Source organism: Mesorhizobium sp. M0816 (assembly GCF_040320005.1).
GTDB lineage: Bacteria > Pseudomonadota > Alphaproteobacteria > Rhizobiales > Rhizobiaceae > Mesorhizobium.
In genome coordinates, this window is sequence record NZ_JAMYOT010000016.1 from 56,353 (window position 1) to 146,431 (window position 90,079).

89 protein-coding genes, 1 tRNA gene and 1 riboswitch (1 of these 91 cut by a window edge) are annotated in these 90,079 nt (G+C 61.6%); of the genes, 44 read left to right on the forward strand and 46 right to left on the reverse strand.

Annotation, left to right across the window (positions count from 1 at the left end; genetic code table 11):
• The 4 genes from ugpC to ugpB all read right to left on the reverse strand — a co-directional run.
• A protein-coding gene (gene ugpC, locus NKI17_RS23405) for a sn-glycerol-3-phosphate ABC transporter ATP-binding protein UgpC (protein WP_352452447.1) crosses the window boundary here: on the reverse strand, positions 1 to 900 show its 5' portion. The gene continues 168 nt to the left of window position 1, outside the view; 900 of the gene's 1,068 nt are visible here — the first part of the coding sequence; its start codon is at positions 898 to 900; the stop codon falls past the left edge of the window.
• 7 nt (positions 901 to 907) lie between these two features.
• Positions 908 to 1,756, reverse strand: a complete 849-nt coding sequence (gene ugpE, locus NKI17_RS23410; protein WP_352570555.1) for a sn-glycerol-3-phosphate ABC transporter permease UgpE — start codon at positions 1,754 to 1,756, stop codon at positions 908 to 910.
• A gap of 8 nt (positions 1,757 to 1,764) precedes the next feature.
• Positions 1,765 to 2,649 (reverse strand): sn-glycerol-3-phosphate ABC transporter permease UgpA, encoded by an 885-nt coding sequence (gene ugpA / locus NKI17_RS23415; protein WP_023677936.1) that lies wholly within the window; start codon positions 2,647 to 2,649, stop codon positions 1,765 to 1,767.
• An 81-nt stretch (positions 2,650 to 2,730) separates the two neighbouring features.
• Entirely contained in the window at positions 2,731 to 4,041 is a 1,311-nt protein-coding gene (gene ugpB / locus NKI17_RS23420) for a sn-glycerol-3-phosphate ABC transporter substrate-binding protein UgpB (RefSeq protein WP_352570556.1), read from the reverse strand.
• Between the two features lie 298 nt (positions 4,042 to 4,339).
• Here ugpB and NKI17_RS23425 point away from each other — a divergent pair, with 298 nt between their 5' ends.
• Complete coding sequence (locus tag NKI17_RS23425) at positions 4,340 to 6,772, forward strand: bifunctional diguanylate cyclase/phosphodiesterase (protein WP_352906869.1); 2,433 nt, start codon at positions 4,340 to 4,342, stop codon at positions 6,770 to 6,772.
• Between the two features lie 2 nt (positions 6,773 to 6,774).
• On the opposite strand, the gene tlpA is transcribed toward NKI17_RS23425, so the two are convergent.
• Positions 6,775 to 7,458: a thiol:disulfide interchange protein TlpA gene (gene tlpA, locus NKI17_RS23430; protein ID WP_352906870.1), complete on the reverse strand. Its 684-nt coding sequence runs from the start codon at positions 7,456 to 7,458 to the stop codon at positions 6,775 to 6,777.
• Between the two features lie 35 nt (positions 7,459 to 7,493).
• On the opposite strand from tlpA, the gene argH reads away from it, so the two are divergent.
• The 3 genes from argH to lysA all read left to right on the forward strand — a co-directional run bounded on the left by argH (position 7,494) and on the right by lysA (position 10,456).
• Positions 7,494 to 8,894: an argininosuccinate lyase gene (gene argH, locus NKI17_RS23435; protein ID WP_023677932.1), complete on the forward strand. Its 1,401-nt coding sequence runs from the start codon at positions 7,494 to 7,496 to the stop codon at positions 8,892 to 8,894.
• A 71-nt stretch (positions 8,895 to 8,965) separates the two neighbouring features.
• Positions 8,966 to 9,172 (forward strand): hypothetical protein, encoded by a 207-nt coding sequence (locus tag NKI17_RS23440; RefSeq protein WP_023677931.1) that lies wholly within the window; start codon positions 8,966 to 8,968, stop codon positions 9,170 to 9,172.
• A 15-nt stretch (positions 9,173 to 9,187) separates the two neighbouring features.
• On the forward strand, positions 9,188 to 10,456 hold the full coding sequence (gene lysA, locus NKI17_RS23445) for a diaminopimelate decarboxylase (protein ID WP_352724322.1): 1,269 nt from the start codon (positions 9,188 to 9,190) through the stop codon (positions 10,454 to 10,456).
• 10 nt (positions 10,457 to 10,466) lie between these two features.
• On the opposite strand, the gene NKI17_RS23450 is transcribed toward lysA, so the two are convergent.
• Positions 10,467 to 10,769: an ArsR/SmtB family transcription factor gene (locus NKI17_RS23450; RefSeq protein ID WP_023677929.1), complete on the reverse strand. Its 303-nt coding sequence runs from the start codon at positions 10,767 to 10,769 to the stop codon at positions 10,467 to 10,469.
• Between the two features lie 50 nt (positions 10,770 to 10,819).
• On the opposite strand from NKI17_RS23450, the gene NKI17_RS23455 reads away from it, so the two are divergent.
• Both NKI17_RS23455 and NKI17_RS23460 read left to right on the forward strand, forming a co-directional pair.
• On the forward strand, positions 10,820 to 11,761 hold the full coding sequence (locus tag NKI17_RS23455) for a threonine/serine dehydratase (protein WP_352577214.1): 942 nt from the start codon (positions 10,820 to 10,822) through the stop codon (positions 11,759 to 11,761).
• A 212-nt stretch (positions 11,762 to 11,973) separates the two neighbouring features.
• Positions 11,974 to 14,589, forward strand: coding sequence for a TIGR02302 family protein (locus tag NKI17_RS23460; protein ID WP_352906871.1), 2,616 nt, complete (start codon positions 11,974 to 11,976; stop codon positions 14,587 to 14,589).
• Positions 14,590 to 14,661: 72 nt separating this feature from the next.
• Here NKI17_RS23460 and NKI17_RS23465 read toward each other — a convergent pair whose 3' ends face one another.
• Positions 14,662 to 15,519, reverse strand: coding sequence for a LysR substrate-binding domain-containing protein (locus NKI17_RS23465; protein WP_023677927.1), 858 nt, complete (start codon positions 15,517 to 15,519; stop codon positions 14,662 to 14,664).
• Between the two features lie 223 nt (positions 15,520 to 15,742).
• Here NKI17_RS23465 and NKI17_RS23470 point away from each other — a divergent pair, with 223 nt between their 5' ends.
• Positions 15,743 to 16,693 carry a DMT family transporter gene (locus NKI17_RS23470; protein ID WP_352696777.1) on the forward strand — a complete coding sequence of 317 codons (951 nt, stop codon included), beginning with the start codon at positions 15,743 to 15,745 and terminating at the stop codon, positions 16,691 to 16,693.
• Positions 16,694 to 16,712: 19 nt separating this feature from the next.
• Here the strand turns inward: NKI17_RS23470 and NKI17_RS23475 are convergent, their stop codons facing one another.
• From NKI17_RS23475 to NKI17_RS23485, 3 genes are all read right to left on the reverse strand, one after another.
• Positions 16,713 to 17,084 carry a response regulator gene (locus NKI17_RS23475; protein WP_023677925.1) on the reverse strand — a complete coding sequence of 124 codons (372 nt, stop codon included), beginning with the start codon at positions 17,082 to 17,084 and terminating at the stop codon, positions 16,713 to 16,715.
• A gap of 197 nt (positions 17,085 to 17,281) precedes the next feature.
• Positions 17,282 to 17,824, reverse strand: a complete 543-nt coding sequence (gene hpt / locus NKI17_RS23480) for a hypoxanthine phosphoribosyltransferase (RefSeq protein ID WP_254816654.1) — start codon at positions 17,822 to 17,824, stop codon at positions 17,282 to 17,284.
• Positions 17,825 to 18,008: 184 nt separating this feature from the next.
• The gene (locus tag NKI17_RS23485; protein ID WP_352456694.1) at positions 18,009 to 18,299 is read right to left on the reverse strand and encodes a hypothetical protein; all 291 of its coding nucleotides are present in this window, start codon (positions 18,297 to 18,299) and stop codon (positions 18,009 to 18,011) included.
• Between the two features lie 236 nt (positions 18,300 to 18,535).
• On the opposite strand from NKI17_RS23485, the gene ftsE reads away from it, so the two are divergent.
• The 3 genes from ftsE (at position 18,536) to NKI17_RS23500 (ending at position 21,024) form a co-directional block, all read left to right on the forward strand.
• Positions 18,536 to 19,195 (forward strand): cell division ATP-binding protein FtsE, encoded by a 660-nt coding sequence (gene ftsE / locus NKI17_RS23490; protein ID WP_352570565.1) that lies wholly within the window; start codon positions 18,536 to 18,538, stop codon positions 19,193 to 19,195.
• The gene (locus NKI17_RS23495; RefSeq protein ID WP_352570566.1) at positions 19,188 to 20,171 is read left to right on the forward strand and encodes a cell division protein FtsX; all 984 of its coding nucleotides are present in this window, start codon (positions 19,188 to 19,190) and stop codon (positions 20,169 to 20,171) included. Before ftsE ends, NKI17_RS23495 begins: the two co-directional genes overlap by 8 nt.
• An 88-nt stretch (positions 20,172 to 20,259) precedes the next feature.
• Positions 20,260 to 21,024: a YdcF family protein gene (locus NKI17_RS23500; protein WP_352570567.1), complete on the forward strand. Its 765-nt coding sequence runs from the start codon at positions 20,260 to 20,262 to the stop codon at positions 21,022 to 21,024.
• 15 nt (positions 21,025 to 21,039) lie between these two features.
• Here NKI17_RS23500 and NKI17_RS23505 read toward each other — a convergent pair whose 3' ends face one another.
• Positions 21,040 to 21,660, reverse strand: coding sequence for a pyridoxamine 5'-phosphate oxidase family protein (locus NKI17_RS23505; protein WP_352570568.1), 621 nt, complete (start codon positions 21,658 to 21,660; stop codon positions 21,040 to 21,042).
• A 131-nt stretch (positions 21,661 to 21,791) separates the two neighbouring features.
• On the opposite strand from NKI17_RS23505, the gene NKI17_RS23510 reads away from it, so the two are divergent.
• Together NKI17_RS23510 and NKI17_RS23515 are read left to right on the forward strand one after the other, a co-directional pair.
• Entirely contained in the window at positions 21,792 to 22,700 is a 909-nt protein-coding gene (locus tag NKI17_RS23510) for a LysR family transcriptional regulator (protein WP_352570569.1), read from the forward strand.
• Between the two features lie 107 nt (positions 22,701 to 22,807).
• Positions 22,808 to 23,608, forward strand: coding sequence for a lysophospholipid acyltransferase family protein (locus NKI17_RS23515; protein WP_352456697.1), 801 nt, complete (start codon positions 22,808 to 22,810; stop codon positions 23,606 to 23,608).
• Positions 23,609 to 23,635: 27 nt separating this feature from the next.
• Here the strand turns inward: NKI17_RS23515 and NKI17_RS23520 are convergent, their stop codons facing one another.
• Positions 23,636 to 24,256, reverse strand: coding sequence for a LysE family transporter (locus NKI17_RS23520; protein WP_352570570.1), 621 nt, complete (start codon positions 24,254 to 24,256; stop codon positions 23,636 to 23,638).
• 78 nt (positions 24,257 to 24,334) lie between these two features.
• Positions 24,335 to 25,282, reverse strand: a complete 948-nt coding sequence (locus NKI17_RS23525) for an aldo/keto reductase (RefSeq protein ID WP_352570571.1) — start codon at positions 25,280 to 25,282, stop codon at positions 24,335 to 24,337.
• 344 nt (positions 25,283 to 25,626) lie between these two features.
• On the opposite strand from NKI17_RS23525, the gene NKI17_RS23530 reads away from it, so the two are divergent.
• Entirely contained in the window at positions 25,627 to 26,607 is a 981-nt protein-coding gene (locus NKI17_RS23530; RefSeq protein WP_352456700.1) for a quinone oxidoreductase family protein, read from the forward strand.
• Between the two features lie 19 nt (positions 26,608 to 26,626).
• On the opposite strand, the gene NKI17_RS23535 is transcribed toward NKI17_RS23530, so the two are convergent.
• Positions 26,627 to 27,160, reverse strand: coding sequence for a gamma-glutamylcyclotransferase (locus tag NKI17_RS23535; protein ID WP_023677914.1), 534 nt, complete (start codon positions 27,158 to 27,160; stop codon positions 26,627 to 26,629).
• 113 nt (positions 27,161 to 27,273) lie between these two features.
• Between NKI17_RS23535 and NKI17_RS23540 the strand changes: the two genes are divergently transcribed.
• The gene (locus NKI17_RS23540) at positions 27,274 to 28,275 is read left to right on the forward strand and encodes a DUF2125 domain-containing protein (protein WP_352570572.1); all 1,002 of its coding nucleotides are present in this window, start codon (positions 27,274 to 27,276) and stop codon (positions 28,273 to 28,275) included.
• A gap of 134 nt (positions 28,276 to 28,409) precedes the next feature.
• Here NKI17_RS23540 and NKI17_RS23545 read toward each other — a convergent pair whose 3' ends face one another.
• Both NKI17_RS23545 and hisC read right to left on the reverse strand, forming a co-directional pair.
• A complete protein-coding gene (locus NKI17_RS23545) occupies positions 28,410 to 29,345 on the reverse strand; it encodes a prephenate/arogenate dehydrogenase family protein (protein ID WP_023677912.1) in 936 nt (311 codons plus the stop codon).
• A gap of 6 nt (positions 29,346 to 29,351) precedes the next feature.
• Positions 29,352 to 30,461, reverse strand: a complete 1,110-nt coding sequence (gene hisC / locus NKI17_RS23550) for a histidinol-phosphate transaminase (RefSeq protein WP_352570573.1) — start codon at positions 30,459 to 30,461, stop codon at positions 29,352 to 29,354.
• Positions 30,462 to 30,600: 139 nt separating this feature from the next.
• Positions 30,601 to 30,678: riboswitch (SAM riboswitch) on the forward strand.
• 76 nt (positions 30,679 to 30,754) lie between these two features.
• Here hisC and metX point away from each other — a divergent pair.
• From metX to NKI17_RS23565, 3 genes are all read left to right on the forward strand, one after another.
• The gene (gene metX, locus NKI17_RS23555; protein WP_352570574.1) at positions 30,755 to 31,924 is read left to right on the forward strand and encodes a homoserine O-acetyltransferase MetX; all 1,170 of its coding nucleotides are present in this window, start codon (positions 30,755 to 30,757) and stop codon (positions 31,922 to 31,924) included.
• Positions 31,925 to 32,039: 115 nt separating this feature from the next.
• The gene (gene metW / locus NKI17_RS23560; protein WP_352570637.1) at positions 32,040 to 32,654 is read left to right on the forward strand and encodes a methionine biosynthesis protein MetW; all 615 of its coding nucleotides are present in this window, start codon (positions 32,040 to 32,042) and stop codon (positions 32,652 to 32,654) included.
• 226 nt (positions 32,655 to 32,880) lie between these two features.
• Positions 32,881 to 33,132 carry a hypothetical protein gene (locus NKI17_RS23565; RefSeq protein ID WP_352467541.1) on the forward strand — a complete coding sequence of 84 codons (252 nt, stop codon included), beginning with the start codon at positions 32,881 to 32,883 and terminating at the stop codon, positions 33,130 to 33,132.
• A gap of 85 nt (positions 33,133 to 33,217) precedes the next feature.
• Here NKI17_RS23565 and NKI17_RS23570 read toward each other — a convergent pair whose 3' ends face one another.
• On the reverse strand, positions 33,218 to 33,538 hold the full coding sequence (locus tag NKI17_RS23570; RefSeq protein WP_352754579.1) for a DUF1330 domain-containing protein: 321 nt from the start codon (positions 33,536 to 33,538) through the stop codon (positions 33,218 to 33,220).
• A 234-nt stretch (positions 33,539 to 33,772) separates the two neighbouring features.
• On the opposite strand from NKI17_RS23570, the gene NKI17_RS23575 reads away from it, so the two are divergent.
• Both NKI17_RS23575 and NKI17_RS23580 read left to right on the forward strand, forming a co-directional pair.
• Entirely contained in the window at positions 33,773 to 34,519 is a 747-nt protein-coding gene (locus NKI17_RS23575) for an SDR family NAD(P)-dependent oxidoreductase (protein WP_352452472.1), read from the forward strand.
• A gap of 42 nt (positions 34,520 to 34,561) precedes the next feature.
• On the forward strand, positions 34,562 to 35,587 hold the full coding sequence (locus NKI17_RS23580) for an RNA polymerase subunit sigma-70 (protein ID WP_352906872.1): 1,026 nt from the start codon (positions 34,562 to 34,564) through the stop codon (positions 35,585 to 35,587).
• A gap of 18 nt (positions 35,588 to 35,605) precedes the next feature.
• Here the strand turns inward: NKI17_RS23580 and NKI17_RS23585 are convergent, their stop codons facing one another.
• The 3 genes from NKI17_RS23585 to NKI17_RS23595 form a co-directional block, all read right to left on the reverse strand.
• Positions 35,606 to 36,412 (reverse strand): DUF1194 domain-containing protein, encoded by an 807-nt coding sequence (locus tag NKI17_RS23585; RefSeq protein WP_352616064.1) that lies wholly within the window; start codon positions 36,410 to 36,412, stop codon positions 35,606 to 35,608.
• 76 nt (positions 36,413 to 36,488) lie between these two features.
• Positions 36,489 to 38,321 carry an ABC transporter ATP-binding protein/permease gene (locus tag NKI17_RS23590; protein WP_352797010.1) on the reverse strand — a complete coding sequence of 611 codons (1,833 nt, stop codon included), beginning with the start codon at positions 38,319 to 38,321 and terminating at the stop codon, positions 36,489 to 36,491.
• A gap of 117 nt (positions 38,322 to 38,438) precedes the next feature.
• Positions 38,439 to 39,221, reverse strand: coding sequence for a class I SAM-dependent methyltransferase (locus NKI17_RS23595; RefSeq protein ID WP_352646682.1), 783 nt, complete (start codon positions 39,219 to 39,221; stop codon positions 38,439 to 38,441).
• A 98-nt stretch (positions 39,222 to 39,319) separates the two neighbouring features.
• Here NKI17_RS23595 and gloB point away from each other — a divergent pair, with 98 nt between their 5' ends.
• The 3 genes from gloB to NKI17_RS23610 are packed head-to-tail and all read left to right on the forward strand — an operon-like array spanning position 39,320 to position 40,830.
• On the forward strand, positions 39,320 to 40,087 hold the full coding sequence (gloB, locus tag NKI17_RS23600; RefSeq protein ID WP_352451211.1) for a hydroxyacylglutathione hydrolase: 768 nt from the start codon (positions 39,320 to 39,322) through the stop codon (positions 40,085 to 40,087).
• Between the two features lie 21 nt (positions 40,088 to 40,108).
• Positions 40,109 to 40,534: a cupin domain-containing protein gene (locus NKI17_RS23605; RefSeq protein ID WP_352754583.1), complete on the forward strand. Its 426-nt coding sequence runs from the start codon at positions 40,109 to 40,111 to the stop codon at positions 40,532 to 40,534.
• A gap of 5 nt (positions 40,535 to 40,539) precedes the next feature.
• On the forward strand, positions 40,540 to 40,830 hold the full coding sequence (locus NKI17_RS23610; protein ID WP_352827690.1) for a hypothetical protein: 291 nt from the start codon (positions 40,540 to 40,542) through the stop codon (positions 40,828 to 40,830).
• A gap of 352 nt (positions 40,831 to 41,182) precedes the next feature.
• Here NKI17_RS23610 and NKI17_RS23615 read toward each other — a convergent pair whose 3' ends face one another.
• From NKI17_RS23615 to NKI17_RS23625, 3 genes are read right to left on the reverse strand one after another with little or no spacing between them, the layout of a single operon-like run.
• A complete protein-coding gene (locus NKI17_RS23615; RefSeq protein ID WP_352754585.1) occupies positions 41,183 to 41,854 on the reverse strand; it encodes a lysoplasmalogenase family protein in 672 nt (223 codons plus the stop codon).
• Entirely contained in the window at positions 41,851 to 42,738 is an 888-nt protein-coding gene (gene yddG, locus NKI17_RS23620; RefSeq protein WP_352646686.1) for an aromatic amino acid exporter YddG, read from the reverse strand. Before yddG ends, NKI17_RS23615 begins: the two co-directional genes overlap by 4 nt.
• Before the next feature lie 41 nt (positions 42,739 to 42,779).
• A complete protein-coding gene (locus NKI17_RS23625; protein ID WP_352754586.1) occupies positions 42,780 to 43,571 on the reverse strand; it encodes a DUF3108 domain-containing protein in 792 nt (263 codons plus the stop codon).
• A gap of 612 nt (positions 43,572 to 44,183) precedes the next feature.
• On the opposite strand from NKI17_RS23625, the gene rpmB reads away from it, so the two are divergent.
• The 3 genes from rpmB to NKI17_RS23640 all read left to right on the forward strand — a co-directional run bounded on the left by rpmB (position 44,184) and on the right by NKI17_RS23640 (position 45,993).
• On the forward strand, positions 44,184 to 44,480 hold the full coding sequence (rpmB, locus tag NKI17_RS23630) for a 50S ribosomal protein L28 (RefSeq protein WP_006328411.1): 297 nt from the start codon (positions 44,184 to 44,186) through the stop codon (positions 44,478 to 44,480).
• A gap of 81 nt (positions 44,481 to 44,561) precedes the next feature.
• On the forward strand, positions 44,562 to 45,242 hold the full coding sequence (locus NKI17_RS23635) for a queuosine precursor transporter (RefSeq protein ID WP_352754587.1): 681 nt from the start codon (positions 44,562 to 44,564) through the stop codon (positions 45,240 to 45,242).
• 76 nt (positions 45,243 to 45,318) lie between these two features.
• Positions 45,319 to 45,993, forward strand: a complete 675-nt coding sequence (locus NKI17_RS23640) for a polyamine aminopropyltransferase (protein WP_352754588.1) — start codon at positions 45,319 to 45,321, stop codon at positions 45,991 to 45,993.
• Positions 45,994 to 46,050: 57 nt separating this feature from the next.
• Here NKI17_RS23640 and NKI17_RS23645 read toward each other — a convergent pair whose 3' ends face one another.
• The 6 genes from NKI17_RS23645 to NKI17_RS23670 form a co-directional block, all read right to left on the reverse strand.
• Positions 46,051 to 46,536 (reverse strand): SRPBCC family protein, encoded by a 486-nt coding sequence (locus NKI17_RS23645; protein WP_352754590.1) that lies wholly within the window; start codon positions 46,534 to 46,536, stop codon positions 46,051 to 46,053.
• Positions 46,533 to 46,901: an ArsR/SmtB family transcription factor gene (locus NKI17_RS23650; protein WP_352754710.1), complete on the reverse strand. Its 369-nt coding sequence runs from the start codon at positions 46,899 to 46,901 to the stop codon at positions 46,533 to 46,535. The genes NKI17_RS23645 and NKI17_RS23650 overlap by 4 nt, the downstream gene beginning before the upstream one ends.
• A gap of 188 nt (positions 46,902 to 47,089) precedes the next feature.
• Positions 47,090 to 48,115, reverse strand: coding sequence for an esterase-like activity of phytase family protein (locus NKI17_RS23655; RefSeq protein WP_352754591.1), 1,026 nt, complete (start codon positions 48,113 to 48,115; stop codon positions 47,090 to 47,092).
• Complete coding sequence (gene cobT / locus NKI17_RS23660; RefSeq protein ID WP_352451202.1) at positions 48,112 to 50,010, reverse strand: cobaltochelatase subunit CobT; 1,899 nt, start codon at positions 50,008 to 50,010, stop codon at positions 48,112 to 48,114. Before cobT ends, NKI17_RS23655 begins: the two co-directional genes overlap by 4 nt.
• 11 nt (positions 50,011 to 50,021) lie before the next feature.
• Positions 50,022 to 51,008: a cobaltochelatase subunit CobS gene (gene cobS / locus NKI17_RS23665; protein WP_352451201.1), complete on the reverse strand. Its 987-nt coding sequence runs from the start codon at positions 51,006 to 51,008 to the stop codon at positions 50,022 to 50,024.
• Between the two features lie 123 nt (positions 51,009 to 51,131).
• Positions 51,132 to 51,761 (reverse strand): J domain-containing protein, encoded by a 630-nt coding sequence (locus NKI17_RS23670; protein ID WP_036238769.1) that lies wholly within the window; start codon positions 51,759 to 51,761, stop codon positions 51,132 to 51,134.
• A 133-nt stretch (positions 51,762 to 51,894) separates the two neighbouring features.
• Between NKI17_RS23670 and NKI17_RS23675 the strand changes: the two genes are divergently transcribed.
• Positions 51,895 to 52,197 carry a BolA family protein gene (locus tag NKI17_RS23675; RefSeq protein ID WP_352570588.1) on the forward strand — a complete coding sequence of 101 codons (303 nt, stop codon included), beginning with the start codon at positions 51,895 to 51,897 and terminating at the stop codon, positions 52,195 to 52,197.
• 3 nt (positions 52,198 to 52,200) lie between these two features.
• Here NKI17_RS23675 and NKI17_RS23680 read toward each other — a convergent pair whose 3' ends face one another.
• The 4 genes from NKI17_RS23680 to NKI17_RS23695 are packed head-to-tail and all read right to left on the reverse strand — an operon-like array spanning position 52,201 to position 55,682.
• On the reverse strand, positions 52,201 to 53,007 hold the full coding sequence (locus NKI17_RS23680; RefSeq protein WP_352906873.1) for an alpha/beta hydrolase: 807 nt from the start codon (positions 53,005 to 53,007) through the stop codon (positions 52,201 to 52,203).
• A gap of 40 nt (positions 53,008 to 53,047) precedes the next feature.
• Positions 53,048 to 53,944: an HlyC/CorC family transporter gene (locus NKI17_RS23685; protein ID WP_023677887.1), complete on the reverse strand. Its 897-nt coding sequence runs from the start codon at positions 53,942 to 53,944 to the stop codon at positions 53,048 to 53,050.
• Positions 53,941 to 55,083, reverse strand: a complete 1,143-nt coding sequence (gene aroB / locus NKI17_RS23690; protein WP_352906874.1) for a 3-dehydroquinate synthase — start codon at positions 55,081 to 55,083, stop codon at positions 53,941 to 53,943. Before aroB ends, NKI17_RS23685 begins: the two co-directional genes overlap by 4 nt.
• The gene (locus NKI17_RS23695; protein WP_352754594.1) at positions 55,080 to 55,682 is read right to left on the reverse strand and encodes a shikimate kinase; all 603 of its coding nucleotides are present in this window, start codon (positions 55,680 to 55,682) and stop codon (positions 55,080 to 55,082) included. Before NKI17_RS23695 ends, aroB begins: the two co-directional genes overlap by 4 nt.
• 157 nt (positions 55,683 to 55,839) lie before the next feature.
• Here NKI17_RS23695 and NKI17_RS23700 point away from each other — a divergent pair, with 157 nt between their 5' ends.
• The 5 genes from NKI17_RS23700 to NKI17_RS23720 all read left to right on the forward strand — a co-directional run bounded on the left by NKI17_RS23700 (position 55,840) and on the right by NKI17_RS23720 (position 59,771).
• The gene (locus NKI17_RS23700) at positions 55,840 to 55,989 is read left to right on the forward strand and encodes a hypothetical protein (protein WP_023677884.1); all 150 of its coding nucleotides are present in this window, start codon (positions 55,840 to 55,842) and stop codon (positions 55,987 to 55,989) included.
• Entirely contained in the window at positions 55,986 to 56,903 is a 918-nt protein-coding gene (locus tag NKI17_RS23705; RefSeq protein WP_352634069.1) for a site-specific tyrosine recombinase XerD, read from the forward strand. The genes NKI17_RS23700 and NKI17_RS23705 overlap by 4 nt, the downstream gene beginning before the upstream one ends.
• Positions 56,904 to 57,002: 99 nt before the next feature.
• Positions 57,003 to 57,953 (forward strand): acetyl-CoA carboxylase carboxyltransferase subunit alpha, encoded by a 951-nt coding sequence (locus NKI17_RS23710; RefSeq protein ID WP_352754595.1) that lies wholly within the window; start codon positions 57,003 to 57,005, stop codon positions 57,951 to 57,953.
• 211 nt (positions 57,954 to 58,164) lie between these two features.
• Positions 58,165 to 59,490 carry a L,D-transpeptidase family protein gene (locus NKI17_RS23715; RefSeq protein WP_352754711.1) on the forward strand — a complete coding sequence of 442 codons (1,326 nt, stop codon included), beginning with the start codon at positions 58,165 to 58,167 and terminating at the stop codon, positions 59,488 to 59,490.
• Positions 59,491 to 59,495: 5 nt separating this feature from the next.
• The gene (locus NKI17_RS23720) at positions 59,496 to 59,771 is read left to right on the forward strand and encodes a sulfurtransferase TusA family protein (protein ID WP_023677880.1); all 276 of its coding nucleotides are present in this window, start codon (positions 59,496 to 59,498) and stop codon (positions 59,769 to 59,771) included.
• Between the two features lie 194 nt (positions 59,772 to 59,965).
• Here the strand turns inward: NKI17_RS23720 and NKI17_RS23725 are convergent, their stop codons facing one another.
• Together NKI17_RS23725 and NKI17_RS23730 are read right to left on the reverse strand one after the other, a co-directional pair.
• Positions 59,966 to 61,093 (reverse strand): CobW family GTP-binding protein, encoded by a 1,128-nt coding sequence (locus tag NKI17_RS23725; RefSeq protein ID WP_352906875.1) that lies wholly within the window; start codon positions 61,091 to 61,093, stop codon positions 59,966 to 59,968.
• A 4-nt stretch (positions 61,094 to 61,097) separates the two neighbouring features.
• A complete protein-coding gene (locus NKI17_RS23730) occupies positions 61,098 to 62,276 on the reverse strand; it encodes a D-alanyl-D-alanine carboxypeptidase family protein (RefSeq protein WP_352754713.1) in 1,179 nt (392 codons plus the stop codon).
• Between the two features lie 270 nt (positions 62,277 to 62,546).
• Here NKI17_RS23730 and NKI17_RS23735 point away from each other — a divergent pair, with 270 nt between their 5' ends.
• Positions 62,547 to 63,710 carry a M20 aminoacylase family protein gene (locus tag NKI17_RS23735; protein WP_352754598.1) on the forward strand — a complete coding sequence of 388 codons (1,164 nt, stop codon included), beginning with the start codon at positions 62,547 to 62,549 and terminating at the stop codon, positions 63,708 to 63,710.
• Between the two features lie 72 nt (positions 63,711 to 63,782).
• Here the strand turns inward: NKI17_RS23735 and NKI17_RS23740 are convergent, their stop codons facing one another.
• The 4 genes from NKI17_RS23740 to NKI17_RS23755 all read right to left on the reverse strand — a co-directional run bounded on the left by NKI17_RS23740 (position 63,783) and on the right by NKI17_RS23755 (position 65,372).
• Positions 63,783 to 63,926 (reverse strand): glycine zipper domain-containing protein, encoded by a 144-nt coding sequence (locus NKI17_RS23740; protein ID WP_198023575.1) that lies wholly within the window; start codon positions 63,924 to 63,926, stop codon positions 63,783 to 63,785.
• Between the two features lie 41 nt (positions 63,927 to 63,967).
• Positions 63,968 to 64,258 (reverse strand): hypothetical protein, encoded by a 291-nt coding sequence (locus NKI17_RS23745; RefSeq protein ID WP_352457623.1) that lies wholly within the window; start codon positions 64,256 to 64,258, stop codon positions 63,968 to 63,970.
• A gap of 135 nt (positions 64,259 to 64,393) precedes the next feature.
• Positions 64,394 to 64,918, reverse strand: coding sequence for a hypothetical protein (locus NKI17_RS23750; RefSeq protein WP_502894587.1), 525 nt, complete (start codon positions 64,916 to 64,918; stop codon positions 64,394 to 64,396).
• A 127-nt stretch (positions 64,919 to 65,045) separates the two neighbouring features.
• Positions 65,046 to 65,372 (reverse strand): DUF1330 domain-containing protein, encoded by a 327-nt coding sequence (locus tag NKI17_RS23755; RefSeq protein ID WP_023677873.1) that lies wholly within the window; start codon positions 65,370 to 65,372, stop codon positions 65,046 to 65,048.
• Between the two features lie 339 nt (positions 65,373 to 65,711).
• Here NKI17_RS23755 and NKI17_RS23760 point away from each other — a divergent pair, with 339 nt between their 5' ends.
• From NKI17_RS23760 to NKI17_RS23775, 4 genes are all read left to right on the forward strand, one after another.
• Positions 65,712 to 66,404 carry a winged helix-turn-helix transcriptional regulator gene (locus NKI17_RS23760; RefSeq protein ID WP_352696794.1) on the forward strand — a complete coding sequence of 231 codons (693 nt, stop codon included), beginning with the start codon at positions 65,712 to 65,714 and terminating at the stop codon, positions 66,402 to 66,404.
• Between the two features lie 47 nt (positions 66,405 to 66,451).
• Positions 66,452 to 66,528: transfer RNA gene (locus NKI17_RS23765), tRNA-Arg, on the forward strand.
• Positions 66,529 to 67,139: 611 nt separating this feature from the next.
• Complete coding sequence (locus NKI17_RS23770; RefSeq protein ID WP_352621595.1) at positions 67,140 to 67,331, forward strand: hypothetical protein; 192 nt, start codon at positions 67,140 to 67,142, stop codon at positions 67,329 to 67,331.
• Between the two features lie 265 nt (positions 67,332 to 67,596).
• Positions 67,597 to 68,988 carry a UDP-N-acetylmuramoyl-tripeptide--D-alanyl-D-alanine ligase gene (locus NKI17_RS23775; protein WP_352570596.1) on the forward strand — a complete coding sequence of 464 codons (1,392 nt, stop codon included), beginning with the start codon at positions 67,597 to 67,599 and terminating at the stop codon, positions 68,986 to 68,988.
• 373 nt (positions 68,989 to 69,361) lie between these two features.
• On the opposite strand, the gene NKI17_RS23780 is transcribed toward NKI17_RS23775, so the two are convergent.
• The 5 genes from NKI17_RS23780 to NKI17_RS23800 form a co-directional block, all read right to left on the reverse strand.
• On the reverse strand, positions 69,362 to 70,567 hold the full coding sequence (locus NKI17_RS23780) for a TadE/TadG family type IV pilus assembly protein (protein WP_352574895.1): 1,206 nt from the start codon (positions 70,565 to 70,567) through the stop codon (positions 69,362 to 69,364).
• A gap of 175 nt (positions 70,568 to 70,742) precedes the next feature.
• A complete protein-coding gene (locus NKI17_RS23785) occupies positions 70,743 to 71,168 on the reverse strand; it encodes a hypothetical protein (protein ID WP_352451186.1) in 426 nt (141 codons plus the stop codon).
• 720 nt (positions 71,169 to 71,888) lie between these two features.
• Positions 71,889 to 74,195 carry a CapA family protein gene (locus NKI17_RS23790; protein WP_352906876.1) on the reverse strand — a complete coding sequence of 769 codons (2,307 nt, stop codon included), beginning with the start codon at positions 74,193 to 74,195 and terminating at the stop codon, positions 71,889 to 71,891.
• A 311-nt stretch (positions 74,196 to 74,506) separates the two neighbouring features.
• Entirely contained in the window at positions 74,507 to 74,971 is a 465-nt protein-coding gene (locus tag NKI17_RS23795) for a hypothetical protein (RefSeq protein WP_352457629.1), read from the reverse strand.
• Between the two features lie 46 nt (positions 74,972 to 75,017).
• Positions 75,018 to 77,168, reverse strand: a complete 2,151-nt coding sequence (locus tag NKI17_RS23800; protein ID WP_352906877.1) for an ATP-grasp domain-containing protein — start codon at positions 77,166 to 77,168, stop codon at positions 75,018 to 75,020.
• Positions 77,169 to 77,753: 585 nt separating this feature from the next.
• Here NKI17_RS23800 and NKI17_RS23805 point away from each other — a divergent pair.
• The 3 genes from NKI17_RS23805 to NKI17_RS23815 are packed head-to-tail and all read left to right on the forward strand — an operon-like array spanning position 77,754 to position 82,423.
• Positions 77,754 to 79,397 (forward strand): hypothetical protein, encoded by a 1,644-nt coding sequence (locus NKI17_RS23805; protein WP_352906878.1) that lies wholly within the window; start codon positions 77,754 to 77,756, stop codon positions 79,395 to 79,397.
• A 60-nt stretch (positions 79,398 to 79,457) separates the two neighbouring features.
• On the forward strand, positions 79,458 to 81,101 hold the full coding sequence (locus NKI17_RS23810) for an ATP-binding cassette domain-containing protein (RefSeq protein WP_352754714.1): 1,644 nt from the start codon (positions 79,458 to 79,460) through the stop codon (positions 81,099 to 81,101).
• Positions 81,098 to 82,423, forward strand: a complete 1,326-nt coding sequence (locus NKI17_RS23815; RefSeq protein WP_352906879.1) for an HlyD family type I secretion periplasmic adaptor subunit — start codon at positions 81,098 to 81,100, stop codon at positions 82,421 to 82,423. Before NKI17_RS23810 ends, NKI17_RS23815 begins: the two co-directional genes overlap by 4 nt.
• A gap of 68 nt (positions 82,424 to 82,491) precedes the next feature.
• Here NKI17_RS23815 and NKI17_RS23820 read toward each other — a convergent pair whose 3' ends face one another.
• On the reverse strand, positions 82,492 to 82,632 hold the full coding sequence (locus NKI17_RS23820; RefSeq protein WP_352457634.1) for a hypothetical protein: 141 nt from the start codon (positions 82,630 to 82,632) through the stop codon (positions 82,492 to 82,494).
• Positions 82,633 to 82,815: 183 nt separating this feature from the next.
• Here NKI17_RS23820 and NKI17_RS23825 point away from each other — a divergent pair, with 183 nt between their 5' ends.
• Both NKI17_RS23825 and NKI17_RS37040 read left to right on the forward strand, forming a co-directional pair.
• A complete protein-coding gene (locus NKI17_RS23825) occupies positions 82,816 to 83,913 on the forward strand; it encodes a cupin-like domain-containing protein (protein WP_352783282.1) in 1,098 nt (365 codons plus the stop codon).
• A gap of 116 nt (positions 83,914 to 84,029) precedes the next feature.
• Positions 84,030 to 84,302, forward strand: coding sequence for a beta-barrel domain-containing protein (locus tag NKI17_RS37040; RefSeq protein WP_502894588.1), 273 nt, complete (start codon positions 84,030 to 84,032; stop codon positions 84,300 to 84,302).
• A 556-nt stretch (positions 84,303 to 84,858) separates the two neighbouring features.
• On the opposite strand, the gene NKI17_RS23830 is transcribed toward NKI17_RS37040, so the two are convergent.
• The gene (locus NKI17_RS23830; RefSeq protein ID WP_352906880.1) at positions 84,859 to 85,323 is read right to left on the reverse strand and encodes an Arm DNA-binding domain-containing protein; all 465 of its coding nucleotides are present in this window, start codon (positions 85,321 to 85,323) and stop codon (positions 84,859 to 84,861) included.
• Between the two features lie 626 nt (positions 85,324 to 85,949).
• Here NKI17_RS23830 and dctP point away from each other — a divergent pair.
• The 3 genes from dctP (at position 85,950) to NKI17_RS23845 (ending at position 89,766) form a co-directional block, all read left to right on the forward strand.
• On the forward strand, positions 85,950 to 87,233 hold the full coding sequence (gene dctP / locus NKI17_RS23835; RefSeq protein ID WP_352906881.1) for a TRAP transporter substrate-binding protein DctP: 1,284 nt from the start codon (positions 85,950 to 85,952) through the stop codon (positions 87,231 to 87,233).
• 109 nt (positions 87,234 to 87,342) lie between these two features.
• Positions 87,343 to 88,392 (forward strand): TRAP transporter small permease subunit, encoded by a 1,050-nt coding sequence (locus NKI17_RS23840; protein ID WP_352854312.1) that lies wholly within the window; start codon positions 87,343 to 87,345, stop codon positions 88,390 to 88,392.
• Positions 88,393 to 88,395: 3 nt separating this feature from the next.
• Positions 88,396 to 89,766, forward strand: coding sequence for a TRAP transporter large permease (locus NKI17_RS23845; protein WP_352458292.1), 1,371 nt, complete (start codon positions 88,396 to 88,398; stop codon positions 89,764 to 89,766).
• Positions 89,767 to 90,079 lie beyond the last annotated feature (313 nt).

Consider the following 90,079-nt stretch of genomic DNA (forward strand, 5'->3'; position numbering starts at 1 on the left):
CGCTTCCACTGTTGCCGGCAGCGCGAGCGCGCCGGCCGGCGCCTCTGCCGCGAAGGTGATATCGGCGTCCTCCGGACGAAAGCCTAGTGTCACTGCCTTGCCCTGTCGAGGCGCCAAGCCAATCACAGTACCGTCCGCCAATACCGAGCTTGGGGAGGCCCCTGTGAGCGCCAGCAGATTCATCGGCGGTGCGCCTATGAACGAAGCGACGAAGGTCGAGGCCGGTTTCTCGTACACATCAAGCGGCGCGCCGGTCTGCTCGACCAGGCCGGCGTTCATGACGACGAGGATGTCGGCCAGCGTCATCGCCTCAAGCTGGTCGTGCGTGACATAAACCGAGGTGACGCCAAGCGAGCGCTGCAGATTCTTGATCTCGATGCGCATCTGCCCGCGCAATTTCGCATCGAGGTTGGACAGCGGTTCGTCGAACAGGAAGACCTTCGGGTTGCGCACGATGGCGCGACCCATGGCGACGCGCTGGCGCTGACCGCCGGAAAGCTCGCGCGGGCGCCGGTCGAGCAGCGCCGAAAGCTCCAGCACCTTGGCAGTCGAGCGTACCCTGCTGTCGATCTCGTCATTCGGCGTGCCGCGGTTGCGCAGGCCATAGGCCATGTTGTCATAGACCTTCATATGTGGGTAGAGCGCGTAGTTCTGGAACACCATGGCGATGTCGCGCTCGGTCGGGCCAATGGCGTTGACCACCTTGCCGTCGATGGCGACTGTACCGGCAGAAATCGTCTCCAGCCCGGCGATCATCCTCAGCAGCGTAGACTTGCCGCAGCCGGAGGGGCCGACCAGCACGCAAAGCTCCTTGTCGGGAATGGCGATGGAAACGCCCTTCACGGCCTCGACGCCGCTGGGATAGATTTTCCTGACATCCTTCAGATCCACGGTCGCCATCGGCTTCTCACTTTTCGGATTCGACCAGACCGCGCACGAACCAGCGTTGCATCAGCACGACCACCAGGATCGGCGGCACGATGGCCAGCATTGCCGTGACCATCACCAGGTGCCATTGGGTGTCGGCATCGGCGAAGGAAACCATCTTTCTCAGCGCGATGACGATGGTATTCATGTCGTTGCTGTTGGTGACGAGCAGCGGCCAAAGATACTGCGTCCAGCCATAGATGAAGAGGATCACGAACAGCGCGGCGATGTTTGTCCGCGACAGCGGCACCAGAATATCGAAAAAGAAGCGCCATGGCCCGGCACCGTCGACACGCGCCGCCTCGACCAATTCGCCCGGTATGGTCATGAAGAACTGGCGAAACAGCAGCGTTGCGGTGGCTGAGGCGATCAGCGGGACGATCAGGCCGGCATAGGTGTCGATCATGCCGAGATCGACCATCACCTTGTAGGTCGGCAGGATGCGCACCTCGACTGGAAGCATCAAGGTGATGAAGATCAGCCAGAAGAAGGTCATGCGCAGCGGAAAGCGAAAGAACACGATCGCGTAGGCCGACAGGATCGAGATGAAGATCTTTCCCACCGCAACGCCGAGCGCCATGATCGTGGTGTTGAGGAGCAGCCTGCCGACGCTGACCCCGCCGATACGACCGATGCCGCCGAACAGCGCCTCGCTGTAATTGTTCCATAGCTGGCCGCCGGGCAAGAGCGGCAGGGGCGGCCTGAGGATCGTTTGCAGCGTGTGCGTCGAGGCAACGAAGGTGTAGTAGATCGGAAAAGCCACGATCAATATGCCGAGGATGAGCACGGCATGGGCGATGAAGGTGCGGAGCGGGGACTGGCCGATCATCGCTACCCTCAGCCGTAATGGACTTTGCGTTCCACATAGCGGAACTGGATCGCTGTGAGCGCAATGACGATGGCCATCAGGATGACCGACTGCGCCGCCGAATCGCCCAGGATCAGATTGACGAAGCCGTCATTGTAGACCTTGTAGACCAGCGTCTCGGTCGTCTTGCCCGGCCCGCCGCCGGTGACGGCATGAACGATGCCGAACGTGTCGAACAGGGCATAGACGGTGTTGACGACCAGCAGGAAAAAGGTTGTCGGCGCAAGCAGCGGGAAGACGATGGTCCAGAAGCGCTTGGTTTCGCCGGCGCCGTCCATGGCCGCCGCTTCGATCAGCGTTTTCGGCACCGCCTGCAGGCCGGCGACGAAGAACAGGAAGTTGTAGCTGATCTGCTTCCAGGCAGCAGCCGACACCAGCAGGATCATGGCGTGGGTGCCGTTGAGCAGCGGGTCCCATACGATGCCGAGGCTTCTCAGCAAATAGGCCAACGAGCCGATCGAGGGATTGAACAGGAAAAGCCAAAGCATGCCGGCAATCGCCGGCGCCACGGCGTAAGGCCATATCAGCAGTGTGCGGTAGAGGCCTTTGCCGCGCACGGCCTTCTCGGCCATGACCGCGAGCAGCAGGGCCACAACCATGGCAACGATCGCGGTCGCAAGAGAGAACACTACTGTGACCTTGATCGAGTTGAGGTAGGCCGGATCGGCCAGCACCTTCCGGAAATTGGCAAACCAGACGAACCTGCTCTTCAGCCCGAACGGGTCTTGCCTGAGCATCGACTGGTAAAGCGCCTGACCGGCCGGCCAGTAGAAGAAAACCAGGGTGATGGCGAGTTGTGGCGCCACCAGCAGGTAGGGCAGGATCTTGTTGGGAAAGACGACGCGTGGAGACAGGCTGATTTCCCTCGCTATCCAGGTATCGCCCACGCGAGCTCGCGTGGGCGATATTCCAACCGACTAACCGAGATAATCCCGTCAGTTCTCCAGCGCTTCCTTGATCGCCGCGTTGCCGCGCGCAACCGCATTGTCGAGTGCCTGCTGGGCGGTTTGCTGGCCGGCCAGCATCTTCTCCAGCTCCTCGTTCTGGATATCGCGCACCTGCGGCAGATTCGGCAGGCGCACGCCCTTCGAATTGTCGGTCGGCGACTTGCCGATCATCTGCAGGATGGGTGTCTCGCGGCCGGGGTTCTTGTCATAGAAGCCTGATTTCTTCGTCGCCTCATACGCGGCGAGCGTCACAGGCAGGTATCCCGACTTCTGGTGCAGATATTCCTGCACATCGGTCTTGGACAGATAGGCAAAGAAGGCGGCGACACCCTTGTATTCCTCGTCCGACTTGTTGCCGAACACCCAGAGGCTGGCACCGCCCGGCGTCGTGTTCTGCGGGGCACCCTTGGCGTCACTGTCGTAAGGAAGCTGGCCGATGCCATAGTTCATGCCGGACTTGACGATATCGCCGAGGCCGCCCGACGATTCGGTGAAGATGCCGCATTCGCCGGCGAGGAATATCTGCTTGGCTTCGGAGGTGCGTCCGCCATATTTGAATGTGCCGTCCTTGGCCAGGTCAGCGAGCGCCTGGAAGTGGTTGACGAAAATCGGCGCATTGATCTTGAGTTCGACATCACCGCCGGCCAGGCCATTCTGCTGGGTGGCCCAAGGCACGTCATTCCACCCCGCGAAATTCTCCAGGTGGATCCAGGTCAGCCAGGTCGAGGTATAGCCGCAAGGGGAGGCGCCGCTCGTCTTGATCTTCTTGGCAGCTTCCCACACCTCGTTCCACGTCTTGGGCGGATTGTTCACGTCGAGGCCTGCCTTCTGGAAGATGTCCTTGTTGTAGTAGAGGATCGGCGAGGAAGAGTTGTAGGGGAACGATAGCATGGTGCCGTCCGGCTTCGAATAATAGCCGACGATGCCGGGCAGATACTGGCTCTTGTCGAAAGTCATCCCGGCGCCGGTCATCACATCGGCCACCGGCTTTATCGCACCCTCGGCCGCCATCATCACGCCGGTGCCGACGTCGAACACCTGGAGGATATCGGGCGCTTGCCCGGCACGAAAGGCAGCGATGCCGGCATTCAGCGTCTCCGGATAGGTGCCCTTGAACACCGGAACGAGCTCATAGTCGCTCTGGCTGGCGTTGAAATCCTTGGAGATCTTGGCGACGACCTCGGCGTTGGCGCCGGTCATGGCGTGCCACCAGCTGATCTGCGTGACGGCGAAGGCGGAGGTGGTGGAAAGCAGGGTCACGGTCGCGGCGATACCGGCCGCAAAGCCGAAGAACTTCATGTTTCATCTCCCGTTTGTCATTGGCGAAAGGGGCACTTCCGCAAAGCCAATATGTGGCGCTGATGACAATCGGACAACGGTTTTATTGCGGATCAATGAACATCATTCCTTCCTAAAGTGCACTCGCTACCGAAACCGGGCGCCAGAAATCACATCACCGTCTTTTCGGCGCAGCGGCGCGTCGGTTTTCCCCCGAAAAGACCCGCCTCATGGCCCGCGGGTTAACCATTCGTTAAAATCTCCAAGAGCTAATCAGTCACACCTCCCCTGTTAGTTTTGGCAGACCGAGTGAACCAGGATGCTGACGGTCTATAATTGTATTGTAAGTCAGCACGATCCGAGACTGGTTGCGCTTGCCGCACTCGTCTGTGGAATTTCTTGCTTCTCAGCGGTTAATCTCCTTAAGCATGTCGGCCGATCGACCGAGCGAAACCGGCTTGTCTGGCTGATGATCGCCGCGGCCTCGACCGGGTTCGGCATATGGGCGACGCATTTCATCGCCATGACCGCGTTTACGCCGGGAATCCCGAACGCATACAATCCGGGATTATCCGCCTTTTCGCTTGCCGCCGCCGTTATCATGACCGCGCTTGGGATGTGGGTCGCCACCTTGCGCCGCGGCATCGACCATTTCCTCGTCGGTGGCGCCATTCTGGGCGGCGCCATCGCGACGATGCACTACATCGGCATGGCAGCTTTCGAGGTCGAAGGCCGGGTCGTATGGAACCTGCTCCTTGTCGCGATATCGCTTCTGGCCGGCGTGACCCTCGCGGCACTGGCGCTCCTTGTCGTCTTGCGCCGTCCGTCAGCGCTCGCGACTTTCGGCGGCGCCGCGCTTTTGACGCTGGCGATTTGCAGCTTGCATTTCATCGCGATGGCCGCGGTGTCGATCATTCCGGACTCCTCGATTGAAATATCCGAACATTCCATCGAGCCCATTTCCCAGGCCTTTGCCGCAGCGGTCGCCAGCCTGATAATCCTTGTGCTATCGGGTGCCGCGCTATGGATCGACCTGCGCTTTCGCCGCCAGAAGCTCGAGGCCGATCGCATGCACGATCTCGCCAATGCGGCGGTGGAAGGTCTGATCGTTTGCGATGGCACCCGCATTGTCAGCGCCAATGACAGTATGGCGAAGCTGACCGGAACAGCGACAGCCACCCTGAACACGATGCAATTCGGCGAGCTTTTCGACGGACAGAGCGCAGCCGATATGTCCGGCTTCGGCGAACAGGCGCAGGAAGCGAAGTTAAGAGGCAGCGACGGGGCGAGAATTCCTGTCGAGCTGATCGCCAGGAAAATAACCTACTGCGGCAGGCCTCATACGGTGCTTGCCGTTCGCGACATCCGTGAGCGCAAGAAGGCAGAACAAGAGATCCTCCGCCTCGCGCATTTCGATCCGCTTACCGGGCTTGCCAATCGGCGGAGCTTTTCTTCCCGGCTGGAAGCAGAATTCGCCTCGATGGATCGTGGCGGCAAGGATGGACATCTGGCGCTCCTGCTGCTTGACCTTGACCGGTTCAAGCAAGTCAACGACCTCTATGGCCACGGGGCCGGCGATGCTATGCTGCAGAAGCTGGCGCACTGCATTTCCGGCATCCCGCGCCACGGACAGATGCTCGCGCGTCTCGGCGGCGATGAATTTGCCATCATAGCTCCGAACCTCCCCGACCCCCTGGCCGCAGGCCGGATAGCCGAGGACTTGCTGGCGGCGATCCGGGAGGAAAACAGGGTTTCGGTCGGCTCCGGCCTCGTCTCGGCCAGCATCGGCATCGCCTTCTTTCCGCTGGATGCCGAAGACCAGGCCGGCCTGATCAGCCATGCCGACACGGCACTCCATCGCGCCAAAACCGAAGGCAGGGACACTTATCGGTTTTTCGAGATAGCCATGGGCACCGCGGCCCGCGACAAGCGCGTGATGGAGCATGAATTGCGCCAGGCGATCGCCCGCAAGGAGTTCCACCTCGTCTATCAGCCGCAGAAGGAGATCCGCGGCGGCAGGATGATCGGCTTCGAAGCCCTGGTCCGTTGGCAGCACCCTGAGCGGGGTGACATTTCTCCGGCCGTTTTCATCCCCGTGGCCGAGGACAGTGGCGCTATCGCGCAGATAGGCGACTGGGTGCTGACGACGGCTTGTAACGATGCTGCTCGCTGGACAAACCCGCTGATGGTCGCCGTCAACGTCTCCGCCGTGCAACTTCACAATCCGAACTTCAGCCGCAAGGTGCACGACGCATTGACGAGATCCGGCCTGGCCCCCGGCAGGCTCGAACTGGAGATCACCGAAACGGCCCTGGTGAAGGACATGCCGCGCGCGCTGGCAACCTTGAGGCAGGTCAAGGCGCTTGGCGTGCATGTGGCGATGGACGATTTTGGCACCGGCTATTCTTCGCTGTCCAACCTCAGCGCCTTTCCCTTCGACAAGATCAAGATCGACGGGTCGTTCATCAAATCGGTCGACAAGAACGCCCAGTTCGCGGCGATCGTTCGCGCCGTGCTGGGGCTTGGACGCGGTCTCGGCCTACCGGTTCTGGCAGAAGGCATCGAGACGCCGGGTGAATTGCAGTTCCTGGACGCCGAGGCTTGCGAGATCGGGCAAGGCTACTACCTCGGCAAACCGGCTCCGATCGAGACATTCGGGGAACTGACGGGCGTGGCCGCTCCGGCAATCCGCACCGCCAGCCGACGCGGCGCAAGCATTGCCGTGCTCAAGCCGCGCCTGCGCACGGTCTGAGCCTATCCCGGCTGAAGCGCCGCCTCGACCAGACGCTTGGCATCCGGCCCCGACCATTCGGCCGGGCCATTCATATGGGCGATCAGGCAGCCTTGCCCATCGATCAGCATGGTGACCGGCAGACCGAGCGCCAGGCCGCGCGTCTTGACGTCGTTGAACAGCGCCATCGTGGCATCGCGATAGTAGCCGAGCGACTTGACGCCGGTGTCCTCCAGGAACTTCTTCGGTTTGGCATCGTCGCCGGCATCGACGTTGACGGCAACAACCTGAAACGCATCGCTGCCCATCTCCTTCTGCAGCGCATCGAGCGCCGGCATTTCGGCGCGGCAAGGTGCGCACCATGTCGCCCACAGATTGAGCAGCACCGTCTTGCCGGCATGATCGGCGATCGTCGTCGGCTTGCCGTCGGGGCCGTTGAAGGCAAGGCTTTTCAGCGATTGCGGCGGATCCGCCGGCAAAAGCGCGGCAACCTGGCCGGTGGCAGCGGCGGCGATCTTCTTGGCACGGTCGGTCTTGGCGGCGCAGGCGACGTCGTCCTTGCCGCCGCCGGCGGCCACTTGCGCGAGCGCCTTGTTGCCAGAACTGCTTTCCCTGACATATACCGCGACCGCGCCGGCCAGCACGCCCGCAACCAAAGCGGCGAGGATGAGACGCAAAGCCGGGAAAAATCTATTGCCGTCTGCCATTTTTGAAAAACTGCTCCGGAGCACGGGTTATAGCGATGAACGACAAGAAGGCCAGCAACCAGATGTGGGGCGGACGTTTTGCCTCGGGTCCGGCCGCAATCATGGAAGCGATCAACGCGTCGATCTCGTTCGACCGCAAACTCTATGCGCAGGATATTCGCGGCTCGATCGCCCATAGCCAGATGCTGGCGCAAACGGGCATTATTTCGGCGGCCGATCAAGAAAAAATCGCTCACGGGCTGAACACGATCCTCGCAGAGATCGAGGCCGGCACATTCGAGTTCTCGACCAGGCTGGAAGACATCCACATGAATGTCGAGGCCCGTCTGGCCGATTTGATCGGCCCCGCCGCCGGCCGCCTGCATACCGCCCGCTCGCGCAACGACCAGGTGGCGGTCGACCTCAGGCTGTGGGTCAAGGACGAATGCTTTCGTGTCGCCGAGGCGCTGAAGGGCCTGATCACGGCGTTCCTGGATCGGGCCGAGGAGCATGCGGCAACGGTGATGCCGGGCTTCACCCACATGCAGGCGGCGCAGCCGGTGACCTTCGGCCACCACTGCATGGCTTATGTCGAGATGTTTGCACGCGACCTGTCGCGTGTCCGCGACGCCATCGAGCGGATGGATGAAAGCCCGCTCGGCGCCGCCGCCCTTGCCGGCACCAGCTTTTCCATCGACCGGCACCAGACGGCGAAGGCGCTTGGCTTCCGCGAGCCGATGCGCAATTCGCTCGACAGTGTTTCGGACCGCGATTTCGCGCTCGAGTTCCTGGGCTTGGCGGCGATCTGCGCGACGCATCTGTCGCGGCTGGCCGAAGAGATCATCATCTGGTCGACGCCGCAATTCGGCTTCGTCAGGCTGTCGGATAGTTTCTCGACGGGTTCGTCGATCATGCCGCAGAAGAAGAATCCCGACGCCGCCGAACTGGTGCGCGGCAAGACCGGCCGCGTCACCGGGCATCTCGTCGGCCTGCTGACGGTGATGAAGGGCATGCCGCTGACCTATGGCAAGGACATGCAGGAAGACAAGGAATCCGTCTTCGACGCGGCCGAGACGCTCGACCTGATGCTGGCGGCAATGACCGGCATGGTGCGCGACATGACGGTGAACACTGCCGCGATGAAAAAGGCGGCCGGCGCCGGCTATTCGACTGCGACCGACCTCGCCGACTGGTTGGTGCGCACGCTTGGGCTGCCGTTCCGCGAGGCGCACCATATCACTGGCCGGGCGGTGGCGCTGGCCGAGGACAGGAAGATCGGGCTTGACAGGCTTTCGCTGGAGGATCTGCAGTCCATTCACCCCGGTATCAGCGCCGACGTGTTTTCGGTTCTTGCCGTGCAGAATTCTGTAAAGAGCCGCACGAGCTTCGGCGGCACCGCGCCGTCCGAGGTGCGCAAGCAGATCCGCTACTGGAAAAAGCGGCTCGCCAAGGCGTAAGACGCGGGGTGCAATGGCCGCAAAACTCGGCTAGAAGCGGCTGCGGGCAACAGTTTCGGACGGATGGCACGATGACCGGAAGCAGGATTTTGGTGACGCTGACGCTGCTGGCGGCAATGGCCACCGTTGCGGCCTGCGGCAGGAAGGCTGCGCTCGACACGCCGTACGCGGCAGCCGTGCAGGCCCGCAAGGACGCCGAGAAGGCCAAGCAACCTTTGCCGCCGGAGCCGGAAAAACCTGTCGAGGACAAGAAATTCATCCTCGACCCGCTGCTCTGATTTCGGACCAATCTCGTGAACCATTTCGACTACCGCGACGGCGCGCTGCATGCCGAGGACGTGGCGATATCAGACATCGCCGCCAGCGTCGGCACGCCGTTCTACTGTTATTCGACGGCGACGCTGACCAGGCATTTTCGCGTCTTCACCGAGGCCTTTGCCCGGCTCGATGCTCTCGTCTGCTATGCCATGAAGGCGAATTCCAACCAGGCCGTGCTGAGGGTGCTGGCAAGGCTCGGCGCCGGCGCCGACGTGGTCTCGGAGGGCGAATTGCGCCGCGCTTTGGCGGCCGGCATCCCGGCAAGCAAGATCCTGTTTTCGGGCGTCGGCAAGACCGCGCGCGAAATGGATTTCGCACTCTCGGCCGGCATTCTCTGCTTCAACGTCGAATCCGAACCGGAGCTGGAGCTGCTGTCGGCCCGCGCCACCGCGCTGGGCAAGGTCGCGCCGATCTCGCTGCGCATCAATCCGGATGTCGACGCCAGGACGCACAAGAAGATTTCGACTGGGAAGGCCGAGAACAAGTTCGGCATTCCGTGGCAGCATGCGCGGAAGGTCTATGCGCGCGCGGCTGAGCTGCCGGGCATCAAGGTCACGGGCATAGACACCCATATCGGCAGCCAGATCACCGAATTGCAGCCCTTCGACGACGCCTTTGCGCTGCTGGTGGAACTGGTCGACGCCTTGCGCTCCGACGGTCATGCCATCGAGCACATCGATGTCGGCGGCGGCCTTGGCATTCCCTACCGCGTCGACAACAACCCGCCGCCTTTGCCCGATGCCTATGCCCGGATCGTCAGGAAGCATGTTGCCAAACTTGGGCTGAAAGTGATGTTCGAGCCAGGCCGGCTGATCGTCGGCAATGCCGGCATCCTGGTCTCGCAGGTGATCTTCGTGAAGGAGGGCGACGCCAAGAACTTCCTCGTCGTAGACGCCGCGATGAACGACCTGATCCGGCCGACGCTTTACGACGCTTTCCACGACATCAGGCCGGTGGCGCAGCAGCCGGCCGCTGCACCACGCATGAAGGTCGACGTCGTCGGCCCGGTTTGCGAGACCGGCGACTATCTCGGGCTCGACCGTGACCTACCCCGGCTGAAATCCGGCGACCTGATCGCTGTCTCCACCGCCGGCGCCTATGGCGCCGTTCAGGCCGGCACCTACAATACCAGGCTGCTGGTACCGGAAGTGCTGGTCGACGGCGACCGCTTCCACGTTGTGCGCCCGCGCCAGACCTATGACGAGCTGATCGGACTGGACTCGGTGCCGGACTGGTTGGAGTAGAACTCTGCAGCTACAGCCGGTGCTGAATGAGCGCCCTGGTCTCGGCGATTCTGTCCTCATTCCGGCGATAGAATATCCACTGCTTGATGCGCTTGCTGCGCAAAAGCCCTGCCTGGGTGAGCACGCGCATATGCTCGCTGAGCGTTGCCTGGGTGATCCCCAGCTTTTCCGCGATCAGCAGCGCGCAGACGCCGTCCTCGACCAGATCGCCGTCCGTCTGCGGCGGAAAATGCGCGCGCGGGTCCTTCAGCCAATCGAGGATCTGGAGCCTGCGCTCGTTGGCGATTGCTTTGAAGACATCGACCTCTTGCATTTAGGCACTTTGCCAAGTTACTAAGTAATGTCAACTCTGGGAGTGAAAGCATGCTGCACGGCCACACGATCACACGCGAGCGCATTGCGGCGATAGAACCCCGCATCCGGCCCTTCGTGCGCCACACGCCGGTGCTGCGCGTCGACATGGCCGATTTCGGCCGCCCGGCTCTGCCTGTCGACCTGAAGCTTGAGTGCTTGCAGCATTCCGGCTCGTTCAAGGCGCGTGGTGCGTTCACCAATCTCCTCGAACGGCCGGTTCCTGCGGCCGGCGTCGTCGCCGCGTCGGGCGGCAATCACGGCGCCGCCGTCGCCTACGCCGCCATGCGACTCGGCCACAAGGCGACCATCTTTGTTCCCGAAGTGAGCCCGCAGGCCAAGCTGGACCGCATCCGCGGCTACGGCGCCGAGCTGATCGTCGGCGGCGCCCGTTATGCCGAGGCGCTGGCCGCCAGCGAGAGCTTCGCCGAAAAATCCGGCGCGCTGCAGATCCACGCCTTCAACCAGGAGGAGACGCTGGTCGGGCAAGGCACGCTCGGCCTCGAGATCGAGGCTGACCTGCCGAAGCTCGACACCCTGCTGGTCGCCGTCGGCGGCGGCGGGCTGATCGGCGGCATCGCTGCCTGGTTTTCCGGCCGCATCAGGATAATCGCGGTCGAGCCGGAGGGTGCGCCGACGCTTCATCGCGCCTTCGAGGCGGGCCGACCCGTCGACGCGCCGGCTGAGGGCATCGCCGCCGATTCGCTCGCGCCAAAGCGTGTCGGCGAAATGATGTTTCCTATCGCCGAGGCATTCGTCGAGCGCTCGATCCTGGTCGGCGACGACGACATTATCGCCGCCCAGGCGGCGCTGTGGGACCGCGTGCGAATCATCTCCGAGCCGGGCGGTGCGGCCGCCTTCGCGGCGCTCCTGTCCGGCCGCTACGCACCGGCTGCAGGCGAGCGCGTTGCCGTACTGGTCTGCGGCGCAAACGCCAATCCGGCGAAATTCTGACAATATCCGGGGCATTATTGTTCACGTTTTGGGGAACCGCCTCGCCTTCGCCGTGTTTGTTGGTATCCTTAGGGCGATGTGCATCCGCTTGGACGCACGAAGTACGCGCTAAGATTTTAGGTCTTCGCATCGTGCTTCCCGAAAATCGACTTTTCGGGCCCATGCGATAGACTCGTGAGGCCTGGGCTATCCCGCCCGGCCAGGAAGGGCCGATGACACAACGACCCATTTTCACCAGCGATCGCAGTCTGGCCAGGCGCCTTGCCTTGAGCCGGCTGGGGACGCAGGTCTCGATAATCGTCGAACGCGGCTGGCCATTGCTGCTGCCACTGATCATCGTCGCCAGCCTGTTCCTCAGCATTTCGTGGCTCGGCCTGTTCCCATTTTTGCCCGATCTGGCGCGGATCGGTCTTATCACGGCATTCGGCGTCGCAGCGCTTGCCGCACTCTATCCACTGCGTTTCTTCCGCACGCCATCCAGTGCCGAGGTCGACCGCCGCATCGAGGCGGCCAACCGATTGCTGCACAGCCCGGTGCAGGTCCAGACCGATCGCCCGAGCGGCAAGGAAAGCATTTTTTCGCAAGCCCTGTGGCGCGAGCATCAGCGGCGCATGGCGGACCGGCTGGGCGAGCTTGGCGGCGACGTGCCGCGCACACGCGTGCCGGAACGCGACCCGTGGGCGCTGCGCGCCGTTGCCGCGCTTTTGTTGGTCACTGCCTTTGCCTTCTCCTTCGGGCCATCGGGCGGCAGGCTGAGCGACGGTTTTGTTGCCCGTGCCGCCCGCGACGTCGTGCCGCCGCGCATTGATGCCTGGGTGACGCCGCCGGCCTATACCGGCAGGCCGCCGGTATTCCTGAACGCCCCGGTCCTGGCCAACAACGCCACTCAAGCGCTGCCGACCTTCACGGTTCCGGAGGGCAGCGATGTGTCGCTGCGCGTCACCGGCGGTTCGGGCGAGGAAACGCTGAGCTACGCCGACACCGGCGGCAACACCCGCGCCATCGATCCGACAGGGCCGCAAGCCGCCAAGACTGAGGCAAGTCCGGCAACGCCTTCCACCGTGCGCCAGTTCAGCGGCAAGTTAACGGCCGACGGCACGCTGACGCTGCAGTCCAGCGACGGCGAGCTCGGCCGCTGGGCCTTCGCCATAATTCCCGACAAGCCGCCGCAGATCCGCTTTGTCGGCGAGCCGAAGCGCGCCGTCAACGGCGCCTTCGAACTCAACTACCAGATCGACGACGACTATGGCGCGGCCTCCGCCAAGGCGGTTTTCGCATTGGCCGATCCGCAAGTGCCCAACGCGCATCCGCTCTATGGCCCGCCGGAAATGCCGCTGACGTTGCCGCGCCGCGGCGGCAAGGCCAATGCCGCTAAGACGACGAAGGATCTGACCGACCATGTCTGGGCAGGTGGCAACGTCAAGCTGTCGCTTGTCGCCACCGACGGTGCCGGACACACGGCGACCAGCGAAACCAAGACGCTGGTGATGCCGGAGCGGCCATTCTCCAATCCGTTGGCACGGGCTGTGGTCGAGCAGCGCCGCATACTGGCGCTCGACGCCTATGCCAAGGACCGCGTGCTCGACCTGATGGATGCAATCACGCTCAGGCCGGAAGACACGTTCGACAACATGGCGCACTACCTCGCCATCATGAGCGCCCGCACCCGGCTGAAGATGGCCGACAGCGACGACCAGTTGCGCGACGAGGTCGCTTACCTCTGGGAGATCGCGCTCGGCATCGAGGAAGGCAATCTGTCGGCGGCCGAGAAGCGGCTGCGCCAGGCGCAGCAGGCGCTGCAGGATGCGATCAAGAACGGCGCCAGCGACCAAGAGATCGAGAAGGCGATGAAGGAACTGCGCGAGGCGATGAACCAGTTCCTGCAGGAATTCGCGGCGCGGGCGCAGCAGAATCCGAATGCGCCACAGATGCAGCAGAACGGTCAGGAACTGCGCCAGAGCGACATCGACCGCATGATGGACCAGATCGAGAACCTGGCGAAATCCGGCAATCGCGACCAGGCGCAGCAATTGCTGTCCGAGTTGCAGGACATGATGAACAATCTGCAGGCAGGCCGCCAGCAGCAAGGCGGCCAGCAAGACAGCGAGATGCGCCAGCAGATGGACAAGCTGGGCGAGATCATGCGGCGCCAGCAGGAGATGATGAACGACACTTTCCGTATGGACCAGATGCAGCGCGGCCAGCAACAGCGCGGGCAGAACCGCGACGAGCAGCTCGGCGAGAACGGTGAGCCAGGCCCGATGGGCGAAGAGGGCAAACCCGGCCCGGGTGACGACCGCGATCCGCTCGGCCGGCCGAAGCCGATGACGCCGCAGGAATTTGCTGATGCGCTGAAGCAATTGCAGGAAGGCCAGGGCAAGCTGCAGGGCGAGCTCGATCAATTGAGGAAGAGCCTCGAAGGCATGGGCCTCGACCCCAATGAGGGGTTTGGCGAGGCCGGCAAATCCATGGGCAATGCCGAACAGGCGCTCGGCGAGGGCGAAGGCGATCAGGCCGTCGGTCACCAGGGCCGCGCATTGGAAGCCTTGCGCAGGGGCGCCAAGGACATGATGAAGCAACTGCAGGCGATGCAAGGCGACCAGGGCGGCAACGGGCAGGGCGGACGCCAGCAGAATGCCGACCGTGACCCGCTCGGGCGGCCCCGCACCAGCGAGGGTCCCGATGACGGAAGTTCGGTGAGAGTGCCTGACGAGATCGATGTGCAGCGTGCCCGCCAGATCCTCGAAGCGATCCGCAAGCGGCTCGGCAACGCACTCAGCCCCGATATCGAGCGCAGCTATCTGGAGCGGTTGCTGGAGCTGAAGTAAGGCTGCCCCCCAATATTCGGAAGATCGCCGTGCGGTCCGTGGAGGCCGCCACCGCCGGACTGAGCGGCACTTTTAACGGTTGGTGAACGCCTCGCGGATCGCCTCTTCCATGCCGTCGATGGCCTCGCCGGAAGCGTTCGGATTGCGCCGCAGCACCACGTTCGAGGAATCGATGTCGCCGAACCCGTCGGCGGCCGTAAGCTCGCGGCAGCCGGCCGGGATGTTGCTGCGCGAGATCGGCGCAATCGCCAACCCGGAGGTGACGGCGAGCCGCAGGCCGCCATTGGTATCGCTGGTGTAGGCGACACGATAGGCGAGACCGCGCTGTTCCAGCGACTTTATAGCGAAATCCTTGCACCAACCGGCACGGTTGTAGAGCGCGATCGGCACCGGCCGCTCCTCATGCATGTGATGCAGCTCCGACGTCACCCATACGGTCGGGTCATGCATCAGCACCTCACCGCCGGACAGATCCTGCCATTCGAACACCACCGCCAGATCGAGCTCGCCGGCAGCGAGCGCCGCGATCTGCGCACCGGAATGCGCGTAGCGGACGGTGATGTCGACCTGAGGATGGCGCTTGGCAAAGGCGCCGAGTGCCCGCGACAGGATCGCGTGGCCATATTCCTCCGGGATACCGATGCGCACCGGCCCGCCAAGCGGCGCCGCGACCATCGATGCCGCCGTCTCGTCGAGCAGTGAAACGATGCGCCTGGCGTTGGCTATGAGTTCGCCGCCGCGCTGCGTCAACGCTACACCGCGCGACCCGCGCTCGAACAGGCTGTCGCCGATCATGCCTTCGAGCCTCTTCATCTGCATCGAGACCGCCGACTGGGTGCGGCCGGCCCGCTCCGCCGCTTTGGTGAAATTGCCGGTGTCGGCGACCGCCACGAAGGTGCGCAACAGGTCGCTGTCGAGATTGGGTCGCATGTGCCCGCCATAAGAAAATCTGATTGCTGGCATCATTCCAATTCGTTTGCAACATGTCAAACGGCGGACGATAGTCGCCTTACCCATTGGATATGCGGCCGGGAAATCGGCTGCGGACCAATCAAAAGTCCTCACTCGTACCCGCTGCCCGAAACGGTGGCGGGTTCTTTTTACCCGGATGCAGGCCTGCTTTCGGCCGCGCACGCGGGAGACAGGAGCGCCTATGCAGAATCGGCTTGTGCTCGGCATCCTCAGCCTCTGTCTCGGCGTGCTGGTCTTTTCGCTGCAGGACCCGCTGGTCAAGGCGGTGTCGAGCCACTATCCGGTCACCGAGGTGATGGCGATCCGCTCGATCGTCGCCCTGCCGATCCTGGTTTTCCTTGTCCACGCCGATGTCGGATTCCAGGCGATCCTGTCGAAGCGGTTCGGCATGCTGACGATGCGCGCCTTCATCCAGTTCACCTCCTACACGGCCTACTACCTGGCAATCGCCGCCCTGCCGCTGGCTGACGCGGTGGCGCTCTATTTCATGGCGCCGCTGTTCATCATGGCGTTGGCCGGCCCCTATCTCGGCGAACGCGTGTCCTGGCAGGCGCTCGCCACCGTCCTGGTCGGCATGCTCGGCGTGCTGGTGATGGTGCGCCCGGGCGCCGGCTTGTTCGACTGGGCAGCGCTGCTGTCGCTAGGTTCGGCTCTGCTCTACGGTTTCTCGCAGCTGATGGCACGCAAGATCGGCGACACCGAATCCTCGACTGTCATGGCTTTCTATCAGAACGGCGCTTATCTGATCGGCGCCGCATTTGTGGCGGCATTGTTTTGGCTGGCAGGCATTGACCACGCCGTGCATCCGAGTCTCGAATTCCTCGTCCGGCCATGGGTCTGGCCGGCGACGCCGGATCTCCTCAAGATGGGGGCATGCGGCTTCGTTGCCTCGGCCGGCATGATCCTGTTGTCGCAGGCCTACCGGCTGGCGCCCGCCAACAGCGTCGCCACCTTCGAATACACCGGTATCATCTGGTCGCCGCTATGGGGTTTTCTGTTCTTTGCCGAAGTGCCGCGACCAGCGACGGCGGCGGGCGCAGCCCTCATCATCGGCGCCGGCCTGTTTGCGCTCAATGCCAGCCGGCGCCTGAGCGGCGCGCCAGCCATTACGGCGACCTGCGACCCTGCCTGAAGGCGGTCGGCCTTGGGCTTTAGGCGAAGCAGGCGAGCGCCTGTTCGACGCGGGCGCGGATTTCAGCCAGCGTGAACGGCTTTTGCACGACGTCGAGAATAATGCCGTCCAATTCCTCGGCGCGCTCGCGCTGGTCGGCATAGCCGGTCATCAGCATGATCTTCATCGCCGGGAACAGCGCTGCTGCCGCCTTGGCCATCTCGATGCCGTCTATTTCCGGCATGCGGATGTCGGACAGCACAAGGTCATAGCTCCCTTGCGCCGCCCGGATCAGAGAAAGGCCATGTGCGCCGTCGGCGGCAACAGTGACATTATGCCCGGCGCGTTCGAGCGCGCGAGCGGCGAGAGTGCGGACGGATTCATCGTCCTCGACGATCAGGAGCTTTGCCATGGGCAGGATATTTGGCGGGGAAAAGTTGATGTTTCCTGAAGGCGCCAAGGGTCGATGAGGCCTTTTCAGAATTCGCTCCGCCAAGTCAGATAGCGTGGTTTTCGAGAACCGGAGCGGAGCGGACGTTCGAGTCCGAGAGCACCGGAAGCGCAGAAAACTGCGTCAGGTGGCCGCCGGAGTAGAATTATCAAAAGGCCTCAAGCGTCGCCCTTGACGATGCCGACGAAGGGCAATTCGCGAAACGCGTGGGCGACGTCCATGCCATAACCGACGACGAAATAATCGGGGCAGTCGAAGCCGACATAGTCGGCGTTGAGCGTGGTCTGGCGGCGCATGCGCTTGTCGAGCAGCACGGCGATGGCACAGCTCCTCGCGCCGCGCGACAGCATGAGGTCGCGGGTGAAACTCAGCGTCTTGCCGGATTCCAGAATGTCATCGATCAAAAGCACATCGCGACCGGCGACCTCGTTGTCGATGTCGCGCAGCACCCTCACCTCACCGCTGGTCGTGCCGGCGCCATAGCTGGAGATGAAGATGAACTCGACCTCCGGCGACAGGCCGACATCGTGCATGGCACGGATAAGATCGGCGGCGAAGATGAACGATCCCTTCAGCACCGAGATTACCAAAAGGTCGTGGTAGTCGTGCCCGGCGATCTCCTTGGCAAGTTCCAGGTTCCGCCGCGCGATGGCGGACGCCGAAAACAGGACTTCGATGTCCTTGCCGCGCACAACTGGCATTGGCTGCCCTCCCACAATGATCGCCTTGTAGGCGAAGCCGACCGAAAACGGTCTTCAACCTGTTTCTAGGCATGTCGAGCCGGCTGGCAAGGCCAAATCTTTCGCAGGGCGCCCGCGAACGGTCGGATGTCCCAGAGCGTCGCGAATCGTTTATCTGGTGACCTGTTGATTTTCTGGCGCCGCTCTAACGAACCAGCGCATGGCCGCCCGAAATCCAGAAGGCGGCAAAGGCGGCACCGACGCCGACAATCCAGAAGATCGGCCCACCATGCACCCACAACGGCCGTTCGACGGCGGTTTCGGGCTTGCGCAACATGTCCATGCCTTCGATCGAAGGCATGGAAATCATGCGCGCAGGCGGCGGCGCAAAGTCTGGACGTGTAAAATGGCGGGGCAGCACCTCATAATCGGCATCGATGACCTCGGCGGTCACGTCGCGCATGATGCGTTCCGGCTCGGCGGCCGGATCGGTCATGATTTCGCCGGAAACCGGGCGCGCGGTTCGATCCTCAGCCATCATGGCCCAACACTACCGCACCTGTTCGCTGTTCGTTTCTTTTGGGTAAACGGAAATGGTTAACGCTTCCCCACCGGAACCCCTGTGACTCGCTCGAAAAGCCCCCAAATTAACCGTCGGTTAACCATGCCGGCCGATGGTCTTTCCACAGAAAGGGCTGGCATCTTGCCGCCGAGAATTTCAGGTCGTCGAAAGTGATCCGCTTCGAAAATGTCGGCCTCCGCTATGGCATGGGTCCGGAGATTCTCCGCGACATCTCCTTGCACATTCCGAAGCGCTCCTTTCAGTTCCTGAGCGGACCTTCAGGCGCCGGCAAGACGACGTTGCTGCGGCTTTTGTTCATGTCGCTGAAGCCGACGCGCGGCCTGATCACCATTTTCGGCAAGGACCGCTCGCGCATCTCGCGTACCGAATTGCCGCATCTGAGACGACGCATCGGCGTGGTGTTCCAGGATTTTCGCCTGCTCGACCATATGACCACCTACGAGAACGTGGCGTTGCCGCTGCGCGTGCGCGGCCGCGAGGAGGCGACCTATCGCACCGACGTCACCGAGCTGCTGAAATGGGTCGGCCTCGGCGAGCGCATGCATGTGCTGCCGCCGGTGCTGTCTGGCGGCGAGAAGCAGCGCGCCGCCATCGCCCGGGCGTTGATCGAGCAGCCCGAGATCCTGCTCGCCGACGAGCCGACCGGCAATGTCGACCCGCCGCTGGCACGACGCTTGCTGCGGTTGTTCATCGAGCTCAACCGGCTGGGCACCGCCGTGGTGATCGCCACACACGACCTCGGCCTGATGGAACAGGTCGACGCACGGCGAATGATCCTGGCCGGCGGAAGGCTGGACATCTATGACTGAGCTCTCCGTCGAACATTTCGAGGGTCAGGACGCCGCGGCGGCAAAGCCCCGCGTCCAGCGCAAAATGGCGCCGATCGTGCCGGCGCAGAACATCGCCGGCCGGGCGCTGGTGCTGGTCATCGCCATCATGACGTTTCTGTCCTGCCTGACGTTTGGCGCCGTCACGCTGGTGCGTGACACCGCCTCCGTCTGGGAGAACCAGATCTCGCGCGAAGCGACAATCCAGATCAAGCCGGTCGACGGCCTCGACATGGAGGCCGCACTTGCGCTGGCCTCGCAGATCGCCGGCGAATTCCCTGGCGTGAAAAGCGCCCGGATCGTCGACCGCGAAGCGACGGCCCGGCTGCTCGAGCCTTGGCTGGGCTCGGGCCTGAACATCGATGAGCTGCCGGTGCCGCGCTTGATCATCATCACCATCGACGAGAATAGTCCGCCCGATTTCGCCGCACTGCGCGCGGCGATCACGCCGAAGCTGCCGAGTGCCTCGCTCGACGATCATCGCACCTGGGTCGACCGGCTGGTTGCCATGGCCCGCACCACGGTAACGATCGGTGTCGCAGTGCTGGCGCTGATGCTGTCGGCGACGGTGCTGACCGTTGTGTTCGCAACGCGCGGCGCCATGGCCGGCAATGGCCACATCATCGAGGTGCTGCATTTTGTCGGCGCCGAGGCGCGCTTCATCGCGCGCGAATTCCGCCGGCATTTTCTGGTCACCGGCATGAAGGGCGCCGCGGCAGGCGGCGGCGCGGCGATCCTGGTCTTCATCGTCTTCTCCTGGTGGTCGTCACGCAACATGGCAACGCCGCAGGCCGACCAGGCGACCGCCCTGTTCGGCAATTTCGCCATCGGCTCGGCGGGTTATCTCGGGGTCGCTGTCATGGTGCTGGTGATCGGCGCGCTGACGGCGGCAACCTCCCATTTCACCGTGGTTACCTATCTCAGCGACATCGACATTCGCCAGCCGGACGCCGGCTAAAGGAAAGATCGATCACGGATGAAAACGCATCGTCACGAAAATTGCATTTTTTTCCTACCAAAGGCCGTATTTCGGGATTAACCATTTCATGATGGACGTTCGGGACTCGACCGATACCGCTGGATGCATGCCAGTGCTGGTTGCGCGCCCGCCTGTATTCGCCGAGCCTGATGAATTTGCCAAGCCGGGTCAGTTCGCCAAACATGGGCGGCTGCTGGCAGCCCGCTCTTTGCGCATCTCGGCTCTCCTTCTGCTCGCCTTTATGGCGCTGTTTGTCGCCGGCTTCGGCTGGTTCGCCAATACCGTCAGCCGCCTGACTACGCCCGCCAATCCGGCAAGGGCCGACGCTATCATCGTGCTGACCGGCGGCCAGTCGCGCCTCGACGCTGCGATGGGCCTGCTTGCGTTAGGCAAGGGCGAGCGGCTGCTGATCAGCGGCGTCCATCCCTCCGCCAGCCGCCGCCAGCTTCAGGCCGCGACCGGCGGCGACAAGAGGCTGTTTTCCTGCTGCGTCGACATCGACCGCGCCGCGCTCGACACGATCGGCAATGCCGAGGAAAGTGCCAAATGGGTCGAGGACCATGCCTACGGCACGGTCATTCTCGTCACCAACAATTATCACATGCCGCGCAGCCTGCTGGAAATGGGCCGGCTGCTGCACGGCGCCAGGCTCGAACCCTATCCGGTGGTCAACACCAACCTCGAGAATGGCGGCTGGCTGACCAAGCCAGAAGCGCTACGCGTGCTGTTCACCGAATATAACAAATACCTGCTGGCGCTGGCGCGCGGCATCATGCCGGTGAAGCAATCGCCCAACGGCGTCACGCTGGCCGACGCCGCGGGCGGAAGCTGAACGGCACCGGCACTTTTATTCCCTAGCTGCTGCACCCGAGCGCAAGCGTGCGATCTCCTGTTCGAGCCGTTCGATGCGCTTGTCGCGTTCGCCCAGCGCCGCCGCCACGTCGGCCGCTTCGAAACGCTGCGGGATGTGCTGCGAGCAATTTGAATCCCAAGCCGAAACCGTAAACAGGATGACCTGCTCGGGTCGCGCCTTATAGTCTTGCGGCATCAGCTTTGCCGTCAGCTCGGCATCGCCCTCGACGACTTGCGCTTTGCCCCAGATCTTGATGCGCTGCCGGTGCGCATAATCGATCAGGAATAGGAAAGCCTGTGGGTTGTCGCTGAGGTTGCCCTGGGTGATGAACTGCCTGTTGCCGGAAAAATCGGCAAAGCCGATCGTCCGTTCGTCGAGCACCTTGAGGAAACCGGCAGGCCCGCCGCGATGCTGGATGTAAGGCTGCCCGTCCGCATTGGCGGTCGACAGAAAGACGCTGGTCTGCGCCTCGATGAAGGCGGCGAGATCGGGCGTGATTGCCGCCTGCCAGCCGCCACGCTCCTCGACACGGGCATAGGCCTGGCGCGAGCCCTTGCGCGCCTGAATCGCCTTCACCGTCGGGGTGAAAGCAACATCGCTGGTGTGAGCGTTCATGGAAGCCTCCTCAAGCGCCGAGCTGCGCTGCATTGCTAGTCAGGAAATAGGTCCTTCCATCTTCGAGATGCAGATGCCATATCTGCAATCTATCCTTCCGTTTTTCGGGAGGGCAACTTTTCGGGAGAGCTATGGATCGCCTCCAGTCCATGTCGCTTTTCGTTGCCGCGGCAGAGACAGGCAGCCTCTCGGCTGCCGGGCGCCGCTTCGGCATTCCGCTGACGACGGTCAGCCGCAAGGTTTCGGACCTGGAAAAGCACCTGAAGACACGGCTGTTGAACCGCTCGGCGCGGCAGCTGTCGCTGACCGATGCAGGCCACGCCTATCTCGCCGCCTGTCGTCGCATTCTCGATGAGGTCGGCGAGGCCGAGCGAATAGCCGCCGGCGAATACAATGCCCCGACCGGCGAACTGATCGTCACTGCGCCGATCGTCTTCGGCCGCCTGCATGTGCTGCCGGTCGTCACCAGCTTCCTCTCCGTCTATCCTGAGGTAGGTGTGCGGCTGACACTCGCCGACCGGATAACCCAGTTGGTCGAAGAGCACATCGACCTCGCCATCCGCATCGGCGAGCTTGCCGATTCGAGCCTGATCGCCACCCGCCTGGGTTCAATCCGCCGCGTCGTTTGCGCGAGCCCGGCCTATCTCGCCGAGCACGGCACGCCGAAAACGCCGCAAGAGCTTGCAGCGCACAGTGCCATCACCTTTGAAGGGCTCACCGCTGCCAGTTGGACCTTCGCCACCGGCAAGGCCGAATTCGCCGTGCCGGTCCGCTCCAGGCTACGGGTCAACACCGCTGAGGCAGCGATCGATGCGGCGATTGCCGGCGTCGGCGTGACGAGGCTGCTTTCCTACCAGATCGCCGCCGCAGTCCGGTCGGGTACGCTGCGCCCGGTGCTGCAAGAGTTTGAGCCCGACCCATGGCCGGTGAGCCTCGTCCATGCCGGCCAAGGGCTACTGCCGGTGAAGCTGCGCGCATTCCTCGACTTCGCCGCCCCGCGCCTGAGACAGCGCCTGCTGCAGGCCGCGTGGCAAACGTGAAGAAGACGGCCCATCGCAAGGCCGGGCCGATCGCCCGCCTCGCAGCGTTTCCTTTTTGCCGGCGCTTGGTGTAACCAACGCACACCTCCTCACCGGGCACATGCTGTATGCTGTATTTCCGCTCGCTGGCGTTCAATCTCGCCTTCTACCTCAATTTGATCGTCCAGATGATCCTCTGGACCCCGTATTATTTCCTGTCGCCACGCCATCGCGCCTGGTTCGTGCCGAAATTCTGGTCGCGCACCAGCATGTGGCTCTACGACAAGATCGCCGGCACCAGAAGTGAGATCACCGGCCAGGAAAACCTGCCTGAAGGCTCCTTCATCCTGGCGCCGAAGCACCAGTCCTTCTGGGACACGATCGCTTTCCTGCCGTATCTCGACGATCCCGTTTACATATTGAAACGGGAGCTGACCTGGATCCCGTTCTTCGGCTGGTACATTTTGAAGATGCGGATGATTCCTGTCGACCGCGGCAGCCGCTCGAAGGCATTGAAGACGGTGATCGCCGCGACCAAACAGGAATTGGCGCGCAATCCGCGCCAGCTGATCATCTATCCCGAGGGCACCCGCCGGGCGCCGGGCGACGAACCGGTCTACAAATACGGCATCGTCGAACTCTACGCGCAACTTGGCATTCCGGTGGTGCCGGTCGCTCACGTCGCCGGCCTCTATTGGCCGCGCCGCAAGTTCCTGCGCTATCCCGGCACGATCAAGGCGCGCTTCCTGCCACCGATCCCGCCCGGCCTCGGCAAGGACGAATTTATGCAACGGCTGATCGGCGAGACGGAGGCCGCCTGCGACCAGCTTCTCGTCGAGGCGGCGCAGACGCCGAACCCGCCGCCGATGCCGCCGACGGCAATGAAACGGCTTGGTGAGCTGGATGCGAAACCTGAATTGAAAGGCTGAAACAACGGCCTCAGATGCCACAAAGACTTATGGCAGGGCAGCCAGCGCGGCCGTCGCAACCAGCGTCACGGCAAACACCAGATTGATGATCCGCGACGCCAAGGGTTTGCGCAACAAACGTGCAAAAGCCGCGCCGGCGAGAAGCCACAAGAGATGAATGGCAACAATCATCAAGGCGAGGACCGCCAGCTTGGCTGAAATAGCAAGACCGCCGGTGCCGGAAGACGCGCCGGCAAACACGGCGGCAATCGCCACATAGGCTTTCGGATTGGCAACGGCCAGAAGGAACCCGCCCAGGAAAGTGGGAAGCGCCGCCCCACCAATGCGTGCCGCCAGTGGCGGCGTCGTCGCTATCTTGAACGCCAGATAGAGGATGTAGGCTGCTGACGCGACCGCCAACAGCGCTGCGAGCTTCGGCAGCGCGGTGAGAACGGCCATGATGCCCGTCGCCACCACCAAAAGCACGAGGACCGTCCCGACAACGATTCCCGAGGCATAACGGAGCGAATCGCGCAGGCCGAATGCGGCGCCGATCGCGGTGACACTTATCGTCGCCGGCCCCGGGCTGCCCATAACGATGGCCGATGCCAGCACAAGCGCCAGCAATTGCTGCCATAGCTGCTGATCGAGAAGACCCTGTCCGGCCATGCGACGTCCCTGCATCCTGCGACGATGCAGGGACGGTAGGGCAAGGCAGCGGCGCCGGTCTTGAACGATCGTGCGCGGCTATGCGCTGGCCTTGTCGAGCTCGGCGATATCGTCCGGGCTGAGCTGCAACGACGCGGCACGCACCAGGCTGTCGAGCTGGTCGAGCGTCGTCGCGCTGGCGATCGGAGCGGTGACGCCGGGCCGTGCCATGACCCAGGCAAGCGCCACTTCCGCTGGCTTGGCCGAATGTCTGGCTGAAACGGCATCGAGCGCTGAGAGAATGCGCATGCCGCGGGTGTTGAGATAGCCTTTCACACCGCCACCGCGCAGGCTTTTGCCGAGGTCGGCCTCGCTGCGGTACTTGCCGCTCAGAAACCCCTTGGCGAGGCTGAAATAGGTGATGACGCCGATGTCCTCGGCCGCGCACAGATCACGCAGCGGACCATCGAAGGACGAGCGGTCGTAAAGGTTGTATTCCGGCTGCAGCACCTCGTAGCGCGGCAGGCCGCGCAGGCTTGCTACGTCGAGTGCGGCCCGCAACTGGGCGGCGTCGAGGTTGGAAGCGCCGGCATAACGGATTTTGCCCTTGTCGAGCAGTTTCTGGTAGGCGCCGAGCGTTTCCTCATAGGGAGTGGCCGGATCAGGCCAGTGCGACAGATAGAGATCGATTGTATCGACCTGCAGCCGCTTCAGCGTGGCGTCGATGGCCTTTTCGATGTAGGCGGCGGACAGATCCCTCTTGCCCTGCCCCATATCCGAACCGACCTTGGTGATAACGACAACCTTGTCGCGGTTGCCGCGGCTTTTCATCCATTTGCCGATAATGGTTTCGGATTCGCCGCCCTCGTGGCCGGGAATCCAGCGCGAATAGGAATCGGCCGTGTCGATGGCGTTGAGGCCAGCGTCGACAAAGCGGTCGAGCAGGTCGAACGAGGTTTTCTCATCGGCGGTCCAGCCGAACACATTGCCGCCCAGAACCAATGGCGCGATGGATAGGTCGGTGCGACCGAGACGACGTTTCTGCAAGGCTGATCTCCATGGTGATTCATGCTGGGGCGGGTGGGAGCCGCCGACCGAGCTAACCTATGTCGCACCGTGGCAACGTCAAACGCATAGCCTCTTTTCCAGCCCGCCGGCGCTTCACAAAACCGCGACCCGCCGCGCCGTGTCGGGCTTCAAGACGCTGTCCCGAATTTCCAAACCAGTACCCTCTGAGGAAACAATCTGGCAAGTTTAGCACATAGATTGTCAAATCTGCCAATTCAGACCTTTGCCGGCCGGCCATAGGTTCCGCGGCGCCGACGCAAATCTCGGCACGGTCTGGCCAAGCCCGGACTGTTTGCCCCGGATCGTTTGTTGTGGAGACCGGAATGAAAGCAATTGTATTTGACGCCATCGGCTCGCCGCGCGACGTGCTCTATGTGGACGACCTGCCGATGCCGCGGATCGGCGACGGCGAAGTGCTGGTCAGGATGGTCTCGGCCTCGATCAATCCGGGCGACTTCCTGTTTATCCAGAACCTCTATCCCGAACCGAAGAAGCCGCATTTTCCCCGGCAGATCGCGGGAAACCATGGCGCCGGCATCGTCGAAGCCGTTGGCGCGGACGTTTTGCTGGAACCGGGCACGCTTGTCGCATTCAGCTATTATGGCAGTTGGGCCGAGTACGCGGCGATTCCCGCCGAATGGCTGATCCCGTTGCCTGCCGGCTATCCGGTCGAACGCGCCGGGCAGATGGTGAACCCCATTACCGCGTGGGATCTGCTGGTGGATTCCCGTGTGCGGCCTGGCCAGTGGCTGGCTGTCACGGCCGGCTATTCGTCGATTTCGACAATGGTGATGCAGTTCGCCCAACGACGCGGCATCAACGTCATCGCGCTTGTGCGGCGCTCGCACCAAAGCTTCGACCTGAAGACGCTTGGCGTCGGCGCCATTCTTGACCTTTCGGACTTGAAGACAAGTATCCGGGAAGCGGTGATGGATATCACCGGTGGCGCCGGATTGAACGGGATTATCGACAATGTCGGCGGACCTGTCAGCGGCGAATTGATCCGCACCCTGGCGCTCGGCGGGCAGATGGTGATCAATGGCGGCATGAGTGCCGAGCGCTTCGAGCTGCACAATTTCGATGTCTTGCTGAGCGGCGTCGAGATCAGGGCGAATATCTATCGCTATTTCTTTTCGCCGCTGGCCGAAGCCGACCGGCCTGTGCTACGCGAGATTATCGACACCTTCGGCCAGCCCGGCTTCCACGTTCCTGTCGGCGGTCTCCACCCGCTGACCGAGTTCAAGCTTGCCGTGGCAAACAGCCTGGATCGCGCCGATCTTGGAAAACAGATTTTCAGGATGTAGCCCGCTCACGACACCGAAGCTACGTCGCGACCCGTCTTGTCACGTCTTCCAGCCAGTGGTCGCTTATACCCAGTGCTTCGAGGTGCTCCAGCGTGCTGAGCACGTAATCCTCATTCCTCCCCGACTGGCCGACGGCGCCGCGGACGACGGCCGCCGCCTCGGCTGCGTCGAGCGCACCGGCATATTGCTCATGGCTGCGGTCCACGACATAGGCGACGGCGTCGACCGTCTCGCCCCCATCCGTTTTACCCTTGTCGAGGCGAACGCTGAGCACACGTTCGAGATAGACGTTGGTGACCAGCTCGCGTTCGCGCAGATAGGTAATGACCTCGTTGCGCAGCTCGCCTGGAACCCGGAACGCGAGCCCGATGCAGGAGCCGCCGCGGTCGAGGCCGAGCACCAGGCCCGGCCGTTCGCGCGTGCCGCGATGCACGAAAGAATAGACGCACAGCGAACGGCGGTAGCCATGCAGGCGGGCGCGCCGCGTCTCGACATGCGCGAATCCCGGTCGCCAGATCAGTGAGCCGTAGCCAAAAACCCAAAAATCGCCCATATCGCCAAGCCTGATTGTGACGAACCACCCACCGGTGGTGTTTCAGTCCGTCTACCTGTTGTTGCCGCAAGCGACAGCCCGCCCGTGCCACCCGCGTTAACGAAAGCCGCAGCATGACGTCAAGTGACGAGCGCCCGCCGCCCAGCCAACGTCGCCGCCTGTTGTGGCTTGCCGCTTTCATTCTCGTGCTGTTCGGCATCTACAGCGCGGGCTGGTTCTACCTGGCGGACCTGGTCGAGAGCGCGACCGACAAGGCGGTCGCCGATCTCGACGACAAAGGCATCAGGGCCGACTGCGCCAATCTCGCGGTCAGCGGCTATCCCTTCAGCTTCACCGTTTCCTGCGACAGCCTGGCTTACGAGGACGACAGCCGCAACGTCGCGGCATCGACAGGCAAGATCAACGCCGCCACGCAGATCACGCGGCTTCTGTCGCCTGCCGCCGAGCTCAGGGGGCCGCTCAGGACCTCAGTTCCCGGCATGACCCCGCTCTGGATCGACTGGGATGATCTGCGGGCCGACATGAAGCTGTCCTGGCCGCTGCCGAGGCGCCTCTCGCTGCAGACAGAAGGCCTGTCCGGCCAGACCGATCCGGCAGACGACACCGATCCCGTCTCGCTGTTCAGCGCCGGAACCGCCACGGGACAATTGCGCCCAAACGGCCCGGACATCGACTATGCCGGCAATTTCACCGATCTTGAAATCGACGCGGCGGCCATCGACGGGCGCGTCTTGCCGCCGCTGGACGGCAGCGGCGACCTGACGCTGAAGAACGGCGTGACACTGATCAAGGCAAATCCGAAGAGCCTTCGCGGCCAGGCCGCCGAAATCCACAAGCTCGATCTGTCGTCCGGAACCGCGCGCATCACCGTTTCCGGACCGCTGTCGGTCGATGACGACGGTCTCATAAATGCCGACCTGACAATCAGGCTCAATGATCCGAAGGCCGTGGCGGCAATCCTCGCCACCGCCATCCCCGAGCAGAAGAAACAGATCCAAACCGGCTTTGCCGGACTGGCGCTGCTCGGCAACCAGCCGTCGATGCCGCTGAAGATCGTCAGGGGCAAGGCCTCGCTCGGCTTCATCCCGCTCGGCAAGATCAAGCCGCTCGACTAGAGCAACTCCAGGAAAAGTGTGAAACGGTTTTCCGTCCGGAATTGCGCAAAAACAAAGAGATAGAGCGGTTCGGCGTTTCTGTGAAACGATGAACCGCTGTAAGCCAGGCTGGCCTGCGATCGGCCTGCCGCGGCTTATCCCTTCGGCGGGTGTTCGACTGCCTGGCGGCCGAAATCCGGTACGTCGATATCCTGGCCGGCCTCGATGATCGAGCGGCGGACGGCGCGGGTGCGGGTGAACAGGTCGAACAGTTTTTCGCCGTCGCCCCAGCGGATCGCCCGCTGCAGCGAGGACAGATCCTCGGAAAACCGCGCCAGCATTTCGAGAATGGCGTCCTTGTTGTGCAGGCAGACGTCGCGCCACATGGTCGGGTCGGACGCCGCGAGACGGGTGAAGTCGCGAAAGCCGGAAGCCGAGTATTTGATGACCTCGGACTTGGTCACCGACTCCAGATCGTCGGCGGTACCGACGATGTTGTAAGCGATGATATGCGGCAGGTGCGAAACGATGGCCAGCGTCATGTCGTGATGCTGCGGGTCCATCGTGTCGATGTTGGAGCCGCAGCGGCGCCAGAATTCCGAGAGCTTTTCCAGTGCTGCGGGATCGGTACCGGGCAGAGGCGTGAAAATGCACCAGCGGTTCTCGAACAGTTCGGCAAAACCGGCGTCCGGTCCCGATTTTTCGGTGCCGGCCAAAGGATGGCCGGGGATGAAGTGCACGCCATCAGGCACATGCGGCTGCATCTGCGCGATCACCGATGCCTTGGTCGAGCCGACATCGGTGAGGATGGCGCCCTTCTTCAGCGCCGGCGCGATCTCCGCGGCGACCGTGCCTGAAGAGCCGACCGGCACCGAAACGATAACCAGATCAGCATCGCGAACCGCCTCTTTCGCATCCGTCGTATAGGTGTCGCCAAGGCCGAGTTGGCTCGCCCGTGCCAGCGTCGCGTCGCTGCGCGTCGAAATCGCGACTTGGCCGGCGAGTCCCTCGCGGCGGATGACGCGGGCCAGCGACGAGCCGATCAGGCCGATGCCGACCAGCGCGATCTTTTCGAACATCGGTGAGGTCATGGTGTTCTAGCTTTTCAGGAATGTCGCGAGTGCTGCGACAACGCCGCGATTGGCCTCTTCGGTGCCGATGCTCATGCGCAGCGCGTTCGGAAAACCGTAGCCGGAAACGCGCCGCAATATGTAGCCGCGCGCACTGAGGTAGTCGTCGGCGGCCGCCGCCGAATGCTTTTTGTCCTCGGGAAAGTGGATGAGGATGAAATTGCCGACGCTCGGCGTCACCCGCAGCCCGAGCCCGCTTAATTGCTCGCTCAGCCAGGCCAGCCAGGTCTCGTTGTGCGCGACGCTGCGTTCGATGTGGGCACGGTCGCGGATCGCCGCGATGCCGGCCTCGATTGCCGTCGCATTGACGTTGAAGGGTCCCCGCACGCGGTTGATCGCGTCGATGACGTGCATTGGCGCATACATCCAGCCGATCCGCGCCCCGCCCAGGCCCAATTTGGAGAAAGTGCGGGTCATGACCACGTTTTCCGCGCTGCCCACCAACTCGACGCCGGCTTCATAATCGTTGCGCCGGACATATTCGGCGTAAGCTGCATCCAGCACCAGAAGCACGTTTCGCGGCAGGCCGGCATGCAGGCGGCGGACCTCCTGGAACGGCACGTAGGTGCCGGTTGGATTGTTTGGATTGGCAAGGAAGATGATCCGGGTAGCCGGCGTCACCGCGGCGAGGATCGCATCGATATCGGCGCGTTCATCGGTCTCCTTGACCGTCACCGGGACGGCACCGGCCGACTGTATGTAGATCTTGTAGACCATGAAGCCGTGTTCGGTGATGATGGCTTCGTCGCCGGGCGCGAGGTAGGTCTGCGCCAGCAGGCCCAGAATCTCGTCGGAGCCGTTGGAGCAGACGATGTTCGCCGGGTTGAGCCCGTGCACCTCGGCGATCGCTTCCCTCAGGCGCCTGGCGCTGCCGTCGGGATAGACCGCGAGCTTGTCGGCGACCGCGCGCGCGGCCTCTATCGCCTTTGGCGAAGGACCGAGCGGGTTCTCGTTCGCCGACAATTTATGGACCTTGGCGACACCTTCAGGCGCCGCGCTCTTGCCGGGCACATAGGCTTCGATGTCCATGATGCCGGCGCGGGGCCTTGGACGTGTCTGATCCGGTGTCTGGCTCATTTCATGAAATCCGTCGAGAGTGCCTCCATCCGGAAGCCGCAGCGGAAATACAAGCCGTGGCCCGGAATGTCGAGGGGCCGGCAATTCGGGATCAAGAACTTGCCGTTGACGAAGCCATGCGCGAGTCATAGAAGAACGGCTACAGTTCCGTGGTGATTTGGCCGGTCGGCTTGCAGCCACGTTAAACAACTTGCTAAAGGGCCGTTTGCATCTTGTAACCGGCTTTGCGAAGGCATGGCCGGTTTTTTGTTGCCCAGACCGGTGGACAACTGAAGGCCGGGCAAGGAGATGTGATGGTCGCTTTGCGCGCGCGAAAAACCAACAACGAGGCCGACCAGCCGTCGAGCCCGGTGTTGCGTTTCGGCGCCGACAAGCCGCTCAAGCTCGACGCCGGCACGCTGCTGTCGCCGTTCCAGATCGCCTACCAGACCTATGGCACGCTCAACGACGCGCGCTCCAACGCCATCCTCGTCTGCCATGCGCTGACCGGCGACCAGCATGTCGCCAACACCAATCCGGTGACCGGCAAGCCGGGCTGGTGGGAAGTGCTGATCGGTCCCGGCAAGATCATCGATACCGACCGTTTCTTCGTCATCTCGTCAAACGTCATCGGCGGCTGTCTCGGCTCCACCGGCCCCGCCTCGACCAATCCCGCCACCGCCAAGCCCTACGGGCTCGACCTGCCGATCATCACCATCCGCGACATGGTGCGGGCGCAGCTGATGCTGGTCGAGCATTTCGGCATCGAACAGCTGTTCAGCGTGCTTGGCGGCTCGATGGGCGGCATGCAGGTGCTGCAATGGGCCTCCAGCTATCCGGAGCGCGTCTTCTCGGCGCTGCCGATCGCCACCGGCGCCCGCCATTCCTCGCAGAACATCGCTTTCCACGAGGTCGGCAGGCAGGCGGTGATGGCCGACCCGGACTGGCATGGCGGCAAGTATTTCGAGCACAGCAAGCGGCCGGAAAAGGGGCTGGCGGTGGCGCGCATGGCCGCCCACATCACCTATCTGTCGGAAGCAGCGCTGCACCGCAAGTTCGGCCGCAACCTGCAGGACCGCGAAGCCCTGACCTTTGGTTTCGATGCCGACTTCCAGATCGAGAGCTATCTGCGCCATCAGGGCATGACCTTCGTCGATCGCTTCGATGCCAACTCCTATCTCTACATGACCCGGGCGATGGACTATTTCGATCTCGCCGCCGACCATGGCGGCCGGTTGGCCGATGCCTTCGCCGGCACCAAGACGCGCTTCTGCCTGGTTTCGTTCACCAGCGACTGGCTGTTCCCGACCGAGGAGAGCCGCTCGGTCGTGCACGCGCTGAACGCGGCCGGCGCTTCGGTCTCGTTCGTCGAGATCGAGACCGACCGCGGCCACGACGCCTTCCTGCTCGACGAACCGGAACTGTTCGCCGCCATCAAGGGCTTCATCGCCTCGGCCGCGCGGGCGAGAGGGCTCGGCGCATGACCCCGAAAAGTTGCGGATTGTTCGGATCAGGACCATGTGCCAGGCATCAGCGCATGACCCCGAAAAGTTGCAGGCTTTTCGGATCAGGGTCATGCGTCAGGCAAGAGGCGAACGCATGAGCGTCAACCGCGCCCAGCGCGTCGACCTCGAAGTCGTCGCCGATCTCATCCCGCCGCAGTCGCGGGTGCTGGATGTCGGTTCCGGCGACGGCCTGCTGCTCGAATTGCTGCAGGCGACCAAGAAGGTCGACGGTCGCGGCCTGGAACTGTCGCAGCGCGGCGTCAACGAATGCGTGGCGCGCGGCCTGTCGGTTATTCAAGGCGATGCCGACAAGGATCTCCAATTCTATCCCGACAAGGGTTTCGACTTCGTCGTTCTGTCGCAGACCTTGCAGGCGACCCGCAATCCGAAGCTGGTGCTCGACGAACTGCTCCGGATCGGCAACCGCGCCATCGTCTCATTCCCGAATTTCGGCCACTGGCGGGTGCGCCTTTCGCTGCTCTTCAACGGCCGCATGCCGGTGACCAAGGACCTGCCCTATTCCTGGTACGACACGCCCAACATCCATTTCTGCACCATTCGCGACTTCGTCAATCTGTGCGACGAGCTTGGCGCGACGGTGGAAAAGGCAACCGCGCTCGACGCCAACGGCCAGCGGATCGGCTTCTCCATGCCTTGGTGGTTCTGGAACTTTTTCGGCCAGCAAGCGGTATTCCTGCTGAAACGATAGGTTTGACAGGCAGAAGCAACGAACCTCAGACCTGCGCAAGAAACCATATTTTCAATTTTCAATCCAATGAAGTTGCCCGGCATTCTTTGTTGCTTTAACAGGTCTCAAACGGGTTGGTTTGGGGGAAGCAATGAAGACGTTAGTATTAGCAACAGCTTTGATGTCGGCCACTTTGATTTCCGGATGCACGACGTCGAAGACCGATTTCCAGAATGGACAAGTCGCGTTGAGCGGCAGCCCGGCGCTGAAACGGCAGGCGATCCAGCGGTGCATGACCAAATTCAAGATGCGGTTCGGCAAGGTTGAAAGGGCAAACCTCGCCGCGCTCATGAACGTCCCGGATGCCGGATTGGAACACACGTTCTGCACGCGATTGATGAACGGCTTCGCGAACGGGAGGATCAACTACTCGGATTACCTGGCTGCATTGTCGCATGGCGACATGTCCAACGCGATCAAGGTGCTGCAGGGGCGGTGAAGCTGCCGATGCAGACGCGATCCAAATTCGGTGCCGCCAGATAGATGGCGGCACCATAGACGCCGGTTGTACCCGATCATTCCCCCTATTCAAGCACGTCCGTGGCCTTGTGGGGGTGCTGGACGCCGTCGACGAAGACCACGTCGGACTGGGAATTGCCGGTGCGCAGCGGCAATATCTCCTGATAGGCGGGCGAGTCGTACCATGCACGTGCCTGCTGCCGGTTGGGAAACTCGATGACTATGAGATAGCCCGGCCAGGTGTTTTCAACGATTTCCACCTCGCCTCCGTGCACCACGAAGCGGCCGCCAAACGGTTCCAGCGTGGCATCGATCTTGTGCAGGTACTCGACGATCTGCGGCCCCGGCGTGACCTGGCGCATATGGGCGACGGCGTAGGCGGTCATGGCGTGTCTCCTTGTGGTCGAAGGCCGGACAACCGGCTTGATGGGAGCATTTTGCCGAGACGTAGTGCGCTGGTCGATTACCCCAGAGGTAATGACACTGAATACAAAAGCGACGCGCGGCTGCCGTCACCTGAAAGATATTTCCGCCTGGCACCGATGATTTCCACCCGCCTGCGCTGTCCTTATCGATGAGCGCGTCTGGATGGTCCGGCGGCCGGGAACGAGAGGTGATCCATGGGATCGTTGCAAAATCAGAATGTCGTCGTCGTCGGAGGCAGCCGTGGTGTCGGCCGCTCGATCGCGGAGGCCGCTCTCAAGGAGAAAGCGACGGTGCTGGCCGTCGCCCGCGGAAAACAGGCCCTGGCGCAATTTGCCTGGGAGGTCTCGGGCGTGAAGACGCTCGCGGTCGATGCTACGGTGGACTCCGCCCCGGATAAGGTCTTCGCCGCGCTTGAGCCGGACGTACTGGTGATCTGCGCAGGTGCGCTGGCCCCTTCTGCGCCGGTGCATGAACAGAACTGGAAGGCGTTCTCGGCAAATTGGGACACGGACGTCAAGGCGTCGTTCCTGTTTTGCCGGGCCGCTCTGCGGCGTCCGCTCAAACCGGGGACCCGGATCGTTCTGATCTCCAGCGGCGCGGCTTTGACCGGCGGACCACCGAACGCCGGCGGCTATGCCGGCGCAAAACGCATGCAGATGTTCCTGGCCGGTCATAGCCAGAAGGAGGCCGACCGGCTTGGCCTCGGCCTGCGCTTCATGGCGCTCGCGCCGATGCGCATCATGCCGGAAACCGGCGTGGGCAAAGCCGGCGTCGACAGCATAGCGGCCTATATGGGCATCCAGCCGGCGGACTTCATCGCCGCCATGACCGACATGCAAACGCCGGCCGATGTCGGACGGGCGGTGGTCGCACTCGCCACCGGCCAGCCGCAAGGCAGTTCCTTCATGGTGAGCGGTAGCGGGCTTGCCCCGGCCGCCTGAGGGGCGCGTAATGCAACGCTCGCTCGTAACCGCACAAGCCACATGACAGACGCTCAACCACCTCTGGAACCATCACGCCAGCCGATCCTCGATCGGCTGGCCTTCGAGAAGGTCACGGCCGCGCATCGCCGCGAGCTCAAGCTGCATTGTTATCGCATGATGGGTTCGCTGCACGAGGCCGACGACCTCGTCCAGGACGCGTTGCTTCGCGCCTGGCGCGCAAGATCGGAGTTCGACGGGCGAGGTTCGGTTCGCGGTTGGCTCTACATGATCGCGACCAACGCTTGCCTCAACGCCATCAAGGCGAGGTCGAGGGCGCGTCGCATTCTCCGGGAACCCGGACGGCAGCCCTCGCACGGGGCGGCCATAGGCGGGCCTGTAGCCGACATCGCCTGGCTGGAGCCCTACCCCGACGCCGAGCTTCCAGACGTTGCCGGCAGCGAGCCAGGTCCGGAAGCCCGTTACGAGAGCCGCGAGGCCGTCCAGCTCGCCTTCGTCGCGGCGATCCAGGATCTGCCGCCCAGGCAGCGCGCCGCGCTGCTGCTTGCCGACGTCCTCGGATGGTCGGCTGTCGAGACGGCGCGTTTGCTGGGCGGATCGACGGCTTCGATCAACAGCGCGTTGCAACGGGCCCGCGCAACGCTGGCGGCGCGCTATCCTCAGGGACGGCCGGCCAGCCGATCACGGCCCAGCCCCGAAGAAGGCCTGCTGCTCGAACGCTACATGCAGGCCTGGCAGGCCGCCAATCTCGACAGCTTGATCGAGCTGCTGCGTGAGGACGCCATCTACACCATGCCGCCTTGGCGTGAATGGTATCAAGGCCGCGAAGCGATCCGCGGTTTCTTCGAGACCGTCTGGCCTAAGTTTGGCGGCTTCCGCACACTGGCCACCCGCGCCAATGCCCAGCCGGCGGTCGGGGTTTATTCCCGCAGCCACGACGGCCCTGAATGGCGGGCCCATTCCCTGCATGTGTTCGACGCAGCCGAGGGCGGGATCGCTTCCTTGACGATCTTCATAGGGCCGCTCGGGCCATCTCTGTTCCCGGCCTTCGGCCTGCCACCAGCCTAGCTTACCCCTGGGCCAGCCTTATCGGTCGAGTTCCGGGAAATATGGGTCCGAGAAAAACCTTCGGTCGCGCTCGCCTTGCAGGCAGTCGATCGGTGCGTCGATGCGGATCGTCCTCGGATCCACCTTGGGATACTCGATGCCGCTGACCTCGAGGATCAGTTTGCGGCGAGTGGCGGTGGCGAATTCGGAAGCAGCATAGATCGGCAGCACGAACGAGCCCGGCCCGCCGGTAACGCATTCGGCATAATACCGGTCGAGATGGCTGAAGGTGGGTGACGGGCTGACCAGGATCGGCAGCCCGTTGATGACGATGCCCTTCGCCAGTGCCGCATCGCGTGCCGTTGTGACCGGCAAGCCGGTGTTGTTTGGGCCGTCCCCCGAGACGTCGATGACGCGGCGTTTGCCGGTGAAGGCCGTGCCGTCGAAAAGCTCGGCGCCGAAAGCCACAGCACCGGAAATCGAGGTGCCGCGAAAGCTCCTGAACGGGCGGGCCGCGATCTTGTCGGCGAAAGCGTTGGCGCTCTCCTTGCTGTCGACGACCTGCCAGGCAATGACCGCATCGTCGCGGATGGTGCCGGCCCATTCAAAATAGGCGATGGCGATGCGGCCGAAGGTGCCGGCGCGCACGGCGTTGATGAAGTCGGGGTGGCGCAGCGCCGCGACATAGCCGGCGCGCTGCAGGGCAAACTCCCTTTCATCCATCGACTGCGAGATGTCGACCGCCAGCACCAGCTCGACATCGACGGCAATTGCATTGGCCGGCGCGGCCGCAGGTGCCGCCGGGGTGCAGGCAAGGCAGGCGAGCAGGGCGAGAGCGTCAAGCATGGCCGATCGGAACGTTCCCATCTGAAACGATCGCGACAGTTTTTCGCCGCGATCGCGGCGAAATAAAGCTTGCCTTCTATTTCTTTCGGCCGGTCGAGGCGATCGCCGGGGGCGGTTCGATGGCACCTGCCCTGATACGGGCCGGCTTGAGTGGCGGCTGGCCGGCATCCTTGACGATGGTCAACGCCCGCCGGAAGAAGCGGCCATTGTGCTGGCCGCGGCCGATATTGAGGATCGCGGCGTCGGGAAGGCGCTTCTCCAGCATCGACAGCACTTGCCTCAGCGTTGGGCCGTCGAACGCGTCCAGCGCCTCGTCGATGATCACCCATTTCGGCCGTCGCAAGGCCAGCCTGGCAAAGGCCAGCAGACGCTGCTCGTCGTCGCTGAGCTCACGCTCCCAGCGCGCCGAGCGATCGAGCGAGGACGACAGGCGTTGCAGCCCGACATCGGCCAGCACCTCCGAGATCTCGGCATCGCTCGCCTCCGCCGCGCCGTCTGAATGGTTGAGCACCTCGCGCAGCTTGCCGAGCGGGAAATAGGGGGTACGCGGAACAAAGATCGGCGCTTCTCCGGCCGGCATGCCGATCCGTCCGCTGCCCCATGGCCACAGACCGGCAATGGCCCGGAAGAACAGCGTCTTGCCGGCGCCCGGATCTCCGGTGATCATGACCCGGTCGCCGGCGCGGATTTCGACATGCGGCTCGGCAAGCTTGGTGCATCCCTCCGGCGAGGCGATCTCGAGTTTCTCGAATGTCAGGCTGCCGTCCGGGTTTTCGCCGAACGAAATGCGCCTTTCCGTATCGTGCAGCGCGTCGGTGTCGCCAAGCGCGATGCGGAAGTCGGCGACCCGCATCAGCGTAGCGCGCCAATCGGCGATGCCGCCGATATTGTTGATGAACCAGCGCAGCGACGAATGGACCTGGTTGAAAGCGCCGACTGCCATCATCAAGCCGCCAAAGCTGATATCGCCGGCGAAATAGACCGGTGAGGCGACCAGGATCGGCGCGACGACAGTGATCCAGCCATAGGTGTCGGTAACCCAGGAAAGATTGATCTGGGCGCTGTAGATGCGCCGCATGGCGCCCAGCACCGTGCCGAGATCGAATTCGAGCCGGCGCCTGGCATCGGCCTCGCCATGCGCCAGCGCGATGGCATCGACATTCTCGTTGACGCGAACCACCGAGGAGCGCAGTTCCGCCTCACGCGTATAGCGATCGTTGTTGAAGCGGATCAACGGTCGCCCGACCAGCCAGCTCAACCAGGAGGCGGTGCCAGCATAAAGGATCGCCGCCCAGACCATGTAGCCGGGTATGGCCAGCGAATGGCCGCCTATGTGGAAGACGAAGCCGGAAGACAGCGACCACAGGACCCCAACGAACGAGGCAAGCAGGATGCAGGACTGCAGCAGGCCGATGCCAAGACCGGTGGAAAGATCGGAGAGATGCCCGGCATCCTGCTGCAGGCGCTGGTCGGGATTGACGCCGATGGCGCCGGCATGGGTCAGCCGGAAGGCACGCGCCGGCCGCATCCATTCGTCGATCAGGTCGAGCGTCAGCGCCTCGCGCAGCTTCAGGCGGAGCATCTGGTCGAGCCAGGTCTGGCCGACATTGAGCACCACAAGCCCGCCGGCGATGCCGGCAAAGACCAGAAGCTGATGCAGGAAAGCCGGCATGTCGCGCCGCGCCAGCGCGTCGTAGAAAGGCTGGTTCCAGCGATTGAGCAGAACCTGCCCGATCGAGCTCGCCACGATGACGGCGACGATGCCGATCGATGCCCAAAGCAATTGTTTTCGCACCGGCGAGGTGGTCAGCGCTATCTTGATTGTTGCCAGCTGCTCACGCAGGCTGCTGGCTTCGATCGACGTGGCAAGCTTCTGGGCGCTGGCCTCGACATCCGGACGATCATCCATCGGTTAAATCCTTGCATTCGGAGCAATGCCAAACCGGTCATAGGGATCGGCCGCACGGCCTTCAATCGGACAGCAAACCTGATATCGTCAGATAGGCGTGAAAAAGCACGTCTCGGATCACGAACGCGTCATCCTGGCGGTGCCGGGTGTTCGGCCCGCGACAGCCCGGCCAAGCGTCGGCGCGCCATGCGGCGAGAGAACCGGCACGAAGACGCGGCGGGACGCGCGCTGGGCAACCGGCACGCCTTGATAGAGCCGCTTCTGCGCCTCGACGACGATAACGCCGGAGAAGATCGGCCAGAAGCGCCGGCCGGCGCGTTCCAGCACATTATGGAACTGCATCATGAAACGTCGCGGCGACGGCGGGAAGAACAGCGCATCGGACCACGCCGCCGGCGTGAAATTCGCTTCGCGCAGCAATTCGGTCAGCTGGCCGCGCGAGAACGGCCGGCCATTGCCGAAAGGCGTATGCTCGAAGCGTGCCCAGACACCGCGCCGGTTGGGCACGACGATGACGACACGGCCCGCCGGCGACAGCACCCGCCAGATCTCGTTCAGCGTCTCGCGTGGGTTCTCGACATGTTCGAGCGAATGGACGAGGAGCATGCGGTCGATGCAGGAATCAACCAGCGGCAGTTCCTCGTCGAAGACCAGCGCGGTCGCCGTCGGCCCGGTCGCCGGCCAGACCACCGCGCCCTGCGTCGCCGGCATGAAGGCAAAGACGCGCTCGGCATCGCTGCCGAAGCGCTCCAGCCACGGCAAGGTGTAGCCGAGGCCGACCAGCCGCTCGTTGGGCACGACGGCCCATATCGAGGACAGCGCCATGGTGATCGAGCGTTCGGCCAGGCGGCCGAGCGTGGTCGAATAAAACGAACGGAGATCGACAATGTCTGAATGCATGCGCGGAACGGTAGCTTCGAAGCAGTCCAAGTTCAACAAAGGCAGATGACATCGGCTGGCAGGCGCCCTATGTCTGCGGCAATAAAGGGAGAGATGCGATGCCGGTCGAGATCGAACAATTCATGTGCCGCAGCGACAATTTCGGCGTGCTGGTGCATGACCCGAAAAGCGGTCAGACGGCGCTCATCGATGCGCCCGAGGAGGCGCCCATCCTGGCGGCGATCAAGCGCACCGGCTGGACCCCGACGATGATCCTGACCACTCACCACCATCTCGACCACGTCGAGGCCAATCTGGCGCTGAAGGAGCGTTTCAAGCTGCGCATTGTCGGGCCGGAAGCCGAAAAGGCAAAGATTCCCGGCATCGACGAAACTGTCGAGCAAGGCTCGGTCGTCCATCTCGGCGACGAACGGATCGAGGTCATCGCCACACCCGGCCATACCGCCGGCCATGTCACCTATCATCTGCCGGCGTCGAAAGTGGCTTTCGCCGCCGACACGCTGTTTGCGCTCGGCTGTGGGCGGCTGCTCGAATGCAAGCCGCCGGTGATGTACGAATCCCTGAAGAAGCTCGCGGCGCTGCCGGCCGAGACGGTTATCTATTGCGGCCATGAGTATACGCTGGCCAATGCCCGTTTCGCGCTCACCGTCGACCCGACCAATTCGGCGCTGAAAGAGCGCGCCGCCAAGGTCGAGGCGCTGCGCGCCGACGGCAAACCGACGCTGCCGACGACCATCGGCGAGGAACTGTCGACCAATCCGTTCCTGCGCTGGCACGATCCGGCGATCCGCAGGCATCTCGGCCTGGAGAAGGCCTCCGACGCCGAAGTGTTCGCCGAGATCCGCAAGCGCAAGGACAATTTCTGAGCGGCACCAGGAGCTAGGGTCGTGACCAGTTCCGCCGAAATCATCGCCCTGCTCGGCCTGAAGCCGCATCCGGAAGGCGGCTGGTATGCCGAGACCTTTCGCGACGGCGCGGCAGGCACGCGCGGCCATTCGACGGCGATCTATTTCCTCCTCGAGAAGGACCAATTGTCGGCCTGGCACCGGGTCAAGGACGCGGCCGAGGTCTGGCATTTCTATGACGGTGCGCCGCTGGCGCTGTCGATACATCGGGAAGGCGGTCCCGTCATCGAGGAGATCCTCGGTACGGCGCTTGCCGCGGGCGAGCGGCCGCAGATCGTCGTGCCGGCAGGCTGGTGGCAGTCGGCACGCAGCCTCGGCGAATGGACGCTGGTCGGCTGCACCGTGGCGCCGGGTTTCGATTTCGCCGCCTTCGAACTCGCCGAACCAGGCTGGCTGCCTGGAGTATGATTGACATGAATGATCATCGGCTTCCTGCGCGGAACAAGGCGCTCATTGCCGCTTACGTCGCGATTGGTATAGCAGGCCTTCTGTTGCGCCCTATTTATCCGAAGAGCATCTTTGTAGCGCTCTTTCTAATGTCCGTGTTCGGTGCAGCCTATTTGATCTTCTTGTCCTGGATGACGTTTCAGGAATGGAAGCAACTTCCGACGCTTCAGAAACGCTTGCTCTTCATGATTTTTGTCGTGGCCCTCGGCGGATTCTTATGCATGATTTACCTGACACTGCGTTCCACGTTGAGGTAGTGAACAGTAGCTAGTCTAAGATGTGCGGCTCATCCGGCGTTCGCTTCGCTTGCCCGCTGTTTCATTTCGGAGCAGAGAAGACTTTTCAGCGTCGCGCCGCCCCTCACCTGCCTGCCGGCATCCTCTCCCCGTAGAGGGACCGGGGAGAGGAGCGCTCTCATCGACGGTTTCGCCAATCATCGGCGTTTGCGAGAAGGGCGCTGGTGCTGCCGCCAGCTCCCTTCTCCCCGTCACTATACGGGGAGAAGGGGCCGGCAGGCGGATGAGGGGCGGCGCCAACCTCGACAATGCCATGCGACCATTGGGGCGGTGATTTGGCGTCCTTGATCACGCAGATACTTGCCCACGATACCTAGCCCAGCAGGAAACCCAGCGTGATCGCCAGCTGGCCGACGTAATACAGCGCCCAGACCGCATGGCGCACCCAAATGCGGTGCGGCGAGATGGCGGGCAGCAGGAACTTTTCCACGGCGTGCAGCCCGTCGGACAGCATGAGCAGGACGACGCCGCCGACGACCCCGACGCTGTTCAGGGTGAGCGCCGCAATGCCCATGCCAAGCAGCGCCGCGGCATGGATGCCAATCGGCAAACGCAAGGCCGGGCCGATGCGGCGCCAGAGCGCGAAAAGCATCGCCAGCGCCGACACGATCATCGCCAGCACGATCGCTGCCCGCCACGGCTCGGCCGAAAGCAGCCCGAGGCCGCCGCCGGCACGCAGGAACAGCACGACGTAAAGCACGTGCGCGGCAAGAAAACTGGCCGTGCCGCCAAGAAATGCCTTCTCGCCGTCGCGCGACAGGAAGGCGTCGCCGATGGCACTGGCGCCGAGCGCGGCGACGAGCAGCCATGGGCCGCCCTGCTGCGCGACCAGCACCGCCAGCATCGCCACCGCCAATGTCCTTGCCGCCGACCGCGAAAGGCGCGGCGGCATGCCAAGGCTGAACGCGTAAATCACCGCCGCCGCCAGCGAAAACAGCAGCGTCGCATTGGCATTGGCATCGATGCCGCCGGGAAACGGCATCATGCGTTTGCCTCGCTCGTGGCCCTCTTGCGCAGGAACAGCGATTTCGCCGCCAGTGCCGCGCCGCCGGTGATCAGCACGCAAGCGGCGAGGATGCGCCATGACGGCTCGGCGAAGCCGGCTGATATCAGCACCAGCGTCGACAGCAGCGGCGCGGCATAGCTCGCCGCCCCCAGCACCTGGATGTTGCCGCGCTTGACGCCGATGTCCCAGGCATAGAACGCCGCCCCCACCGGCATCAGACCGAGGCCGAGCACGGCCAGCCACTGGCCGGCGCCGTTGGGCAGCACCGTTTCTTCCAGCAATAGATGGCAGATGAGCGAAAGTGCCGCGGTGGCGGCGCAGAACCAGGTGACGATGCTGGTCGGCACCGACGGGAAGCGCCGCGACAACAGCGAATAGGACGACCACAACACCGCGCAGGCGCCGGCCATGGCGTAGCCGAAGGCATAACGCGCATCGAAGGCAAGCCCGCCGCCCTTGGTGACGATCAGGACCGTGCCGGCAAGGCCGAGCAGCGCGCCGGCGACGTGGTTCCAGGCCAGCCGCTCGCCCGGCATCAGCGCCGACCCCAGCACGATCAGCAGCGGCCACAGATAGGCGATCAGGCTGGCCTCGACGGCCGGCGCATTGCGCAGCGCGGTGAAATAGAAGAAGTGGTAGCCGAACAGGCCGGCAATGCCGATCACCCAAACCTGGCGCGGTATCTTCGCGGCGCCATCGGCTGCCGGCATGAACAGCCGGGCAACCAGCCCGACGCAAGTGCCGATCGTAAAGGTGATTGCCGAAAGCAGGAACGGCGGCACGGCGCCCGAAGCATCCGTAAGCAGCGCCAGCAGCGCCCACATGGCGACCGCGGAGAAGCCGATCAGTGTTGCGCGCGCCATACCGTCGCCCCCTGCCCATCGTTGGCGGCGCACCATCACGCCTATTCGTTTGCTTCGAACCGCTCCGCGCTGATCGTCAACGGGCCGATTTGCGTGCTGACCGTGGCGCGGATCGGCGCATATACGCCGCTTTGGCCGACCGGTGCAAACGTCACCATGATGCGGCTGCGTTTCTTCAGGTAATTCAGCGCCTTGCGGTTCTTGCGGTAGCCGGCCACCGGCTCGAAGCCCAGCCTGCAGGTGACCGTATCGCCCTTGTAGCCGGCCACCGAGATCGACCCTTTGGACTCGTAGGTCAGTTTGAGATCGGCACGCATTTCGCCGTCATAGAGCTTCACCGTGCGCCCGCAGACCTGGTCGAGGCTGTCGGCATGGATGACGGTGGCGGCCATCGGATCGAGGACCGATACGAGATGGCTGCCGACCAGCGGTATCCAATTCTCGGGATTGCGCTTCTTCGGCTCAGGCACGACCTTGGTCGAGGTGACGACGCCGTTGGCAAACTGGATGTCGATCATCGATGCCTTCTTGCCGGACGTGTAGTCGGCGTGGAACGCTTGCGGCTGCAACTGCTTGCCCGAAATCTTGCCCTTCGACGAGATCGTGCCTCGGGTATCGTCGAACAAAGTGGCGAGCCCGGCGGCGGAAACGCTGCCCTCGATCGAATAGGTGTCGCCCTCGTAATGGCTGGAGAATTTCGCCTTGGCCACGGAGAGGCCGAGGAACGACACCGAATATTCGCCCGTGAAGGATTGCGGCTCAGCGGCCGAAACCGTCGTCGACAGCGCGACGGCCATCAGCACGACCAGGGCATGGAGGAAAGAACGAGGCATGGCGGGTCCTTGATTGTCGACCGGACGGGCGGCTCCGGTCTGGCATGTCCCTGTGCGACCGCTTATAGGCTGAATTCCGGCCTTAATGTGAAAGGCGCCGTCGGCAGGCAACGGTGGGGCTGGTTGACGGCCAAAATAAAAAACCCGCCTCGGCGGGCGGGTCGTTGGAGCCAATTAGCACCATACCGAAATTAGTAGCATAGCTGCCGGCACAAAGCAAGAACAAAATGTGGCCACCTGGAAAATCGCGACAGGTTTGCGCAGCCCCTCATCGCCCTGCCGGGCACTTCTCCCCGTATAGGGACGGGGAGAAGGTCGCCTTGCAAAGGGTTTCGCCAATTTGCGGAGTTGCAGAAAGCGCCGAGCCTGCGGCCCAGCCCCTTCTCCCCGTCACTATACGGGGAGAAGGTGCCGGCAGGCGGATGAGGGGCAGCGCCGGCATCGGTCATCTTTTGATTGATTCCCTTGGAACTAACCAACCCCAAGCTTGACGCCTCGGCGAAATGCAACTATGGAACGCCAACTTTTTCCATGAGGCCGCCTGACCGAAACCGCGCGCCACCCGGCGCGGGTCGAATGTTTGGCCAGGACCGAGAACCGAAGGTTAGAACCATGTCCCGCACCTGCGAACTCACTGCCAAGGCAGTCATGTCCGGCAACAATGTGAGCCACGCCAACAACAAGACCAAGCGTCGCTTCCTGCCCAATCTCGTCAATGTGACGCTGATCTCGGAAGCGCTGAACCAGAATGTGCGCCTGCGCATTTCGGCCAACGCGCTGCGTTCGGTCGAGCATCGCGGCGGCCTCGATGCCTTCCTGGCCAAGGCCGATGCCAAGGAATTGTCGCAGCGCGCCCGCCTGTTGAAGAAGCAGATCGCCAAGAAGCTCGCCGAACAGCCGGCCGCCTGAGTTTTTCGGCGGCAGCCGCCTTCCAGGGCGTGACCGGGTTCCGGATCGCGTTCCGCTGGTTCCATTACCCAGGATAAAAAAATGACTTTCCTCTCGCGGTACCTGCCCTTCGTGGCGGCCATGGCGCTCGTCGTCGTGGCCTCGAACATCCTTGTGCAGTTCCCGATGCAGGGTTCAATCGGCGGGTTGTCGCTGGCCGACATCCTGACCTGGGGCGCCTTCACCTATCCGTTCTCCTTCCTGGTCACCGATCTCGCCAATCGCCGTTATGGGCCGGCGGTGGCGCGCAGGATCGTCTTTGTCGGCTTCATGACAGCGGTGGTCTGCTCGATCGTCATCCCACCGCTGCTGTTTCGCCACGGCCTGATCGAATTCGAGACCGCCGCCGACCGGCTGGTGCGCATTGCCGCGGCGTCGGGTGCGGCCTTTCTCACCGCGCAGTTGCTCGACGTCACCGTGTTCAACCGGCTGCGCCGGCAGAGCTGGTGGCGCGCGCCGATCGTCGGCACGCTGGTCGGCTCCGTTTTCGATACGGTGGTGTTTTTCACCGTCGCCTTCGCGGCGGCGTTCGCCTTCGCCGGGCCCAACGACGGCTTTGCGCTGGAAACCGCACCGCTGATGGGCGTGCTGCCGGTCGAGACGATGCGCTGGATTTCCTGGGCGCTCGGCGATCTCGGCGTCAAGCTGGTCATAGCGGTGGTGGCGCTGATCCCCTACCGGCTGCTTGCCGCCCGCTGGAGCCAGCCGGCACTGGCAGCATGATCCCGAACCAAAGGTCCGCGTTAGCGAAAAGTGGGAACCGGTTTTCGGACAAGATCATGCTCAAAGACTATCAAGCATGATCCCCTGGCTTCAACTGGACTCGGCAAAAACGCCTGACGGCGGACAGGAACTCCGCCTGAAACGGCGCGGCGGCGAATTCTCGATCATGCTTGGCGCCAACGAGCTGATGAACAGCCGGCTCAGCGGTTCCGAAGAGGCGCTGGCGAAACTGTCCTGTCAAAGGATTGCCGGCCGCCGGACCCCAAACATCCTGATCGGCGGCCTCGGCATGGGCTTTACCTTGCGCGCGGCGCTGGCCGAGCTCGGCGACGATGCGCAGGTCGCCGTTGCCGAACTGGTGCCGGCGGTCGTGATTTGGGCGCGCGGCCCGATGGCCGAGCTGTTCGGCGGCTGCCTTGACGACCGGCGTGTCGGCATTCGTGAGACCGATGTCGGTCAGCTCATCCGTTCGCAAGCATCGGCCTGGGACGCGATCCTGCTCGATGTCGACAACGGCCCCGAGGGCATCGTCTACAAGGCCAACGATGCGCTCTACAGCGCAGCCGGCCTGATCAGCGCGAGAGCAGCTCTCAAGCCCGGCGGTGTGCTGGCGGTCTGGTCGCAGGGCCCTGACGCAGGTTTCACCCGAAGGCTCAAGCAGGCCGGCTTCACGGTCGAGGAGGTCAAGGTGCGGGCTCACGGCAAGCGCGGCGCCCGTCACGTCGTCTGGCTCGCGAGCAAGGGGCAATAGGCCACCTCGCAATCCGGGCGGGCCTTGTTGGACGCCGCCCGGTACGCCCACGGACCTCTACTTCGCCTTCTGAAGCTCGGCGGCAAGTGCCTGCAGCAGCCCGCGCGTGCCCTCCTCGCGCCCTTGCGCTGAATCGACACCATCGAAGAAGGCACTCTGTTCGGTATAGGTCAGGCGGGTGCCGTCGCCGGAAGGGGCAAGCTCGACCGTGGTGAGCGACGCCGACAGCGGCTGCGGCCCGACCGCCATCCGGTAGGAAAATACGATGCGCCGGTCAGGGACGATATCCTGGAACTGCGCATCGAGCCTGATCTCCGGGCCGCCCTGGTAGCTGAACCGCGAAACCTCGCCGCCGCCGACACGGAAATCGAAGGTGAATTCGGCGATGGTGAAGCCGTCGCCTTCGACGCGCCAGCGCCGCACCGTCGCCTTGTCGGCAAAGGCGAGGAAGACGCGTTCGGGCGATTGCGGGTAGGTCCGCTCGATCGTGAAGCTTGAATGGATGACGGAGTGCTCGTCGTTAACCGGGGCAATCTGGTTCATTTCTTGTCGTCCTTTTCCTGGTCGTGGAGTGTTGCGTTCGTTTGGTCAGTCTCCGCCAGAATCTGGCCGAGACGGTCGAGCTGGCGTTCGGCCGGCGTGCGGCGCGCGGCGATCCAGTCGGCGAGCGGGGCTAGCCCGCCGGGCTCGATCCGGCAGGTGCGCACGCGTCCGATTTTTTCGCTGCGGATCAGCCCGCACGCTTCCAGCGCCTGAAGATGCTGGAGCACAGCGGCGAAGGTCATGCCGAACGGCTCCGCCAACTGGCTGACGGTGGCCGGCCCGCGGCTCAGCCTTTCCAGGATTGCCCGGCGCGTCGGCTCGGCAAGAGCCCGCAGGATGCTGTCGATCTCGGAATACTTAAGCATGGACTTGAGTATTTCGCCGATGACACAAATTGTCAAGTCACGGCTAAAGTATTTTTGCAGATGGTGAGAGCCGGCTGGAAAACCCGCGACGCGGGTCATTGCCAGGGGAAATTACAAGGGAAATTGCCTGCGCTTCAAAACGGCGCGGAAACGCCAGCGATGCTGTCAGCCAGCAGGCCGGTCTCGCGTCAATCCTCGTGCAGCACAAATTCCAGGTAAAGATTGCGCTGCAGGATCGAGTGGTTGTCGTCGGACATCAGCGACACGATCAGCGCGCCATCGTCGCGGGTCCAGACGTCGAGCGCTTCCATGTTGTCGATCTGGTAGCCCATGTCGGCTTCGAGCAGCACCGGCCCGTCGGCGACGGCGCCCTTCTCGACGCTTTCGCCATAGATGCGCCGCAGCCGCATCTTGACGCCGCCGGCCATCGAAAAACTGCGCTCCAGAAGCAACAGGTCGCCGTCCGGCAGGAAGGCGCCGTCGGTGATGTCGAAATCGCCATTGCGCTTGACGGTGAAGACGCCCTTGTGCGGCCCTTCGATGATCGCGGCAAAGATGTTGCCGGCCTTGTCGAGGCTCTTTTCCGACACCACGACCAGCCCGCCCGCGTGCTGCCCGTGAGGATGGGCGCGGGTGACGGTCTCGAAGCCGCGATTGCGGCGGAGTTCCCAGGCCGGGATAAGGAAGTCCAATTGCCTGAACGGCGCCTTCATGTCGTCCGGGTCAATCTTGAACTCGGCGATACGGTGATCGCGCTCGAAACCGACCGTGGCAATGCCGTCCTTGACCGCGAGGCCTTCGGCATCGACCGCCCATTTCTCGTCGATCGGCTGGCCGGCCGCATCGACCATCTGCTGCATGCGAAAATTCTGGATGCCGGAAGGCCGCTTGTCGGCATCGTGAACGAGGGTCCCGAAGAACCAGAAGCCGGTGTCGGCGACGCCGATGAAATCGCTGCCTGGCTTGAGGAACCGAAGCGCCGACAGCGCGCCGAAATCGCGCGTCGGCGAGGTCATTTCGAGCCCGCCGATGAATTCGAGCGGCCCGAACTGTTTTTCGTCATTGCCGATGCGAAACTGGGTTATGGGCCGGGCCGAGATTTCGGCCGGCTCGACCGAGGCCGGCCCGGCAGCGACAGCCGGGGCCAAAGTGATGCCGAACAACGCAATGGCGGCCAAAAGCTTCTGCCAAAAGCCGCCGCGGGAAAAAATCATCCGGCGCGCCGCATGCCGCCGCGCCGCGTGTCGCGCACGGTTTCCTCGGCGAACAGCGAGGCCAGCTGCTCGGTCATGGCGCCGGCCAGTTCTTCGGCATCGACGATGGTGACGGCGCGGCGATAGTAGCGGGTGACGTCGTGGCCGATGCCGATGGCCAAAAGCTCGACCGGCGAGCGCGTCTCGATGAGCTCGATGATGGCGCGCAGATGCCGCTCGAGATAATTGCCCGGATTGACCGACAGCGTCGAATCATCGACCGGCGCGCCGTCCGAGATCATCATCAGGATCTTGCGCTGCTCGGGCCGCGCGATCAGCCGGTTGTGCGCCCACAGCAGCGCCTCGCCGTCGATGTTTTCCTTGAGCAGGCCCTCGCGCATCATCAGGCCGAGATTGCGGCGCGCCCGCCGCCACGGATGGTCGGCGGATTTGTAGATGATGTGGCGCAGATCGTTGAGCCGGCCGGGGTTCGGCGGCTTGCCTTCCTTCAGCCATTTCTCGCGCGCCTGTCCGCCCTTCCAGGCGCGGGTGGTGAAGCCGAGGATTTCGACCGAGACGCCGCAGCGTTCCAGCGTGCGCGCCAGGATGTCGGCGCAGGTCGCGGCGACCGTGATCGGCCGGCCGCGCATAGAACCCGAATTGTCGAGCACCAGCGACACCACCGTGTCGCGGAATTTGGTATCGCGCTCCTGCTTGAAGGACAAAGGCTGCATCGGGTCGATGACGACGCGCACCAGCCGTGCCGGATCGAGATAGCCTTCTTCGAGGTCGAAATCCCAGGAGCGGTTCTGCTGCGCCATCAGGCGGCGCTGCAGCCGGTTGGCCAGCCGCCCGACGACGCCGGAAAGATTGGCGAGCTGCTTGTCAAGAAAGGCGCGCAGCCGGTCGAGCTCCTCCTCCTCGCACAGTTCCTCCGCGCCTACGGTCTCGTCGAAGGCCGTGGTGAAGACCTTGTAGTCGATCTCTTTCGGCAGATTGGTGAAGGGATTGTCGTTGCGGCGCGCCTCGCCGGGCGTCTCCGCATCGGCGTCGTCATCGTCGGAGAGATCCTCGGCGGTGGCGTCGGATGCTTCCGTCTCGGCCGATTGCTCGTCGTCGGACGATGCCTCGGTATCCTCCGACTGCGACTGCTCGGAGCCGGAATCGTCTTCGCCACCCTCCTCGCTCTGCTCCTCGCCTTGCGGCTGGTTTTCGTCGTTGTCCTCGGAGTCTTCCGTCTCCTGGTCATCGCCGAGCTCCTCGGCCATTTCCATGGAGGCGAGCATCTCGCGCACCACGCGGGCGAACGCCTGCTGGTCATCCAGCTTTGCCGATAGCCCGTCGAGGTCGGCGCTGGCCTTTTCCTCGACCCAGGGGCGCCAGAGATCGACCAGCCGTTCGCCGCTTTTCGGCACAGTGCGGCCGGTCAGCTTTTCGCGCACCATCAGCGCCAGCGCTTCCTCGATCGGCGCGTCGGCCTTGTCCTTGACGTCGACGAGGTTGGCCCTGGCGTATTTGTCCTCCAGCATCGAGCCGATATTGTCGGCGACGCCCTGCATGGCGCGGCTGCCGATCGCCTCCACCCGGGCCTGCTCGACCGCGTCGTAGATGGCGCGGGCCTGCTTGCCTTCCGGCGCCAGCCTGGTGTGGATGCGCGCATCGTGGCAGGCGCGCTTCAGCGCCATGGAATCGCCGAGCCCGCGGGTGATGGCGATGTCCGCCTTCGATGCCTTCTTCGGCAGTTCGGGCAGTCGGGCGCGGCTGCCGGCCAGCGCCGGCCGGTCCTTGGCGAAGCCGACCTCGAGATCCTTGTCACCGGCAATCGCGCGCATGCAAACGGTGACGGCGCGCTTGAAGCTGTCGTTCTCAGCGCCGGTCTTGGATTTGTTTCGCGTGTTGTCGCCCGGACCCGCCATCGAGACTCTGCTTAGCCCAGCACAACGTTCGCCGCGCTCTCCGGCAGATCTTCGCCGAAGGCGCGCTGATAGAACTCGGCCACCAGCGAGCGTTCCAGCTCGTCGCATTTGTTGAGGAAGGTCAGCCGGAACGCCATGCCGATATTGCCGAAGATTTCGGCATTCTCGGCCCAGGTGATGACCGTGCGCGGGCTCATAACGGTCGACAAATCGCCGTTGATGAAGGCCGAGCGCGTCATGTCGGCGACACGGACCATCTTGTTGACGATCTCCTTGCCCTTGCCGTCGCGATAATGCTTGGCCTTGGCCAGCACGATGTTCACTTCATTGTCGTGCGGCAAATAGTTCAGCGTGGTAACGATCGACCAGCGGTCCATCTGCGCCTGGTTGATCTGCTGGGTGCCGTGGTAGAGGCCGGTGGTGTCGCCCAGCCCAACCGTGTTGGCGGTCGAAAACAGCCGGAAGGCCGGGTGCGGGCGGATCACCCGGCTCTGGTCGAGCAGCGTCAGCCGGCCCGACGATTCCAGCACGCGCTGGATGACGAACATCACGTCCGGGCGGCCGGCATCGTACTCGTCGAAGCACAGCGCGACATTGTGCTGATAGGCCCAGGGCAGGATGCCGTCGCGGAATTCGGTGATCTGCAGCCCGTCCTTGACCACGATGGCGTCCTTGCCGACGAGGTCGATGCGGCTGACATGGCTGTCGAGATTGACACGCACGCAGGGCCAGTTGAGGCGGGCGGCGACCTGCTCGATATGCGTCGACTTGCCGGTGCCGTGATAGCCCGACACCATGACCCGACGGTTGTAGGCAAAGCCGGCGAGGATCGCCATGGTCGTGTTCTTGTCGAACAGGTAGTCCGGATCGATGTCGGGAACGTGCTCGCTCGTCACCGCATAGGCCGGCACCACCATCTTGGAGTCGAAGCCGAATGTCTCCTTCACCGACACCGTGGTGTCGGGCAGGTTGGCGATGTCGCGATCGACCTTGTTCATCTCTATCAACGTCTCCACAAGCGAAACGCCGCGTTTCGCCGGCAATCGATTTTGTTCGGGGGCGGTCTTAGAGCCTTTTCCAACCTTATGAAAGTTGGAAAGCGACACGAACCGTATGGTCGCTCAGCACAAACCTGCCTGCTTGAGCACGCGATACGCCTGGAGCACATCGCGGAACCGGTCTTCCGAACCTCTGTCGCCGCCATTCGCATCCGGGTGGTGGCGTTTCACAAGTTCCTTATAGCGCGCCTTGATATCCTTGCCAGTTGCCTTTGTATCAAGGCCAAGCGTTTCCAGTGCCTTGGCCTCAAGCGGCTTGGCCTTGCGCTCGCGTGCTTCGCGCGGGTCTTTCGGGCCTTTGAACAGGTCGAACGGATCGCGCATGCGATTGTAGTAGCCGGCGCGACCGGAACGCGCCTGGGCGAAGTCGGGCGAGGAGCGTGTCGAGGCACCGTTGACGCCCATTTTCCAGGTCGGCCGGTGGCCGGTCATGGCTTCCTTCTGGAAGCGGGCGATCTCGGTATCGGGAACGCCCGAGAAATAATTGAAGCCTTTGTTGTACTCGCGCACGTGATCGAAGCAGAACTGGAAATACTCGCCTTCCTTCATCCGTCCGACCGGGGCACGGTGGGTACCGGCCTCCTTGCAGCCATCCCACTGGCAGATCGGCGAACGCGACTTCAGCTCCGCGTCCTTCTCCGGGCGGATGCGAATCTTCTCGAAATATTTTGGGTACGGCTTCATCTCACCCATTTATGGGCTGTTCGCTGATGCGAAACAAGAATTGACATTTTCGCGATGATCGCCCTAGCCGCTGAATCGCGGCATAAAACCGGCGAATTGCGAATTTTGTGCGATGACATAGATGTGGTGAAGGGAAGCGGCGATGTCCATACAGGCAACGATGGAAGATAAGCTGAAAAAGGCGTTTTCGCCGGAACGGCTGGACGTCATCAACGAAAGCCATCTCCATGCCGGGCATCATCATGTGGATTCCGGCCATCACGCCACCTTCGACGGCACTGGCGAGACGCATTTCCGCGTCCGCATCGTCGCGCCAGCCTTTGCCGGCATGAGCCGCGTCGAGCGTCACCGCGCAGTCAACGATCTGCTGGCCGAGGAGTTGAAATCCGGCGTCCACGCCCTGGCGATCGAGCCGGTGGCGCCCGGTGAAAAGACCCGCTGGTAAATTTCAGCCGAGGCTCGCCCTCAGGAAGGCCATCACCGCTGCGGTCAATGCATCGCCTTCGGTGCCGAAGTCGCGATTGATCGACATGTGCGAATAGGCGCTGCCGTCGAACAGTGTGACCCTGGTTCCGGTGGCGCGCAGACGCCGGGCGAAGGCCTGCGCGTCCGCCGCGCGGGCTTTCGCGCGCGAATGGGCGATGAAGGTCGGCGGGTGCTTGCGGCCTTCCACATAGGTGACAGGCGACAGCGCGCGCCACTGCGCCCGATCGGGAAAGGCGCGGGCATAGACCCCTGCCATGCCGCCGCTCCTGGCCAGTGCCTCCAGGTCGTAGGCCCTGGTGTCGTCGAGAACCAGCGCCGCGACGCCGGGCAGGCCGCCGCGCAGCCCGGTCAATGCGACGAGATGGCAGCCGGCCGAATGGCCCATGGCGACGATCCGGTCCGGATCGCCGCCATGCCTGGCGATGTTGGCGCGGACGTAACGATAGGCCAGTTCGACATCTGCCGCCTGGGTGGCGACGTCGGCTTCAGGCAGCATCCGGTAGTCGATCGAGACGAAGCCGAAGCCATTGTCGAGCAGGAAACCAGGCTTGGAATTGACATTGTTGCGGTTGCCGACCCGCCAGGCGCCGCCATGGACGAAGAAGACGACCGGCAGGCCGCTTGCGCCATCGCGGGAATAGATATCGAGCTTGGCCGGCCCATAGTCGAAGGTTTCGGGCGACGGCGAACGCGGCCGCAATGCCGCCGCCTGTCCCGGCAGCAGCGCCGCCATCGACGCCAGAAGCAGGCTTCGCCGATCGATCGTCATCAACTCCTGACTGCCCACGGCTGCCACAAGGTGCGCACTGTCATTCTCCAAGCATCGCCGGCTTGATCCTCAGCCGCGCGATACGGTTCTTGTCGCGCTTCATGACGACGAAGCGCTTGCCGTGAAACGTAAAGGCCTGCTTTTCGTCCGGGATCGACTGCGCCTCGTGGATGACAAGGCCGGCGATGGTGGTGGCTTCCTCGTCCGGCAGGTTCCAGTCGAGCGCCCGGTTAAGGTCGCGGATCGGCACCGTGCCGTCGACGACGACGGAGCCGTCGGCCTCCTGCTTGACGCCCTGGATGTCGATGTCGTGCTCGTCGGCGATCTCGCCGACGATCTCCTCGATGATGTCTTCCAGCGTCACCAGCCCTTCGACCTCGCCATATTCGTCGACGACGATGGCGAAATGCGCCTTGCGGCGCAGGAAGGCATTGAGCTGCTCCTGAAGCGTCGTGGTGTCGGGCACGAACCACGGTTTCGACGCGATCTTCATCACGTCGATCCTGGAAAAATCGTTGCCGACCTCGTTCAGCGCGCGCAGCAGATCCTTCGCGTGCAGCACGCCGACAATGTTGTCGAGCGAACCCTTCCATAACGGCATGCGGGTGTGCGGGCTCTGCAGGATCTCGCGAACCACCGCTTCGGGCGGGTCGTCAGCGTTGACGGAGCGCATATTCGTGCGGTGGACCATGACGTCCGACACTTCGAGCTCCTCGAGGTCGAACAGGCCGCCGATGCGGGCGCGGTCCTCGCGCACCACCTGGCCGTCGCGGCGGAAATCGTCGACGGCGCCGCGCAGTTCCTCGCGCGCCGAGCGCTGCGGCTCGATGCGTTGCAGCTCGTAGCCGAAGGCGGCGAGCAGGCGCCGGCGCAAGACGAAGCCCAGCAGGCCGAGGCCGGCGAGCACGGCAGCCGCGATCCAGCCGGCCTGGCTCATCCCGGGCGGCTTTCCTGCCGACCCGGATGGTTCTCCCGGAGGAACGCCAGCACTTCCGAGGCCGGCACATCCCGGGCGATAAAGGCCTGGCCGATGCCGCGCGTCAGGATGAAGGTCAGCGCGCCGCGCGACACCTTCTTGTCCTGGGTGATGAAGGAGAACAGCGTCTCGGCGTCGGGCAGTTCGCCTGGAATGTCGGCCATGCGCCAGGGCAGACCGACGGCGCGAAGATGCGCCTCGACACGCGCCGCGTCGTCGGGGCTCGCCAAATTGAGCCTTGACGAAAAGCGGTGCGCCAGCGCCATGCCGATGGCGACGCCCTCGCCATGCACGAGCCTTGCGCCGTCATAGCCGGTCGCCGCCTCCAGCGCATGACCGAAGGTGTGGCCGAGATTGAGCAACGCGCGGTCGCCGGTCTCGAACTCGTCGCGGGCAACGACGTCGGCCTTGGCACGACAGGCCTCGGCGATGGCCGCAGCCCGCTCCGACCCGCCGGCAAACACTTGACGCCAGTTTTCTTCCAGCCAGGCGAAAAACTCGGGCCGGTCGATCAGCCCGTATTTGGCCAGTTCGGCATAGCCGGCGCGAAACTCGCGGATCGGCAGCGTGTCGAGCACTTCGGTGTCGGCCAGCACCAGCCTGGGCTGGTGGAATACCCCGACCAGGTTCTTGCCGCGCTTGCTGTTGATGCCGGTCTTGCCGCCGACGGAGGAATCGACTTGCGCCAGCAGCGAGGTCGGAACCTGCACGAAGTTCATGCCGCGCCGCGCGATGCCGGCGGCAAAGCCGGCGAGGTCGCCGACGACGCCGCCGCCGAGCGCGATGACGACGTCGCCGCGCTCCAGCTTGGCGGCCAGCACGCCGTCGACCACCTCTTCGAGATGCGCAAAGCTCTTGGTCTTTTCGCCTGGCGGCAACGTGATGACGGCATGTTGGATGCCACCGCTTGCCAGGCCGGCCGCAAGCGTCGCGAGATGCGCGGCCGCGACGTTTTCGTCGGTGACGACCGCCGCCCGCGTCCCCGGCAGACGGCGCGAAATCTCGGCGCCGGCGCGTGACAGCAGGCCGGGACCGATCAAAATATCGTAGGCACGCTCGCCAAGCCCGACTTCGACAGAGACCGTTGCATCAGCGCTCACGACCGCACCTCGTCAATATCGGCAACGCCGAAATGGCCGCGCAGCGCGTCCACCACTTCGGCGGCAATGATCTCCTTGCGGTCGTCGCGGGTCGGCACGATGACATCGGCCGCGGCGTAAACCGGGTAGCGTTCCGCCATCAACCGTTCCAGCACGGCGCGCGGATCGGCGCTTTTCAGCAGCGGCCGGTTCTGTTTCTTGGAAACGCGCTCCATCAACAGACCGATCTCGGCTTTCAGCCAAACCGAAACGCCATGGCTGGCGATCGCCTCGCGCGTCTGCGCGTTCATGAAGGCGCCGCCGCCGGTCGACAGCACCTGCGGCCCGTGCTCCAGCACACGCAGGATGACGCGCTGCTCCAGTGCTCGGAACTCCGCCTCGCCATAGCGCTCGAACAGGTCCGGGACGCTCATGCGCGAAACAGTTTCGATCTCCTGGTCGCTGTCGATGAAGGGCAGTGCCAGCATCGCCGCCACCTTGCGGCCGATCGCCGTCTTGCCGGCGCCCATCAGCCCGACAAAGACGATGGAACGGCCGCCCAGCCGGCCGAGCAGCGCGGCATGGCTCTCGCCCGGAGGATTTGCTGGTAGCGCGTTCATGCTTCTAGGCCTCTTTGGCGGCGTATCGACATCAAAAGCCTGTTTGCGTCAAGCGCGGCGCAACCGGGACTATGGGCTTCACCCTTGAATTGGCCGGATTGGCGTCTCATAAGGGCACAGGGTTGGAAATGCAGAATAAGACGACGGGCGAAAATTAATGCCAACACTGTTTCGCTTTGTCGTGACGCTCGCGATTCTGGCCGGCATTGTCTATGGCGCGATGTTCGCCCTGGTCATGTTCGTCGAGCCGAGGAAGGCGGAAATGAGCGTGCGTATCCCTCCGGAAAAGCTCAATCCCAAAAAATGAACAGCGCCGCCCGCATCGAAGCCTTCCTGGAGATGATGAGCGCCGAGCGCGGCGCCGCCGAAAACACGCTTTCCTCCTATCGCCGCGACCTCGAAGACGCTTCCGTCGGGATCGGCGGTGGGCTTGCCGCTGCCACCAGCGCCGACATCCGTGCCTATCTCGACGACATCGCCGCGCGCGGCTTTGCCGCCACCTCGCAGGCGCGCAAATTGTCGGCGATCCGGCAGTTCTTCAAGTTCCTCTACGCCGAAGGCCTGCGGGGTGACGATCCGACCGGCACGCTGGACAGTCCGAGGAAAGGCCGGCCGCTGCCTAAGACGATGAGCGAGGCCGATACCGGCCGGCTGCTCGACCGCGCGGCGCAGGAGGCGGTGGACCCCTCCATGCATGACGGCGACAGGCTGGCGGCGCTGCGCCTGCACGCGCTGGTCGAGGTGCTCTACGCCACCGGCTTGCGCGTTTCGGAGCTGGTCGGCCTTCCCGTGACGGTGGCACAGCGCGACGACCGCTTCTTCATGGTGCGAGGCAAGGGCAACAAGGAGCGCATGGTGCCGCTGTCGGCCAAGGCGCGCACCGCGATGCGGACATGGCTTGCCGCACGGGGGGCGGTGCCGGCTCTTGCCGACAGCCCGTTCCTGTTTCCGGCTGCCTCCGACAGCGGCTATCTCTCGAGACAGGTCTTTGCCCGCGAGCTGAAAGGGCTTGGCGCTCGGGCCGGCATTGCCACGGCGAAGATATCGCCGCATGTGCTGCGCCATGCTTTCGCCAGCCATCTGCTGCAGAACGGCGCTGATCTCAGGGCCGTGCAGCAGTTGCTTGGCCATGCCGATATTTCAACGACGCAGATCTACACGCATGTGCTGGAGGAGCGGCTGGTGCGTCTGGTCAACGATCATCATCCGCTTGCCGACTAGGCGTCATGCCGCTATGTGAGAACGACGTTCCACCGCGCCCAGCCTGCATTTTCAGGCTTGCGTCAGTCATTGCCTTCCGACTTGCCGGTCCGCCCAAGAATGTACAATTACCTCGATTTCGAAAAGCCTGTGCAGGATCTCGAAGGCAAGATCCTTGAGCTGAAGAAGCTTGCCGAGAACGGCGAGGCGGTCGATGTCGGCGATGAGATCGCCCGTCTCGAGAAGCGCTCGCGCGATGCGCTGCGCGACGCCTACAAGGCGCTGACGCCGTGGCAGAAGGTGCAGGTGGCGCGCCATCCGGACAGGCCGCATTGCATCGACTACATCAAGGGTCTGCTTACCGATTTCACGCCGCTCGCCGGCGACCGCAATTTCGGCGAGGATCAGGCGATCGTCGGCGGCTTCGCCCGCTTCCGTGGCGAGCCGGTGGCAATCATCGGCCAGGAGAAGGGTTCCGATACGACAAGCCGGCTGAAGCATAATTTCGGCTCGGTGCGGCCGGAGGGCTACCGCAAGACGGTGCGGCTGATGGAACTCGCCGACCGCTTCCAGATCCCGCTGCTGACGCTGGTCGACACGGCCGGCGCCTATCCCGGCGTCAACGCCGAAGAGCGCGGCCAGGCGGAAGCCATCGCCCGCTCGACTTCGGCCTGCCTTGGCCTGAAGGTGCCGTCGATCTCGGTGGTGATCGGCGAAGGCGGCTCGGGCGGCGCCATAGCGATTGCCACCGCCAACCGCGTCTACATGCTCGAACACGCCATCTATTCGGTGATCTCGCCGGAGGGCGCCGCCTCGATTCTGTGGCGCGACACCACGCGGTCCAAGGATGCTGCGACCAACATGAAGATCACGGCGCAGGACCTGCTGGAGCTGAAGATCATCGACGCCATCGTCGCCGAGCCGCTCGGCGGTGCCCATCGCGCCCCCGAAACGGTGATTGCCGCCACCGGCGACCTCATCGCCAGGACGATGAAGGAATTCTCCGGCGCCAACACCGACTTCCGCGAGCATCGCCGCGAGAAATACCTGGCGATGGGCCGCAATCTGTAACCAACGCAGGCACGCGGCCCGAAATGTGGCGGCGTGAACCAGTTTCGCCACAAAAATGCCGCTGCATTCGGCTCAGTGGGGTTGCCGTAAGGGGACGCGCCAGCATGATTGCGGTAAGGAATTTTCAAGGTTAACGGGCTTAGGGTCCGTCAGCGGTCAGTTTAGCAGCCGCGGCATCCGCGGCGCAGAGATGAAGACGATAGCCATATCCATGTTTGCCAAGCTTGCCCGCACCGGAGTTCTGATCGCTGCGATCGGCGTCGCCGGCTGCAATGATGCTTCGATGAAGGATTTTGCGCCGCAAGCCAACAAGCCGCTGCCGGACAAGATCCTGGCCGAGATGAAGGCCAAGGGCATGGTCCGCACCTCCTCGGTGATGGCCCGCATCTTCAAGGAAGAAGGCAAGCTCGAAATCTGGAAGGCCAAGACCAACGGCCGCTACGACCTGGTCGCCAGCTACGACATCTGCAAATGGTCGGGCAAGCTCGGGCCAAAATTCACCGAAGGCGACCGCCAGGCGCCGGAAGGCTTTTACACGGTCCGCCCGGCACAGATGAACCCGCGGTCGAATTACCACCTGTCCTTCAATATCGGCTACCCGAACGCCTATGACCGCGCCAATGGCCGCACGGGTTCCAACCTGATGGTCCATGGCGCCTGCTCGTCGTCTGGCTGCTATTCGATGACCGACGCGCAGATCGAGCAGATTTACGCTTTCGGCCGCGACGCCTTCCAGGGCGGCCAGACCGAGTTCCAGATCCAGGCTTTTCCGTTCCGCATGACCGCAGCCAACATGGCGCGCTATCGCAACGATCCGAACTACGAATTCTGGAAGATGCTGAAGGTCGGCTACGACAATTTCGAGGTTACCAAGGTGCCGCCGAAAGTCGACGTCTGCGAGAAGCGCTACGTCTTCAACCAGGTTGCGGCCGACGGCTCGACCTTTAATCCGACCGGCGCTTGCCCTGCGACCACCCAGCCCGATTCGCTGAAGAGCGCCATCAACGCCTATCAAAGCACCTATGAGGCGGCCTTCAACGGCGCCGTCAAGGCCAGCGTGCCGGCACCCAAGCCGACCATCGCCGGGATCAAGGAAGCCAGCATCGTTTCCGACTGGTCGAAACGGCGTGCGCGCGGCGAACGCGTGCCGATCGAGCCGCCCTCGCTCAACCCGGACGGCACCGTGGCCGAAACGGCGCGCATGGGCCGCATCGATTCGCCGGCGGGCCGCAAGATGGCGGCGCTCGATGCCGAAAAGGCCGCCAAGCAGAAGGCCGAGGAACAAAGGCTTGCCGCCATAGAAGCGGCCAAGGCCGCGAAAGAGGCAGCCAAGGCACAGGCCTTGGCCGAGAAGGAAGCTGCCAAAGCCCAGGCGCTCGCCGAAAAGGAAGCTGCCAAGACCGCCGCCGAGATGCCTGTCGCCACCGCCACCGTAGCGCCATCGGACGCCGCCCCGGCAGTCGAAACGCAGGCTGCGGACGCCGAAAGCACGGCGACAAGGTTGAAGAAAAAGCTGCTCGGCATGTTTGGCGGCTGAACTTCATGCTTGAGCAAGAAGATGGGGGCCAGGAACACGGGCCCTCAACTAGCCCCGCCGCCGTCTACGACCTCAAAGGCTTGAACTGCCCGTTGCCGGTGCTCAAGGCAAAAAAGCGCCTGGCCGCAATGCAGCCGGGCAGCCGGCTGTGGCTCGAAACCACCGATCCGCTCGCCGTCATCGACATTCCCGCCTTCTGCGCCGAGACCGGCCATCGGCTGATCGAGACGACGGCGATATCGGGCGGCCACCGCTTCCTGGTCGAGTGCGGGATCGGCTGAGTCTCGACTTAGCTCGTTCTGGCGAAAGCGGCTGAGCGGGATAATCTCCCCCCTTGAGGGGGAGATGGCCGGCAGGCCAGAGGGGGTTGCCGCGCGTGAAGCGCCAACCTTTTCTCTCGTCCCACAGGGCGTCGCGCCAGCCGAGGCGACCCCCTCTGTCGCCTTCGGCGACATCTCCCCCTCAAGGGGGGAGATCACGATCCGGCAATAGCCAGCGGGTTGCTTTCCAGTGCTACGCGATCCGGCGTGTCGATCGACGGCCGGTTGGTGAAGGCGGCGAACAGCCGGCGAACATAGTCTTCGGGCATGTCGAGCGTGATCAGCACCAGCCTTGTGCCGCGCTGGCTGTCCGGCCAGGCCGGCAGTTGCACCGGCGGATGCAGGATCTTCTGCACGCCATGGATAACCAGCGGCCGCGACGGGTCTTCTGCAAGCTCGATGACGCCTTTCATCCGCAAAAGGCGCTCGCCATGCGCCGAGCGCAACAGATCGAGGAACATCTCGATTGCCGAAAACGGCACCGGCCCGTCATGAACCAGCGAATACGAACGCACGCGGGAATCGTGCCTGTGGTCATGGTGATCATGGTCGGCATGGTCATGCCCGTCGTGATCATGCCCGCCGTGGTCATGCCCGCCGTGGTCATGGTCGTGGCCGGCTTCTTCGCCGAGCCAACGCTGCACATCGACGGATTTGGTGGCCGGATTGTAGAGGCCGCTATCGAACAGGGTCGCGGTGCTTGCCTCGCCCGCGTCGAGCACCACGGCGCCCGGGTTGAGCTGCCTGAGCCGCGCCCGCAACGCCTCGACATCGCCTGCATCCGTGGTCAGGTCGGCCTTGCTGAGCACGATGCGATCGGCGACGGCCACCTGCTTCACCGCCTCGACATGCGCATCGAGCGTCGCATTGCCGTTGACGGCATCGACCAGGGTGATGACGCCGTCGAGCCGGAAGGCCTGGACCAGGGCCGGGTGTGCCATGATCGACTGCAGTACGGGGGCGGGATCGGCGAGCCCGGTGGTCTCGACGATGACGCGGGCAAGCCGGTCGATGCGGCCGGTCTGCAGGCGGTCGACGAGGTCAGCCAGCGTGTCGACCAGCTCGCCGCGCACCCTGCAGCAGAGACAGCCGTCGGAGAGCTGGATGATGCCGTCGGAGGCCTGCTCGACCAGGAGATGGTCGATCGCCACCTCGCCGAACTCGTTGATGATGACGGCGGTGTCGGCGAGCGCCGGATCCCGGAGCAGCCGGTTGAGCAGCGTCGTCTTGCCGGCACCGAGAAAGCCGGTGAGCACCGAAACGGGGATCGGGAAGCCGGCCATGCGGCTAGTTCAGCGCCTTGGCCGGCTGCTGGACCTGCGCGGCGGTGGCGGATCCGGCCACAACTGGCTCGGCGCCGGCCGGCGGCGCCCGGTCCGGCCGCCATGTCGGCAGCGGCACGTCGGCATATTCCTGCCCGGAGGCGTCGAGCATCGCCTTCGGCTTCGGTCCCGTGGCGCCGCCGAGGCCGACGGCGATCAGCGTCGGTACATGGTCGAGCTTTTCCTGATAGGGCGATTTCGGCACGTCCTTGCCCTTGTCGCCGACGGCGGGTGCGGTTTCCGACTGCTCCTCGACCGGCTTCTTCTTGCAGATTTCGTCATTCATGTCGTTGGCCGACATGGTGTCGCCATAGGCGGGCAGCGCCGCGATGGTCAGCCAGGTCGGCGCCGGCGTTGCAAAGCCCTGGTCGAGCAATTTTGCCGCCGCCTCGGCGCGGGTAACGGCCGATTGCTCGCCGAGCACTACGGCGACCAGGGTGCGGCCGTTGCGGGTAGCCGAGCCGATCATGTTGAAGCCGGACGAGCAGACGAAACCCGTCTTCATGCCGTCGGCACCCGGATAGCGGCCGATCAGCAGGTTATAGTTGGAGATCGCCTTCTTGCCGACGGCAAGGCCTTCGATCGAGAACCAGGGGGCATATTGCGGAAATTCCTTGCGAATCGCCATCACCAGCAAAGCGAGATCGCGCGCTGTCGTATACTGGTCCGGCGAATAGAGCCCGTTCGGATTGACGAAATGCGACCCGCTCATGCCGAGCCTCTGCGCTTCGGCGTTCATGCGTTCGGCGAAAGCCGCTTGCGAACCGCCGATATTCTCGCCGACCGCCATGGCGATATCGTTGGCCGATTTGACCAGCATCATCTTCAGCGCATTGTCCAACCGCATCACCGAGCCCGGCTTGAAGCCCATCTTGCTCGGCGGCTCGCCGGCAGAATGTTTCGTTACCTTGATCGGCGAATCGAGCTGGACCTCGCCCGCGGCAATCGCCCGAAACGCCACATAGGCGGTCATCAGCTTGGTCAGCGAAGCCGGGTACCAGCGCCTGAACGCCTCCTGGTGCTGCAGGATCTTGCCGCTGTTCAGGTCGAACAGGATTGTCGGATTGGCCAAGGCGGGCCCGGCCAGCGACGCAAGCACCACCGTGCCCGCCACCAACAGTTTGAGGAAATGCCTGTAGCGCATCATGAAAACCGAAATAGCCTCTTGCCGCAGTCCCACCTGGCTCCGTAAGATTTCGTTACACGATCGCCAGGATAATGGTCCGGCCCTCTGTTCCCGGACCACAGTCGCGGTGCTATTTACTCTATGTGACGTCAACATGGCAAAGTGCTGCCGATCACAATGTGGAAGCAGCAGCACAATGCAAAGCAGCGTGCATGGTTGCAAGGCAGCAGGCACAATTGCAAAGCAGCAGGCCAAGACCGCCTGCTCCAACAGCGAAATGGAACCATCATGCCGATCCTGAACCGAGCCGCCGAAATGCAGGACGAGGTGACCGGCTGGCGCCGCCATTTGCACCAGACGCCGGAGCTGAATTTCGACGTCTTCAAGACCGCCGCTTTCGTCACCGAGAAGCTGAAGGCTTTCGGCTGCGACGATATCGTGACGGGTTTGGGCAAGACCGGCGTCGTCGGCATCATCCGCGGCCGCCACGGCGAAGGCTCGACCATCGGCCTGCGCGCCGACATGGATGCCCTGCCGCTCAACGAGATCACCGACAAATCCTATGCCTCGACCGTCCCCGGCAAGATGCACGCCTGCGGTCATGACGGCCACACCGCGATGCTGTTGGGTGCCGCCAAATACCTCGCCGAAACGCGCAATTTCGCCGGCTCCGTCGCGGTCATCTTCCAGCCGGCCGAAGAGGGCGGCGGCGGCGGCAACGAGATGGTCAAGGACGGTATGATGGAGCGCTTCGGTATCTCCAAGGTTTTCGGCATGCACAACATGCCGGGCCTGCCGGTCGGCCAGTTCGCCATCAGGCCGGGCCCGATCATGGCGGCGACCGCCGAATTCACCATCACCGTCAAGGGCCGGGGCGGCCATGCGGCGATGCCGCACGGCACCATCGATCCGATCGTCATCACCAGCCAGCTCGTCGGCGCATTGCAGACGATCGCCTCGCGCAGCACCGATCCGGTCGAGGCGGTGGTCGTCTCGGTGACGAAATTCCACGCCGGCGACGCCTATAACATCATTCCTGAGACCGCCGAGATCGCCGGCACGGTACGCACGCTGAAGAAGGAGGTCGCCAAGAAGGCCGAAGAGCGCATCCGCGCGCTTTGCCAAGGCCTGGGCGCTGCCTTCGGCGCGACAATCGAGGTTGATTACAATGCCAATTACCCCGTCACCTTCAACCATCCGGAAGAGACGGTCTTTGCCAGCGACATCGCGGCCGACGTCGCCGGCGACAGCCATGTGCACCGCGCGATCCAGCCGGTGATGGGCGGCGAGGATTTCTCCTACATGCTTGAAGCGCGGCCGGGCGCCTTCATCTTCATCGGCAATGGCGATACCGCCGGCCTGCACAACCCGGCCTACGACTTCAACGATGAGGTCATTCCGCACGGCATGAGCTATTGGGTGAAGCTGGCGGAAACGGCGCTGGCGGCGTAGCCATTCGGCATCGGCGGTGCGGCGACCGCCGCACCTCTGGGCGGCAAAACCGGGCAGGACATGTTCTGCTGGTCACTTCCGGCCGGACGACTTCCGGGCAAGGCCGAAGGCAATGCCCAGAGCAATACCTATACCGATGCCGGCAACAATGTTGTCCAACACGACGCCGATAGCCACGCCGATCACGACGCCGAGTGTGAGGTGTTTGGCATCCATTATGCCCGGTCATGTAGCGTGGAAGGGAAGAGCCGCAACCGCTACGGTCCGCTCTTCGGATCCTCGACCTCCAGCGCCTCCATGACCGGCGCCAGCTCATTGTCGTCGGCAGCCTGCGGCTCTTCGCCTGTCCTGGCCTTCGTCAGGGCTGCCTCGATCGCCTCCTGGATATTGCCGAGTTCGTCTTCGCGAACCTCGTGGCCATAGCCGGCAGCATCGGCATCCTGCTCGAATTGCTGCGCCAGGACGGCGACGCTCACCTCGCTCTCGGCGGGCAGATTGCCGACATTCTCCTGCAGCCACGTTTGAAAGAACTCTTTGGTGGCGCTCATGCGGTGTCTCCTTCGGGACACTAAAGCGCGCCGGCGTCCCGAAAGTTCCGCTATCTGAGCCGTCTTTGCGCCCGTTGCCGGCTGCCCCGCAATTCAGCGCGGCCAGGCGGCGTCGGCGCCGCCTGGCTCGGCTGCTTACTGGCTGGCAGCAGTCGTCGGTTCGCACGACACGTTCGGGTTCATATCCGCGAACGCGCCGGTCGGGTTGCCCTTCCAGGCCCAGACATGCAGCTCGTAGAACGGGCCGAGGCCATAGCGGTTGGGCGCGCTGTTGAAGTTGAACAGATGTCCATCGAGCGAGGCCGGGCCTTTCGACGTGATGTATTCGACCGCGATCAGTTTTAGCGTGCCGTCGGCCATCGGCTCGTACATCACGGCTTCAGGCTTGGCGACATCGACCGCGTCGTCCTTGAGGTAGCCGGGATTGACGTAGTGGATGCCCATGGCGCCGCCGGTGATGCCGCTGGCGCAAGGAATGGGCGCATAGCCCTCGGCGGTCGCCGCCGCCACATTCTCGAAGCGGCTGTTGGCGGCGCGCACCTTGTCGGCCAGCGGATTGGGACCGGACGCGGGCGCTGCCTGATGCGCCTGCGCCAACGCAGTGCAGGCCGACAGCAGCGCCGCGGCAGCGAGAAGTCTATTGCGAAAGTTGATTGTCATAGTCATTCCATTCTTCTTGAAAAGCACAGCCCGGCTGGCCGCCGGAGGTAAGGAGGTCCGGCAGGTGGGCGCTGTGGCTGTTGTTGCTGGGAGATCCCTGTCCCGATGCGACGAATGCCCGGAAGGATCATCCCTTCGGCAGATACGGGATCGTCCCAGCCAGATCGGAGTTGTCGATCAGCTGGAAACGGCTGTCGCTGCCGCCCTGACGGGCCGAAACGAACGGCGCGTAGGCAGGATCGTCGGTGAAGGCGCGCGCCGCTGCCTCGGTCGGGAACGCCATCAAGGCTATCAGCGTCGTGTCGAGCGGCTTGCCTTCGAGCGTCTTCACATTGCCGCTGCGCGACAGATATCTGCCGCCGTGCTTGTGAACGAGGTCGTGGACCGACGCGGCATAGGCCGGCATCCACTTCGGGTCCCTCACCTTGATGTCTGCGATAACGTAAGCGGTCATGGATCATGTCTCCTGGTCGTGCACAGGGGTATCCCGTGCAGCGGCAGAGGGGTCGCATGGCAAGGGTCGCGCCAGCCAGTCCCCGATCTGTACTGGTGTGGCGAATCCGAAATTCGCATTCGCTTTGGAGCAACGCAGCGAGCGAATTTCGGATTCAAAAGCCACACCGGCAAATGCTTGGATTTCCAGTGTGGTTTTGGATTTGAAGTTCCTAACGCTGATGCCACCCAGAAAGCAGGAACTTCAAATCCACCACACTGGGCCGGTACAGTTTCTGTACTCGCCGCGCCGCCGGGAAAGGCCTATGGTCCCGGCTGAGTTTGAGGGGAAGGCAACGTCGTGACCCAGTCCGGATACAAACAGTTCTGCCCGTTATCGATGGCCGCGGAGGTGCTGTGCACCCGCTGGACCATGGTTCTGCTTCGCGAATTGGTGGCGGGCTCGACCCGTTTCAACGATCTGCGCCGCGGCGTCCCCAAAATGTCGCCGACCCTTCTGTCGCAACGCCTCAAGGAGCTCGAGCTGGCCGGGATCGTCGAGCGCAAGGAGGTGCGCGGCGAGAAAGGCATCTTCGAATACCGGATGACCGAGGCAGGCAGGGATCTGCGTTCCGTTGTCGAGGCGATGGGCTTTTGGGGGCAGAAATGGGTCGAGTCGCGGCTGTCGCTGAAGAACCTCGATCCGTCGCTGCTGATGTGGGACATGCGGCGCAACCTCAACGCATCGCCGCTGCCCGACGGGCGCACGGTGATACAATTTCTGTATCAGGAGCTCCCCGCCTCCAAGCGGTCATGGTGGCTGATCGTCGAGAAGCACGGCGAGGTCGACCTCTGCTGGTACGATCCGGGCTTCGATGTCGATCTCTACGTCTCGACCGACCTGCACACCATGACCGAAATCTGGATGGGCCTGATCACCGTCGAGAAGGCCGGGGCGAAAGTCATCTTGACGGGAGACCAGAATATCGCCCGTAAAATGCAGACCTGGCTGGGCCTGAGCCCGTTCGCGGTCGAACCCAAGCGAGCGGCCTAGCTGCCTCTTGGCGAAACGTCCCGAAGCGGTTATGTGTCGGGCGCGATGGTCCCGTAGCTCAGTAGGATAGAGCGGCAGATTCCTAATCTGTAGGTCACAGGTTCGATTCCTGTCGGGATCACCATGTTTTTCAAGTACTTAGCGCGAAATCGCCGTACTTTTTTTGCAGGATTTTTGCGAAATAAGTACGGCGAATTTCGCAGACCTTCAGACTTTGGGCACCCATATTCCAAGGGCGAAGCGGCCCAAAACCGCTGCGAAGCGCGGCGCTACGATGCCTAAATCGAGGTAGGTAATCGTTGTTCCCAATCAACTTGCCCGTTTTTCGACGCACCGAGACGACGGACGACAGCCGCTACCGACCGTCAGCGTCGACGTCTCCTTGGCAGCGCCGAAAGGTCTCGCTACTTCGTCGTCCAATCGAGACCGCGGCGAGTAAGAATGCGAACATCGGCATCATCGATCACGAGGTCGAACTCGACTCGTGTGTCCATCCGTCCCCTTAGGGCGGATTGTCCACCAAAGTCCGCATCATAGGGGGAATGGACGCCCCCGGTCTGGCGGCTAGAGGAACGGAACGCTATCATTTTATTGTATTAGTAATGACGCATGAAATGGCCTACAATTGACTTTACCCGGCAGCGCCACTGGCAGCCGGTAGGCCCGGCGGCCCCCTGGAACCCCCGATCGGCTGTCGGCCCGTCCCCATGAAAGTTACGTGCGGTGGCGACCAACGTGAGACGAGATCGAACCAACAACCCCGCAACCGGCATCAAGGGCAAGCGCCACGGGCCGCCGGCCAACGACGAAGCAGGATATTTCGAGTTCTGCCCCGTTTGTGGCCAGACGTTCGACAAGCGAAACCTTGGCGAGGTGCTGCATCACTGTCTCCCCGACCATGAGCCGTTGAACTCGATGAATAGGTGACTAGCGTTCGAACAGATGGTTTCGCTCATCCAAGATCGTGATCGGTCCCAACCAGACGATCTCAAAAGTGATTGCGGATGTGGTCGTTAAAGTAGCGGGCTTGGCGAAGGCCGCTTTGAACCCGGCAAAGGTCTCCGGTGGTACCCGGAACCATTGCACATTGAGCGGAATTGGCTGAAAGTGATCGAACCACAGGACGGGGGTGTCGGACGGCCACGCATCCAGGTGGCCGAGGCGCGGATCGATCGGCGGGACAGGGGGAGAAATGCACCCTTGGACGAAGGCTGAGCTTGCGGAGATCACCGGAGGCATATGGGAAGGCGAGCTGCCGGAAGCCTGGACGACCGACTGCATAGCCTTCTGCGACGCACTGATCGGCCCCGGCGCGCTCGTCATCCCGCGCGTTGGCACCTACCGTTACGGCGTACACCCCAGGAAGATCAGGCGCTTCAGGCGACAGGGGCTCGCGCTCCTCGCGGACCGAGAGTACCGGCCCAACTTCGAAGGCTTGCCGTTGCTCCGGGTGGCTTCGGTCCGCGTCGCCATGAAGTATCTCGCCGAGCGAGCGCGGTCTGCTTACGGCGGACGCCTGATCGCGGTTGGCGGCAGCGTCGGCAAGACGAGCACCACGGCGATGATCAACGTCATTCTCACCGCAGCTGGTTATCCACCTTTTCCGGGCGAAAACTTCAATACCGTCTCCGGCGTGCTCGGCCTGATCGCCAACCTTCCCCCTGATGGCATCCACGCTGTCGAGGTGTCGATTGGCTTTTTTCGGCGGCTCCTTGAGGTATCTGCGCTCAAGCCGCATGTCGCTCTTATCACGACGATCGGCGACGCCCATCTCGAAGAGTACGGCTCGCGTGAGGCCATCGCCAAGTTGAAAGCCCGCCTGTACGATGTCGCTGAGGGCGGCACTGCGATCATGCCTCGGGATTCCGAGCATTTCGAATATCTCCGAGCCCGCGCGCTGTCGTTCGGGGCGAAGGTCGTGTCCTTCGGTGGACATGCTAAGGCCGACTACCGGCTCGTGGACTATTCGCACGAAGATCAACTGGTGCGTGCGGTCCTGAAGGGCCGGGATTTCGCCTACAAGCTAGGTAATCCAGGGCGGCACATGGCAGTCAACAGCCTCAGCGCGCTGGCGGCTGTCGATTCGCTCGGCCTTGATCTGGGAGCTGCGACCAATGCGCTCGGGGAGGTGCAGGCCATCCACGGACGTGGCGAAGTCATACGCATCGCCCTCGCGTCCGGCGAGATCCATGTCGTCGATGAGGCCTACAACGCGAATCCGACATCGGTGGCCGCCGTGCTGGCGGCACTCGCTGAGGGGAAGCGCGCAAGTGGGGGCCGAAAGCTTGCCCTTCTTGGCGACATGCGGGAACTCGGGCCACGATCGGCCGAATTTCACGCCGGTCTGGCGGAACCCGTTCTCGCGGCCGATCTGGATATGGTGATCACGGTTGGGACGCAGATGACATATCTCCGTCGTGCCCTGCCGGAGTACCTCCTCGGCCCACACTTCGCGACAGCAGACGATGTGTTGCCCGAGCTCGCCACTATCCTGCGCGCGAAGGACCGCCTTCTTGTGAAAGCTTCGAATGCCATGGGTCTGCATGAAGTTGTAACTCGCTTGCGCCGGCAATTTGGACGCTAGTCCGCCGCGATATAGCATCGGTGTTTGAGGAGTGCCCGAAACGTTGAGATTCGTCGAATTTCGCTGTTTTTTTGGACCAAAGCAGAAAAATTGACCGGAGATCAGCTCCGCCCATGACTGGTTCCACTACCAAACAGTCTCAGGCACTTGGCGGAAAATTGTGCTTCGCCGCCTGATTCGATCTGTGCTGCCTCCGGGTGACCAGGGTAGCGCCGGCTGGACGCCGCCAACCGAAGAGCTGCGCACAGTCATGCCCGCTCGGTCATTTCGGCCATGCATATAACGGCAGCCGCCGGGAATGGTTGGTTGGTCCGAGCCCAATGCAGCAACAACAAAGATTAGCCCTGTGCCGAGCACTGACATCAGTATTGCTTCAGCGAAGGAGCACTATTCCTAAGTCTCCAAGGCCTTTCGGCGGAGTCGCACCATACCAGTCCAGGGCCACACTCGAGTTGCCACTATAGAAAAATTGCCACGCAACAATCCAACCTGAGTTGGCAGTCGACTTCAGGTCTGTTGTCCCTCTCATCCGAAAACGATGATGGGGCAGGTAGATAGCCCCTTCAATTAAGTAGTTTTTGTTTCCGGACAATGAGACCGTGGGCACAGAGGGCGTAACTGTGCGTGACCCGAAGATAGCGATGCCAGCGTAAATGCCACTCGTGGGAGCCGAAATCCTTACGCCACCTTTGCCTGCTGACTGAATAATGCTTGACTCGGAGTCAACGAATATCGTGACTTCGTCGCCCGAGAGATTCACATGGCTGCCGATGCTCACTGTTGCGTTCTGAAAATAGTGAACTCCGGGAGAAAGAACGACATTTCCATCGAGGTCAATGTTTCCACAGAACACCCGGCCGGCCGGAATGGTAACATCGGTCAGCATCTGATCACTGTAGTCGCAGCCGTTCGGTGGAACGGGCTGCGGTAGATCGACAAGGGGGTCTGCAAGTTCGGGTTGGTTGGTTTTCGGGATGATGGTGTAACCGCCGCCTTGGTAATTGCCCACTATAGAGATTTTTCTGGCGACAATCTTTCCGGTTCCAACGTGCCTCAGTGCCCTTGGACTGGAGGAATTCACTTGGATACCGCAGTTTGGCACCGAAAGCCCCCCGGAACCCATTACCGTCAGCGCTCCATTTGAGGCAGGATCGAGGACATAGAAGCAATAATCCGGCGCGGCTTTTCGGGCCGTTGCCGCCGCGTGAAGGTTAATGCTCCGAATTCCAGCAAGACTCATGAAAGCGGTTGGCATTCCAGCTGAGATTTCAACCGCCGCCTCTCGCGTCCCAGCAGAAGGAGTGGTGATGCTCACCCCAACGACAGCGCCGGTCACGAAGGAGCCATTGGCCAGCGCCCAATTCTTCGCGGCCTGCACGGCTGCTTCGTTTCCTCCATCGCTCTCGACAGCAACAAGAGCCGCCGAATCGGCTATCTCCTGCAGCTTGGATCTCCAGGAAGCGGCGTTGGTAAAGTCAATGCTAAGGCCGAGGGCCAAGCCCAGTGGCACCACCATTAAGGCCATCGCGACGGCAAAGTTCCCCCGTTTTTCGGGCGGCAGATCTTTCAGTCTCCGCATCCAGAAGCCCTCTCTTAAGAGCAACTTAGACCGAAGATGGTTTAGAATTTACTAAATTAGAACAACAAAACGCAGCGGCAATTCACGCTCGGCAAAAAGGCGATGCAAGCTGTCTCGCTGCTCATTGAGCTGAGTGAAACGCGGCAGACCTTGAAGTCAGCGATGTGCTAATTCTTTACTTAAGGCCGAAGACTTGCTGAGCCTGGTCAGACTGCAACAAGTCGCGTGCCGAATGTCCGACACCCGGCAAAATCACGAGACGCCAATTGAAAGGCCACCCGTTAGCGGTCGCGACAGCTTGCGCCAGCTCAAAAGTGAACTGCCCCCGATCCAAACGCGTCTCTCCTTGGCGCATAGCAGCTGCGCTTTCGTTTAGATCGACATCGCCAGTGTCGTCTTCTCCAAGATAGATCGTTAGAGGCAAAGCCAGATAGGCCTTCAACTCCTGAGAGGCTTGATCCGGCGTATAGACGCAGCCCGAGGAGAGACATCCCAGCCCGTAGGCTGCCGCCTCTGCTAGGGAAGGCAATACGTAGGTCGACGGATTGGCTACGACCACTCTCTTGGCATCCGACAAGGCAAATGCTGCAACACGCGACATGAATTGACCTCCCGCCGAGTGCCCAAAAAGGTAGTACTGGGCAGTCGGCAGCCCCTCTCGGGCCCTCGCCCAGTTTACCAAGCCCTTCACGTACCAGACAGTCCACCTGTCCCGAGGTTGAATTGTGCCCGAGTTGACAATGCCTCCCCGCTGATAGCTCCAGCCTGGGAACCTTTCCAGGTCGAAAAGCGGCGCCATAACGATCAGGCAATTTCGATCCGCAAGAGGCTGCGCGTAGTCTCGGTAGGATTCGGCCGTTCGGCTTAGTCCATGGAACACGAACAGGATCGATGGATTGGCACAGTTCTTCGGATGATAGGTGTATACTGTCAACTTTATGCCGTTAATAGTTGCTGAGGTCGTACCTTTGCCGACCTTCCAGGCAAGTACTTGGCCTGAATACGTCAGACTACAGCCTAAGATGACTGCCCCTAACAGACGGATTAGAAATCGCACCTGTCGCTCCCATGGACGATCCCGCAGGGATGACATATCCCATTAGCGGCAGCTAAACAAATCAAAACCGGCTGAGCAGTAAAGAGTTCGTTTCTCCACGTCTGGTCCTCGCAATGTTCGCAAGCGACGCCTCCGCGGCACCTCAGCGTCCTGCGTGACAGGGTATCGGCTCCTTGTTTTGTCGGCACGTATCGCTCGCGCCGCCATTGCGATCGAGGAACCCAGTGCAAATCCGCGTACGGCATACGCATGAGCTTCGGAGCCTCACGCCAGTGCAGGGATGGCCAATCTAAGGCATCTGTCTTGAACGGCTACGACAACATCGGCGAGTCCAGGCGACAACGCCAGCAACCGATCGATTGTCGCGCGACCGGCTGCTCCTCCCATTATCTTTGGTTGGTAGTCGAGGCGCGGATCTCTGTTTTGAACGTAAACTGGATAAATATCTAAACGGATCTGCTTCGCACCAAAGTGGAAGCAAGGCAGAATGGACTCCCCTTTGCTGTTTCCGGACCCAAATGCAAAATTGCCGACACTGTATAATATCGGCCGACCATTATAAATCTCGATCGGCTGAAGGATGTGGGGATGATGGCCGATGACTGCGTCCGCACCCAGGTCGATAAATAGCCGTGCTTTCATGCGGTCTTGCTCGGTAGGTTGGCGCTGGTATGGCAAACCCCAATGTACCATCACGGCGATCCGATCGACCAGTGGACGAAGTTGGGCCAGATCACGCTCGATGAATTCGGGCACATCTTGTGCGGAGCCTGGAAGTTCGCCACGAGCCGCTGTTCGACGGTTCCAGTAATATCCGAGAAGTCCGATGCGGATATCTGCGCCATCAAAAATCGCGGGGTGGTAAGCAGAGCTCTGGTTCCTACCACCACCGTACGGTTGGATATACTGTCGCTCTAACGTGGCTAGCGTCTCAACCACGCCACCCCGACCGCAGTCTTGAATGTGGTTATTCGCGACAGTCATGGCAGCGAAGCCTGCACGACGTAAGACAGAGGCTGACTTGGGGTCGACTTTGTATGAGTAGTTCCGAGTGGTATCTGCTTTCTCAGAGATGGTGGAGAACGGCCCCTCAAGGTTTCCCGTTATCAAAGCGCAGCGTCTAAAGATCGGCCTGACCCAGGCGAAGGCATAGTCTGGGCCAAACCTGCGGATACGATGACGCATCCGCATCCCGGTCATCACATCTCCGACCGCCGCCAAATGGTACGGAGCGCTGGCGGACGAAGAGAGGAACTGTTCAAGTTGGTCCGGGTCGATGAGATCGATGTCATCCGGAATTATGACCTCTGAAAACTTCTCGCGAATTTTTACAACATGGCGCCGGACTTCTTCCGATTCACTGAGGCGGTAGAGGGGTGGCTGAACGGAGGGTGCCAACAATGTCTCAACCGCTGAAGAACTAAAGCCGATCCCACGTTTCTCAAAAACGCTTCGGATCAGTGTTTCGTAACGGCTGCTGAATCTCATTCGGTCTGCATGAAGCAAACACGAGGCAAAGTTCTCCGGAAGTGACCTGAGGGCACGCGTTCGAATTCCGGAAGGAGCATACGGGCTATCAGAAAGTCGTCCCAGCGCCAAAAGGGCAGCTACAACTAACGAAATACAAGTAAGTTCGTCTCCCGGAAAAGCCTTGTGTAGGTCCCACATTGTCGCCGCTATGACTTGCGCGACCAGCGCCTCCGGCGGTGGCAACTCGGCGTCGTCCATACGCGAATCATTGGCAAGAGTATCCGATGGTACGAACTCGGCATCATGACGGAGGTGCCAACACCATACGTAGGGAGTCGACAGCATCGCGGCCGCAAAGTATGCGCTCAAGGCGTACTCAAGGGGACCAGGCTTACTGAAACTGGCGCGCGGTGCATGCAGCCTGTCAGCTTGGATGTCAGCGGTATGGCGCACCACGTGAAACCCGAATGCCTGATATATGAAACTGGCATTGTGCGAGGGGTCGCACAGATAAGCACCGCCTGAAATTCGTGGAAGCCACCCTTCCGCTGTGACTGCACGCCCCGGGCCGAACAGCAATTCCCCACAGAGGGGGATCGAAAAATCATCGAGATTTTCGATTCTTGCTGGATATCGGTATTTGGTCCCTTTGACCGGCACCAACCTAAGCAGATCCCCGTTAACTCCCCCTTGTTTCGGCTGGTGCGCATTAACGATCGCTCTGACCTTCGGCAACGGGCCCTCGCCGAGTGAACGCAGCACTTCGTTCACTCGATGAGCTATCAAGGAGACGTGGTAGTAGACGTTGACCTGGCCGAAGCGTGCCGCGGCCTCACAACCTTCCTGTTCACCAAGAATTCCGCCGCCGAAAGGCTTGAAAACATAGTTACCTTGCTTGTCGGGCAGTGCTTCGCCCATCTCACCCGTGGGCCAGTGAACATCCGTGGCTGGATGACCGATTACGTCCACGTACCGCCCACGCAGCCCTTGCCTCCCCGTGTTTTGGCAAAGATAAGGCAGTTCGACCTCGGTTGAATGCACCCGGCCGCCAGTAAAATCTGAATCGCAACGCTCCCAGACGTAAACAGATCCAGTCGCCATCTTTTTCCCCAAAGCTACTGCTTCTTCTGCGAACGCTGAGACGCAAGAATTCACAAGTCTTGCGCTCCGCAATCCTGCGAACCTTTCGCCGACGGGTGCTGAAATTGATCGAAAGGACATGCCGTCGGTTGCCCTGAGGCCAACTCTCTACAGGGCGTGGAGATTGTCCTTCAACATGCTCTGAGGCCGCATTTTCGCTCCATGGTGGGAAGCTGGATCCGAGTCTGCAGCCCAGCTTCCGGCAGCGTTTTGGCCTCAATTCGCCTGCCCCTGATGGGGGCTACACAAATCAATCTCCTGACGAGGCACATCTATCCGATGCTTGCGACCGGCTTTTTCTTCTCTCCGCTTATTCGAACTGCCTTACTGAGGCCGCCTGCTGAACCGTTATTCTCACCCGATCCAGCGAGCTCTTGCCGAGCACTCTCCAATGCCTTCGCCGCAGATCCCTCCTTAATCACCTTAAGTTCTTCCGCGACCATATTTGATTTTATGAGACGCCACTTGTCGAGGGAGGCGGCGCGCACGAAGCCGTAAGCCGATGGCATACGGACCATCAGCCAGCCTAGCTTCAACAATTCCTCCGTGAAGCCTCTCACGAACGCCGCCCCGCCGACACGCCGTCCAGTCAGGCGCCTGAATGTCTTGTACGACATTCTTGCACGGGTTCGCGGCTGTCCCGCTTTGTTTGTGGTGCGTTTCAAAGTCAAAGCAACGAGTGTCGCCGCATCACTTAGCGAAACACTCGGTGTTGCAATCGGCGAAACAGTGTTCATAACCTTACTCTCCTTAGCTTGAGCAGAATCGATAAACTCATCACTGCTATCGAACGTCATTCGTCTCGGGCCGAACTGAAGGAAACGGGGCCACTTCATCGAACCAGCCATCCTTTTTTGCCAAATACGACATTGCCATTGCGTGCATGGCAGCCTTTATTTGCGGTGGCCGCGACTGAGACATAGATGCGAGGGGTTCCGCGGCTAGCTCACCAGATCTCGACAAAAGCGCCATTTTGGCACCCGATCCGTCAGTGCTCCATCTCAAAGTTAGAACCAAACCACCACTCTGTAGGTGCCGACGTAGGTCGGTATCAGTATCAGGCTCGGAACTGACCAATATTAGTCGTGTGGTCGGCAAGGTCGACAGCGCACGGCGGGGCCATTCATCTTCGCTGTTGACAATGAAATAGCCCTGGTTTCCGCACTGCAACACTCGCTGAGCGAGATCTTCGAGAACTGTACCATTGTCTGCATCCGTTCGAGTCATCGAGACCGCACGGCAAGCACCCAGACAAAGACCGCTCGCCCAAAGTCTGTCCGGAGAGGCTGCATAAACCAGGGCTTCCAGGAACGGGTCTCTGGCCAGCATTTGCGGGGTTGTCCGCCGCCCAAATTCCTGGGGTACAGTGTTGATGTAAGCGCCTCTTTTCGACAAGAGACCAACTCTTCGCCCTTCCGCCTGGAACCGATGATCGATTGCTGTCGCCACCGCACCAGTGTGTCGATCGCCGATGACGAGTACGGTGGCAATTTCCGAAGAGCCCGGCTCATTGTACATATTGGCCAGGATTATCTCACTCACATCTCTCGAGGTCCCCGCTCGCGGCCAAAGATGAAACTCGATCCCCGGCCGTGCATTTACCTCGATGACAGTACACCCGACCTCTTTGTATGATCTTGCAATATCGGGCATGATGAGATCTATCCCGGCAATGTTAAGGCCGATGACTCTCACGATGCGCTCGCACAGTTGCCTGTTATCTGGATGAACGGAGTTTGTAACATCGACCGGGACGCCTCCACGGGCGAGGTGGCCGGTAGGTCGGAGAACCAAAGGCTGCCCGGAAATTGGGACGGACTCCAGCGTAAGACGACGCAAGGCTAGGTGCCGTAGCAGCTCATCGTCAATCTCTACAGGAGAAAGACGTCTCCCGTCTCTGTCGGGTTCTCGGTTCAAATCATGAATCAGGTCAACTATCGTTTTTTCACCGTCGCCAACGACTTGGGGGGGGCAACACATGACCGCCGCCACGAGATGATAGTCAACGACTGTCGCTCGAAATTCCGGGCCGGCGATGAACTGCTCAACCAAGACGCCAAACCGCTCTGACTGAGTGACGTCGTGCGCTATATCGAATGCAGCCTCAACTGCACGGCGTCCCCGCAGTTTAACCGAGACTCCCCGCCCCTGATTTCCCTGAACCGGTTTGACCACGACGGTCTTACCCAGCTGTTTGGCGGCAGCGACGGCCTCAGGTTTGGTGCGAACGGTAATCTGACGGGGTACTGGGATCCCCGCTTGCGCCAAAAGTCTGTTGCCCAGCCTTTTGTCCAAGGCCACCTTCGCCGACGCAAACGATGTAGAACCCGATATCGTCGAGAACAGCTGCTTCTGGTGCTTGCCTTGGCCAAGGCGAAGGTGGTTACGGGCAATGAATTCGAACGGGATGTGATTTCTCTTAGCTGCAGCTACAAGCACAGCGGTCGAATTTGAAAGACGTCGTCTCTTCGCCCTTTCCAGGTTTAGCTCCCGAGTCTGAGCGTATTTCGCTGCCCCGTCCTCGCCTCGCGCCGCCTCACCAATCGCGTCAACGACAGCCGAAGCAGCCGCGCGCGACATCTGCGGGTCATCCGACTCCCAAACGATTGCAAGATGGCTTTCGGACGGATCGCCTATTAGCGACGCCGTCGGCGAAAACGAATAGAAATTCATCGCGCGGCGAAGCTCAAGATCAGCGGACAGGATTGCGTCGGCAATGTAGCGAGGGACCAAAGCGTTTTGTGCACAACCGGGAAACATTTCGGACAGCGCTGAGCGAGCCAGCGCAGTAAAATCGGAGATGCAAGAAACCGCTAGCCGCCCGATATTCAGGGTTAATTTGACCACCGTGTTCGTGCTATGCACGTTAAGTCCCGATAGCACCTTAAAACTGACAATCTCAATTTGTCCAAACTCTTCAGATAGGCTGACCATAACCCCACTTTTGACCCCGGATGTTCACGCTCCGCCTGCTTTTCGACCGTCTCCCACAATACAGACTTCCTGACCACGCTTCCGCTGCAGCCACTTCAAATGCATCTCGAAACGGGCATCGCATCGATGGGCATGAGCGGCTTCGGCAAGACCCGATGTGAAGGGGCGAAGATGTGGCGCATTCCACCACATTTAAGCACGCTTTATCTCTGATCCCCCGCGTTCAGCCTAAACGCTACGGCCGCAGCATCCGGAAGTCGCGTTCTTATTCTCTTGAAAGACCAGTGGATTTCCCGCCGGCCTGATCCGGACAATGCAGCTGGATGGTATGTGGCCTCGCGGGGAGATGTCGTCATGCATTCGAATGGCAGAGATCCAGACATTATAGTGTTAATAGCCGTTAAAAGTCGTCAGCTTGGGTATGTATTTTGGGCATCTAATGCTATTTATCTAATCATATTTATCCAATCATATTGGTTATTGGATAATCGATTGCAAACGGAGAGGAGTATAGAAAAGGGCTTAATCTTATACATACAACAGAAAAGACTTCTAAATGCCATCCAAATGTAAGTTGGGGGGTTCATGTCCGTTTCAAGAATTAAGCGCGGGCGCCTGAAGAGAGCTAAACGAGCATTCGCCACCCGCCGGGTCGCCGCATCTCACATGCGCACACTCGTTACCGGACCTATACAGCCCGTCGCTGGCGATCTTGTTTTGGCGCGCGTTGATGAACTCGGCAATCACAGCAGACTGGAGCTCATCTGCGGGCGAAAGGCGATCATGTTTCGCGGAGATGAGATAATCCTCTGTTATGGAAACAGGTACGCTCCTGACCAGTTCGAGGCGGTAATAGGCCCCGATCTGGGGCCGTGCGACTTGGTAGCGGGGGGCGGCATCGCGGCATGTGAGCTTTCCAGGCATGCTCGCATGCTGGCGCCAACCAAGATCACCCCGCTCGGCCTGATTGGCGACAAGTTCGGCCGCCGGCTAAACGTGTGGGATTACAAGGTCAGCTCAGACGATTTACCCCCTTCTCTGCCGATTGTTCTGTCGCTTGGGACGTCAATGAACGCCGGCAAGACATTGACGGCAACGTCATTGGTCCGAGGGTTCAAAAAGGCGGGACTGAAGGTCGCGGCACTGAAAATTACAGGAACTGGCTCGGGTGGCGACACCTGGATTGTGCGGGATGCCGGAGCCGACATCGTTCTTGATTTCACAGATGCCGGATTTGCAACGACGTATTTAGCCCCGGTAGAGTTGATTGAGAAGGGCGCGTTCCGCCTACTGAACCATGCCGCTGAAAATGGATGTGACGTCGCTGTTATTGAGATTGCCGATGGGCTGCAGCAGAAGGAAACTTCCGAGCTAATTCTGGCTGAATCTTTTCGGAGCATGGCTCTTGGCGCGATTTTCGCTTCCTATGACGCGATGGGAGCAAAGTATGGAGTTGATACCCTCCGCGCTGCTGGCCACAAGGTACTTGCAATTAGCGGCAGGATCGGCCGATCGCCGCTCGGTGTGAGGGAGGCTGAGGAAGCCACTGGCCTGCATGTCTATTCCCCATGGGAGCTCCAGGATGGGGCACTCAGCCCCGTTCTAAAGGCTCGCGCTTCTGAAAAACTGGCTAACGGACAGGGCAATAATCCATATCTACGGCGTATTGCTGATTCCCCAAATCCAATGATGGCACGCGACCAGGGTCGAGCCTATTCTTCCCAGCTGCGAATTGATTTTTTGGGGAAGCTTGCGCACGAACTGATTCAGGCAGAGTTGGGAGAAACACCTGGTCCGGGAAGGCCTGCCAGTGACAGCAGGGCGACATGGCCCAGTCCCTTCGGGAGCGTCTCGGTCACCTTACCCGAGTTGCTATCGCAAAGCTCGAACCCCGCGTTTATGTCGATCCAGGCGCCCGCTGAGTTGATAGAAGCGGCAGTTTTGGCAAAAACCCGTGGAGCCCTCAAGTCATCTCTGGGCAGCCTGGTCCAAGCCCTCGGGTGCCCTCCCCTGTCCGCCACCCAAATGTACAACCTCGTGAGCGGAGCTTGGTCGATGTTCGAGGCAGTTGATCACGATGAACGCCTTTGGGCAGCAAATCGGCTTCAGCCAAATGTTCTTGCGGGACCTGCTTTGGGCCCTCATGACGATTTGGATGGGATGATCATGAATTTCTCGGGAATTTTCAACGAGGACCCCGACCAGCATGCCCCGCTTGGACGGGCGTGAAAGACGGTGTCCTTGCTGAGAACACGAGGTAGGCGGCGGTACAGCGCCCCCCTCAGCGAAATGTGGCGAAGGTCGATACCCGGCCTTGCTGCGGTTGTGGGTTTTGGTGTCTGTATCAATGCGCTCCGATTTGCTGGGCCGCTTTATTTTATACAAATATTCGACCGGGTCATTTCCAGCCGGAGCGTGGAAACCCTCGTTATTCTGACCTTGGCCGCCTTGCTCGCTCTGGTAACCGGCGTCGTGCTGGAAGCCATTCGTCGTCGTATGCTTTCCCGCTGGAGCGTTTGGATCGAGCACCACTTGACCAGCCAGTCCGTGAAAGCCGGATTGACGGCAGGCGTCCCCAATCCGCCGCTTCTGACCAGCATCGAGAAAGTCTCCAGCTTTGTTGAGCGAGGGCTAGCTGCTTGGCTGGACGTGGTCTGGGCTCCCGTTTTCCTGTTATGTGTATACTTGATCCATCCTGTTCTCGGCCTGATCGCGTTGGCAGGCATGGCTTTGCTGACAGGTATGAGCCTGCTCAAAGAAAAGATCACACAAGAGCCCCGCCAAGCTGAACGTGAAGCTGCCAAGCAGGCGAAAGAGGTATTGATCTCAGCGGAAAGGCACAAAGACGTAGTCGGCGCCTTCGCAATGGCCGACGCGATCGCCGGTCGCTGGGGTAGGAACAGAGTAGATGGCTTTTTGCAGCGGGAGCGGCTTAATGCCAGAGGATCGAGCCTTGATGCAGCGATCCGGGCGCTGAACCGTTGCGTTTACATAGTTCTATTGGCATCGGGCATCTGGCTGTTCCTGAACGATTCGGCGTCCCTCGGAGGTGTATTTGCAGCCCGGCTCATTGCCAGATTTGCTTACAGAATGGTGGAAAAGGCAGTTCGGGAGCTCAGAAGTCTCAGGGAAGCGCGGGAGGGATACTCCAAGATCAAGGCGGAGCTTGCCAAACCGTTGGATGTAGAGCCGTCTCTGCTTCCTGGAACGCCGCAAGGCTCGTTAGTTCTCGATCAAGTTACATTCAGGCATGCTGGATCGCGAGCAGACGTATTTAGGAAACTGTCGCTTTCTCTGGCTCCTGGGGAATTGCTGCTGGTCATAGGACGTGCAGCCACCGGCAAGACGACGCTTTCTCGTCTTCTCATTGGTTTGCTCAAGCCCCGCACCGGTCAGATCCGCTTGGGAGACATGGACATAACCAGGCTTCCGGATAATGTTAGAGTTGGAGGCATCGGCTATTTACCTCAGCACGTTGAACTTTTTGAGGGAACCGTCGCGGAAAATATTGCACGTTTTCAACAAAGTTCTATCGATGACGTGGTTTCCGCAGCAAAAATAGCCGGAATACACGAAGTTATCATTCGTCTGGGCCAGGGTTACGACACTTTGCTTAATGACTCGGTCGGCCTGTCCGGGAGTGAACGGAAGCGAGTAGCCCTTGCCCGCGCGCTCTTTCGCGCGCCGAGGCTTATTGTCTTGGACGAGCCATTCGCCAATTTGGACGCTGCCTCGAAGAAGACCCTCGAGTCGGCGGTTAGGCTTATGAAGGATGCGGGAAGCTCGGTAATTGTCACCATATCCGGACAGACCAACCGTCTTGCCGGATTAGTTGATAGGTCGCTGATCCTAGGAAGTCGATCGCCTGAGCTCACCGAAGGTTCGGTTCCTCCCGTTCGCTTCGGGAAAACTGAATTGCGGAGCGTTAAATGATAGCTTCGCTCGCCCGTGACACCGAACACTCCGGCACCCAGCAAGCCGAGGATCCGCCGCCGTTTGGTAGGCGTTTAGTGATCTCTGGTTTCGCGATTGTCGCTGCCTTCTCGACTCTGACCGGCATGTGGCTTGTCGCGGCACCTATCCAGGGTGCGGTCTTGGCCACCGGGGTGGTGAATGTCGCGTCAAACGTAAAGACAGTTCAGCACCTCGAAGGCGGCATCATATCAGAGATATTGGCTCAAGAAGGAGATCGCGTGTCGCCAGGCCAGGTGTTGATACGATTGCAAAACACCGCTTCGGCGGCTGCTGCAAATGAAATCAAGGCGCAGTGGTACGAGGCGAAGGCTATGGAAGCGCGCTTGGTCGCGGAAAGAGATGGAAAGGACTCGATCGAAATTCCGCCTGAATTGAAAGCGTCCGGCAAATTGGCAGCGGATGCTGCTTCCGGGCAGGAGAGTGTCTTTCGGACACGTCAAAACCTCTTCAGAGAGCAGCTCTCCCTGCTGCAGCAAGCAACCGGAAGCATGGCGAAGGAGATAGAGGGTTTTGAAGGGCAAGTGGTAGCGGCTACCCGGAAGCTCGAGCTGATCGAGGAGCAATTAGGTGATGTGCGCAGCCTGTACGAAAGGAAGTTGGTAGTCAGGACGCGCCTTGTAGATTTGGAAAGAGAAAAGGCGGACGTGGGAGGTGCCCTAAGCGGGTATGTAGCGTCGATCGGCGCGACCCAGCAAAAGATGGAGGAGACGAAATTCAAGATTGCCGAACTTAGCGCCTCGACGACGGCCGATATCGTCGAGACACTAGGAGAAACCCGCGCCAAAATATACGAATACGAGCAGCGAATGGCCGCTGCTGATGACGTGGCGACGCGTACCGAGATACGTGCTCCTATCGGAGGCACCATAGTGGGACTTAAGGTCCACACGAATGGAGGGGTCGTAACGGCGGGAGAGCCGCTGATGGACATCGTCCCTCAGGAGGATAGCTTCGTTGTTGTGGCAAACGTTGACCCCCTCGACGTCGATCAGGTGAAAGTGGGGCTGCACGCGACGGTGTGGCTTAGCGCTGTGAACAGACGTTACCAGCAACCGATGAGCGGTGACGTTCGCACTCTTTCAGCTGACCGGCTAATTGACCCTCGGACCGGTCAGGCTTTTTATTCAGTCCGAATTGTTCTGAGGCCGGAGTCTTTGAAGCCTGGAGCATTGCAAGCTGGAATGGGCACACAGGTCATGATCGAAACTGGAGCGAGGTCAGCATGGGAGTATCTCAGCGCGCCGGTCTATGCCGCTATGGGACGTGCTCTTCGTGAATAAAGAGAACGAGCAATAGACAAAGACTGTTACGCTCCCGTTCGAGTATAATTGGGGGCGAGTATCGAGTATTATGTCTTCTTCCAGATTCGCGGCCACCAGTCGACGCGTCGCCGCCGCTCGGCCCTGTCGACGCCGCGCATGCGCAGGCCGAACTCGACATTCTCGCGCACGGTGAGGAATGGAAACAGCGCCAAGCTCTGCCAGGCCATCGGCGTATCCCGCCGCCAGGTGACGGCTTTCGTCGATCAGCACGGCCATTGAACACCAAGTGCCTGGATCGCTGCCATTCGAATGCACGACGACATCGCTCCCGACAGCCACATATCATCCAACTGAAACGCAATTTGTATTTCATTTCTTTGATTAAGGTCATCTCAATAAGGGTGGAAACCATGGCCAGCAACGCCAAACTCGCTGAATCAGCTCGCGAAACGCCAAAGCTTAACATGAAACCGATCGAGGAGATTGACAGCAAGCAAATCTCCACGGCAATCCGACAAAATCGGCCGTTTGTTGTTCGAGGCTGGGTTGCAGCCTCCGACGGCTGGGGATTGGATGACCCCAAATGGGCGCGGCATACCGGGCAGGTTACGGTGGTTCCAGGGGACGAGACCACGGTTTCCACTGCATCCTATGTCTTACGCAAGAGCGGGATGACACACGAAATGACCTTCCGTGAGTTGTTCGAGCGGATCCTAGGCCAGGGGGAATGGCAACCACTGATCGATGCAAACGAGCGCTACTACATGTTTGGTGGGAAAGTCCCGAGCAGTCTTCTGGAGGCATTGCCTTGGCCAAGTGACCTGGAGTTCGTTGGCTCGTCTCCCTATGTTGCTTCCGAAGGGGTTACCGCCAAGGCGCATTATGATCATTGGTACGCATTCCTGGTGCAGCTACACGGGACAAAAGCCGTAAAAATGTTCCCCCCTTGGGATTATAGTTTCATCTATCCGCAGCATGAAAAGACGGCCGACAAGCCCAGGCGGGCGCTTGTGGATTTGAATAATCCCGATTTTGACCAGTTCCCGCTGTTGAATCAACTGCATGGAGAGATTGCCGTACTGAATGCAGGTGACGTTTTGTATATGCCGGTCGATTGGTGGCATGAGGTTGAAACCGAGGGATTCTCTGTCAGCATCAACCGGCGTTTGAGACGGAGTGCGCTGGACTGGGCCGGCGCTCTGCTTGTATTCGGCTATCAGGTCCTGCAAGGCGCATACCGTTACGGCATCGAACCGATCCCCACCGACGAAATTAAGACTCTGGCCCAGCATGCCTATGTTGAGTGGAAGAGCGACACCGGCAAAACCGAATACGATCAATGGTGCGCATTCCTGGCGCAGTTGGGGCGGGACCAAGCAAAGGCGTTGCGGATCCCCGAAGATCTCGGAGTCCTCATGGCGCGGTGTTTTCAGACCGAGCAAGACCTAACGAAGGCAGAGTTTGAGGCGCTCTCGCATCCCGCGGTTGGACTACCTGTTCGGCAGTGACCTGCATTCCGGATTTCTGACCGTTCTGAGCTGGAATTTTCCACTGAGTTGAAGTTTTCGGAGGTGCAGATCGCCTTCATCCTGCGACAAGCTGAGGAGGGGACGGCGGTTACGCGATGGTTTGGCTGAGCGCTGTGAGCAGACGTTACCAGCAAGCGATGAGCGGCGACATGCGCACTCTTTCAGCTGACCAACTGATTGATCCTCGGACCGGTCAAACTTTCTATTCAGTTCGAATTGTTCTGAGACCGGAGTCTTTGAAAGCAGCGCCTGTAGCATTGCAAGCTGGGATGGGCACGCAAGTCATGATCGAACCTGGAGCGAGGTCTGCATGGGAGTATCTCAGCGCTCCTGTCTACGCCGCTATGGGTCGCGCCCTTCGTGGATAAAGAGACGGGCAAAAAGAATTTGGAGCTCAAGTTAAAGTATAATTTGGGCGAATATAATGTCTTATTCCAGAATTCGCGGGACTAAAAGAGAGCTAAACGTGAATTCTCTACCCGCCGGGTCGCGGCATTTCACATGCGCACACTTGTCACCGGACCCATACAGCCCGTCTCTGGCGATCTTGTTTTGGCGCGCGGAAACACCGCTTACGATTTTCCCTGCTATAGTGCTTCATATGGCGCGCCGGCAAGCGGACTCTGCTCACCGGCAGCAATGCAGCTTGAATTGGCAGCTCGACGAGTGTGGGGAAAGGCGGTAGCGCTCTACCGACTCGACCCCCCTCGTTTGATGCCGCTAATCCTTGCCGCTCATCAGCTCAGAAAGCAGACGCCTGCTGGGAAGGACGGGCCAGGCGCGAAGCCTCGTTTGATTCCCTCGCGACCGCCCAGCTTCGAGCATCCGACGTTAGATTGCTTCCTATTGCTGTCGCAGGTGATCGCTTCAGCAGCTTGTTGGGCGTGATGTAGCCTGCGTTAACCCCCGGGATCGAGTGGTTCATCAGAAGATGGACGTCCAACTCCGCAACGCCTGCAGCCTGGGCGATTGTCCGGAAAGTCTGCCGCAGGTCATTCCCCCATTTCGACAGATCGCTGCGTTTCTCTTGTGCTCGATGACGTGACCGCGTTCGCTCTCTGATGGCAAATCAACCTCGGCAGCATCGCCGCCCGGCTTGCGCGTCGACGCGCGAGGGTCAATGCCGTTGGCGATCTTGCCGAGAATGTCCTTGGCCTTCGCCCGCGCCGCGCGCGTTGTGAGTTCTCCGACTTCGGCAACCTTCATTCGGACGGAAAGGCGCCGCCCCGCCTTCCTTCGCTCACCCTGAACAACGAATGTCTTTTGCCGTTTGCCCACGAGCACCATGAAGCCCGGCAGATCGGTGTCTCGGGCAAAATATTGGTCTGAGGACGCCGGCTCGAGGCTTGCGACGGCGCGGTCTGTAAGGGCGAGTCGAAGGTCTGTCATGAAATTAGTACGGGATTAGTACGGCAATTGCGTCGTGCTGCATCTGGCTGAATCTGTTGGTTTGACTACGCCATCATAGCCGCTCAATACGAAAACAACAACAACTTGAATATGTTAGCGGCAGCGCAATCGTACAGCGGCCTGCATTTGGAAACAATAGGAAAGGCCGTCTGACAAATTCCTAATCTGTAGGTCACAGGTTCGATTCCTGTCGGGATCACCACGCTTTTCAAGTACTTAGCGAAATTGCCGCCGTACTTTTTTCTGAGGAATAGTACGGCGAATTTTTGCAGATCCTATGGTTCTGGCACGATCAGCGCCGCACGACCGGAAGTTGGAGAGTTCTTTGGAATGAAATCCAAGCCGCAATGCAGTCAGCGCTCCAAATCCGTTGCATTGCCTTTGCCACCAAGGCGGCAGTCAGCACCGCTGGCGTTTCGACGCAGACCAGGACCATGGAGTGCAGTCACCTGGCCAATGTTTCGGCTTGAGAAGCAGGGACGGAAGCCGCACCGAGCTTCGTATAAGCCGAAGGAACGCCGCGTTGACTAGCCGATAACCCACTAAAACCGTGGATTTATTGAAACGCACGAGCATATTACGGGTCGGGCGCGCAGTGGTTGAAAATGCTTGCGTCGCGCTATATTATTTGCATGCTGCGCCGTTTCTTTCTCTGTCGTTCGTGGCGCTGGCATGCTCTGATCCCTCAAAAAGGGTGTGTCATTAGTTTTCAGTTTTTGAGACGGCGGTGGGCCTATCGTTTGTCCGCTTGCCGAACAGGGAGGAAGACAATGGACGGAGAATCGCATTCCAAATCAAGGCGAAGCTTTCTGAAGTCGAGCGGACTTGTCGCCGGGCTGACGGCGACGGCGGTTACCGCTCCCTGGGTTCGAAGGGCAGGAGCCGCTGACACAATCATCTGGAAAATTCAAACCTCGTGGCCGGCTGGCGTCGGACTTGAAACTTTCCAGAGCTGGTGTGGGGCCATCAAGGAAAAGACCGGAGGCCAACTCGAATTTCAGCCGTTCAAGGCAAAGGACATCGTTGGTGACTTCGAACTCCTCGACGGGGTGAAGAACGGCGTTCTGGAAGCGATGAACTCGTTTTCACTTTACTGGGCCGGTAAGCTTCCCGCTGCGGCGTTCCTCTCCTCTTACACGATGGGGCTACGCTATCCGCACGAATGGGACATCTTTTTCTATTCGAAAGGTGGTCTGCAGGCCGCGCGCGACCTTTATGCGAAACAAGGTCTTTACTACGTCAACCGCATTCATCACGGCCCGAACATCATCCACTCAAAGACACCGATCCGCTCGATCGAGGATTTCAGAGACCTGAAGCTGCGCGTACCTGGCGGCATGATCGCCGAGACATTCGCAAAAGCCGGCGCCAAGACGACGCTGCTGCCGGGCGGCGAGGTGTTCTCCGCGCTGGAGAAAGGCACGATCGATGCAGCCGATTACACTGGGCCGGCGGTAAACTGGGCGCTCGGGTTCCAGCAGGTGACCAAGTACATTTCCATGGGCCCAGCCGGTCTGATGTCCGTATACCAGCCCGTCGACCTGATGGACTTTGCCGTCAACATGAATGTCTGGAACCAACTCCCGGACAACCTCAAGAAGTTCGTGGAAGACGAAATCCAAGTCTATTCCAATGTCCATTTCGGGGCCATCCAGAAGGCCGACATGGAGGCCTGGCAGAAATTCCTGGATGCCGGCATTGAAATCAATCGGCTTGGACCGGAGGACCTCCAGAAGTTCCAGGAAATCGCGGTGCCAATCTGGTTCGAGTGGGCCAACAAGGATAAGGACGCGGCGCGCATCTTCAAACTGCAGCTTGAGGTGATGGAGAACCCGACCGTCGGTTACGTGACCCCGGACATGTATCAGGGATTGTCGATCAACCTCTGAGGCTCTCCGCGCCCGTCCTGTCCGGGCGGGCGCACTCTCCTGCAAGAGGCAGTCGCCGATGCCCTCACTCACATTTGTGCTGCCGCACTGGCTATACTGGTCAAGCCTCGTGCTTTTCCCGCTCGTTGCGGTCTTCCTTGTCCATCGCGAGCGGGCACAGCGCGATGCCGGCCGTCCAAATCTCTTTCTTGCTTACCTGTTCCTGGTCACTGCAGGCTTCCTCGGCATGCACCGGTTTTATCTGAAGAGCAGGTGGGGATTCATTTTTATCCCGCTGTTCATTGCAGTGCTTTGGACGAGCGCCCAGGTACGCGACGGACGTGAGGCAGTGTCGCTCGCGCGATCCCAGAGCGAACACGCCGAAAGGCTGTTGCCGCGTGCCAAGGCAGATGTAGCAGCCAGCAAAGAAGGCGCTGCCGATCGCCTGGCGAAAGCTGAGGCAGACGCCACGGTGGCGCGCGATAATCTGAGCGCCGCCGCCCATGGGCTCGAGCGCGCCAACAGCATTGGCCGAATTGCCGGACTCCTGCTTGGTCTCGCTCTCGCAGGCGACGCCCTTCTAATACCCGGTCTTGTGCGGCGCACCCGCACCCGTGAGATCGCGCGCGCCGCGGCCGACCATCCGCTCGTAGTCGATGTGCCAGCCACGCCCGTCAAGCAACCGCTCGCGTTGTTCCAGCCGGTCGACTGGCTGGTACGCGTGACGGGCGAGTTCGTCGCGTATTGGTCGGTTCTCGCAGTGGTGGCGTACTACTACGAAGTGGTGGCCCGTTTTGTTTTCAACTCACCGACCAACTGGGTACATGAAAGCATGTTTCTTATGTTCGGCATCCAGTACATGCTGGCAGGCGCCTATGCCTACCGTGACGAAACGCATGTCAGGGTAGACATCGTCTACAGCCATCTCTCCGAACGCGGTCGTGCTGTCTGCGACATCATCACCTCGGCCTTCTTCTTCTTGTTCACCGGCACCATGCTGGTCACAGGATGGCGATTTGCGAGCGATGCCACGGCGGTTGGCGAACGCTCATTCACCGAATGGGGCATCCAATACTGGCCGGTAAAGCTCGCGATCCCCATCGGGGCAGCGCTCCTGTTGCTTCAGGGCCTATCCCGGCTGATGCGAGACATCGCCACTGCATTTGGAAGGATCGGCTGAGCGATGGGCCTCGAGCTTCCGATCCTGTGGCTCAGCATATTGATGTTCGGGGGTCTGGGCGTACTTTTGCTGCTCGGATTACCGATGGCCTTTTGCACCGGCAGCCTTGCCGTGCTTTTCCTCTTTCTGTTCGGCAATTCGGCCATGCTGAACATGCTGCCGTCTCGGGTCTTCCCGTTCATGACGGATTATCAGCTCTCGGCGGTGCCGCTTTTCATCTTCATGGCCGCGATTCTCGAGAAGGCGGGCATCATCGAGGAGCTGTTCGATGTCGTCTACAAATGGCTGGGCGGACTCAAAGGCGGGCTCGCATCGGCCACGGTGATCTCCTGCACGCTGCTGGCCGCGATGGTCGGTGTCGTCGGGGCGACGGAAGTGACGATGGGCATGATCGCGCTCCCGGCCATGCTGCGCCGCAACTACGACGCCAAGCTCGCCTGCGGCTCGCTTCTTGCTGGCGGGACCCTTGGCATTCTCATACCCCCTTCCGTCATGGCGATCGTCTATGCCGTCGTGGCGCAGCAGTCGCTGGGCGAGCTTTTGATCGGGTCGGTATTTCCCGGGCTGCTGCTGTCCGGGATGTATGTCGCCTACGTGACGGCGCGCTGTTACATCGACCCCAAACTCGGCCCGGCGTTGCCGCCGAACGAGCGCATTGACTTCGCCCAAAAACTCAAGCTTTTGCGCCGGACGTTCATGCCGATACTGCTGATCCTGCTTGTGCTCGGGGTCATCTTCATGGGCATTGCCACGCCGGTCGAAGCCGCCGGCATCGGTACGTTCGGGGCTTTCATCGTCTGCGCCGCACATCGGCGCCTGACCTGGGACACGATCCGGGAGGCCTGTGTCGCGACGCTCAAGGCCACGGCGATGGTCATGTGGATATTCTTCGGCGCCACCATGTTCGTCGGTTTCTTTATCCTGAAAGGTGGGCAGAACTTCGTAGCCGAATCGATACTCGGAACAGGCTTGGCGCCTTACGGCGTTCTTGTTCTGATGATGATCATTCTGTTCGTCCTGGGCATGTTTCTGGACTGGGTGGGCATTCTCCTTCTCACCGTACCGATATTTCTGCCCATCCTAAAGCCACTCGAATTCAGCGGCACGTTTGGGCTAGCCGGTGTGGCTCCTGAAGACGTGCCACTGTGGTATGGTGTCATTTTCATGGTCAACATGCAGATGGCGTTCCTTAGCCCGCCTTTCGGCTATTCGCTGTTCTATCTGAAGAGCGTTGCGCCGCCGGAGATCTCGATGGCGACGATCTTTCGATCCGCAGTCCCCTTCTTGTGCCTGCAGGCGATCGGAGTGGGACTGTGCATCGTGTTCCCCTCAATCGTCGTCTGGCTCCCGAAGGTCATGTACGGAGGCAATTGACCACATTTGCGGCTTGCCGACACCGAGGATTAGTCGAATTTGATAGCTTGTTGCTTGAACGGCGTCACCTTTTTGCCTTCCTTTGCGCGTCGTCATGAGATCGCTTCTTGAAACAATCCTGGCTGCGAGTGCGTGTATCGCACTCGACCAGTCTTGGTTATCTCGCCTACGCCGCCCCGGGAATGCCGCCCCATCTGTCCTTGCCGAGATGGCCAAGGAACCTGCCGCCGATCAGATCGTTTCGCGGTATCTGGCTAAGGCCAACCGGAGCGGAGGCAGATATGCCGCATGCCCGCAATCGCATGGAACCGAA

Bases quoted from the DNA above. Each gene is read 5' to 3' on its own strand.
- ugpE (WP_352570555.1), bottom strand. From the start codon at position 1,756: ATGATCGGCCAGTCCCCGCTCCGCACCTTCATCGCCCATGCCGTGCTC.
- ugpB (WP_352570556.1), bottom strand. From the start codon at position 4,041: ATGAAGTTCTTCGGCTTTGCGGCCGGTATCGCCGCGACCGTGACCCTG.
- NKI17_RS23425 (WP_352906869.1), top strand. From the start codon at position 4,340: ATGCTGACGGTCTATAATTGTATTGTAAGTCAGCACGATCCGAGACTG.
- tlpA (WP_352906870.1), bottom strand. From the start codon at position 7,458: ATGGCAGACGGCAATAGATTTTTCCCGGCTTTGCGTCTCATCCTCGCC.
- argH (WP_023677932.1), top strand. From the start codon at position 7,494: ATGAACGACAAGAAGGCCAGCAACCAGATGTGGGGCGGACGTTTTGCC.
- NKI17_RS23440 (WP_023677931.1), top strand. From the start codon at position 8,966: ATGACCGGAAGCAGGATTTTGGTGACGCTGACGCTGCTGGCGGCAATG.
- NKI17_RS23450 (WP_023677929.1), bottom strand. From the start codon at position 10,769: ATGCAAGAGGTCGATGTCTTCAAAGCAATCGCCAACGAGCGCAGGCTC.
- NKI17_RS23455 (WP_352577214.1), top strand. From the start codon at position 10,820: ATGCTGCACGGCCACACGATCACACGCGAGCGCATTGCGGCGATAGAA.
- NKI17_RS23460 (WP_352906871.1), top strand. From the start codon at position 11,974: ATGACACAACGACCCATTTTCACCAGCGATCGCAGTCTGGCCAGGCGC.
- NKI17_RS23465 (WP_023677927.1), bottom strand. From the start codon at position 15,519: ATGCGACCCAATCTCGACAGCGACCTGTTGCGCACCTTCGTGGCGGTC.
- NKI17_RS23470 (WP_352696777.1), top strand. From the start codon at position 15,743: ATGCAGAATCGGCTTGTGCTCGGCATCCTCAGCCTCTGTCTCGGCGTG.
- NKI17_RS23475 (WP_023677925.1), bottom strand. From the start codon at position 17,084: ATGGCAAAGCTCCTGATCGTCGAGGACGATGAATCCGTCCGCACTCTC.
- hpt (WP_254816654.1), bottom strand. From the start codon at position 17,824: ATGCCAGTTGTGCGCGGCAAGGACATCGAAGTCCTGTTTTCGGCGTCC.
- NKI17_RS23485 (WP_352456694.1), bottom strand. From the start codon at position 18,299: ATGACCGATCCGGCCGCCGAGCCGGAACGCATCATGCGCGACGTGACC.
- NKI17_RS23495 (WP_352570566.1), top strand. From the start codon at position 19,188: ATGACTGAGCTCTCCGTCGAACATTTCGAGGGTCAGGACGCCGCGGCG.
- NKI17_RS23500 (WP_352570567.1), top strand. From the start codon at position 20,260: ATGATGGACGTTCGGGACTCGACCGATACCGCTGGATGCATGCCAGTG.
- NKI17_RS23505 (WP_352570568.1), bottom strand. From the start codon at position 21,660: ATGAACGCTCACACCAGCGATGTTGCTTTCACCCCGACGGTGAAGGCG.
- NKI17_RS23510 (WP_352570569.1), top strand. From the start codon at position 21,792: ATGGATCGCCTCCAGTCCATGTCGCTTTTCGTTGCCGCGGCAGAGACA.
- NKI17_RS23515 (WP_352456697.1), top strand. From the start codon at position 22,808: ATGCTGTATTTCCGCTCGCTGGCGTTCAATCTCGCCTTCTACCTCAAT.
- NKI17_RS23520 (WP_352570570.1), bottom strand. From the start codon at position 24,256: ATGGCCGGACAGGGTCTTCTCGATCAGCAGCTATGGCAGCAATTGCTG.
- NKI17_RS23530 (WP_352456700.1), top strand. From the start codon at position 25,627: ATGAAAGCAATTGTATTTGACGCCATCGGCTCGCCGCGCGACGTGCTC.
- NKI17_RS23535 (WP_023677914.1), bottom strand. From the start codon at position 27,160: ATGGGCGATTTTTGGGTTTTTGGCTACGGCTCACTGATCTGGCGACCG.
- NKI17_RS23540 (WP_352570572.1), top strand. From the start codon at position 27,274: ATGACGTCAAGTGACGAGCGCCCGCCGCCCAGCCAACGTCGCCGCCTG.
- NKI17_RS23545 (WP_023677912.1), bottom strand. From the start codon at position 29,345: ATGACCTCACCGATGTTCGAAAAGATCGCGCTGGTCGGCATCGGCCTG.
- hisC (WP_352570573.1), bottom strand. From the start codon at position 30,461: ATGAGCCAGACACCGGATCAGACACGTCCAAGGCCCCGCGCCGGCATC.
- metX (WP_352570574.1), top strand. From the start codon at position 30,755: ATGGTCGCTTTGCGCGCGCGAAAAACCAACAACGAGGCCGACCAGCCG.
- metW (WP_352570637.1), top strand. From the start codon at position 32,040: ATGAGCGTCAACCGCGCCCAGCGCGTCGACCTCGAAGTCGTCGCCGAT.
- NKI17_RS23570 (WP_352754579.1), bottom strand. From the start codon at position 33,538: ATGACCGCCTACGCCGTCGCCCATATGCGCCAGGTCACGCCGGGGCCG.
- NKI17_RS23575 (WP_352452472.1), top strand. From the start codon at position 33,773: ATGGGATCGTTGCAAAATCAGAATGTCGTCGTCGTCGGAGGCAGCCGT.
- NKI17_RS23580 (WP_352906872.1), top strand. From the start codon at position 34,562: ATGACAGACGCTCAACCACCTCTGGAACCATCACGCCAGCCGATCCTC.
- NKI17_RS23585 (WP_352616064.1), bottom strand. From the start codon at position 36,412: ATGCTTGACGCTCTCGCCCTGCTCGCCTGCCTTGCCTGCACCCCGGCG.
- NKI17_RS23590 (WP_352797010.1), bottom strand. From the start codon at position 38,321: ATGGATGATCGTCCGGATGTCGAGGCCAGCGCCCAGAAGCTTGCCACG.
- NKI17_RS23595 (WP_352646682.1), bottom strand. From the start codon at position 39,221: ATGCATTCAGACATTGTCGATCTCCGTTCGTTTTATTCGACCACGCTC.
- gloB (WP_352451211.1), top strand. From the start codon at position 39,320: ATGCCGGTCGAGATCGAACAATTCATGTGCCGCAGCGACAATTTCGGC.
- NKI17_RS23610 (WP_352827690.1), top strand. From the start codon at position 40,540: ATGAATGATCATCGGCTTCCTGCGCGGAACAAGGCGCTCATTGCCGCT.
- NKI17_RS23615 (WP_352754585.1), bottom strand. From the start codon at position 41,854: ATGATGCCGTTTCCCGGCGGCATCGATGCCAATGCCAATGCGACGCTG.
- yddG (WP_352646686.1), bottom strand. From the start codon at position 42,738: ATGGCGCGCGCAACACTGATCGGCTTCTCCGCGGTCGCCATGTGGGCG.
- NKI17_RS23625 (WP_352754586.1), bottom strand. From the start codon at position 43,571: ATGCCTCGTTCTTTCCTCCATGCCCTGGTCGTGCTGATGGCCGTCGCG.
- rpmB (WP_006328411.1), top strand. From the start codon at position 44,184: ATGTCCCGCACCTGCGAACTCACTGCCAAGGCAGTCATGTCCGGCAAC.
- NKI17_RS23635 (WP_352754587.1), top strand. From the start codon at position 44,562: ATGACTTTCCTCTCGCGGTACCTGCCCTTCGTGGCGGCCATGGCGCTC.
- NKI17_RS23640 (WP_352754588.1), top strand. From the start codon at position 45,319: ATGATCCCCTGGCTTCAACTGGACTCGGCAAAAACGCCTGACGGCGGA.
- NKI17_RS23645 (WP_352754590.1), bottom strand. From the start codon at position 46,536: ATGAACCAGATTGCCCCGGTTAACGACGAGCACTCCGTCATCCATTCA.
- NKI17_RS23650 (WP_352754710.1), bottom strand. From the start codon at position 46,901: ATGCTTAAGTATTCCGAGATCGACAGCATCCTGCGGGCTCTTGCCGAG.
- NKI17_RS23655 (WP_352754591.1), bottom strand. From the start codon at position 48,115: ATGATTTTTTCCCGCGGCGGCTTTTGGCAGAAGCTTTTGGCCGCCATT.
- cobT (WP_352451202.1), bottom strand. From the start codon at position 50,010: ATGGCGGGTCCGGGCGACAACACGCGAAACAAATCCAAGACCGGCGCT.
- cobS (WP_352451201.1), bottom strand. From the start codon at position 51,008: ATGAACAAGGTCGATCGCGACATCGCCAACCTGCCCGACACCACGGTG.
- NKI17_RS23670 (WP_036238769.1), bottom strand. From the start codon at position 51,761: ATGGGTGAGATGAAGCCGTACCCAAAATATTTCGAGAAGATTCGCATC.
- NKI17_RS23675 (WP_352570588.1), top strand. From the start codon at position 51,895: ATGTCCATACAGGCAACGATGGAAGATAAGCTGAAAAAGGCGTTTTCG.
- NKI17_RS23680 (WP_352906873.1), bottom strand. From the start codon at position 53,007: ATGACGATCGATCGGCGAAGCCTGCTTCTGGCGTCGATGGCGGCGCTG.
- NKI17_RS23685 (WP_023677887.1), bottom strand. From the start codon at position 53,944: ATGAGCCAGGCCGGCTGGATCGCGGCTGCCGTGCTCGCCGGCCTCGGC.
- NKI17_RS23695 (WP_352754594.1), bottom strand. From the start codon at position 55,682: ATGAACGCGCTACCAGCAAATCCTCCGGGCGAGAGCCATGCCGCGCTG.
- NKI17_RS23700 (WP_023677884.1), top strand. From the start codon at position 55,840: ATGCCAACACTGTTTCGCTTTGTCGTGACGCTCGCGATTCTGGCCGGC.
- NKI17_RS23705 (WP_352634069.1), top strand. From the start codon at position 55,986: ATGAACAGCGCCGCCCGCATCGAAGCCTTCCTGGAGATGATGAGCGCC.
- NKI17_RS23710 (WP_352754595.1), top strand. From the start codon at position 57,003: ATGTACAATTACCTCGATTTCGAAAAGCCTGTGCAGGATCTCGAAGGC.
- NKI17_RS23715 (WP_352754711.1), top strand. From the start codon at position 58,165: ATGTTTGCCAAGCTTGCCCGCACCGGAGTTCTGATCGCTGCGATCGGC.
- NKI17_RS23720 (WP_023677880.1), top strand. From the start codon at position 59,496: ATGCTTGAGCAAGAAGATGGGGGCCAGGAACACGGGCCCTCAACTAGC.
- NKI17_RS23725 (WP_352906875.1), bottom strand. From the start codon at position 61,093: ATGGCCGGCTTCCCGATCCCCGTTTCGGTGCTCACCGGCTTTCTCGGT.
- NKI17_RS23730 (WP_352754713.1), bottom strand. From the start codon at position 62,276: ATGCGCTACAGGCATTTCCTCAAACTGTTGGTGGCGGGCACGGTGGTG.
- NKI17_RS23735 (WP_352754598.1), top strand. From the start codon at position 62,547: ATGCCGATCCTGAACCGAGCCGCCGAAATGCAGGACGAGGTGACCGGC.
- NKI17_RS23740 (WP_198023575.1), bottom strand. From the start codon at position 63,926: ATGGATGCCAAACACCTCACACTCGGCGTCGTGATCGGCGTGGCTATC.
- NKI17_RS23745 (WP_352457623.1), bottom strand. From the start codon at position 64,258: ATGAGCGCCACCAAAGAGTTCTTTCAAACGTGGCTGCAGGAGAATGTC.
- NKI17_RS23750 (WP_502894587.1), bottom strand. From the start codon at position 64,918: ATGACAATCAACTTTCGCAATAGACTTCTCGCTGCCGCGGCGCTGCTG.
- NKI17_RS23755 (WP_023677873.1), bottom strand. From the start codon at position 65,372: ATGACCGCTTACGTTATCGCAGACATCAAGGTGAGGGACCCGAAGTGG.
- NKI17_RS23775 (WP_352570596.1), top strand. From the start codon at position 67,597: ATGCACCCTTGGACGAAGGCTGAGCTTGCGGAGATCACCGGAGGCATA.
- NKI17_RS23780 (WP_352574895.1), bottom strand. From the start codon at position 70,567: ATGCGGAGACTGAAAGATCTGCCGCCCGAAAAACGGGGGAACTTTGCC.
- NKI17_RS23785 (WP_352451186.1), bottom strand. From the start codon at position 71,168: ATGTCGCGTGTTGCAGCATTTGCCTTGTCGGATGCCAAGAGAGTGGTC.
- NKI17_RS23790 (WP_352906876.1), bottom strand. From the start codon at position 74,195: ATGGCGACTGGATCTGTTTACGTCTGGGAGCGTTGCGATTCAGATTTT.
- NKI17_RS23795 (WP_352457629.1), bottom strand. From the start codon at position 74,971: ATGAACACTGTTTCGCCGATTGCAACACCGAGTGTTTCGCTAAGTGAT.
- NKI17_RS23800 (WP_352906877.1), bottom strand. From the start codon at position 77,168: ATGGTCAGCCTATCTGAAGAGTTTGGACAAATTGAGATTGTCAGTTTT.
- NKI17_RS23805 (WP_352906878.1), top strand. From the start codon at position 77,754: ATGTCCGTTTCAAGAATTAAGCGCGGGCGCCTGAAGAGAGCTAAACGA.
- NKI17_RS23810 (WP_352754714.1), top strand. From the start codon at position 79,458: ATGTGGCGAAGGTCGATACCCGGCCTTGCTGCGGTTGTGGGTTTTGGT.
- NKI17_RS23815 (WP_352906879.1), top strand. From the start codon at position 81,098: ATGATAGCTTCGCTCGCCCGTGACACCGAACACTCCGGCACCCAGCAA.
- NKI17_RS23820 (WP_352457634.1), bottom strand. From the start codon at position 82,632: ATGGCCTGGCAGAGCTTGGCGCTGTTTCCATTCCTCACCGTGCGCGAG.
- NKI17_RS23825 (WP_352783282.1), top strand. From the start codon at position 82,816: ATGGCCAGCAACGCCAAACTCGCTGAATCAGCTCGCGAAACGCCAAAG.
- NKI17_RS37040 (WP_502894588.1), top strand. From the start codon at position 84,030: ATGGTTTGGCTGAGCGCTGTGAGCAGACGTTACCAGCAAGCGATGAGC.
- NKI17_RS23830 (WP_352906880.1), bottom strand. From the start codon at position 85,323: ATGACAGACCTTCGACTCGCCCTTACAGACCGCGCCGTCGCAAGCCTC.
- dctP (WP_352906881.1), top strand. From the start codon at position 85,950: ATGCTTGCGTCGCGCTATATTATTTGCATGCTGCGCCGTTTCTTTCTC.
- NKI17_RS23845 (WP_352458292.1), top strand. From the start codon at position 88,396: ATGGGCCTCGAGCTTCCGATCCTGTGGCTCAGCATATTGATGTTCGGG.